Raw genomic sequence first — 112,498 nt, forward strand, 5'->3', positions numbered from 1 at the left:
CGCCCGCCAAGCCGGCGGCCACGCTCACCACCGCCGAGCGCAAGGAACTACGCGATCTGCCCCGCACGATCGATAAGTTGGAAAAAGAGATCGCCGAACACGAAGCCACGATCGGCGCGCCTGGGTTCTACGATCAAGACCCGGCGACGGTGAAAAAAACGACCGCGGCGCATACACAGGCCGAACAGGCGCTTGAAGCTGCGTTCGAGCGCTGGGAAGTGTTGGAAGCAAAGCAGGGCTGACGTTCTACGTTGCCCTGTTCACCAATGCGTGGCCAGAGTCTTCAGCCCAAGAAAAAGCCGGCTCGCAAGCCGGCTTTTTCTATTCGGCCTGTCTAATGACAACAGGCCTTGGCAGCCGCTAACTAGCTGTCATCGTTATCGTCGTCGCTATCACTATCGTTGTCGCTTTCGGCCTCAGCCATGGGCATGTTAGCTTCGACTTCCAGGCCGATCGCGATCTGGGTGCCGACGAGCTCGCTGTAGGCATCCATGCCGTAGTCGGTGCGATCGATCTCGGTCTCGGCGGAAAAGCCACAGGTATAGTTGGTTTTTTCCATCGGGTTGACACGACAGTTGATATCTTCGACGTCCAGCGTGACTTCGTGGGTCTGGCCGTGGAGCGTCAGATCGCCGACAACCTTGGCCTCGTCGTCGTCATCGAAGGAGATCGAGGTCGATTTGAACGACATCTCGGGGTATTTCTTGACCTCGAAGAAGCCGTCGTTTTCACGCAGGTGCTTGTCGCGCAGGTCGTGGCCGGTATTCACGCTGGCCGGGTCGAGCATGACGTTGACCTGGCTCTGATCGCGGTCCTCGGCAATTTGGATGGTGCTGTCGTCTTCGATATGAATCCGGCCCTGCAGTGTCGACAGGCCCATGTGCTCGACCGAAAAATAGGCATAGCTGTGCCCGGGGTCGATATCATAGGTGCCGGTTTTCAGATCAGCGGTCGCCGCCAGCGCGGGGGCAGCGAACAGACCGGTGAGTGCCGCGGTGGCGATCAGTTGCGTGGTTCTCATTCAAGACTCCGATGGTCTTTGTAGCGAGTTGATGCATCCGACCGTAGCATGTCTGACGGGCGGCGTTATTGGCTCGCCCGTTTCGTATTTTTGCCGGATGCCCCTCGCATGGTCTTCAACCCGATTCTCACTCTGCTTGCGGCGGTGGCCGTGCTTGTCGTTGGCCAACAGGCCGTCAGACGCATCGGGTTTCTGCGAACCTTCAATATACCGGTGCCGGTGGTCGGCGGGCTGATCGCCACAATCATCGTCACGTTGCTCCGCGCACTGGGCATTGAGCTGTCGTTTTACGGCGGGCTACAAGAGCCGTTCATGCTGTTGTTCTTCGGCACGATCGGCCTGGCCGCGGATATCAAGCTGATCCGTGCCGGCGGGCGGGCACTGGTGGTGTTCTTTGCCCTGGTGGTGGTTCTGCTCATCCTGCAGGACATCGTGGGCGTGGGCATAGCCAGCGCCTTCGGCCTGGACCCGTTACTGGGGCTGCTCGGCGGCTCGATCACCATGTCCGGCGGGCACGGCACAGGTGCAGCCTGGGCCGGTGTCTTCGGTGAGCGCTACGGGATCGATAACGCCTTCGAGTTGGCCATGGCCTGTGCCACATTCGGGCTGGTGTTCGGCTCGTTGATCGGCGGGCCGGCCGCGCATTTTCTGATTCGCCGCATGAAGGCCCGTGGCGAGCCCATCGAAACAAGCGCGCCGGAAACCGATGCCGAGGCAGTAGCCGCCGGTAACAGCGGCACCACCCAGAACGTGACCCATGCCAATATTCTGCCGGCACTGGCGATCCTGCTGGTCGGCATCGCCCTGGGCCACTGGCTGACGGGGGTGTCCGAGGGCACGGTGTTTTATTTGCCGACCTTTGTCTGGGTGCTGTTCACGACGATCGTGATCGGCAACGTGTCACGCATGACCGGGCTGTATACGCCGCACGGGCCGAGTGTGGCCGAGATCGGCAATCTGTCGTTGTCGATCTTTCTGGCACTGGCGCTGATGTCGCTCAAGCTCTGGGAGCTGGCCGGCCTGGCGGGGCCGATTCTGGTGATTCTCGTGGCCCAGCTTGTTCTGGTCTTCGTCTATACCACCCAGATCACGTATCGCCTGATGGGTTCCAATTACGACGCGGCGGTGCTGGTGGCCGGCAACTGTGGCTTCGGCATGGGGGCCACGCCCACGGCGATCGCCAACATGCAGGCGGTGACCGACCAGCATGGGCCCTCGCGCCTGGCGTTCATCATCGTGCCGGTGGTGGGCGGGTTTCTGATCGATATCGCCAATGCCTTCATCATCAAGGGCTTCATTGCTTTCTTCTGACGCCCCGTAGTAAGCGGCTGGTTCAACGAGACGCTATTCGATGCCCGAAGGTCCAGAAATACGTCGCATGGTCGACGATATCGCCAAGGCCGTTGCCAACCGCGATGCACAACGCGTGTTCTTTGCCTTCGAGCGCTTCAAGGGCTTTGAAGCCGCGCTGGCCGGGCGGCGCGTGACCGGCGTATCGGCCCGCGGCAAGGCGGTACTGATCTATTTCGCCGCCCGCGGCGACGACGGGCCCTGGTGTGTCTATAGCCACAACCAGCTCTACGGCAAATGGCGAATCACGAAAGCCGGTACCGAGCCCAAGACCAGACGCCAGCTGCGGTTTGCAATCTTCACGAAAGATAAGACTGCACGGCTCTATAGCGCCTCGGATATTCGCCTGGTGCGCCCGGATGATCTGGCCCGCATTGGTTATATCGACAAGCTCGGGCCCGATCCGCTCAACGAAGATCTGACACGGGCCGATATCAGGGCACGTATCGCCGAAACGACGTTCGCCAAGCGCGGCCTGGGCGGGCTGCTGCTCAATCAGGGCTTTATCGCCGGTATCGGCAATTATCTGCGCTCGGAGATCCTGTTCGTGGCCGGCATCGCCGCGAAAACACGCCCGGCCGATCTGAGCGACACCCAGCAGGACAGACTGGCCGATGCCGTGGTGACGCTGATTTGGCGGGCCTATGAGCTGAAAGGCGTAACCAATACGCCCGAGCGCGTCGCAGCCCTTAAAAAACAAGGCATGCGCCACGGCGCGCGTCGGCATATGGTCTTCGCCCGCGCCGGCAAGGCCTGCTATGAATGCGCTACGCCCATCGAGAAGATCGATGTCGCCAGCCGGCGGCTGTATTACTGCCCGACCTGCCAGCCGGCGTGAGTCAGCCGGGCAGCATGGTAAAGATCAGCCAGGCACCAACGCCAGCCGGTATGAAGCCCAGGATCACCCATAGCCCGTCGCGTCCGGCCAGGCCCAGGCTGATGAAGGCGATCGCACCGGCCGGGGCGGCGGCTGCAAAAGGCAGGATCTCCAGCGGCGGCATACAGGCTGCCAGCGCCACGAAGAACAACCCGATCAGCCGAATGGCCACCGGGCCCACGAGCGTTTCCAGCCGCGGCTTGACCAGCCGGTCCAGGCGCTGGGTCCAGGGCTTGATCTTGTCGGCCACCCTGGAATAGCGCTGGCGTTGAATCGACATGCGCTTGAGTTTGTCCGGCAGCCAGGGATAGCGTTTGCCAAAGACCATCTGGATCGAGATCAACGCAATCGATATGCCGCATACCGTGGGGATGCCCGGCACGGCCCCTGTCGGCAATGCCGCCAGGATCGAAAGAATCAACGTGATCGGGGCATAGCCACGCTCGCCGATCGTCTCCAGCACCTCGGCGATCGAGAGTTCGTTGCCCTGGCCTGCATTTTCCAGGTCTTCGAGCAGGTCGGTCAGGGTAATACGCTCGGACACGCAGGCTGCCTTTTGATGGGGCGCAATCAGGCTCGCAGCATACCTGAAGCATCCCGGGCGCTTGTGGTCCGAAGGGGCAGAAATTAATGTAGTGCACAATCTTTTAACGAGAAGACGTTATGCAATACAAACGACTCGGCACCACCGGCATGAAGGTTTCACCGCTATGCCTGGGCACCATGACCTACGGCACGCCCGAATGGCGCGAGTGGGTGCTGGATGAAAACGCCAGCCGGCCCTTCATCAAGAAAGCGCTGGATGCCGGCATCAATTTCTTCGACACGGCCGACATGTACTCGCTGGGCGAATCCGAGCGGGTGGTGGGCAAGGCGCTGCTGGATTACGCCGACCGCGAGGACTTTGTGCTGGCCAGCAAGGTCTATAACCCGATGGGCGACGGCCCCAATAATCGCGGGCTTTCACGCAAACACATCATGCACGCCATCGATGCCTCGCTCACCCGCCTGGGCACCGATCACGTCGATCTATATCAGATCCATCGCTTTGATTACGACACGCCGGTCGAAGAGTTCATGGAAGCGCTGCACGACGTGGTCAAAGCCGGCAAGGCCCGTTATATCGGTGCTTCATCCATGTATGCCTGGCAGTTCGCCAAGTGCCAGGAAGTCGCCGAGCGCAACGGCTGGACGAAGTTCGTGACCATGCAGCCGATGGTCAATCTCGTGTATCGCGAGGAAGAACGCGAAATGCTGCCGCTCTGTGCCGATCAGGGCGTGGGCGTGATCCCCTGGAGCCCGTTGGCCCGCGGCGTGCTGGCCGGCAAGAAACAAGGCGCCGACGGCGAGTCCAAGCGCAGCCAGACTGACAACAACACCGAGAAATGGCAGCTCGGTGCGGCCGAGTCGGACGAAAAGGTCATCGCCGCCGTACGCGAAGTCGCCGAGGCGCGTGGCGTGTCCATGGCCCAGGTGGCTCTGGCCTGGGTGGCTGGACATCCGCACGTCACGGCCCCGATCGTAGGCGCCTCGAAAACCCGCCACCTGGACGATGCCATCGCCGCGCTCGATATCGAGCTGAGCGCCGACGAGCGCGAGAAACTCGAAGCGCCCTATGTGCCGCATCGCATCGCCGGGCACGAGTAGGGTTCTTTTTATCCGCCGATGGACGCAGATAGACGCGGATATAGGCTCGGCGCTGGCTGCCGGTCACACGGCTGGATGAGCGGTTCGCGGTTCGCGGTTCGCGTTGCCTGGACGATGGATTAGAGAAAGACCTGAAATGAAAATGGCGCCACGAAGCTGGCGCCATTTTTTTGCTCATTGATCCGTCTTCAAATCACGCCCGGAACCAGAACGCCCATGGGAGGCGCATTAAGCCGCAAACCACCTGCGGGCGCCCAATCCATCTGCGTAATCTGCGGCCATCTGCGGATAAAAAATCAGTTCAAGGCAGAAGACACCCGAGCCGCCAGATCCTGAGTCACAAAGCCGTCCGCAGCCAGACCGTGATCGCGTTGGAAGGCGCGGACAGCGTTGTTGGTGTTGGGCCCCAGGATGCCGTCGGGCGTGCCGGCGCCGTAGCCCAGGCGATTGAGATCGCGTTGCAGGGCACGGGTGTCGGCATTGGACAGCGTGGCCTGGTCGCGCGGCCAGCCGGCCTGTACGCCGGGCTCGCCGGCGATGCGATCGGACAGAAGGGCTACGCCCAGGGCATAACTCACGGCGTTGTTATAGCGCAGGATCCTGCGGAAGTTGTGCCCGGTCATGAACGCCGGGCCCGAGGCGCCGGCCGGGGCGATGATGCCGGCATCACGCAGCGATGGCAGGCCGCGCTCGTCAATTGCGCTAACGCCCATCGCCTGCCACTGGGCGCTGGTTTTCTCGGTCTTGCCGTTGGCCACGGCGTAATCAAATCCGGCCGGCAGACGCACCTCGCGGCCCCAGGTTTCGCCCGTGCGCCAACCGTTCCTGGCCAGATAATTCGCGGTTGAAGCCATCGTGTCCGGGATGCTGTCCCAGATATCGCGCCGGCCATCGCCGTCGGCGTCCACCGCGTAAGCCACGAAACTGGTGGGAATGAACTGGGTATTGCCCATGGCTCCGGCCCAGGAGCCCTTCATGCGCTCACGCGGGATATCACCGTTGGCCAGGATCTTGAGCGCGGCATAGAGCTGCTCCTTGGCAAACGACTCGCGACGCCCGTCGTAGCCCAGCGTGGCCAGGGCATCGAGCGTTTCATAGTTGCCGTAGTTGGCCCCGTAATTGGACTCCATGCCCCAGATGGCCGTGATGATCGTGCCCGGCACGCCGTAGCGGTCGCGGGTGGTTGCTGCTATGTCCTGGTGGGCGGCATATTTCTCGCGCCCATGGGTGACGCGGGTCTGCGAGACCGCCGTATCCAGATAATCCCAGATCGCCCGATTGAACTCCGGCTGGCGGTTGTCCAGCTCGATCACGCGCGGGATGAGTTCAGCATTATCAAAAGCGTTGGCCAGCGTGCCGGCAGCCACCCCGCGGGCGGCGGCCTCGCGCCGGAAATCGGCCAGCCAGCGATTGAAACCGGGCACGTCACGCGTGCTGTTCGGCGTGGACTCGCGTGGTGCGGGCTGGGCGGGCTCGGCCTGGTTTTCACCCGAGGCCGACGAGGCAGCCGGCACGTCCGTGGGACTGGCCGTGCCGGTATTGGCGGCGGGCGACTGCCCGGCCGCGGCACCGTCGGTAGCACAGGCGGCCAGCCACAGGCTGGCAGGAACAACGAGTAACGACAGACGGTACGACATGAGGCGCCGGCGAAAAGAGGATTGCCGTCCAGCCTACGACATCACGCGTTTACGGGTCGCCCTGTTCTGGCGTGCCGGTGCGCTTGTCGTCGGTCGATGCCTCATCGCCTGCGGTGTCGTCGGCCGCGCGCCGCTGGCTGTCATACCCGCCGGACCCCGCAGCTGCGGCAGCCGGTACCGAGCCGGCGGTGCTACGCGCGCCACTACAGCCGGCGAGAGCGATCATCAAACCCAGGGCACATAACAAAACAAGGACACGCATGACGCCGGCCTCATCGAATCGACCAAAGTGTCAGGCGACTGTACCTGCCGCGTGACCGGAGGCCCAGGCCCATTGAAAATTGTGCCCGCCGAGATGCCCGGTGACATCCACGACCTCGCCGATGAAATACAGCCCCGGCACGTCACGCGCGGCCATGGTGGCTGAATCCAGGGCCTTGGTATCCACCCCGCCGAGCATGACTTCGGCGGTCTTGTAACCCTCGGTGCCTTCCGGGGTGACCGGCCACTGCGCGAGGGCGCCGGCCCACTGCGCGCGTGCCCGGTCGTCGAGCTGCTTCATGCGGCAATCGCTGATCGGGTGATCAGTGCTGATTTCGGCGCAGAGGCGCTGTGCCAGGCGCTTGGGCAAACGCTCGGCAAGCACGGACGACAGGCGCGCGTTCGGCCGCTCGCCGGCACGCGCGGCCAGCCAGGCCTCGATATCGTCATCGGGCAGCCAGTCGACGGTCACGGTCTGGCCGGCCTGCCAATACGACGAGACCTGCAGCATGGCCGGCCCGGACAGGCCGCGATGGGTGAACAACAGGCCGGCATCGAAGACGGCCTCGTTACAACGTGCCTCGACCGTGGCGGCCAGCCCGGACAGGTCCTTGTAAGCCGCCTGGGCTGCGCCGCCCAGCGTGAACGGCACAAGGGCTGCCCGCGTGTCGCGAATCGGCAGATCAAAGGCCCGTGCGACCGACAGGCCAAAATCGGATGCGCCCATCTTCGGGATCGGCAGCCCCCCGGTCGCCACGACCACCGAGGCCGCCCGATACTCGCCCTGGGCGGTGTGCACGACGAAACCGTGTTCGGGGTCCCGCGCGACGCGCTCGATAACGATCTCGTTATCAATGGCCGCCCCGACGGCCGCACACTCGTCTAACAGCATCGCCACGATGGCCTTGGCGCTGTGGTCGCAGAACAGCTGGCCTCGCTCTTTTTCGTGATAGGCGATGCCATGGGCCTCGACCAGCGCGATGAAATCGGCCGGCGTATAGCGCGACAGGGCCGACTTGCAATAGTGCGGATTGGCCGAGAGGAAATTGTCCGGCGAACAATACAGATTGGTGAAGTTACAGCGCCCGCCCCCGGACATGAGGATCTTCTTGCCACAGCGCCGGGTCTTTTCAAGCACCCGCACGCGGCGCCCGCGGGCACCTGCGATGGCCGCACACATCAGGCCGGCCGCCCCGCCACCCAGCACGATGACATCGTCGACCTGAGCCGCCGGGTCGTGTGGTTTATAAACGCGTTCGCTCATCTCTGTATTGTCTCATGCAGCACGGTGCGTTCTTCGGGCTTGGCGCGGTGCGTGCTAAAAGATATATTTTTAAAAAAACGCACGTTCACCGGTTGCCCGGCGCGATGCGTTACCGATTCCCGCGACGGCGGAATCGTCACAATCACGAGGAGAGGGCCTTGCACGAATCAATCGCTCGAAGACGCTCAGCCGCGTCGTGCCGGCGCATGCCGCATGACCCGGTAGCGCCCTGCCCGGCCGTTGGCCGTGCCCCGACCCGCACTCGGGCCGCGTGTCCGTGCACCACGCATGCCGGGGGGCGACATGACTGATCAAACCCAATCGGCCATGCCCTCGGCCTCGGATCCGCACGCCGGCGACAAACCCGTGTCGTTTCCGGCCTGGCGCGACTGGCTGATCACCGCGCCCGTCGCCGCGCTCCTTCTGCTGGCGATCGCGTTCGGCACCAGTGCCTTCATCCACGGCCAGCTGCTCAGCCTGGGCGGCAGCATCTGGCACGACTACAACATGCTGCGCTTCGACATGAGCCAGCCCTCGTGTGACCCGAACATGGACCTCGATGCCGAAGTCCAGCGGCGCATGAGTAATCAGAAAGCCGATGCCGACAGCCTGTTCGATACCGGCCCGGCGGATCCCGAGGCCATTCGGCAATCACTGGCCAGCCAGCGCGATCAGTGTCGGGAAAACTTCGAGATCTATCAGTACAACCACGAGCAGACAGGCACGGTTACGCTGCGCGGGTTTCGAAGCGTCGAACTTGCGGCCGGCAAACTCAATGCCATCGGCCAGGCCTGGCAGCCTTATATCCTGGTGCTGCTGATCATGTTCGGCGGGATGATCGCGCTGATCAAGAACGAACAGATTTCGCTGCGCCCGCCCAAAAGCGCGACCGATTATCGGGTCTCGGCCGGCACCCAGCTCATCGTGCATGTGGCCATGGCCGCCAGTGCCATTGCCTGGATTCGTATCGACGTGGGCGGCGACACCACGCTTAACTATATCTGGCTCATCGGCTTTCTCGTGCTGGCCGCGGCCAGTCTGTACCGGCTGATCCGCGTACCCGACAACACCGAACCCAACTCGCCGGCCAAGGCCGGGCTGGCCATGCCGCTGTACTGCGGCCTGGCCTTCATATCGCTGGGCTATTTCTTCTTCTCCGAGAATTATCTGGCCGGGCCGGTCGTTCAGCTGACGAAGATGATCCGCTTTGCCGATCTGTATACCGGCATCGGGCTGTTCGTATGGGTGGGCATGATGCTCAAGCACACCCGTATCGCCGAACTTCTCTTCGGGCTGTTCCGGTCGTGGGAGATGCGGCCCGAGTTCGTGGTCATCATCGTGGTGCTGGCCTCGGCCTGGCCAACGGCCTATACCGGCGCCTCGGGCATCTTCGTGCTGGCCATCGGCGCGGTGATCTATCAGGAACTGCGTATTGCCGGTACTTATCGCCAGCTGGCGATCGCCTCGACCGCCATGTCGGGCAGCATGGGCGTGGTGCTCAATCCGTGTCTGATGGTGGTGATCATCGCGGCACTCAACCGACAGGTCACCACCGATCAGCTGTTTGGCTGGGGGCTGTATGTCTTTGCGCTGTCCGCGGCCCTGTTCTGTGTGTTCATCTATCTCACGCGCAAGACCCGCCCGCATCTGGCCACGCCGGATGATGCCCTGCCCAACACGTTGCGGGCGGCCGTACCGATCATTCCGTATGTGCTGCTGGCCATCGCGGTTATCTTGATCTACACGCGTCTGATCGGTCAGAGCTTCAACGAGTTTTCCGCGCCGGTGATTCTGCCGCTGCTGCTGCTGGTGCTGTTGGTCTATGATCGATGGCGGGCCAATCGCCTCTACGAGGCCGAGATCAAAGCCGCTGATCGCGGCCAGGCCGAGGCGCCGGACTACAAGCCGGCCGGCTTTGGCAACGCGCTTCGTGCCTCGACCGCCGAAACCGCTACGCTCATCGGTGCACTGCTGATGTTGATGGTCGGCTCAATCATCTTCGGCGGTGTGATGGAGCGCTCCGGCGTGATGGATCTGTTCCCCAGTGAGCTGGGCAGTATCTGGGTGACCGTGGCCGCACTCACGGTCATGCTCGTGATCATCGGCATGATCATGGATCCCTACGGGGCGATTATCCTGGTCAGTGCCACGATCGCGCCGGTGGCCTATCACAACAACGTCAACCCGGTGCACTTCTGGATGATGGTGCTGGTGGCATTCGAGCTGGGCTATCTCTCACCCCCGGTCGCGCTCAACCAGCTGCTGACGAGACAGGTGGTCGGCGAGGCCGAGTTCGAAAAAGCGCGCGAAGAGGTCAAGAACGACCCCAGCTTCTGGCGCCGTCACGAGGCTCTGCTGCTGCCGATCACCGTGATGGGCACATCGCTGTTGCTGGTGGCTTTTGCACCGCTGGTGTTCATGCACGTGTTCTGACGCATGCACCATGCCGCCCGGCCGGGTACACCCGCTTGCCGGGCGTAGCCGGCGCCAAGCATGTAAGCTGTTGGCCACAAGGCCGGGCCACACGCATGGCTTGGGCGGGGCGATCAAGGGAGTACACGAATCGATGGCGTGGCTAGAAACGCTCGAACAGGCCATATACGCGGTCATCAATCCGGTGACCAATTTCGTCTGGGGCTATATTCTCACTTATCTGCTCCTCGGCGCGGGCCTGGTCTTCACCGTGGCCACGCGTTTGCTGCAGTTTCGACTGTTCGGCCACATGGCCCGACTGGTTGTCGCCAAGGTCGGCGAGACCGGCAAGGGCGTGAGCTCTTTCCAGGCGCTGGCGACCTCGCTGGCTGCTCGTATCGGCACGGGCAACCTGGCCGGCGTGGCGCTGGCGCTGTTCGTGGGCGGGCCGGGTGCCATCTTCTGGATGTGGATGACAGCGCTCGTGGGCATCACCACGACCTTCATCGAGTGCACGCTGGGTCAAGTCTATAAAGTCCAGCACGGCGACGGGATCTATCGCGGTGGGCCGGCCTATTACATCGAGCGGGCACTGGGTGCACGCTGGATGAGCATCATATTCGCGGTGTTTCTGATCATCGCCTACGGCTTTGCCTTCTGCGGCGCCCAGGCCAACACCATCGCCCAGGGGCTAAACGGCGGTTACGGTATTCCCAACTGGGCCACGGCCATCGGGCTGGTCGTTCTGGCCGGCTTGGTGGTCTATGGCGGGCTGAAATCGATCGCTCGCACGGCCGAGCTGATCGTGCCGGTCATGGCGGTCGGCTATCTGCTGGTGGCCCTGTGGATCATGCTGGCCAACGCCTCGGAGGTGCCAGCCATGCTGGCCCTGATCGTGAAATCCGCCTTCGGTTACGGCCCGGTGGCCGGCGGCGCGGCCGGCTATGCCGTGTCGGCTGCCCTGCGCAACGGCGTGCAGCGCGGGCTGTTCTCCAACGAGGCCGGCATGGGCTCGACGCCCAACGCCGCCGCCACGGCCGAGGTCAAGCACCCGGCCACTCAGGGCCTGGTTCAGGCTTTTGGCGTGGTCATCGATACGTTGGTCATTTGTACGTGTACGGCCGTGGTCATCCTGTTGTCCGGCGTGTACGACCAGATGCTTGACGCCCACGCCCAGGGCGCCTCGCTCCAGGGCATCAAGCTGACCCAGGATGCGATGTTCGATCATCTGGGGCTGTTCGGTCAGTATTTCATTGGCGTGGCGATCCTGTTCTTTGCCTATAGCTCGATTCTGGCGAACTTTGCTTATACCGAGATCAACGTCGAGTATCTGTTTAAAAAGAACGGCCGCCGGGCGATAGCGATCCTCCGGCCTTTCATTCTGGCGATGGTGGCGATCGGCTCGGTGGCCAGCCTGGATTTCGTCTGGCATTTCGCCGATCTGGCGATGGGCCTGATGGCCACGACCAACCTGGTGGCTATTCTGTTGTTGTTCCCGATCGCGCTGCGGGTGCTGCGCGACTATGAACGTCAACGCGCTGGGGGCACGCTGCGCCCGGTGTTCAACAAACGCGTGTTGAAACACCCCGAGCAGGTCGAGCCCGGCATCTGGGACTGACCGGTCGGCGTAATGATATTGCGTTTATCGTGTTTGCTATCGAGGTCGATCATGTCGCGTTCTGTGATTATCCGCCTGGCCATTATCGGCCTGCTCGTCGTGTCGGCCGGCTGTAGCCTGGCCCCACCCAAAGGGTTTCCGACCGCGGATAACGTGGATCTCGACCGGTTCATGGGCAACTGGTATGTCATTGCGCATATTCCGCCGTCGAAGACGAAAAACGCCTATAACGAGATTGAACGCTACACGCGAGGCGACGACGCCGACACGATCAACGTCAAGTTCACCTACCGCGAAGGCGGCTTCGACGGCCAACAAAAGACCATGCGGCCCTGGGCAACCGTGCTGGACAATCCGAGCAACGCGCTTTGGGCCATGCATTTTTATTATGTCCTGCGTCTGCAGTACGTGATTTCCTATGTCAGCCGGGACTACGACACCACGATCATCGCCCGCGACAAGAAAGACTTCGTGTGGATCATGGCGCGTACGCCCAAGCTCGACGACGCGACCTATCAATCGCTGGTCGATCGCGTGAAAGACATCGGCTACGACACGTCCGAGCTGCGCAAGGTGCCCCAGCAGCCGCTGTCCGAGCGCGACGATCTGTGATCGATGGCTCGGCCGGGCCGGCCGGCCAACTAGATGACCGATAAGACCGCTGCCCGAGACGCCCGTCGGGCCGAATGGCGCCGTCTGGCCGGCCTGACGCCTTACCTGCGCGCGCACGCCACGCGTGTGTCGATCGCCCTGGGCTTTCTCGTGGCCGCCAAGGGCGCCTCGGTGCTCTTGCCGATCGCTCTGGGGCGTATCGTGGATAGCCTGGATCGCTCCGAGCAGTCAGCCGCACTGGTGTTGCCGTTGGCCCTGCTTCTGGCCTACGGCGGGCTGCGTCTGATCTCGGTGCTGTTCGGCCAGATCCGTGATCTGGTGTTTGGCCGCGTCACCGAGCGCACGATGCACCAGATCGCACTCTCGGTGTTCGAGCATCTACACGCGCTGGATCTGGATTTTCATCTGTCGCGGCGGACCGGCGGATTATCCCGGGGTATCGAACGCGGGTTGGGCGGTATTCGGTTTTTGTTGCGCTTTGCCCTGTTCAATATCCTGCCCACGGTGCTGGAGATCGCCCTGGTCGCGGGGATTCTTTTTTATTACTACTCGGCCTGGTTCGCGGTCATCGTGCTGGGTAGCGTGGTGGCCTATGTGCTGGTGACCGCTACGCTGACCGAATGGCGTACCGGCCACGTGCGCGAGTCCAACCGGCTGGATACGCGGGCCAATACCCGGGCCGTGGATTCGCTGCTCAACTACGAAACGGTCAAGTATTTCGGCAACGAGGCTTACGAGGCCGATCGCTATGACCGCGCGCTCGACGGCTGGGCCATGGCCATGGGCCGGGCACGCCGCTCGCTGGGGCTGTTGAACACGCTACAGGCGCTGGTGATCGCCGGGGCCGTAACCGCCATGATGATCCTGGCGGCCGATCGCGTGGTCGCCGGCACCATGAGCCTGGGCGATCTGACGATGGTCAACGCTTATATGCTGCAGATATTTCTGCCGCTGAACGCGCTGGGCTTTGTCTATCGTCAGCTGAAAAAAGCCCTGGCCGACACCGCCCATATGTTCGCACTGCTGGAGATCGAGCCGGCCGTGGTCGACGAGCCGGCCACGCAGGCGCTGGCCACACAGCGCCCGACCATCGTGTTCGATAACGTGGCCTTCGACTACAAGGCCGACCGCGCGATTCTGCGCGACGTGAACCTCACCATTCGGGCCGGTGAAAAAGTGGCCGTTGTCGGGCATAGCGGGGCCGGCAAATCGACGCTGGCCCGGCTGTTGTTCCGGTTTTACGACGTGAACGAGGGCGCGATTCGGATCGACGATATCGATATTCGCGACATGAGTCTGGCCAGCCTGCGCGCGGGCATCGGCGTGGTGCCACAGGACACGGTGCTCTTCAACGACAGCATCGCCTATAACATCGCCTACGGCGCACCGACCACGGCCACCCGTGCCGATATCGAAAACGTGGCCCGGCTGGCCCATCTCGATGATTTCATCGCTCGCCTGCCCGAGGGGTATGACACCGTCGTGGGCGAGCGTGGGCTCAAGCTGTCCGGCGGTGAAAAACAGCGCATCGCCATCGCCCGGGCGATGCTCAAGAACCCGGCCGTTCTGATCTTCGACGAGGCCACCTCATCGCTGGACACCCAGGCCGAGCAGGCGATCAATCAGGCCCTGTCCGAACTGGCGGCCGACCACACTACGCTGGTCATCGCCCATCGGTTATCGACCGTGGTCGATGCCGATCGGATTGCAGTCATGGACGCCGGACGCCTGATCGAAACCGGCACGCACGCCGAACTGCTGGCCCGCGACGGGCTGTATGCCCGGATGTGGCGCCTTCAAGGCGCAGCCGACGCGTCTTCTATGTCGTAGGTGTTGTCATCCCCGGACCGATCATTTAGCCGCCAACCCGCCACGACATCACGCCCATATCGGCGTCATCTGCGGATGAAAAAGAATAGATCCGGCTAGACGCCCACACCGTATCGCCGCTGGCGTGCCAGCAATATCAGCGCTGACATAAGCGCCAGCAGAGCCACCATGGCGGCGAAACTGATACCGGCCACGACTAGCCCGTAGCGGGCAGCCATCGCCCCCAGGCCCACCACCGGGATCGAGATGGCGACATAGGCGACCACGAAAAAACTCGAGGCCACCTCGGCGCGTCGCCGGGGCGGGCTGGCCGCGGTGATCGCGCCCATGCCGGCCCGAAAGGCAGCTCCCTGGCCGGCACCGGCCACCAGCCCGCCGACCACCAACCAGAACAGCGAAGCCGTGGCGATCGCCGTGATCACCCCGGCCATGCCCAGAATCAGGCCACCGCAGCCGGCCGGCAGGCGTGCGGCCTCGGGCAGGCGGCCCTGCAGGCCTTGCCCGATGATCGAGCCGATGAACACGCCGAACACCACGGCCCCGGTCAGCGCGTGATTGTCGTGGCCCAGAATATCGTGCATCACGGCCGGTGCCACGGCTGTGAACAGCCCCATCACCGCGAAGCCGGCAAAGCCGGCGATCGAGGCCGGCACGAACACGCCGAGCACCTCGGGCGGCACCGAGGGCCGGCGGATCGAAAGCCGCGGTCGTGCCGGGCGCTCGGCGGTTTCCGGAGCCAGCGCCACGGCGATGAACGCCAGCGCTATCGCGGCCAGATCAACCGCGAAACAAAGCCGTAGCGGCCAGGCCAGATACTCGGCCAGTATGCCGGCCAGAAACGGCCCCAGGCCGAGGCCCCCCATATTGGCTGCGGTGGCAATGAAGGTGGCCTGTGACTTCCAGGCGCGCGGGGCCATCTCGACCACGGCCACCGTGGCCGTGCCGGTGAAGATACCGGCCGAAAACCCGGACAGCAGACGCCCGGCCAACAGCGGCCATAGCCCACCGGCCAGCAGAAAACAGGCTGCACTCGCCGCCGACAACACGAGCCCCAATGCCAGCATCGGGCGCCGTCCGATCTGATCCGACCAGGCCCCGGTCACGATAAGAGCCGCAATCACGCCCACCGCATACACGGCAAAGATCACCGTGATCATCAGCTGGGAGAACCCCATCTCGGCCTGATAGATCGGGTAAAGCGGCGTGGGCAGCGTGGTGCCCATCATGGTCACGGCAAAGGTGGCCGCAATGGCCACGAACATCAGCGCGCGATTGGTCGAGCCGGTCATTGAGCGAACCCGCAAAAATCAGGCCGGCCAGCTTACAGCGCTTTCACCGGCCCACAAAAAAGCCCGACAGACACTGCCTGTCGGGCCCTGTCCGCAGGCCGCGTCATCCGCGGCCTCTCAGCGCATCATTTATCGTCGGCGAACCAGGAATCGACCAGATCGCTGTGCGAATCGACGAAGTCGGCGATCGCCGTGTCGTAGTCGGACTCACGTGCGGCATACATCGCGGCCTGCAGGTCGGCCAACGGAATATGCATTTTCGACAACACCCCGGCCAGCTGCGGATAGGCCTCGGAGAAACCTTCGCGCCCGAGCGCGTCGATATGCTGCGCCTTGCCGAGCGTGCCCTTGGAATCCTTCAGAAAGCGCAGATCCCACTTGCCGAACATCCAGTGCGGCGTCCAACCGGTCACCACGATCCAGTCCTTGTTGTCATAGGCCCGCGACAGCGCGGCCGTCATGGCCGCACCGCTGGCCGAGACGAGGCGATACGAATCGCCCAGGCCGTAAGCATCCATCGTCTTGTTCGACAGCTGCATCAGGCCCGCTCCCGGATCGATGCCCTGGATCTTGCCGGAGAGCTTGTCGGCGATGCCCGGTTTTTTCAGATCGCTGATCGAGGCCAGCTTGTCTTCAGGCACATAGCTCGGCACGACCCAGCCCAGACGGGCGTCTTCGTATAGCGTGCCCAGGTTCTCGACATCGTTCTCGAACTTGTCGTAGTAGTCGGCGTGTGTATCCGGCAGCCAGGCCATGAGCATGGCATCCAGATCGCCGTTGGCCACGCCCTGGTACTGCACGCCGATCGCCGACATCTGCAGTTTGACCGTGTAATCGGTGCGCGCCTCGACCAGGCTTTTAAACAGCTTGGTCACGAATTCGGCATCCGACCAGGCCGTCCAGCCGATCTTGACCGTCTTGCCGGACTGCGCAGCCGCCCCCGACACAGCGGCCAGGGCGATACCCGCCGCCAGCAGTGTCGTTGTCGCGATACGTGAAAAAGTTTTCATGTTTTCCCCCTTTTGACTGATTGACGATACTGGCAAGTCGATGCAGCAGTATCAAGTTCGCCGGCCGAACACACGCCCCAAGCCGGCCCATAGACCGGGCCCGCGCCGTCGTGTGCCAAAACTCTGGGTCAGGCGGTCCAGGATGATCGCCAGGATCACCACGCCCAGGCCACCCTGAAAGCCCGTGCCCAGGCGCAGCTGCTGGATACCGGCCAGCACCGGATCGCCCAGACCGCCGGCACCGATCATCGAGGCGATGACCACCATCGACAGCGCCAGCATGATCGTCTGGTTGATGCCGGCCATGATCGAGGGCAGCGCCAGGGGCAGCTCGACCTTGTACAGAAGCTGGGCGCCGTTACAGCCAAAGGCCCGCCCGGCTTCCACGTTTTCGGCCGGCACATGCCGAATACCGACGTTCATCAGCCGCACGGCCGGCGGCATGGCGAAGATCACCGTGGCGATCACGCCGGGCACGCGACCCGTACCGAAAAAGATCACCGCCGGAATCAGATACACGAACGCCGGCAGCGTCTGCATGAAATCCAGCACCGGGCGGATGATCGCCTGCATGATGTTGGACTTGGCCATCGCCACGCCCAGCGGCAGGCCGATGCCCAGCGCGGCCACCGTAGCCGCCAGCACGAGGCCAAGCGTATCCATGGTCGCCGGCCATAGATCCATGCCCAGCACCACATAGAGTGCGATCAGAACAAAGATCGTGAACTGCCAGCCCACGCGCCAGAGCGCGATGGCGGCCAGCAGCAGAAACACCAGCGGCGCCGGAATCCAGTTGAACAGGGTCATCAGCTCGTCGGCGACGAAACCGATGACGGTTGAGACAAGCTCGAAGAACCACTCGAAGTGATCCTGCATATAGCCGACCACCGCGGTGAACCACTCACCAATCGGCAACGGCACCACCAGGCGCTCGGTCAGGCTCTGCCAGAACCCTTCAGCGGCGCGCGCCGCCGGGAAATAAGGCTGATCAAACATGCTCGGCCTCCGTCTGCGGCGTGGACTCGCCGGGCTGCTCCTCAGAGCGGTTCAATGCGTGCAGCAGTACAGAACGCGAAACCGTGCCGTAGTAGTCGCCCTCGCCGTCGACGATGACGACCGGAAACGGCGCGGAAGCCACCGGGGCCAACAGATCGTCCAGCGGCGTATCCGCGGCCAGTGCGGGCACGGCTTCGATGAAGGCTGTCTCGATGCGACCTTCAGCCTCCGGGCCGATCTCTCGAATACAGCGTTTCAAGGAATCCGCGCTTACGGTGCCGAGATAGCGCTTATGGCGATCATGCACCACGGCGTTTTCGCGATCGTGCTGGTCCAGCCGCGACAGTGCAGCGCGCAGACTCATGCCCGGCCGGTCGACGATCGTGACCTGATCACGCCGGGCGATATCGCCCGCGGTAAAAACATGCGAGACGTTCACGTCGCGGAAGAATGAACGCACGTAATCGTTGGCCGGGTGGCGCACGATCTCTTCCGGCGTGCCCACTTGAACGACCTCGCCGGCCTGCATGATCGCGATACGATCGCCCACCCGCATGGCCTCATCCAGATCGTGGGTGATGAAGACCACCGTGCGGGCCTGCTCGGACTGCAGCCGCAGCAGCTCGTCCTGCATCTCGGTGCGAATGAGCGGGTCGAGCGCGGAAAAAGCCTCATCCATCAGCAGGATCGACGGGTTGACCGCCAACGCGCGTGCCAGCCCCACCCGTTGTTTCATGCCACCAGAGAGCTCATCGGGAAAGCTTTCGGCATTGGCGCCCAGGCCCACGGCCTCGAGTGCCTTGCGAGCCGCGGCCTCGCGTTCGCTGCGGCCCACGCCGGCGGTTGCCAGCCCGAAGGCCGTGTTCTCCAGCACGCTCTGGTGCGGCATCAGCGCGAACGATTGAAAGACCATGCTGATTTCGCGACGTCTGAGGGCGATGAGATCGCGCCGGCTCATGGCCACGATATCGCGCCCGTCGATCTTGACCGAGCCGCTGGTCGGGTCGATCAAACGGTTGAGCATGCGCACCATGGTCGACTTGCCCGACCCCGACAGGCCCATGATCACGAAGATCTCGCCTTCGTTGATATCGAAGCTGGCGTTGTTCACGCCGACCGTCATGCCGGTCTCGGCAAAGATCTCGTCCTTGCCCTGGCCTTTTCTGACTCGTGTCATCGCGCGCTTGGGCTGCGCGCCGAAAATCTTGTAGACGTTTTCTACCTTGAGTTTGGCGTCCAAACACGTTCCCCCGTTGTTTGATCCACGGGGATACTAGCGTAATTACGACCGATCTTTGAAAGATTGTGTGCGTTACATTTCCTTACTGCTCATTACACGAAAAACGCTACTGTCGCGCCGCGGGGGCCATTACGGAATGCCGGCACGGCAGTCTTTACGGGCCATTTCCGGTGTTTTCATGACCGTCTTTTGAACGTTTCCTTAACAACGTATGACACCCGTGCTGATAGCCTTGCGCGCATGCCGGAACTTCCATCGATGCCTGCGGAACTGCCTGCGCTTACCGAGCGGCCGGTCTACCCCGTCATGCGGCGTATGCGGCGTGCCGTACTGCGGCGGCTCGGCCGATGGTCACGCGGCGCTTACGATGTACGTCTGGTCTATGACCAAGGCCAACCGATCTACAAGAAGGTCGTGTTCAACTCGGACCGTCAGGCGCAGCAGGTGGCAAGCGCCCTGTCTGCGTTCGGCGAAAGCATCCATGTCCCCACGCTGCGTCATCAGGCCGATAACGCCATCTGGGTCGACTATGTGGCCGGCCATGCGTTTGATCCGCACGCCGCCGATCAACCTGAAGGCGTGGCCGAGTGTTTCACCCGTTTTGCGCTTCGCCCCTCGCGGGCTGTTGCGCTCGGCGAGACCGGCCTGGCGGATGAGTCACACCAGCGCCTGAATTGGCTGTTGAATAATGCGGTCATCGCACCGCGCCTGGCCGACACGCTGGCCGCCCGCATCAATGCTTTCGATGCCGGTCTTGTTCTGAGATTCGGCTTTGATTACGCCGACCCGATCGCGGCCAACCTGCTGACGCGCGCCGATACCGGCCAGATTTGCGCCATCGACGTCAAAAACGTGCGCCAGGACGCGCTGGTCGGGCTGGGCGTGGCCAAGGCCCATGCCCGCTGGCTCGACGACGACGGCCTGCGCCGTATTCTCTCCGACTGGCAATCCCAAGGGCTCGCCGATGTGGTGGCCGCATTCGACTTCATACGCCTTTATGAGCGAATCGAGCGGGTCGCGCGCCAAGCAGTGACAGAAAAACGTAGCCGCGGCGCTATCCGCAAACAGAACAACAAGGCCGACAAGCTTGAAGCGCTTCTCGACTAGCGACTAGCTAATGCACGTTTTTCCCATGCGTACCCTGCCATGGCGCGCGCTGCTTGCAGCTCTGGCGCTTTTCACCGTACTGCCGATCGCGGCCGTGGCGCTTGCGCTGGCACTCGCGCCGGTCATGGCCAGCTGGCTGTTCGTGCTGGTCGTGGCGACTGCGCTGGGCCTGATGCTCGCCGTGCAGATTGGCTTGATGGCAGCACTCTTGTTCGTGGCCACGCGCAACGAGATCACGCTGCGTGGGGGCACGATGCATCTCAAGGGCGGCGAGTTTCACGAACGCGTACCTCTGGATACGGTGGTCGCGGCCACGGTGGTAAAGATAAGCGCCAACAACGGGCTCAAGGGGCTCAAGTGGCGCAACGGCATCACGCTGCCCGGCTTTCGTGTGGGCTGGTATCAACGCCGCGGCGGGCGCTTCGTGTTCGTGCTCGCTACCCGAGCCTCACCGCTGTTGCACGTAGTCACCGACAACCGCTTCGATGTGCTGCTGGGTGTGGATGACCCGACAGCATTGGCCGAGCGCCTGCTGGCCAATCGACCCGAGGATCGCGACTAGCCGATCCCTCGCCAGAGTGCAACGGCCGGCTTGTAGACCGCGTAGCGATACAGCCCGTTAGTGAAGAATCTTCGGTTGTACTGACGTGTCGCCCGGCCAGCGCTGGCCGTGCCGTTCGCGCCTACGCTCACCCGTGTGGCGGCTTTTTGCTGGCGTGGATAGACCTCGCGCAGGACATAGTCAAAGACTTTCTGATCTTCGAGATTGGCATCATGCACGGCCTGCATGGCTGCATCATCCGCCAGCAGCGCATCCCGAATACGCTGGTCGCCGGCCGCGTTCACACGCCGGGTCAGGGGCGTGAATAATGGCAACTCCAACGCATCCTGCATCAGCGCCAGGGATTCATCGAAACGCTCCATCAAGCCCACGAAGGCTATCCGTGACTCGATTTCCGCGATGGCTGCGTGGGCATCGGCCACGCCGGCAATCGTTGTCGTCTGAACGTTGCGATAGCTATCGCGCGCGATCCATTGATCGAACGCCCCCTCGCGGCACCGGCTCTGAGCCACCGAGTATTGATACTGCGAGACCGCGCGCTTGATCGGATCACGCAGGAAGGTATAGAAGCGCAGATCGGCCACGCCCTGATCAATATCCGAGGTGCTGCGCACGCTATGCCCGGCGATGGACGCTAGCCACGGATTGATCCGCTTGAGGCGTTTCAGATCGGCAGCCGAGAATACGTCGGCATCGTCCGCCCAGCGTTTGACATCACAATGCGCTGCACCGTAAGCACAACGCATGATGTGCTTGAGCGTTTTGCCCGCGGTTTTCTTGATATGAATCAGTGCGATCATGGGCAGGCCCCGATACGATACGCAGCGCGCCGACCGGCTGATTCGAGTGACGACGAACGCGTCAACTAAGGAGAAGGATATGGTGGCCGGAGACAGAATCGAACTGCCGACACTGCGATTTTCAGTCGCATGCTCTACCAACTGAGCTATCCGGCCACACACTCGCCGTTGCGGCGAGATGCGTATTAAACCGATAGTCGGCCCGTGGGTCAACCACCGGTTTGAAATTCACGACTTGGGCGGCACGAAATGCGTCTCGGCCGTCTGGCCCGAGCCGAAGAAATACTCTTCGGTCTGTTCGGCCAGAAACTCGCGCGCCTTCGGATCGGCCAGATGCAGGCCGTACTCGTTGATCAGGCGCGTCTGCTCCTGCATCCATTGCTGCCAGGCCATCATCGAGACGTTGTCGTAGATGCGCTTGCCAAGATCACCCGGCAGGGGCTGGCGCGGCAGGCCTTCGGCTTCGTAGCCGAGCTTCACGCATTGCACGGTATGGCTCATAGATTCAGATCCGATTGCGGTGTATCCAGAAGACGCGCGATCACGGCCGGCACGCCGGGGCGTGCATCCGGGGCGAACCACGCGAGATTGGCATCCATGATACGAGTCATGCCCCGGCCCTGCACCCGATAGGCGTGAATATGCAGCACGAAGTGCGTAAAGCCGTGGCTGATCGGGGCAAGGCGTGTCTGTGATTGCATCTCCAGGCCAAGACGCTCGCGACAAAAACTCGCGAGATCGTGATCTGCGCTAAGCTCGGGCAGACTCCACAGGCCGCCCCAGATGCCGCTCGGCGGGCGTTTCTCCAGCAACAGCCGCCCGGCCCCGTCTTCGACCACGAGCATGGTGGTCGTACGCTCCGGCCGTGTCTTCTTCTTGCGCGGTGCCGGAATCGCGTCTTGTATGCCGGCCTCGCGTGCCAGGCAGCCGTCGGCCAGCGGGCAGCCTCCGCACCTCGGCCGCCGGCGCGTGCACAACGTGGCCCCCAGATCCATGATCGCCTGGGTGTAATCGGTGACGCGCGTGGCCGGCGTATAACGCTCGGCCAGCGGCCACAGGCTGTTTTCGTAGGCGCTGGTGCCGGGTGTAGCGGTAACGCCGGCCAGGCGGGCGATCACACGCTTGGCATTGCCATCGAGAATCGGCGCCCAGATGCCAAACGCCTGGGCCACGATCGCACCGGCCGTGGAGCGCCCGATACCCGGCAAGGCCATGAGCCCGTCGACCGAGCGCGGGAAAGCGCCCTCGTGCTCATGGACCACCGTGCAGGCCGCGGCATGCAGGTTGCGCGCCCGGGCGTAATAGCCAAGCCCGGCCCAGTAAGCCATCACCGTGTCGTTATCAGCTGCGGCCAGCGTGGCTACATCGGGGAAACGGGCCATGAAGGCATTGAAGTAGTCGATGACCGTCGTGACCTGGGTCTGTTGCAGCATGATCTCGGCCACCCACACGCGATACGCCGTGCGCGGGTGTTGCCAGGGCAGATCATGCCGGCCGTGTTGATCGAACCATTCCAGCAGGCGATCAGCGATGGCCGCGGGCGGCTGTTGCGCCAGAATCTGGGCCGGGGTCTGGGTCATGGCGAAGAGACGGATTCAGGGTTTCGCCGCCGAGCATTGGGGCGCATGGCCGCTTGTGCCACCGCCTCATCGGACAGGCCGGCGGCGACCTGTTCGATCGCGCGGCCGGTATCCAGCACCTGGCCGGCCAACGCCCGCCGGATAGCCCAGCTGCCGATCAGCGGCGGCACCCAGAAATCCGGCACGAGCGTGGCATCGAACACGATATGGGTGTGGCCGGGGCCCGCCGGCATGAACCGCCAGTGCGCCCGGCCTGTCTTGAAATCACCGGCGCCGGGCACGAAAGCCATATCCAGCTCGGTGGGCGGCATGCGCGATAGGTTGGCGACCTGGCGCACTGTCTTGCAATAGAAGGCAACACACATCGACAGGCGCGAATCCAGTCGATCAGGGCCAACCAGGCGGCTGGACTCAATCAGCTCGGCGGCCGCGGCCAGAGCTTCGAAGCGCGTGGCCGCGGCGTAGGCCCGGGACACGCCGAGATCTACATCCAGGCTGCCCTCGACCACGAAGGTCTTGGCATCGGGGGTATCCCTAGTCTCTACCGATAACGAGCCAAGCGCCGCCGCGCCCGCATGACCTGTCGCCAGCAGCAACAGCAGGCCGGCCACCCGTTTAAGAGCCGGCATCGGCGGATTGCGCGTTGTCAGGGGCCTTGATCACCGATAGATTAGGCGTCGGCGCGCCCAACGGGCCTTTCAGGCGTATCAGGATGGGCGGCTGAGCGCTCTTGCGCGGCGTGATACGAAACCGGTAGTCCAGCGTGTCGCCGTCCAACACATAGCGCCCTTTGCCCTCGCCGTGAAAACGTGTGTTCTGCCAGGCCATCTGTGTCGTGCGGGCAGTGCCCTGCTCGAAGACCGCAGTGGCCGCGAGTGCCTTGATCGGTGTCACGGACGTGCTGCTCTGCCCGGTGGCCTCGGCGCCACTCAGCCTCTTGATCGCACCGTCCAGATCGTAGCCGGCCAGGCGACCGTCAGTTAACGAGGCCGACAACGTGCCGTCCAGCGCTCCAAGCCGCTGGGCATCGGTTTCGCCACGGGTCGTGACTCGTGCATCGATATCAGCCAGCCCGGTCAAGCGCTGATCGCCCACCAGGTCGGATAACAACGCACCGATCGCGATATGGCGCAGCTGTGTGTCCAGGCTGTATATCGTGCTCTGGTCACGACGCTGGATACGCGCGCTGGCAGCCAGTCGACCGTTGTAGGCTGCTGCGGTGAGGCGCTCGATTCTCGCCTCGTTCGGACGTGCCGACAGGCTGGCTTCGGCATCAGCCAGGCGCAGCCCGGCGGCATCCAGATAATCCACGCGCAGCGTGCCGTGGAAACGACTGCGATCCAGCGCCGGCCAGAGCTGGTCCAGAGCGTGATCGTCGTCGCCGGCGGTGTCTTCTACCGAGACAGCCGCGCCGGACTTGTCCACGGGTGGCAGATAATGATCGGCGTCCAGCCGATCGAGTTGCAGATCGAAACGCACCAGCGGATCGCCGAACTGGGCGATCGACGCACTGCCGGTCAGATGACTCTCGTCGAGCTGGGCGGCGATCTGCTTGAAACGCACGTGTTGCTCGTTGCCCTCGAACTGGGCATCGAAGCCGGCGTGGCCCAGGGCGGCCGTATCACGAATCAGCGGCGGGCGGATCCGCAGCTGCTGCAACACCGAGCGCGGCGAGAACGGCTTGATCGTCAGGCGCCCGTTATAGTGGGTGTGGCCGTTCAAATCCTTGCCGTCGATCTTGCCGGCCACGGCCAGACCGCCGCTCTGCAACAGAAAATCAGACAACGAATAACGCCCGGCCGCGAAATCCGCCTCGCCGCTGGCCGAGATGCTGGCCTCCTGCATCCCGCCCGGCACACTGTTGCCATCGATCAGCAGGTTCAGGTTTAACCGGGAGAACCGATAGAACCGATCCGCCAGATGGGGCTCGACTCGGGTCATCAGATACACCTCGGCACGTACCGCACTGTCTGCGCGGCGCAGCCGGCCGGTGATTTCCAGACGAAACGGCGAGCCGTCGGTCATGCGCCCGGTCTGGACGCGCCCGCCGCGCCATTGCCAGGTCCGGTCGCGTACGCCGTCGACATAGCGAATCCTGGCGTCGTTGATCTCCAGCGCGCTGACCGACATCGAAGACAGTGGCAGCTCTGATGTGGCGACACCACTGCGAACAGCCGCATTCGGCGCGCCCAGCGCCTGGCCCGGGCCGGCCGCCAGCGCGTCGATGATGCCTTGCCAGTTGTTCTGGCCGTCGCGGTTGCGGGCCAGCATCATCTCCAATCCGGAAATGGTCACCGTGCCCACGGCCAGTTTGCCGGCCATCAGCGACAGCGGGCGCGGGCTCACGTCGACGCGTTTGATACGCGCCAGCTGCCTGGCGCCGATATCGCCGGGGTTGTCGATCTCGATGGTTTTCAACACCACGGCCGGGAAAGGCAGCAGATTCAGCTCGATCGGGCCCTGAATACGGACCTGTCGCCCCACCGCCTCGGTGGCCAGGGCCTCGATCCGGCTGCGATACGCGCCGGGATCGAAACTGACGTACAGCCAAGTGAGCGTGGCCGCCCCGGCCAGGCCCACGGCAGCGACGACGCCCAGCGCCCATCGATGCCAGCGTTTCATCGGACGGTCGCGCCCGTGTTGTGATTGGTCATGTCTCGTCCTGCAAGCACGCCCGGCTCGGGTTATTCTATCGCCCCGCCGAGGGTCATGGATCAGTGCGTATGCCGCCAGCCCACCCACCGGTGGTGACAACATACAAGGGTTCGCTCATACCCGGGCTGATGCGGCGATCCGCACCAATGAACATCGATACTATGCAGATAGAAGTCAACGGCCAGACCATCGCGTGCGCTGACGATGCCACACTCGCCGGCGTGCTGACTGAACTGGGCTACGGCGGCCAGCGGGTTGCCGTGGAACACAACGGCCGGATCGTGCCGAGCACCGAGCACGACACCACGTCGATCGCCGCGGGCGACCGGCTCGAGATCGTGCACGCCATCGGCGGCGGCCAGGCCGAAAGCGTGGCCGACACGTTTACCGTGGCTGGGCGTACGTTTGCCTCGCGTCTATTGGTCGGCACCGGCAAATATGCCGATCTGGACGAGACCGATGCCGCCATCACGGCCTCGGGGGCCGAGATCGTGACGCTGGCTATTCGTCGCACGCCGGCATTGACCGATCCGGAGGCGCGCGCCGCGCGCAACCTGCTGGACGTGGTGCCGCCCGAGAAATACACCCTGTTGCCCAATACCGCGGGCTGTTACAGCGCCGACGAGGCCGTGCGCACCTGTCGCATGGCGCGCGAACTGCTGGGTGGGCACAGCCTGGTCAAGCTGGAAGTCATCGGCGACGAGAAGACATTGTATCCCGATGTGGCCGAAACGCTGGTCGCCGCCCGCGAGCTGGTGGCCGACGGGTTCGACGTGATGGTCTATACCAGCGACGACCCGATCATCGCGCGCAAACTCGAAGACATCGGCTGCTGCGCGATCATGCCGCTGGCCGGGCCGATCGGCTCCGGGCTGGGGATTCAGAACCGCTACAACGTGGCCGAAATCGTGGCCCATGCCAATGTGCCGGTGCTGGTTGATGCCGGCGTGGGCACCGCCTCGGATGCCGCGATTGCCATGGAGCTGGGCTGCGACGGCGTGTTGCTCAACACCGCCATCGCCAGCGCCGGCAAGCCGGTCTTGATGGCCCAGGCCATGCGTCATGCCGTGATTGCCGGGCGCCAGGCCTATCTGGCCGGGCGCATGCCGCGGCGGCGTTATGCCTCGGCGTCCTCGCCCATGACCGATCTGCCGTTCCAATGAGCCAGACCGATCAGGCGCCGCGCGACACCCCGCGCCGTATCAAGAGCTTCGTCAAGCGCGAAGGCCGGCTCACGTCGGGCCAGGAAAAGAACCTGGCCGCGCTGTGGCCGCGCTACGGGTTGAATAAACCCGACACGCCGCTCGACTGGGCGGGTGTTTTCGGCCGCGATGCGCATCGCACGCTAGAGATCGGCTTCGGTGCCGGCGAGGTCCTGGCCGATCTGGCCATCAACGACGCCGCGCGCGATTTCATCGGTATCGAGGTCTATCGCAACGGCGTGGGCCGCCTGCTGGGCGCGCTAGATGCTGCCGGGGCCACCAACGCGCGTGTCTTTCAGGATGACGCAGTCGAGGTGCTGGCCGCCGGCTTTGCCGATGATTCATTGCACGAAGTCCTGCTCTATTTTCCCGATCCCTGGCCGAAGAAACGCCACCACAAGCGCCGGATCGTCCAACCTGTCTTCGCCGACGAGATTGCGCGCGTGCTGGCCCCGGGCGGGATATGGCGGCTGGCGACCGACTGGGAGAACTACGCCCGGCACATGCGTGAGGTGCTGGATGTGCATCCTGCGTTCGACAACATCGGCGATGCCAACGGCTATGTCAGCGCCCCGCCGCGCCGTGATACACGCTTTGAAAACCGCGGGATCAACAAAGGCCACGTCGTACACGATATGGCTTATCGCCGGCGCGGCTAGCGGCATGCTTTTTGCCTTTCGATTCGGGTTCGACCAACGGCGCGTGGTCTGTTGCAGCCCGAGGCGCTAGCGTAGCCACGGTCGAAGTTGCCGCAGGTGCGGCTTTTCGTTTTTTGGGGGAATGGCATGACCGAGGGATCGCAAGCGGGCCGACGCTCACCCGTGCTCGTCGTACTCGAGGCTGTCGACCGCGTGCTCGGGTGGGCCGAGCGGGTGATCGTGGCAGGCAGCGTGCTGGTCATGGCGCTGCTCATGGCCGCCCACGTGGTGGGCAATCTTGTCTTTGGCTCGGGCATTCCCGGCACGTACGAGATCACCGAGCTTTTGATCGTGGTCATGACGTTCGTGGGCGTGGGCTATGCCACGCGCTGTGCCCGCCATATCAGCATGTCGGCCATCTACGACACCCTGTCCGGCGCGCCGCGCAAGGCGCTGTTAATCCTCATCAGCCTGGGCACCGGGGCGCTGATGTTCTATTTCGCCTACAAGTCGGCCCAGTACGATCTTCAGATCTTCGATCGGGGCCGGGTCAGCTCGTCGGTTGGCATTCCACTATGGATGGTCTATCTGGCCTTGCCGATCGGCTTCTCGCTGGCCGGACTCCAGTATCTGTTGACCATCGTGCGCAACTTGGCAAGCCCCGGCACCTGGCGCTCGTTTCGTGAGCGCGAGGGCTATGCCGATGTCCCCGACTCGGGTGATGCCACCGACGGGGGCCTGTCATGACGCTTTGGCTGGGCTTGATCATGCTGGTGCTGCTGCTCATGGGCTTTCCCATGATGGTGCCGCTGGCCGTGGGAACATTGTTCATGATGTTCACGGGCATGACGTTTTTCGGCCCCGATCAGATGGTCTCGTGGATGATCACGGGCGTGGGCAGCTGGGTGCTGGCGGCGGTTCCGATGTTCATCTTCGCCGCGGATATCCTCACCAAGGGTCATACCGCCAACCGCTTGCTAGATCTGGTGGATTCGTTCACGCGCCACCTGCGCGGCGGCCTGCCGATCACCACCGCCGTCTCCTGTGCTCTGTTTGGTGCCGTGTCGGGCTCCACGCAGGCCACGGTGGTGGCCATGGGCGGGCCCATGCGCCCGCGCCTGCTCGCCAAGGGTTATTCCGATAGTTTTGCCCTGGCGCTGATCATCAACGCCTCCGATGTGGCCCTGCTGATTCCACCGTCCATCGGCTTCATCGTCTACGGCGTGGTGATGAAGACCTCGATCGGCGATCTGTTTCTGGCCGGTATCCTCCCCGGCCTGCTGATCATGCTGCTGTTCGCGCTCTATTGTTATATCGGCGCGCGGATCCAGAAGATCACGCCCGAGCCCAAGGCCAGCTGGGGCAACCGGCTGGTCGCATTACGGCGTACCCTGCTGCCGCTGGGCTTTCCGGTTCTGGTCGTCGGCGGCATCTACGGCGGTTATTTCAGCGCGGTGGAGGCCTCGGCCGTAGCCGTGGCCTATGCCTTCGTGCTGGAAGTCATCATCTATCGCCAGGTCAGTATCCGGGATCTGGGATCCATCGCGCTTTCGACCGGGCTGATCACCGCCGTAGTCTTCGTGCTCGTGGCCATGGGCGCTGCGTTTTCCCAGACCATCGGCACCGCGGGCATCCCCGAGGCCGTGCTGGGCCCGGCGATCGATGCCATTGGCACCAACCAGTTTTTGGCGCTTCTGTTGATCGCTGCCGCTTTCTTCGTCGGCTGTATGTTCGTCGACCCGATCGTGGTGATCCTGATTCTGGTGCCGATCTTCAAACCGCTGGTGGAATCCGCGGGGCTGGACCCGGTCCACGTTGGCGTGATCGTTACCCTGCAAGCCGCCATCGGCTCGGCCACGCCGCCGTTCGGCTGTGACATCTTCACCGCCATCGCCGTCTTTCGCCGACCGTACATGGATGTCATCCGCGGCACCCCGCCGTTCATCGCCATTCTCATGCTCGCGACCCTGATCCTTATCCTCTTCCCGCAGATCTCGTTGCTGCTGCCCTCGCTTGGGGGTGCTTCGTAGATCGGGGGCTTCGTTCTTTTAGGACTATCCGCAGATTTCGCAGATTTCGCAGATTTCGCAGATTTCGCAGATTTCGCAGATTTCGCAGATTGCACAGATTTTGCGGTTTGGCGGACGAATCGATGCGGACACGGGGCGCCTTTTGCCTCGTGCGCTTCGTTCCGCAAAGCATTTGTCCGCAGATGGACGCAGATTTACGCAGATGGCGGTTCGGCTTGTATGGCGCAGCAGAATCAAGGCGCCACGACTCTTGTCGGCTACGATTCCGCTTTCAAAAAACCAAGCTCTTCACAAGAGTCATCAAACGAGCACCGAAAGCCGTAGCGCCCGGATTTCTCTAGCGCGCCGCAGAGCAACCGCATCTGCGTAAATCTGCGTCCATCTGCGGATTGCCCTAAAGAACGAAGCCCCACACCAAATCGCGGGCACAAAAAAGCCGGGCCACGAAGGCCCGGCTGGCTTTGGCGGCGCGTGGCGCTTGATCAGTTTTTGGCGTTATCGAACTCGCGCAGCAGGATGTTCAGGGCTTCCTTGCCCTGGGCGCCGGTGTCTTTCACGAACGTCTGGCGCACCGGCTGGGCCAGTTTGCGGAAGGCGTTGCGCTGGGCATCGTCGAGTTTGATGACCTTGATATCCGACTTGGATTTGATGGTATCCAGGCGTTTTTCATTGAACTCGGACTGGATATCGTAGCCGGTCTTGACCAGACCCTGGGTCACGCTCTTGACCATTTTCTGCTGGTCGGCGGTGAGGTCTTGCCACCAGTCGAGGTTGCTCATCAGCGTGGCCACGAACTGCGACTGGTCGGCGAAGATCATGTAGTCCTGGACTTCATAAAAGCCCATTTCTTCATGCGCGAACACCGGCTGGATATTGCCCTCGGCCTGGCCCTGCTGCAGCGCGCTGTAGAGTTCGCCGTAGGCGATGCTGATGGGACTGGCGCCGTAGGCCTTGTAAGTGGCGCGCAAAAGGCTGTTGTCCATGACCCGAATCTGCAGGTTCTTCATATCGGCCGGTGTCTCGATCGCCTTGTTGGCGGTCCAGACCTGATAGCCCTCGGGCAGCTCGGCCAGCGGCTTCAGGCCGCGCTTGGCGAACGCATCCTGCCAGGGCTTGCTTTCGAGAAACGCCGGCGAGTTCAGAACCTGGGCGGTCTTCCACTGATCCGACGGCATGACGAAGTTCAGCGAGAGCAGCTGGGATTCAGGCACCGTACCGCCCAGCGCGCCCGAGCCGAAGCCGATCTGGATCGCCCCGCTCTGTACCGCGTCATACAGCGCGGAATAGGTTGACCCCCATTTGCCGTAAGGCAGCAGCTGCACGGTGATATCGCCGTCGCTCTTGGCCTCGATCTGTTTCTTGAACGCTTCGGCGTAGGCGTATTGCACGCTGGTCTTGGTCTCTTCCAGACCCACGCGCCAGGTTTCTGCCTGAGCCAGTGTGCTCATGCCGGCCAGGCCAAGCGCGGCTGCCGTGAATACGAATTGACGTAGTTTCATCATTGTCCCCCTTTGGATTGCAACGGCCTCAGATAAGAGCAAGGACGATGCCATGTCAACTGGGCGGGCTTTGTTTGGCCATACAACGACCGGCCTGATACGACGCCATATCCTGGTTTAAACTGCCGCGCATCCATACCGGCCGGGCCGTATCGCGACTCCGGCCATGACAAGGAATCCGCATGGAATATCGCCCGCTCGGCCAGACCGATATCAACGTCAGTGCCATCTGCCTCGGCACGATGACGTTCGGCGAGCAGAACACAGAAAGCCAAGCCCACGAGCAGCTCGATTACGCGACCGCCCACGGCGTTAACTTCATTGATGCCGCCGAGATGTATCCCGTGCCGCCCAAGGCCGACACTCAGGGCCGCACCGAGCAATATATCGGCAGCTGGCTGGCCAGGACCGGCAAGCGCTCTGATGTGGTGCTGGCCAGCAAGGTGACCGGGCATGCCCGCACCAATATGGATTATGTGCGCGACGGCGAAACCCCGCGCCTCAGCCCCGCCCATGTCCGGCGTGCCATCGAAGGCAGCCTGGCGCGTCTCCAGACCGATTATCTGGATCTCTACCAGCTGCACTGGCCGGATCGTTACACCAATTTCTTCGGCCAGCTCGGCTATTCTCATGACGCGGGCGAAACGCCGGTGGCCATCGAGGACACATTGGCCGAGCTCGGCAAGCTGGTCGACGAAGGCAAGATTCGTCATGTGGGCCTGTCCAACGAAAGCCCGTGGGGCACAATGCGCTTTCTGCGCGCGGCCGAAGTGCACGGCCTGCCGCGGGCCGTATCGATCCAGAACCCGTATTCCCTGCTCAACCGCACCTTCGAGATCGGGCTATCGGAGGTCGCGATTCGTGAACGGGTCGGCCTGCTGGCCTACTCGCCGCTGGCCTTCGGTATGCTCACCGGCAAGTATGAAAACGGCGCCAAGCCCGAAGGCGCGCGTCTGACCAAGTGGGAACGCTTTGCCCGCTATAACGGCGAGCGCGGCGTGGATGCCACCGCCCGCTACGTGGCCATCGCCCGCGAATACGGCCTCGACCCGGCCCAGATGGCGCTGGCCTTCGTCACCTCGCGCGATTTCGTCACCTCGAACATCATCGGGGCCACGACCATGGACCAGCTTAAGTCGAACATCGACTCTGCCGAGCTCACCCTGACCGACGAAATCCTCGAGAAAATCGAGGCCGTGCATGCGGCCAATCCTAATCCCTGTCCTTAGCGGGTTTGGCGGGTTGTTCTTTCAAGGCAATCCGCCGATGGCCGCCGATGAGCGCAGATAGCGGTTGAGCCACCGCGTGATTGATGGATCGGGGCGCTACGACTTGTAGCGCTCTGATTCGGCTTTTTTTGAAGACTATCCGCAGATTTCACAGATTGCGCAGATTTTGCGGTTAGGATGCCGAGACGCTGCGGGCACGGGGCGCTTCTTGTTTATATGCTTTGTTCGTGAAGGCAATCCGCAGATAGACGCCAATAAACACAGATGGCGCTTAGGCTTGCGGGGCGTTGCAGTATTGGTGGTGCCAAGACTTGGGTTACCTGCGACTCGGCCGACAAAGATCATTTCAAAAAAGCATTGATCGAGCACCGAAGGGCCGTGGCGCCCGAATTTTTCCAGCGCACGGCAGCCCAACCGCATTTGCGCTCATTGGCGTTCATTTGCGGATTATCTTAAGGAACGGAGACGCAGACCCGAGAAGCGCGTCAACCCAGTGACGACGCCTCGGCCAGACCGCCAAATCTGCGAAATCTGCGGATAAAAAAGCCATCAATCGAGCGCCAAGAGCGGTAACGCCCGTATCTTTCTAACGCACGGCGGATTAACCGCATCTGCGTAAATCGGCGTCCATCTGCGGATTGCCCTAAAGAACAAAGCCCCCGACCTGAGAGGCGCCCCGAGTCAGTAACAACGCCTCAGTCGAACCGCAGAATCTGTGCAACCTGTGAATTCTGCGGATAAAAAAAAGAGCCAGCTCGCACGAACCGGCTCTCTGGCACTCACGCTTACGGCGAACGATCAGCCGGCGGCTTGCTGTGCCGTTGTCGGATGTTCGCTGTTGGCCTCGGCGGCCGGGACATAGCGATAGTATTCGATGCCCACGTCGCGGAAGTCGGCACGATCGGTTTCGCCGATGAAGTCGACCACGAATTCGTCGCTGGCCGGGGCCGGTTCGACGTCGGCCGGGTGGCCGTCGTGGAGGGCGGCGTATTGGGTTTCGTCGAGGTTGAGCGGCTCCCCCAGTGCGGCCTGGAAATTGATCTTCGCCGCAGCGGCTTCCCAGCCTTCGACTACCCGCATCGGCAGGGCCTCGGCCGCGTCGCCACTGCCATAGCCTAGCGCCAGCCAGTGCTGGCCGCCCAGAGCCAACGTGGATTCATGCGCTTCGGTAAAGCCAGCGGCCAGCCAGGCCGGCAAGGCCGCGGTATACAGATTGCCCAGATCGCGCATGGTGTCGCTGCCCAGGCCCAGCTTGCCCGAAACCAGGTTGGTCCAGAGCTCGGTCTTGCGCAGATAACGCATCAAGTCGCCGGCCAGCGGAAAGGCATCGTCGCCCGAGGCCCCGGCCGCCACGCGCTCACGCATATTGGGTGAGGCACCGGCGATCTCGGCCAGTAGATCGTCAAAATCCACGCCCGCGCCATTGGCATATTCGGCCAACTCGGCGTGGTTGTCGGTATCGCCGTCGGCCAGGGCGAACAGATAGGCCATAGCCCAGCCCGCCGAGGGCATGCGGTGATACGGCCGGTGCATGAACACCGCGTCCACGGTATGGAAATAGTCCGCACGACGCCCGCCGCCCTGGCGGGCGAGCATGGCGTTCATGGCAGACCGCGTGGCGTCTACGTAGCAGCTGGTGGAATAACGGCCGTTGAAAACCGGCAGATCCTGCATCTGGCCGTCCGAGCGCTGGGGCTGATCCCGAAAGCGTGCAAAGGGCTTGCGGAAATCGACCATGCGATAGTCCGAGGCACTGCCCGAACGCGCCAAATCGATATGCAACAGTTTGGGTTCGGCTTCCAGCAGAATCGCCACGGCCCCCGCGCCCTGGGTCGGCTCACCGGTGGAGCCGCGTCCGTATTCGGCGATATCCGAACACACGACAATCGCCTTACGATGCGCGCCGTCGGTGGCCAGATAGCGCAACGCGCCCTTCATGGCATACACGCCGCCCAGACAGGCGTGCTTGAACTCGGGCACTTCGCACTCGCGCGACATGGCGGCTTTGCCGTGCGTGGCCAGCGCGTCGTCGAGCATGCCCTTGACGATCACGGCACCGGCCGAGTTGTCCGAGGACGACTCGGTGCCCAACGCCAGATAGCCGATATCCTGCGGGTCGATATCGTAGGCCTGAATCAAGCGCCAGACGGCGTTGGCGGCAAGCGTATAAACGCTCTGCTCGGGCCCGCGCATGCGAAAACTGTGACCCACGACCTTGCGGATTTTGTCCCACGGCTGGTTATTCCACTGACACCAGTCTTCGAGATTGACGCGATACGGCGGCAGATAAAGCGCCAGTCCACTGATACCCGGCATGGCATGCCTCGTCGGTTTGACGTCGCGCTGGGCGCGGCGATGGGTTTTAAGACCGCCATGCTAGCAAAGCGCGCCCTTGCACGCTCGCGGTGCACCGAGCAGTGCACGCCAAGATGCCGTATCCTTTCGCGCGAAACCGCCCTGCCGAGCCTGCCGACATGAGCCAAGCCAGTGCCCGCGCGCACAGCAACATCGCGCTGATCAAATACTGGGGCAAGCGCCAGACGCGGCTGAACCTGCCAGCGGTCGGCTCGATTTCAGTCACGCTGGACGATCTCTATACCGATACCACGGTCGTCTTCGACGAGGCCCTGCCCGCTGACCGGGCCCGTATCGGCGAGGCCGAGGTCGATACGGCACGTTTTTCCGAATTCGTGGATATCGTGCGCGAGGCCGCCGGCATCACCACGCGCGTGGATATCGCCTCAACCAACAATTTTCCGACCGGCGCGGGCCTGGCCTCCTCGGCCTCGGGTTTTGCCGCACTGGCGCTGGCCACGACACGCGCGGCAGGGCTTGATCTGTCGGCCCGTGAATTATCGATTCTGGCCCGGCGGGGTTCAGGCTCGGCCGCGCGCTCGATCTTTGGCGGCCTGGTGGAAATGCATCGCGGTGAGCGCACCGACGGCCAAGACGCCTTCGCCGAGCCGATGTTGACCGCCGATGCCTGGCCGCTGGAAGTCGTCGTCGCCATCACCGATACCGGTACGAAAAAGATCAACTCCACGGCCGGCATGAGCAGTCTGGATACCCGCTCAGATTACTACGAGGCCTGGGTGAATCGCGCCGAGGATGATCTGGCCGATATGCGCGCCGCGATTGCGGCCCGTGATTTCACCACCGTGGGCGCCCTGTCCGAGATGAGCTGCCTGAAGCTGCATGCGCTGATGCTCTCGACCCGCCCCGGGCTGATCTACTGGAACGCGGCCACGGTATCGGCCATGCACGCCGTGCGCGAAATGCGCGACAACGGCCTGGAGGCTTATTTCACGATCGATGCCGGCCCCCAGGTCAAGGCGCTGTGTGCCCCCGGCCAGGGCGCGGCGGTGGCCGCCGAGCTGGCCCGTGTGCCGGGCGTCATCGAAACCCGCCGGACGGGCCTGGGCCCCGACGCCCACTCTCAATGAACAGCGAGTCGATGACCGCCGGATCAATGAGCGCGGACACGATCCACGTCAGCGCGCCGGGCAAGCTGTTTCTGCTCGGCGAATACGCCGTGCTGGAAGGCGCACCCGCGCTGCTGACCGCCGTGGATCGGCGCGCGCATGTCCACGCCACCGTCATCGACGGGCCCGCCTGGCAGATCAGCGCGCCCAACCTCGGTATTCATGATCTGGTACTCGGCGCGCACGGAAAGCTGCCGGCCGAGCTGGATCCCGCGATGGTCGCGCATCTGAAAGTCTTCGATGCCGTGCGTGCCCTGGTGCAGGCTCGCGCCACGGCCGCCCTGCCCGCGCTTTGTCTTCATATCGATACGCGTGATTTTGCCGCCGACGGCTACAAGCTGGGCCTGGGCTCGAGTGCAGCCGTGGCGGCAGCACTCACCGCGGCCCTGACCACGGCAGCCGGCATGACATTGGCCCGGGCCGAGCTGGCCGCCTGGGCCATCGCAGCCCATCGCGCGGCCCAGAACGGCACCGGCAGCGGCGGCGATGTGGCTGTCTCGGTCTATGGCGGCGTGATCAGCTATGTACGCGATACGCCGCCCGTATCGCTGGCCTGGCCAGAACGATTGATCGGCCGTGCTGTCGTGACCGGCCAAGGGGCGAGCACGCCGGATCTGGTCGGCCGCGTCTATGCCTACGGCGAACGCGATGCCGCCGGTTTTGCCCGTGATATCCAGCGTCTGGCCACGCTGGCCGACAGCGCGGCCGCCGCAGTTGATGACACGCCCGCGTTCCTCGATCTCGCGACGCAGTATTTCAGCGCCCTGAAAACACTCGACGCGCACGCCGCAGCCGGTATCGTCAGCCCGCGCCACGATACCCTGGCCGCACTGGCCGAGACACACGGTGGCCGCTTCAAAAGCTCCGGCGCCGGCGGCGGCGATGTCGGGCTCTTGTTTGCGGATCGCTCGATCATGCGTGCCCGTCTGTTCGAGGCGTTCCATGAGGCCGGCGCCGACGTGCTGGATCTCGGCTTTGCCGCGCCCGGCCTGATCCACGAGCCGCGCTGAGCCTCTTGCGGCATACGGCGTTAGACTACTGTATTCGACACCGATCGCTGTCCCCGGCCTCGATCGTTTTTTCGCAGAGGACTTCACCGGCATGAGCCATTCCCGCATCCCGCAGTTCTACAAGTTCTCGGTGGCCGATCGGCTGCGTGCCCTGCTCGAGCGCGAGGTCATCAGCGAGATCGAATACGATGCGCTGATGGACGGCACCCATCTACTGGATGCTGATACCGCCGACCGGCTGATCGAGAACGTCATCGGCGCCTTTGGCCTGCCGATGGGCCTGGGGCTCAATTTTCAGATCAACGAGCGGGATTATCTGATCCCCATGGTCGTCGAAGAGCCCTCGATCATCGCCGCCGTGTCGTCGGCGGCCAAGCTGATCCGGCGCTCGGGCGGGTTTTCGTCGGTGGCCGAACGGCCGATGCTCATCGGCCAGATTCAGGTGGTCAACGTTCCGCACGCCGCCCATGCCAAGCAGGCCGTGCTGCATGCCAAGGAAGAGATCCTCAATCTGGCCAACAGCCTGCACCCGAACATGGTCGCCCGCGGCGGCGGCGCGCATGACGTCGAGGTCGTCACCCACGGGGCCACGGCCAACCACGGCGAAATGCTGGTGGTGCATCTGGTGGTCGATACGCGTGACGCCATGGGCGCGAATCTCGTCAACACCATGTGTGAGGGCGCAGCCCCCCTGGTGGAAAAGATCACCGGCGGCGAAGTGTTCCTGCGGATTCTGTCGAACCTGACCGACCGGGCGCTGGTACGCGCGCGGGCCGTGATCGCGCCCGAGTCCCTGGCTACGGGCGATCGCGCGGGTACCGAAGTACGCGACTCGATCATCCTGGCCAACGAATTCGCCGAGATGGATCCTTATCGGGCCACGACCCATAACAAGGGCATCATGAACGGCATCGATGCCGTGGCGATCGCCACCGGCAACGATTGGCGGGCCATCGAGGCCGCTGCCCATGCCTATGCCGCGCGCACCGGGCGGTATCGCTCGTTGACCCGCTGGTTTGCCGACGCCGAGGGCAATCTCGTGGGCGAGCTGGAAATGCCGCTCAAGGTGGGCACGGTCGGCGGCCAGGTCGAGTCCAACCAGGCGGTCAAGATCGCCCATCGCGTATTGAACATCGCCTCGGCGGCCGAGCTGGCCGAGGTGATCTGTGCCGTGGGCCTGGCTCAGAACTTCGCGGCCATCAAGGCGCTGTCGACCGACGGCATTCAGCGCGGGCACATGACCCTGCACGCGCGCAGTGTGGCCATGGCCGCGGGGGCCACCGAGGCCAATTTCGACGATGTGGTCGACCGGCTGGTGGCCGGCGGTGATATCAAGGTCTGGAAAGCCCGCGAGATCATCGCCGAGCTGGACGGTGAGCACCCGTCAAGCGACAAGGCGGCCCAGACACAGCCCAAGACCGATATCGTGGGCCACGGCGACGCCACGGGTGATTTCGGCTACGGCAAGATCATCGTGCTGGGTGAGCATTCCGTGGTCTATGGCCGGCATGCCATTGCCGCCCCGATACCGCTGAACGTACGCGCCGAGGTTCGGCCACAGGATCAGGATATCGATCTGTTGATTCCGCGCTGGGGCGTGGAAATGCGCTTTTCCGAGCCCGAGGGCAAGATCAGCTCGTTGCACGAATCGATCACGTTGATTGCCGAGCGCCTGGGTGTGGCCGATCGCGGCATGCGTATCGATGTGTTCCCACGGGTGCCGCGCGCCAACGGCCTGGGGGCATCGGCTGCCCTGGCCGTGGCCGTGATTCGGGCCATGGCGCGTGCGTTTTCAATCGAGATGTCCGATCGCGAGATTTCGAACCTGGCCTACGACGTCGAAAAGATCGCCCACGGCACCCCCAGCGGCATCGACAACACGCTGGCCACCTTCGGCCGGCCGATTCTGTTCCGCAAGGACAACCCCCAGGCCCGCGCCGAGATTCGTGATCTGGCCACATCGCGCCCGATCCCCGTGGTCATCGGCCTGTCCGGCGTGGCGACATTGACCGCCCAGACCGTGGGCAACGTGCGCGCGGCCTGGCAGAAGAACCCGGCCCGCTACGAAGCCATCTTCGACCAGATTGATGGCCTGGCGCTGGCCGGCGTGGATGCCCTGGCCCGCGGCGATATCGCCGAGCTGGGGGACTTGATGAATATCGATCACGGCCTGCTCAACGCCCTGCAAGTCTCCTCCTGGGAGATCGAGGAACTGGTCGAGATCGCCCGCTCCAACGGCGCGCTGGGCGCCAAGCTCACCGGCGGCGGCGGCGGCGGCGCGATGATCGCGGTGGCCGAAAGCGATCGCGTCGAGGGCGTGGCTGCTGCCATGCGCGCAGCCGGCTACAATAGCTTCATTACGGAAATCCGCTCATGAGTCATGCCATGAACGAATCAAGCGCCAGCGGCCAGGCCCGCATCGTGTCTTTCGACGACGAGCCGCTCATCCTGGTCGACGCCGACGACAACGTCATCGGCCATATGGAAAAAGCCCGGGCCCATGAGGGCGAAGGCGTACTGCACCGCGCGTTCTCTATCTTCCTGTTCAACAGCGATGGCCACGTGCTCATGCAGCAACGCGCGGCCGGCAAGCAGCTCTGGGGCGGGTTCTGGTCCAACAGCGTATGCAGCCATCCGCGCCGCGGCGAAACCGTGGCTGATGCCGCCCGGCGACGCCTGGAGGAAGAGATCGGTGTCGTGGCCGACGTGCATTATCTCTATACGTTCGAGTATCACGCCCAGTTCGGCGAGATCGGCGCCGAGCACGAGATGTGCGCCGTGTTCTTTGCCCGGTCAGACATGGCCGTCACCGGCAACCCGACCGAGATCGCGGATTTCGCCTTCATGGCGCCCGAAACGCTGGACGACGCCCTCGCCACTGACCCGGAGCGCTATACCCCGTGGCTGAAGATGGAATGGCCACGTATTCGCGACGCCCACTGGGACGAAGTCACTGCCCCACCCCGGGCGGGCTGACGCATCGTCCAAACGAATCAAGCCGGCTACATGCCGGCTTTTTTGTTGGCCCGCGCGTGAACAAGACAATCCGCCGGTGATCACCGATGGCCGCCGATGAAAAGCCGGAGAAGTCGAGGGGAAAACGCTCGTGTTCCGGCACGAACCAGCGGTTATTCCGTCCGCAAATGAACGCGAATACGCGCGAATTAATACAGGCATTTGTCCGCAGATGACAGCCGATAAATACCGACTGAAGATGACATATTTTAGGGCGTGTCTTTCATCCGAGCGACGAGGCAACTCGGCTTCCAATGCCCCGCATCATCTTCATCTGCATCAATCGGCGTCCATCTGCGGATTGTCTACTTCTTTATTATCCGCGTGTGTTCGCGTCCATTTACGAACGCTAAAAATCAGCTCTCGTCAGCCTCGTCGGTCTTGTCCAGCACGCTATCGCTGGCCGGCGCTTCGCCGCTACCGCCCTTGGCCTCGAGTGCGGCTGACGGGCGGGTGCTGGTGTCCGAGCTTTCGGCCACGGCGACGTTGGGGATCGACGGATACTTGGCCAGCTGTTTCTGATACTGATCCAAAAACCCCTCGGGGCCGTTTTCACGGATCGAGCTGGTGTACTGGCCGCGTTTGAGGGCCAGGTCGCTTACGCCCTTGGCCACGACGTTGACGATCTTCCACTCCCCGCTGCTATGGTCCAGTACGTAATTGATCGGGATGGTTTTGCCGTCGGCATGGATGACGGTATTGACCTGGGCACGCCCGCCGGGAGCATCGCCCGTGCTCTTGATCTCGAACGACTGGCCGGAAAAACTCTTGAAGCGCGAGGCATACGTCGCGATCGTGTCCTTGCGGAACATGGCCTGATACTGGGTGCGCTGCTCGGCGTTGAGTTTGCTCCAGGCGCTGCCCAGCGCCAGGCGCGCGATGCGGTCCAGGTCGAAGGCATCATCAATCACCGGGGCCAGTTTCTTGTAGCGCCCGTCGAACCCCAGGCTGTCGGCCTGTTTCATCGTGGCGATCAGCGTGTCGTCCAGGTTCTGAACCACGCTTTTGGCCGGGGCCGCCGCCGCCGCAGTCCAGACACTGATGCTGGCACACAACACGGTGAGGCCGATCAGGCCCTTGAGCAGACGTGTCGCTGACTTCATAAGATTTCCTTGGCTTGGTTCCCGGCGACCCATAAGGCCTTGGATTGTTCGAGCCCTGTATATGGGGTTCTGGCCGGCATCAACAAGCGAATTACATCGCGTACAACGTGTCTGCCTGCTGAACACCCCGCCACTCACGGGTCGCGCTGATAATCCCGCCCGCGCCACGCGCTGCGCAGGCCGCGCCAGTAGCGGGCTGCCGATGACCAGGTCATGACCAGATAGACCGTGCCGATGATCGGCATGGCCAGCGCCCAAGCCCCGGCCTGGCGATAGAACAACAGCGTGGGCAGATAACTGATCGCCATGAGAATCCACGCCAGCGCGCCCAACGCATCGGTCACCGGCCCGCCGACCAAGAGCGCGACCGGCGGCACCCAGAACATCACGATCATGGCCACGGTGCAGATCCCCAGCAACCACCGCGAATAGCGCAGCTGGCTATAAGCCGAGCGCGCGACCATCCCGTGAATGCCCGAGATGTCATCGTAGCCGCGCAGGCTGATCGCCGAGCGCGTCACGCCAACCCAGGTTCGCCCGCCGGCGTTTCTGACACAGCGTGCTAGCGTGCAGTCGTCGATGATCGCATCATGAAGTGCACCAAAGCCGCCGATACGCGATAGCGTGGCCCGCTCGATGAGCACACAGCCGCCCGCCGAGGCCGCGATCCAGCGTGAGCCGGCGTTGGACAGGGCAAACGGATACAACAGTTTGAAGAAATAGATGAAGGCCGGGATGAGCAGCTTCTCGGCCAGGCTGGCCATGCGCAAATGCGCCATGAGCGAGACCAGCGCCCGATCTTCGGCGATCGCCTTGTGCTTCAAACCGGCGATGGTGCCGGGGGCGATCTTGATATCGGCGTCCAGCAACACCACGCGCGGCGTGGTGACGTGCTGGCGGGCCTGTTCCAGCGCCCAGAGCTTGCCGGTCCAGCCGTCGGCCAGCGGCGCGCCGGTCAGCACGTGTAGACGCTCGAGCCCGCTGGCGCGTGCGATATCCGCCGTGCCGTCGGTGGAGTTATCGTCGACGAGGATCACCGACAGCCCCTGGCCTTGCGCCCGCAGCGCCGCCAGCGTCTCGTGAATGGACTCGGCCTCGTTGCGGGCGGGCACGATCACCGTGGTATCCGATAAATCGGCGCCTTCGGCGTCGCGCGGCTCGGCGGCAAAGCGCTCACGCATGAGCCACGGCAGCCAGGGCTGTAGAACAACGCCCAGCCAGATGACCAGCGAAGCCACGGCCAGCCACAAAAGGATCGAGTCGAACATCGTGTTTTTCGGGTTGGCCCGCCGCCCATGAAAAAGGCCGCCGGTCCCCCGACGGCCTTTGTTTCAGGCAGCGACTGCGTGATCGCCTAGCTGATTTCTTTTTCCTTGCCCGCGTCGCTGGCGCTACGCCGCCCGATCGAGGAAATCGGGATACGCGTGGCCGTGGCCTGGGCACGATCGCCGTAGAGAATCGGCAGCTCTTCGGCGAAGTCGCCGGTCAGATCCGGGCCTTTCATCATGACCTTGAGCGCCTTCAGCGGGTGCTTGAAGGTGTCTTCGACGGCCGTGCCTTCGTAGCCACAGTGCGCCATGCAGTTGTCGCATTTCGGGTTGCGGCCCACGCCGTAGTTTTCCCACTGCGTGTTTTCCATCAAGCCCTTGTAGGTCTTCTCGTAACCTTCGTCGACGAGCAGATAGCACGGCTTCTGCCAGCCAAAGACGTTGTAGGTCACGTTCGACCAGGGCGTGCACTGGTAGGTTTCGTTGCCGGCCAGGAAGTTCAAAAACAGCGAGCTGTGGTTGAGCTTCCAGTCCGAGCCGCGCTCGCGGCCCTTGGCAAAGATGTCACGGAACAGGTTCTTGGCCTTCGAGCGGCCCAGGAACACGTCCTGACGCGGGGCATGCTCGTAGGAGTAGCCCGGCGAGACCATGATGCCTTCCACGCCCAGATCGGTGACGTAGTCGAAGAAGTCGGCGACCTCTTCCGGCACTTCGCCGTCGAACAGCGTGCAGTTGATGGTCACGCGGAAGCCGCGGTCGCGGGCCATTTCGATGGCCTCGACGGCTTTTTCGAACACGCCTTCCTGACAGACGGATTCATCGTGACGCTCTTTCAGACCGTCCAGATGCACCGACCACGTGAAGTAGGGCGACGGCTCGTAGTCGTCCATCTTCTTCTTCATGAGCAGGGCGTTGGTGCACAGATAGACAAACTTCTTGCGCGCCACGATGCCCTTGATGATCTCGGGCATGCCCTTGTGGATCAGCGGCTCGCCGCCGGGAATAGACACCATCGGCGCATCGCATTCGTCCACCGCGTTCAGAGCATCCTCAACGCTCATGCGTTGTTTCAGAATGTCCTTGGGGTGATCGATCTTGCCGCAGCCGGCACAGGCCAGATTGCACTGGAACAACGGCTCCAGCATCAGCACCAGCGGATAGCGTTCGACGCGGGCGAGCTTCTGTTTCATCAGATAGCTGGCCACACGGTACTGTTGAATCAGCGGTACGGACATTTGAACCTCTTGTTTGCACCCGGCGCATTAAAGACGACGCAGGGGTTACGGCACATATCGATCAGCCGTCGTGCTGCGGCTGCATTATACATACAGACGGACAATCAAACCGTATTGTTGCATATCACGGCGCTATGATCTCGTCGAAGGCGGCAAGCAGTTCAGCCATGTCGCGCGTGTCCAGATCGCCCATGGTCGAAATACGAAAGATATCGTCGGCCAGCGCGCCCTGCCCGGCATAGATCACGAACCCCGCCTGTTTCAAGTGATCGTGCAGCCGCGCGTAGGACACCCCCGACGGTAGCCTATAGCTGCGCAGCACACAGGAAACGGCTTCGCGGGCCACGATTTCGGTGATGCCGCGTGCAGCCAGGCCATCACCCACCTGATCGGCCAGGGCGCGGTAATGGGTGCGGCGTACCGGCCAGCCGCCGGCCTCGGCGTGTTCGGCGAGGGCAGCATCCAGCCCATAGAACGCCGGAATACCCGGCGTGAACGGCGTGCCGCGCTCGGCCTGCTTGGCCGCGTATCCGGCCAGATCCAGATACAGCGCCCGGGTGGTGGCGTCGGCCAGCGCGCTATGGCGCACGATGACGAATGCCGCCCCCGGCGCGCCGTGCAGGCATTTATTGGCCGTGGCGGCTACAGCGCTCACGGCCGGGGCGAACGCGATCGCCTCGGCGCCGAAGCTTGAGACCGCATCGACCAACAAGGCCACGCCGCGCGTCTCGCAGACTGCGGCAATCGCGGCGATATCGTTCAAACGCCCGGTGGTGGTTTCGTGATGCACCACGGCCACGTGCGTGGGCGCGTGCGCCTGAATCATCTTGGCCAGCTGTCGATCATCGATCGCCTGGCCCCAGGCCAGATGCCACGCCACGTGCGCGATGCCGTGAACCTCGGCCATGCGCGTCATGCGCTCGCCGTAGACGCCGTTTTCGATCACCAGCAGCTTGTCATTGGGCCCGGGCAACGAGGCGATCATCGCTTCCACCGCCGACGTGCCCGAGCCGCTGATCAATACCGGCGCCCAGGTGGCGCCGTCGTTGTCATAGACCGCCAGCAGGCGGGCGCGAATCCGGTCCTGCATGTCGAAGAACTCGGGTTCGCGATGACACAGATCGGGCCCGGCAAGCGCGTCTCGCACGCGCGGGGTCAGCGTCACCGGGCCGGGATTGAGCAATCGCAGGCCGTTCATGGCGATACCGCGCCGATATGGGCCATCAGTCGGTCCTTGATCTCGACCGGCGAGGCCGCGGGCCGCGGCAGGCCGGCGGCGGCGATACCCGGCTCGATATGCAGATGCGCGAACGCCGGGCCCTGCGAGCTGCCGGCCAGCATCTGATCGATGATCGTCCGATCGTGGCCTTCATGAACCGTGCGATAACCACAGGCGGCTGCGATGGCGCCGAACGACAGCCCGTCAGAGACCGTGGCCTGGCCGCCGGTGGACTCGTGCATGCCGTTATCCAGCAGCAGATGCGCCAGGTTGGTCGGCCCGTAGGCAGCCAGCGTGGCCATGGCCCCCAGACGCATGAGTGCCGCCCCGTCGCCGTCGATGACGATGATCTTCAGATCCGGCCGGGCCAGCGCCAGCCCCAGGCCCAGGGCCGGCGCGCAGCCCATCGAGCCGACCATGTAAAGATGATTGGCCCGATCGGCCAGGCCATAAAGCGCGCGCCCGGCATAGCCGGTCGAGGCAATGACGACCGTGTCAGTCTCGTCGGTGCGCGCCACGAGATGGCCCAGGGCATCGTCTCGCGTCAAAGCCGGCAGATCGGGACGACGGCGCGGCGCCGGCCGATAAGTGATCGCGCCGCGGCTCTGGCTGGGTGAGCCGGTCTCACACAGCGCGGCCGGCGCCACGGTGTCTTTTTTCATGATCAGACAGTACGGGCGGCCCGTGGCCTGCATATGCGCCTCGGCACGAGCAAGCGCCGGTTCGATAGCCTCTGCCTCATCGGGAAAGAATTCCCAGGGGATCTCCATCGTTGTCAGCATGTCGGTGGTGATCTGGCCCATCAGTTCATGCTGGGGCTCGTCGGCGACCTCCGGCGCACCGCGCCAGGTGACGATGAGCAGGATCGGCAGGCGAAAGACCCAGTTCAACGAGGTCAACGGGCTGACCGCGTTGCCCAGCCCCGAATTCTGCATCATGGCCACCGCGCGCTTGCCCGCCAGCGCCTGGCCGGCGGCGATGGCCACGGCATCGCCCTCATTGGCCGCCGAGATATAAGACAGCTCGTCGGCATCGATCACGGTATTGATGAACGGTGTCAGAAACGAGCACGGCACGCCGGCATAGTGGCCGTAGCCGTAGGCCGCGGCGGCGTCGATGAAATCACGGGCTTGGATCATCGGTGGTCTCCGTAGGCAAAGGCCTGGGCCGCACGCAGATCGTCCAGATCGTTGACGTCCAGCCAGTGGCCGGTGATGTAAATGACGTTCACACGTCGTCCGGCGGCCAGCAAGGTATTGAGTAGATCGGGCACGCCGGCGGTTTCGAACCGGCCCTGGCCGCGTAGTGTCTCGAGTGCCTCGGCAATCCAGGCCCGGCCGATGCCGCGGCTGCGCATGATGCCGATCCAGCGCCCCTCCGGCGGGCGCGCCGGCGCATCGGTGGCCCCGACGTGTTCGAGGGTCACGCTTTGCGCGAACAACGAGCGATCATCGGCTGCGCTGCACCAGGCCGGATCACGCGCCGGGGCGCGGGTATCCCGCGGCTGGGAATCGACCACCACGGTGATCTCGTGATCGGTTTCCAGTAAATCCGTGAGTACGTGGCGCCGGAACAACAGATCGCCGTAGATGATCAGATTGTCATCGCCGAAATGGTCGCGGGCACAGTTCAGGGAGGCCAGCTCGCCGGTGGTTTCATAAGCCGGGTTCTCCACGATCTTCACGCCGGCCACATCGATCGTTTCCGCCCGGTAGCCGGCCACGGCCGTGATGTCATGCAGCCCGTGCTGCTTGAAGACATCGACCAGATGCCTCAAGAGCGGCTTGCCGGCGACTTCCAGCATGGCCTTGGGCCGGCCTTCGGTCACCGATTCCAGCCCCTCGCCGCGTGCGGCCGCCAGCACGAGTGCATGGGTGGCGGCACCGGCATCGCCGCCGTAGCGCTTCTCGGCTTCGCGCAGTTCGGGATCCCCCTGCAGTCGAAAGATCTCGGATACCGGGGCGATCCGATCCTCCACGCCGGTCAGCGTTTCGGTCTCGCGAATCTCGCGCACGGTGCGCTGCATGGCCGTGACCGCCGAGCGCACGGTGTGATTGGCCCAGATGACCAGGCTGATACCGGCCTTGCGAAAGACATCGGTCGGGGTGGAGTAATACTTCGTGGGCACGATGACGAGCGGACAGGAGCCGTCCCAGGCCGCCGCAAAGCGCTGGATATTGTCGAAGCTGCGTGCCTTGTCGTGGATCAGGACCGCATCGGCCCCGGCCGCCTGATAGGCCTTGGCCCGATCCAGTGCCTCCTCGACCGACCAGCCGGCGATCAACGCTTCCACCCGGGCCACGATGCAGAAATCGGGATCCGCCTGGGCATCCTTGCCGGCCCGGATCTTGCCGCAGAACTCATCGACATCGGCCAGAGGCTGGCGCTCGCCGTCGATGAAACTGTTGGTCTTGGGAAACAGCTTGTCCTCGATGCATACCCCGGCCACGCCGCGAGACTCGAGCTTGGTGACCAGCCGGCGCAGGTTGTTGAAGTTGCCATAGCCGGTATCGCCGTCCAGCAGAATCGGCACCTCGGTGGCATCGGCCATGAACTCCACGGCTTCCAGCACCTGGGTCCAGCTCGCCTCGTTGGAATCGCGCACACCAAAAGCCGCCGACAGCGCCAGGCCCGACGCCCAGATACCGGCAAATCCGGCCTCCTCGACGATCCGCGCCGACAAACCGTTATGGGCTTCCATGATGAATTCGAGCTGGCCACTGTCCAGCAGCTGACGCAGGGCACGGGCTTTTGAGGGTCGCTTGGGCATGCGCGTTGTCGTCATCGGTGGTCACCGGTCATGAGATTGCTTCAAGCGTGGGCAGGATGTCGTCCATGGCTCGGTCGACGTCGGCCGGATAATCGACCTCGATCCACGGCGTGCCGGCGATATCGATCGCCTGGAAGACTCCATCGCCCGCGGTCATCAACGTCTGCAACGCCTGCTCGTGCGGCGCGTGGGAATCCGCGGCATGCGCCGTTTCGCAGGCCAGCAGCAGCCCGTCGGCGCTGGCCGGTGACAGCCGGAAGAAGCCCACGGACTCGCCCACGCGGTCATAGGTCAAATCGGCAGCCAGGGTCTTGTCGAAGGCAACGATTCGGGCATCGGCCAGGGCCACTTTTACGGCCTCGGCGTCGTCGGCGCCGACCCGCGTATCGATAGCCACGCGATCGGCTGCGCCCTCGCCCGTGAAAACAGCCATGAGGCGCGCGTCATAGAGCACGTCGGCGTCCATGAGCAGCACGTCGTCATCGGCCTCGAGCACATCGCGTGCTGCCAGTACCGAGGCCGTGCTGCCTTCTCTAAAGGCCGGGTTATGACGCGTATCCACCGTCATTTCCGGGGCGATCTCGTGGACCATCGACGACAGCGCCTGTTCGATCTGCATGGCCTCGTTGCCCACCACCACGGTCAGACGATGCACGCCGGCCGTGTTCAGCAAACGGATATGACGTTCCAGCAGGCTCATTTCGCCAAACGGCAACAGGCATTTCGGCCCACCGCCGGTGATCTCTTCCAGGCGACGACCGACCCCGGCCGCCAACAATACTGCGTGCATGCTGCACTCCTGATGATGATTCGGATGAATGGTTATATGGCCGGGCGCGCGCTGCGTGCCCGGCCCGAGACGCTGCGGCCTTCAGCCACCTGCCAGGCGATGAGGCCGGGCACGCCGAAGGCCAGCTCGCGCACGCGCTTGACCAACGAGATCGCCACGCCGGTCTCCATCGACAGCCCCACCAGGGGAGCGAGCAGTGCGAATCCGCCCTCTTGCACCCCCAGCGCGCCGGGAATGGCGAATGCGGCACCGCGAATGGCCTGGCCGAGCGCTTCGAGCATCAAGGCATCATCAAGCCCGACCGGCTCGCCGAGAAAATACAGGGCCAACCAGACCTCACCGATACCGACGAACCAGCCCACCAGACGCCAGGCCAGACCGCGCAACACCACGCCGGGCGCGCCGTAAATCCGCCCGATGGCGGTATCCAGTGCGCCCGCCCCGCCCACGAAATCAAAGGTGTGACGCCCGCCGGCGATCTTTTTGAGCGCCCGGGCAAGCAGCACGAACAACCCGCCCCGTTGCAACCGATAAAACAGCGCCAGCAGGCCCAGCATTACAGCGATACCGATGCCGATCGCCCAGGCCAGGTCGGGCCGGGCCATGAGTGCGACCAGCATCAACAGCCCGGCGATGGCGAACAGCATCTGGCCGATGGCCGCCAGCGTGGTGTCGACCACGACCGTGGCCCCGGTTTGCGCCGCCGGCAGTTGTCGCTTGATCAACAACCGTGCCTTGGCGATATCGCCGCCGATCTGGGCGACCGGCAACAGGCCGTTGACCGATTCGCCGATCCATCGCGCCCAGATGATGCGCCATACCGGCGGGCGCGGTTTCTGGAACAGGAGCCGCCAGGCATGGGAATCAATCACCAACGGCACGATATGCCAAGCCGTGACCGCTGCCAGCCCCAGCCAGCCAACCGCCGACATGGCACGCGCCACAGCGCCAAAGCCCTGCCAGGCAAGCACCGCAGTGAACAGGGCGATGCCGATGACCAGCATCAAGACGGCGGTGCGTTTCATATCGTTTTATAAAGAAAAGCGAAGGCTCAGCGCGGGGTGCGCTTGAATACCTGCTTGAAGCCGAAATACGCGATCGAGTCTTTCATGTTCGACACGCGGCGCTGCGGGGTCGTCGCGCCAGCCAAGGATTCGACGCAGACCGCGTGATCGCGGGCATCAACATCGGCAATCGCGTCGTTGATGGTGGCAGTGCTCAATCTTCGCTCCACGCACGGTGATGGATTCAAGGAACAAGGAAGAACGAACCGGCCACGCGGGCCGGTTCGGGCTCACGGATGGTTTTGACTAGTCGGGCACGTCGGCGATCGAGGTCGGCTCGAACTCGGCGCGCTGGTTCAGGTGATGACGCATCTTCGACGACGAGCGATACGCCTTGGCCCGCACGCGATTGATCGAGCCCAGCGGGCGCAGGTCGGCCCGGCCCAGCCAGCCGTCAAAGCCCAGCACGTCGTCACAGAACACGCGCCGGGCCGGCGTGTACGGATTCTGTGGCGACAGGGTCAAGGTGGCGACCTTGCGATAGGCGCTCTCGCCCACGTCCCAGTCCACCGAGGCATCCTCGATCGGCATACGCTCTGGATCGGTCTGAAGCTGGATACAGAAATCAAAACCGGCTTCGTTGTCGGCCATGAATTCGGTCAGCCACTCGGTGAGTACGCCGGGCGAGTCATCGTCGGTGACCGGCCGTGCAGCCAATGCGCGCTGGGCCTCGCGGTTGGGCATGAGCGCGTACTTGCAGACATAGTCGCCGAACCGAAACGCCGACTGGCTGTAATAGCTGTTGGCCAGCAGATCGATATTGGGCAGGCGCTCGAACAGCGTCTGCAGATCCGCGTCATCGCGCTCGCCGATCTTTTGAGCCAGCAGCTCGGGGTCATGCCCGTACTCGGCTTTCAGATAATGGATCTCGCGATACGTCGGCACGTCGGTCAGCGGCAGCACCGGGCAGTTGTTGAACGTGAAATCCTGGGTGGTGCGCCCGTCGTTGCCGAGCTTGTCGCCGTCGACGTCAAAGATCTTGAGGCCCAGGCCACGAGCGGCCGGCTGGCGGTCGTCCAGCATGGCGCCCGGCTCGGTAGCGAACCGCAGCACAGCATCGTGCGCGCCCGGTGTTGCGAACAGGCTCTGGGCCAGTTCCTCGGGCAGATCGGCCTCGATGGTGAACCGGCCTTTCAGAAACCCCTGCCCCTTGGCGTGGGTATCCCGTGTGGCATGACGGCGCTCGTCAAAGGTGCGCTTCTGGGTGGTCTGCAGATAACGCACGATGTCGTTGATCTGGGCATCCTCGTTCTCGGGCACCACTTCCAGGTCATCGCTGTAGGTCACGTAATCGGTCATGTATCAGACTCCTGTCACGATTCGGGCAAGACCGGGCCGCGCTGATTCGGGTCGGGCACGCGGGTCCACGTTGTGGTCTTGCCGAGCAGCGGCACGCCGATATAGCCGTGGACCCTCAGATGATCGGCGTCGGCAAGCCATAGATTGCAGTCGTACCACTTGCCGTGCTCGGTGTCGTAGATCCGGCCATCGACCCAGCGTGCCCGGTCGTTGTCGGATACATGATAATGCAGATTCTTGAGTAGCTGCAGACCGATTAACGGTCGGGCCTGTTTCGCCGGGTCCGGGTTATAGCGATCGACCACCGGCTGGCCGCCCATGCCCTTGGGGTCATCGCCGGGATAATGATCCTCGGCCAGCCACACGATCGTGCCCGGAAAACGATGCCCGTCGACGGCAATACGAATGACGGCCTCATCGCCCTCCGTCTGCCAGAAACCGGCGATGGCCTCGGGCGGCTGCGGGGCCGCCAGCGCGGCTGCCGGCCCCAGAAAACACAATAGGAGCGCGATCTTGGCGTAACGCATGAGGCTTATGGGCGTTTGCCACCCGGCAGGTAGCGATGAGCGTAATACCAGGCCACGGCATCGGCCAGCGCATCGCGGGCCGGGCGGGCGCGATAACCCAGCTCCTGTGCCGCCCGGGCATGCGAAAAGAACATATGCTTTTTGGCCAGCTTGACGCCGTCGACCGTCACCCGCGGCGGCCTGCCGGTCATGCGCGCTACACGCTCGGCCACGTGGGCGATCGGCAATACCAGGTTATGGGGCAGCCGGATCTTCGGCGCCGGGCGCTCGACGATCTCGGCGACCATGTTCAGAATCTCGGCCAGCGTCATGTCCGCCCCGCCCAGCACGTAGCGCCGCCCGGCCTGGCCCTTGGCGTAGGCCTGCAAGTGCCCGCGTGCCACGTCATCCACATGAGCCACGTTCAGGCCCGTGTCGACAAAAGCCGGCATGCGCCCGGCCGCGGCTTCCAGCACCATCTGGCCTGTCGGCGTGGGCTTGTGATCTCGGGGGCCGATAGGCGCCGAGGGATTGACGATGACGATATCCAGGCCGGCGTCGGCATATTCACGGGCCACTTCTTCGGCCAGATACTTCGAGCGCTTGTAGTGGCCGATCATGTCGGCCAGGCCCACCGGCGTGGTCTCGTCGCCGGGCGAGCCGTCCTTGGGAATGCCCAGCGTGGCAACGCTCGAGGTATAGACCACGCGCGTGACCCCGGCGGCAAGCGCGGCCTCGCAGACCCGACGCGTCCCTTCGACGTTGTTCTCGTACAGCTCGTTGGGATCAGCCGCCCAGAGACGATAATCCGCTGCGACATGAAACACCGCGTCACAGCCGGCCATCGCCTGAGTCAGAGCCTCGGTATCGGATAGATCCACCGTCACGGTCTCGACCTCGAGGCCGTCGAGTGCACGCATATCGCTGGCGCCGCGCCGCGTCACGCGTACCTGCCAGCCGTCGCGCAGTGCCGCGCGCACCACGGCACTGCCCACGAATCCGGTTGCCCCGGTGATCAAACACTGCATATCAATAGCCCTTGCTGCGGCGGGCCCGCAGCGTGCGGAAATACCAGCCCAGCCACAGCGCGAACGCGGGGGCACCGATGAAGGCCGCGATCAGAAACGGCTCGCGCACGCCAAAGAGTGTGACCAGCGGAAACAGATACAGCACGTCCTCGATCTCGAACCAGCCGGCCGAGGGCAGTTTGGCCCCGGCCTTGCCGAGCTCTTCCTCCATCATCATATGCCGCCAGAAGATGAACGCCACCGCCCCGCCGGCCACCAGCCCCATGACGGGCGCGGCCATGCCCAGAACCGTTTGCTCCAAACCCCAGCCGATCGCCACAAAAAGCAGCGTATGGATGATCGCATCACAGACCAGATCATAGACATGGCCGAAACGGCTGGACGCACCCGTGATACGGGCCAGCTCGCCGTCGGTGTGGTCGACGAAGTTCGACAAAGCGAACACGAAAGCCCCGATATTGGCCACGGCCAGGCTTTCGTAAGATACACACCACGCTGCGATCAGCCCCAGGGCCAAACGCAGTGTCGTCAGATGGTTCGGCCGGGCCGCGGTGTCTTCGAGCGGCCGGACCAACGCCCGGGCCAGCCGCGCATCCAGCGGGCGAGCCGTATCAGGTTGATCAACGTGCTCGGTCATGCGGCCTCCTTTGATCGGGGCTGCGAATCGGAAAGAGCGCCGGCACCAGAATGAGCGTGGTGGCTAGAATAGCCAGCATACCGATGGTCAACAGCATCCCCATACTGGCCGTGCCGGCATGACGCGAGAACGCCAGGCTGCCGAAACCGGCCATCGTCGTGGCCGACGACAACAACACCGCACGCGCGGTGCTGGTGGCCAGAAACGCGCGATTACGCAGATCCCCGCGCAGGCGATGCACCACATGGATACCGCTGTCCACGCCCACGCCAAGCAGCAACGGGAGCGCGATGACGTTGGCGAAATTGAACGGCAGACCGAACCAGACCGTCGCCGCGCTTAGAATCAGCCCAGACAAGATTAGCGGGGCCAGCACACGAAGCGTATCCGCAATACTGCGTAGCAGAATCATCAGGAACAGGCTGATGAATACGCCGGCATAGATGAAGGCCATCATGAAGGCATGCGATACCGTGGCCCCGGCAGACAGCTCCAGCACCGGTGCCCCCGTGATATCCGGGGCCACCTGTTGCACCGAGGCCACGAAATCGGCCATCGCGGCGTTGTCCGACAGATCGCCTTCGGGCGTGACCTCCACGCGATAGGTGCCCGAGCCGGTGGCCCAGCGCTGTTTCAGATCGGCCGGCAGACCGTCCAGCGACACCGATGACGCTGACAACGAGCGCGACAGCTGATCGATCTGTCGCGGCAGGCCATCAAGAATCCGGTGGCGCAGATCAGTGAGCACCCGGGCCTGGCGCTGGGCCGGCTGCTGCTCGAACCAGCTCTGCCAGGCCGCCAGCGTAGCCGCTAAGCGTTTGGCCGCCGGGCGTGAGTCGTCTTGTCGCTTGCGGTAATCAGCCAACGCCGCCGCAAAATCCGCCACGGCCGCGCGCTGGGCCGGCGTATCGGCGTGCTGGCGCATGTCCGGGGGCATCAACGCCAGCGTGAGGGCCAGATCGCCGATGATAGCGAGCTTGTCGTCCTGATCGGTCGGCACATAGCTCTCGACCGTAATCGCCGAGGACACATGCGGCTGGTCGGCGATCCGCGCGGCCAGCGCGTTGGCCCCGGCCAGGGAATCACGCGTGGCGACCAGCGTGAGGGGCGAGCGATCACTGGTGGCCAGCAGATCGCGATAGGTCTTGACCGATTCGGCGTTCGGATTCTTCAGATCCAGCGCACTCGGATTGAACGACACGAACGGCAAGGCCGCCGCCGAGACAAGTGTGGCCGCGATCGCCACCGCCCAGATCACCCGCTGTGCACGCGGGCCGATGAACGGCGCCCGCGAGGCACGCCCGGCTGCAGTCGGCGTCCAGGGTTTGACCAGCGCGATGGCTGCCGGCAGGAAGGTCAGGCTCACCAGCAGGCTGATGAACATTCCGGCCCCTGAAATCAGGCCCAGCTCACCCACCCCGGAATACGAGGTGGGCAGGAACGCGAAGAACCCGGCGGCGGTCGTCACCGCGCACAGGCCAAGCGAGACCCCGACGTCGCTGATCGCCGTGGCCAGCGCGGCCCGCACGCCGGCCGCGCGATCAGCCACACCGGCGCCCATTTCACCGAGCGCTTCGCGATAGCGCAGACAGACGTGAATGGCGTAATCGATACCCAGGCCGATATAGAGCACGGCAAACGCGATCGAGATCAGATTGAGCCGGCCGACCGCGAAGGCCGCGAAGGCCGCCGTACCGACCAGCCCGGCCAGCAGGCTGACCAGCGATACGCCCATCAAACGCCAGGAGCGCAGGCCGACATAAAGCAGGATCGCGACGATCGTGAGTGCCAGTGCCGCCCCCCAGGCCGCGCCCTGGGTCACGCTTTCCAGCTCCTCGTCGGAGAGCGCCACCTCGCCGGTCTGGCGCACGGTCACGCCGTGCGCGCTATCCAGATCCAGCCGAGCGGCGGCCGTGTCAACGGCCTTCATGGCCGGCTCGCCGGGCAACAGCCGGTTATAATCCAGCTTCGGCTTGGCGATGATGAAGCGCCGATCCGATACGCCCGGCTGATCGCCGCCGATAAGCTGTTGCCAGGACAGCTGGCCGAAATCCTGCGCCCTGGACGCCGCAAAAACGCCGCTAAGCTCGTTGAAGACCGGCGACAGATTCAGATCCACCGGCGCATCGGGCGCCATCGCCTGATCCAGCAGATCGAAGAACGTGACCAGCGTGGGATCGGTGGTCAGCCGGCCGAGAAACGGCTGGAGCCGGTTCAGACGATCCGACAGATCCGCCAATTCCGGCGTGTCCAGATAGAGCAAGCCGTTCTCGGCGAAAAACGCCCCACCGCCCGGCTCATAGATCGAGGCAAACAGATCCGGCTTGTCCCGCAGGGCATCGGCCAAGCGATCGGTGGCCGCGGCAGCCACGTCGGCATTGGCCCCGTCGACGACGATGACGAGATTGTCGGTATAGACCGGGAACGCGTCCTGATAGGCGATATAGGTCTGGCGCCAGTCCACGTCACGGCTGATCAGATCCGCGTCGTCGGTATCCATCGATAGATGGGTGGCGGCGTAGCCGCCGGCGAGTGTCGTGAGCACCAGGCCGAACAACACCACCCAGATCGCATGGCGTGTCATCAGATCGACCCACGCCGCCAGGCCCCGTGTCAGGCGCGAGCGGCTCATGCGGGTGGCGTATCGGCCGGGGCATTGGCCAGCGCATCGGCCACACGCTCGAGCGTGATGCGTGCCGCGCGATAAGCCACGGCCAGCTGTTTCAGCCCGCGCAGCTGGTGATGCAGGGCCAGAGGCGCACGCACCAGGCTGCGCGCCAGGGCCACCGGCTGTAGGTGCCCGGCCTCATCCATGGCCACTCGCGCGGCGGCCGGCAGGCCGGTGTTGGCATCATCCAGCACCACACGTATGGCGACAAACGCCGCGCCGTGTTCGGCGGCCACGCGCGCGATGGCCGCACTTTCCATATCCAGAGCATCGGCACCGGTGGCCGCATGCAGCGTGTGCTTGGCCGCGGGGTCGGCGATCACGTCGCGCGCCTCGGTGATCGTGACGCCCGGCGCGGCCAGACCCATCGGCAGAGACGCCGCGATCGCAGCCCGCCAGGTCTTGTCCACGGCCAGCAGCCGGCCATCGGCGCTGCGCACGCCATCGGCCAACAACAGATCACCCGCCGCCAGGCCCGGGGCCAGTGCCGCGGCCACGCCCCAACTGACCAGCGCGCTCGCCCCGTCGGCGATCGCGGCCCGAGCGGCCGCCTCGGCCCGCTCGGGCCCCATGCCGCCCAGGCGCACACGGCTGCCGTCGGGCCGGCGCGCCCGGCCGAGCGCGGGCAGGCGTGCCAGCGCCCGTGCCTCACCGGGCAGGGCCGCGATATAAGCGATTTGGTCACACGCCGGGTGTGTCATGTGTCGTATTCGAGCGGCTCGCTGACCGGCGAGGCCACGCCCGCCCGGCTGTTGCGATAGCGCGCCAGCGCCCACATCGGGAAATAATGCGTATAGCCGTGATACTTGAGATAGAACACGCGCGGGAAGCCCGGCGCGGTGTGTTCCGGGTCATGCCAGGCGCCGTCCTCGCCCTGGGCTGCGATCAGCCAGGCCGCGCCGCGTGCCAGGGCCCGGCTGTCGCGCTCCCCGGCGGCCATCAGGGCCAGCATGGCCCAGGCGGTCTGAAAGCTGGTCGCGATATCGGCGCGCCCACGCGGCGGGTTCCAGTAGCTGCCCTGATCCTCGCCCCAGCTGCCATCGGCGCGCTGCATGCCCTTGATATAAGCCACGCCGCGCTGGATCCAGTCCTGGCGCATGTCCTCGCCGAGCGTTTCGGCGGCCGTCAGGACCGACCAGGTGCCATAGATATAGTTGGTGCCCCAACGCCCGAACCAGGAGCCATCGGCCTCCTGCTCGCGCTTGATATAAGCCAGCGCGCGGCGAATGAACGGCCCGTCCTGGGCCCGGCGCAGGCGCCCGGCCAGAGCCAGCACGCGCGCGGTCACGTCGGCCGTGGGCGGATCCAGCAGTGCGCCGTGGTCGGCAAACGGTATGGCGTTGAGATATTCGTGGTTGTTGTCGGAGTCGAACGCCGCGATGCCGCCGTTTTTCGACTGCATGCCGATCAGCCAGTCGATGGCGCGGGTGATCGCCCGGCCATAGGTGGCGTGATCGCCGGTGTTGTACATGGCCCAGGCCACCGCGGCCGTGTCGTCCAGATCGGGATAATGATCGTTGGCGTACTGGAAAGGCCAGCCACCGCCGGGCAGATCGGGATGGAAATCGCGCCAGTCGCCCGGCCCGTCACAGACTTGGCGCGCGGCCAGCCAGTCCAGCCCGGCGCGTACGGCCGGGGTATCGCCGGTGGCCGCGGCTTCCTGCAGGGCCAGCCCGCCCAGACAGGTATCCCAGACCGGCGAGACACAGGGCTGGACGTTGGCCGCGTCCCCGTGGTCGAAAATCAGATCGTCGATGGCCTTGCGGGTATCGGCCCGGTACGGATGATCGGCGGCATAACCCAGCTCGCCGAGCGCCTCGTAGACATTGACCATCGCCGGGAAGATCGCGCCGATGCCGTCGGTGCCGTTCAGGCGTTCGATGATCCAGGTCTCAGCTTTCTTGATCGCTCGCCGGCGAATGAACTGCGGGATCAGGGGCTCGAAACTGCGCCCGACGGCGTCCAGGCCCTTGAAGAAATGCTGGAGCGGCGAGTCCACCGGCACGAAATCGCGTTGTTGCTCGGGCGGCACGGTGAACAGCTCGCGCACGTTGACCCCGGCCGGGTTCTTGGCCATCACGCGCAGGCTGGTCAGGATGAACAACGGCACCATCACCGTGCGCGACCAGTAGGACACCTTGCTCAGGTGGAACGGCGAGGCTTCGGGCATGAGCATCACCTCCACCGGGATGAAGGGCACCGCACGCCAGGGCACCTGGCCGAACTGGGCCAGCGCGATCAACGTGAAGACATTGACGTTGCCGGCCCCGCCGCGGGCACGAATCGCTTCGCGCGCATGCACCATGTGGGGCGCGTCCACGTCGTCGCCGGCCAGCTTGAGCGCGTAATAGCTCTTCACCGAGGCCGACTGATCCAGATCGCCGCCGTAATAGAGCGGCCAGCCGCCGTGGGCAGCCTGCTTGGCGCGAATGAAGCGGGCGATACGGGCCTGCAGTGCCTGATCCACATCGCCGATGAAGTGCATCATCAGGATATATTCGGACGGAATGGTGCAATCGGCCTCGCACTCGTAGCACCAGTGCCCGTCGGGCTTCTGGTCGGCGTGCAGCCGTGCAACCGCGGCGCCGATCGCCTCTTCCAGGCCGGGCGGGGCCTCGGCCTGCAATGTCTCGTTGGCCGGCAGCTCCACCAGATCGTTGATCGGCGCGCCGGGATCCGCGGCCACCTTGGGCGTGAGCGCGGGCAGATCCGCAGCCGTCATATGAAACAGATGCCGCAGGCGATCATCATCGGAGACGGCCAGGTTGGTCGTGAGCACCGTGGCCTGCACGCTGCGCCGTGAGACTTTCACCTGGCGCGAATCGGTGAAACGCGGGTTGTTCTGGATCTTGCGCAGCGTCAATAGCGCCAGGCCGATCGCCCACAGGCAGAACCGACGAATACCCTTCTGGTGGCCGGGAATCGTCAACGTGTACTCGAGCGCGTTGCGCAGATGCCCATGCGCCAGGCCGATCAGCTCGGACAGGCCGGCCGCAAAGGCCGGATCCGAACTGCCGCCGGCGGTCAGCGTGGACAGATCGAAACCGTGGCGGGCAAACACATCGCGCGGCAGCCAGCACACGCCGCGCCCCCGGTCGGTCCAGATATCCTTGAGGATATTGGTCATCTGCAGCCCTTGCCCGAACGACACCGCCAAACGATTGAGCTCGGCGTCGTGTTCGCCCATGCCCGGCTCGTAGTCGGTGAACAGCGTGGTGAGCATCTCGCCCACGACACCGGCCACGAAATAACAGTAGCGGTCCAGATGCACGAGCGTGGGCAGGCCGTCTACCGTGGCCGCCCCTTCGTATTCGGGCATGCCGTCGCACATGATGCGCACACAGCGCGCCACGGCCTGCTGACGCGTGGCCCCCAACCCCTGGGTGACGGTCATCACCTCATCGGTGTTTTCGACCAGGCGGCGTTCTTCAGCCAGCGTTTCGTCACACAGCAGCGGGGCCAGGCGGGCGCCGAAATCGCTCGCGCCCTGCCCGGTTTCGACCACGGCCACGAAGGCGGCATGCCAGGCGGCCTTGTCGGCCCGCCCCATCTCGGCGTCGTCTTCGATCGTGTCCGCGATGCGACACAACAGATACGCATTGCCGATGGCCACCCGCAGCGGCTCGGGCAGCTCGGGAATGGTCAGGGCAAACGTGCGCGACACGCTCGGCAGGATCTCGTCCTGAAAGGCCAACGCCCGGCGAGCCGAATGCGTCTGAAGAGGTGCTTGTGACATGAACGAGCGACTTCCCAGTTTTTGAGCGGCCAAGATAGAGCTGGCCGGCGGTCGGATCGTCGAAGCGGCTTGCTTGACGCTTTCCGGGATCAATGGCTAGCTAGCCCGCCACCGACTTCGCCGACGGCTTGTCCCGGCCGGCGGCAACAGTGATGAACCGCCGATGGAACCCAATCAAGCGACGCATTATAGCCAACGCATCGAGCACGTGCTTGCTGCCTGCCTGCCGACCGACGATCGCGCGCCAGCGCGCCTGCATGAAGCCATGCGCTACGGCGCGCTCTCACCGGGCAAACGGGTGCGTCCGCGCCTGGTCTATGCCACGGCCACGGCCCTGGGTGTGCCGTTATCTCGTGTCGACGGGGCCGCGGCCGCCATCGAGCTGATCCATGCCTACTCGCTGATCCACGACGACCTGCCCGCCATGGACGACGACGATCTGCGCCGCGGCCGGCCCACCACGCATAAAGCCTTTGATGACGCCACGGCGATTCTGGCCGGTGATGCCCTGCAATCGCTGGCGTTTGAAATCGTGGCCACGCACGGTGGTCTGGATGATCGCCCCGCCGCTCGTGTGGCCGTCATGCGCTGTCTGGCCGCGGCGGTGGGCTCGCGCGGCATGGTCGGCGGCCAGGCCCTGGATATGGCCAGTGAGGCACGGACCGATGTGACCCTCGAGGATCTGGAAACCATCCATAACCTCAAGACCGGCGCTCTGCTCTCGGCCTGCGTGATGATGGCGGCCTCGGCGGCCGATGATCTGTCAGCCGATGTCATCGACTGCCTGGAGATCTTCGCCCAGCGGATCGGCCTGGCCTTTCAGGTTCGTGACGACGTGCTGGACATCGAGGCCACCACCGAGCAGCTGGGCAAGCAACAAGGCGCCGATCTGGCCCACGACAAGGCCACCTACCCGGCGCTGATGGGCCTTGCCGAGGCCAAGGCCTTCGCCGACCGGCTCTACACCGAAGCCACCGCCGCTCTTGACGTTCTAGGCGCACCGGCCGACGACCTGCGCGCCCTGGCCGCGGAGATCGTCAAACGCGATCACTGACGCCAGCGCCAGCGATCAGCCCTGGCAGCCCTGGCAGCCCTGGTCAGCCCTGGTCAGTCCTGGTCGATGACGAACCGATACGAGAACTCGGTCTGACCACCGGCCGGTATCGTCACCTGCCAGATCGGTGCCCCCTCGGTCCGCCCGGACGGTTTCGGCGTGCCCGGCGCCAGAAGCGCGTTATCCGGCAGGCGCTCGACGATACGCACCTGGCGTGACGTCCGGCTGGCGTTGAACAGCGTCATGCGCACACGACGCTCGCCGCTTGTCTCGGTGGCCGCGATCTCTCGCGTGGCCGTGATATCAAAGGCCTCGCCCAGCGTGAGATCGATCGGCGCGCCGTCGGGCACATCGTCCAGCGTGTCGCCGCCGAGAAGCTGGGCTCGGGCATCGGCGTCATAGATACGAATCAGGCCGGCCGGTAACGGCTTGTTCGTGCTGTTGTTGGCATGCAGGGCCAGCGTGGCGTGCTCGCGCGCGCCGCGCCCGGCGGCCGTGGCGTAGTGCGTGAACGTGGTGCGTCGTTTGGCATCCAACGTGAACGGCGCCATCAACGTCATGCCACGCGTGGCGCCAGCCGCGATATGCAGCCCGTTTTTCAGCGGGTAGCGATACAGCCCGCCCGTGGCCTCCGGCGCGCCGGGCTGAGCGTCGCCGGCCGCCCGGGATTTGCTGGCCATCATCATGACCGGCTGCGGCGCGTTGTAATCAGCCCGCTGGGGCTGACCGGCCACCAGCCAGGCCTGATCCGCATCGAGCGGACTGTCGCTCTGGTTGTCGATGATCGCCGAGGCGTTGACACGCAACGCGCCGGTCTTGGCATCGAAGGTGCCGGTATAGCTGGCCTGCCAAGCCGGGGCGGCCCGCTGATACAGCAATGCCGCGGTCTGTTGGCCGCCGGTCTGGGCAGCGATATCCAGCGAGACCGCGCGCCGCGCGTCGTCCTCGGCCGCGGGCCAGCCGATCACCATCGGCGAGGACAGCGCGATACGCTCGATGCGGCCATCCACCCGAACCAGGGCCGCATCACCTTCCAGCGCTACAAGCGTTGCCTCGCGCCTCGTCTGACCCTCATCGCCGGCGCCGAGCGTGACGCGTTGGCCGATACGCGTGGCCAGGCCGCGGCCCGCGCTGGCCGCCACGTCAAAACCGGTCAATCGAAGCCCGTCGCCAACCAGCGCCAGGCTGGATGTTTCAGGCAGGGCCGCGACCGGCCAGCGCACGGTCTGGGTGCCTTGTTCCAGTGTCAGCGAGCGCTGTGTCTGCATCACGGCCATGCCCTGGCTATACAACGTCATGGCCGTGCGGGTCGGGTCGCCAGCCGGGCCTTTAGTCTGGCCCGTCGCCTCGGGTGCGGCCTGTGCCGCCGCCAGGCCGCCGAGCGCGAGCGCGCCGGCCGTGAATAACGTCTTCGCCGTCATGTCGTGTCCTTGTTTCGTGGCTGGAAGATGACCAGCCCGGTAAGCAGGATGATTACCGGCAGGCCGATAAGCGCGGTATCGAAAAAGAACCACCCGTAACCGAACCGCTCGACCACCCAGCCCGAGAACCCGCCGACGAACTTGCCCGGCAAGGTCATCAACGAAGAAAACAGCGCGTATTGGGTCGCCGTGTAAGCGACATTAGTCAGGCTGGATAAATAAGCGATGAACGCGGTCATGGCCATGCCGTTGGCCAGGTTCTCGATCGAGATCGTGGCCGCCAGATCCACAATGCCGGGCGCGCTCTGCAACGACAGCCACACGAACACCAGATTGGAGGCCGGCGAGATCACCGCCCCCACGAGTGCCGCGCGCAATACCCCGATACGCGCGACCAGCACGCCGCCCAGTGCGGCCCCGGCCAGCACCATGATCAAGCCGAAGATCTTGGTCACGCTGGCGATCTGTTCCGGGCTGTAGCCGGCATCCAGATAGAACGGATTGGACATGACCGCCAGCGTGATTTCACAGGCCCGGTACAGCCCCACCACAGCCAGAATGACCAGTGCTGCGCGCCCGTAGCGCGCCAGAAAATCCCAGAACGGACAGATCACCGCACCGATGATCCAGCGCTGGGTGCGCTGGAGCCAGGCCGGCTGATGGGTGCGCGCGGCCAGCCAGTCCACGGCCCACTGCTCGCGCACGGCCATTTCGCCCTCCGCATCGACATCCGGCTCGCCGAGCAGCAGAACGGTGATCATGCCGATGCCCACGAGCGCGGCCATCACGACATAAGCCGTGGGCCAGGACGCACCGGCCGCGATATAGAACGAGCCCGCGCCGGCCACGAGCATGGCGATGCGATAACCCGCCAGGTAGGTCGCCGCCATCGCCCCCTGCTGATCGGTGGCCACGGCCTCGATGCGCCAGGCATCGATAGCGATATCCTGAATCGAGGAGGCAAAGGCCACCAGCAGACCGAACCAGGCCAGCGTGGACAAGGCCTCGACCGGATCGGTACCGGCCATCGAGAACAGCCCGAACATCAGCCCGGCCTGGGCGATGAGCATCCAGGAGCGTCGCTTGCCGAGCCATCGGCCCAGCCCCGGCACTCGGAACCGATCGATGAACGGTGCCAGCAGAAACTTGAACGAGTAGGTCAGCCCCAGCCACGAAAACAGCCCGATCGTGGTCTTGGACACGCCCACCGTGGCCAGCCACGCCGACAGCGTGGAAAAGACGAGCAGGAACGGCAGCCCCGAGGAAAACCCCAGAAACCCCATGCCTACGACACGCGGGCGGGTATAGGTGAACAGCGCCGCCCGCCAGTCTCGTTTTCCGGCCTGAGCCGACGGTGCGCCGGCGTGCCCGCTCACACGAAACTCAGAGCGGGGCATCGTAATCGATCGTCAGCGGGGCATGATCGGACAGCCGGGTTTCACGATAGACGTGCTCGGCCGTGGCCGTGGCAGCCAGGCCCGGTGTCGCCACGTGATAATCGATACGCCAGCCCACGTTGTTGTCCCAGGCCGCGCCGCGCTGGGACCACCAGGTGAACTGATCCTCGTTCGGATTGACCCCGCGAAAGACATCCACCAGGCCGATCTCGTCGAACAGGCGATCCATCCAGGCGCGCTCGTGCGGCAAGAAACCGGAATTCTTCTTGTTGTTCTTCCAGTTCTTCAGATCGATTTCCTTGTGCGCGATATTCCAGTCGCCACAGACCAGATACTCGCCGGGGGCCGCGGCCTTGGCCTGCAACACATCGATGAAGTGCACCAGATAGCGCACCTTGGAATCCTGGCGATGATCGCCCGAGGAACCCGAAGGCGCATAGAGACTGGCGATACGCAGCGGGCCGTTGTCCTGCTCGAACACAGCCTCGATATACCGACCCTCGGCATCGAACTCCGGATGATCCATGCCGCGAATGACCTGATCCGGCGCGCGCTTGGTATAGATCGCCACGCCGGAATAGCCCTTGCGCGAGGTCGCCTCTTCATAGAAACAGTGATAGCCAACCGGCCAGAAGGCCTCGATGCCCGCCAGCTGATGCTGTTGTGCCTTCAACTCCTGAATACAGACCACGTCCGGATCCTGGGCGGCCATCCACTCGAAAAAGCCTTTGCGCTGGGCGGCACGTATGCCGTTGGCGTTGAAGGACATCACCCGCATGACGCGTCTTCCTGTTGCTCGTGACTGACGTGATACGGCTCGCCGCATCGTCTCAAGGCTCTTATCATACGTGCTTGCCCATCGATGACGGACCCCGTGCCCATGCCCGACACCGCCCGCGATCATGCCCAGGATTTCCTGGCGCTGGCCGATGACTACAACGCGCTCAAATTTGGTGAATTCACGCTGAAATCCGGCCGTGTCAGCCCGTATTTCTTCAATATGGGCGAGATCGCCTCCGGCGCCGGCATGAAACGCCTGGCCGCGGCCTACGCCGCGACGCTGGCCGAGGCCGGCATCGACTACGACAGCCTGTTCGGCCCGGCCTACAAGGGCATCCCGCTGGTGGCCACCGTGGCCACCGCCCTGGCCGATCACGGTCATGACGTGGCGTTCACCTACAACCGCAAGGAAGCCAAGACCCACGGCGAAGGCGGAACCCTCGTCGGGGCGCCGCTGGGCACGCGCGTGGTCATCGTCGATGACGTGATCACCGCCGGCACGGCCGTGCGCGAGGCCATCGCCACCATCCGCGCCGCCGGCGCCGAGATCGCCGGCGTGCTCATCGCTCTGGATCGTCAGGAACGCGGTTCCGACGGCCGCTCCCCACTGGCAGCACTCGCCGAGGACGAAGGCATCCCGACGATCGCCGTGGCCACCCTGGCCGACGTGATCGCCTATGCCCGTGTCAACGGCCTGGGCGCGGAACAGATCGAGGCGATCGAAGGCTATCGCGCACGCTACGGCGTGTGACTAGCTCGGCGTGCCCGTCGCCGCCGAGGCCGAGCGACCGATCAGGGTGCCCACGCCGGCATCGGTGAACAGCTCCAGCAGCACGGCGTTATCGACCCGGCCATCGACGATATGGGCGGCGGTTACGCCGTCGGCCACGGCATCCAGCGCGCACTGGATCTTGGGCAGCATGCCGCCGTGGATCACGCCGTCGGCGATCAGGGTCTCGACCTGTTCGATGGTCAGGCCCGTCAGCAGATGGCCGTCGCCGTCGAGCACGCCCGGCGTGTTGGTCAGCAGCATGAGTTTTTCGGCGTTCAGGACCGAGGCAATGCGTCCCGCCACCAGATCGGCGTTGATGTTGTAGCTCTTGCCGTCCGTTCCGACGCCGATGGGCGCGATGACGGGGATGAAATCATCGGCCTCCAGGCGCCGCACGATACGGGCATCGATATCGGCGACCTCGCCCACGAAGCCCAGATCGGCCGTCTCGTCGTCGAGGGTGAGCTTGCGCGCGGTGATCAGGCCGCCGTCTTTGCCGGTCAGGCCCACGGCCCGGCCGCCGTGCTGGTTGATGAGGTTGACGATCTCTTTATTGACCAGGCCGCCCAGCACCATTTCGACCACGTCCATGGTCTCGGCATCGGTGACGCGCATGCCGCGGATGAACTCGGTGCGCTTGCCGACCTGTTCGAGCACGCGCCCGATCTGTGGCCCGCCGCCGTGGACGACCACCGGGTTGAAGCCCACCAGCTTCATCAGCGCGATATCGCGGGCGAAACCGGATTTGAGCGCCGGGTCGGTCATGGCGTTGCCGCCGTATTTGATGACCACGGTCTTGCCGGCAAAACGCCGGATATAGGGCAATGCCTCGCCCAGCACACGGGCCACGCGGGCGGCTTGTTCGGGATCCAGCGACATGCGCTTGTTCTCTTCCATGCTTAGTGTTGTCCGGTCGAGCCGAAACCGGCGCTGCCGCGGCCGCTGGCGGCAAATTCATCGACCACGGCCAGCTCAGCCATGACCACGGGCACGAGGATGAGCTGGGCGATACGGGCGCCGGGCTCGATCGTGTAGGGCTGACTCGAGCGGTTCCAGGCCGAGACCTTCAGCTCGCCCTGATAATCGGAATCGATCAGGCCCACGCCGTTGCCAAGCACGATGCCGTGTTTATGGCCCAAGCCCGAGCGCGGCAGGATCAGCCCGGCCAGTGCCGTGTCCTCGATCCAGATGGCAAGCCCGGTGGCCAGCAGCTCACAGCCGCCCGGGGCCAGCTCAAAGGGGGCCTCGATCATGGCCCGCAGATCCAGGCCGGCCGAGCCTTCGGTGGCATAAGCCGGCATCGGAAATTCATCGCCCAGGCGGGCATCGAGGCGTTTGACCTGTAGTTGTTTCATGCGGCTCGGCAACGGGTGTTTGAAAAGATTCAGGCGCGCTGGCCGGTTTTGTCGGCCAGGCGCTCGGCGATCTGGGCTATCAGGCGCTCGGCCAGCGCTGCCTTGGTGTCACGCTCGTAATACTGCGCGCCGGCCGCGTCGACCACGAACAGCGCGTTGTCGTCGCGGCCGAAGGCATCGTTGGGGCCCACGACGTTGCCGGCGATCATGGTCAGCCCCTTGCGGGCACGCTTGTCGCGGGCCGCGGCCTCCATATCGGTGGTCTCGGCGGCAAAGCCCAGGGTGAAAACCCGTGGGTAGTCGCGGGCGACGTCGGCGATGATGTCACGGGTGCGCACCAGACGGATCTCGGCATCGCCGTCGGATTTCTTGATCTTGTCGGTCGCGATATCGGCCGGGCGATAATCGGCCACGGCCGCGGCCCCGATGAAGACATCGGCGGCCTCGATTTCAGCCATCACCGCCGCGTGCATATCCGCGGCCGATTGCACATCGACCCGGCGTACGCCTGCCGGCACGGCCAGCGTGGTCGGCCCGGACACCAGACAGACATGCGCCCCGGCGTGCGCCGCCGCGGCGGCCAGCGCATAGCCCATGCGCCCGGATGAGTGATTGGTCAGATAACGCACCGGATCCAGCGCTTCGCGGGTCGGCCCGGCGCTCACCAATACGTGCTGCCCGGCAAGCGGCCTGGCACCGGCCGGCGCCATCCTCTCGGCGAGGGCGGCCACGATCGTGTCCGGCTCGCTCATGCGCCCGGCCCCGCTTTCGCGCTCGGCCAATGCGCCGGTATCCGGGCCGATACAGCTCACCCCGCGGGCGATGAGCGTATCCATATTGGCGCGCGTGGCCGGATGCGCCCACATGACGTGGTTCATGGCCGGGGCGACGATGATCGGCGCGGTGGTGGCCAGTGCGATCGTGGTGGCCAGGTCATCGGCCAGGCCGTTTGCCAGACGGGCCAGCACGTCGGCACTGGCCGGAGCCACGAGCATCACATCCGCCCAGCGCGCCAGCTCGATATGGCCCATGTTGAGCTCGGCCGTCTCGTCCCAGAGATCATCGCGCACCGCGTGGGCGGACACTGCGGCCAGGGCCATGGGAGCCACGAAACGCTTGGCCGCAGCGGTCATCACCACCTGAACCTCAGCGCCGGCCGCAATCAGCTGGCGCACGAGGATCGGTGTCTTGTAGGCGGCGATGCTGCCGGTGATGGCCAGCAGCACCCGTTGTCGAGTCAGGCTTTGCATGGCTTGATTGTACCCGGCGACGCGCCGTGGGGGATCGTCGTGACACAAACGATCGGGGGGAATCCATGGGAATCAGAGACTGGCCGGCCAGCGAGCGGCCACGAGAGAAACTGCTGGCCCGCGGCGCTGGCGCGCTGTCCGACGCCGAGCTGCTGGCGATCTTCCTGCGCACCGGCGTGGCCGGCACGAGCGCGGTCGATCTGGCGCGTCAGATGCTCGTCGAATACGGCAGCCTGGATGCCTTGCTGGCGGCCGATTTGAAACGCTTCAGCGCGACCCGCGGGCTGGGTACGGCCAAGTTCGCCCAGCTTCAGGCCGTGCTCGAGATGGCACGGCGCCATGCCGGTGAAGCCTTCATGAGCCGCGATGTCCTGAGTGATCCCCAGGCCACGCGGGCCTACTTGTCGATGCATATGGCCCGCAGCGAACACGAGATCTTTGCCTGCCTGTTTCTGGACAACCGTAATCGCGTGATCGTGTTCGAGGAGCTGTTTCGCGGCACCATCGACGGCGCGGCCGTTTACCCGCGCGAAGTCGTCAAGGCGGCTTTAAGGCATAATGCCGCCGCCGTGATTCTGGCCCACAACCACCCGTCGGGCGTTGCCGAGCCCTCCGGGGCCGATCGCGATATCACGAAACGCCTGATCGCCGCCCTGGATCTGGTGGATATTCGCGTGCTGGATCACCTGGTTATCGGGCGTGAGAGCATCACCAGCCTGGCCGAGCGCGGAATGATGTAAACGACAACCTTGAAGCTATCGAAACGATTGCTTAATTTTTCGTTGACATTGTCGAAGCGGCTTTCTATATTTCTAGTCGCTGGATTCCCCCTATCCGGCAACGAATTGGAGACCACCATGAAAAAAGCCGCGTTTATCATTGGCGCCAGCATGATTCCCGCCGCTGCCTCGTTTGCAGCGCCGAGTTTCTTCACGTCAAGCGAAGACACAGACGGCCCGGGTTACACCTACGTTCAGGGACAATATATTCCGCAGGGCAAGCTTGAGAATGCCCAAGGCGGCGACGACAAGGATTACGACGGCTACGGCTTCGACGTGTCCTACGAGTTTCCCGCCAACCTGATCCTTCAGGGCGGCTATGATCGTCTGGAGCTGAGCAACAGCAGCATCGACGTCAACCGTGCGAACGTCGGCCTGGGCACGCACTATTTCATCGACTACGGCGGTGCCGAAGATACCGGCGTGGACATCTACGGCCTGGGCAGCTACGAGCGCCTGGAGTTTCGTAATGCTGTCGGCGGCGACGATGCCACCGGCACGGGCTACAGCATCACGGCCGGTCTGCGCTGGATGGTTGATCCGCAGGTCGAGATCAACCCGCACGCCAAGTGGGTCGACTACGGCAGCATTTCCGGCGGCCAGGCCAGCTACGGCAGCCCGGACGGCTTCGAGTACGGCCTGCAGCTCGTCGGCTATCTCAGCGAAGACCAGCATCTCGCTCTGACTGCCGGCTATGACCGTACCGACGTCGATTACGGCCCGCAGGACGCGAACTTTCGTAACGAAGTCAGCGTGGGCGCGCGTCTCAACTTCTAAGACGCTTAGAAGATTCGCGCTACCGCGCAAGAAAAACACCCCGCCCGGCGGGGTGTTTTCGTTGGCACGGGATAAAAGGTTGCAGATCCCGGTTGTACGGCTTTCGCGTTGATGGTTAAATACGCGGCTCGCCGACGCCGATAGCGCGCGACCAGGAGTCGAAAACATGTCACAGATTTGTCAGGTCACCGGCAAGAAGCCGATGTCCGGTAACAACGTATCGCACGCCCACAACAAGACGCGCCGCCGCTTTGTGCCCAATCTGCACTGGCATCGCTTCTGGGTAGGCACCGAAAACCGCTACGTGCGTCTAAAGGTGTCGGCCAAGGGTATGCGTATCATCGATCGCCGCGGAATTGACGATGTGCTCGTCGATCTGCGCAAACGTGGGGAGAAAGTCTAATGCGCGAAAAGATTCGTATGGTCTCCACCGCGGACACCGGGTTCTTCTACACCACGTACAAGAACAAGCGGAACACGCCCGACAAGCTCGAAATCAAAAAGTATGATCCCAAGGCGCGCAAGCACGTGACCTTCAAGGAAGCCAAGATCAAGTAGCTCTTGGGTTTCGGATCCAACGATCAAGCCGGCCGCGAGCCGGCTTTTTCGTGGGCGGCGGGTATAACGTTAGAGCCTGCCCGAGCGGCTCGGCCTACAGTGTCTGCCGGATAGTTTGGGCATCACGCAACGGGTCGTATCGGTTCAATGGATAACACGCCGCTGCTGGAAGCGACCGGGCTCGTACGCCACTACGGCCGCCACCCCGGCGTGGCCGATATCGATCTGAGCGTCGCTCCGGGCGACGTCGTGGGGCTTTTGGGCGTTAACGGGGCCGGCAAGAGCACGATTCTGCAGCTGCTGGCCGGCACGCTGGCCCCGCACGCCGGGCGTATCCGTATCGCCGGCCATGATCTGGCGCGCGCGCCAAGCCGCGCCAAGCGTCATATCGGTTATCTGGCCGAGCGCCCGGCGCTCTACGGCGAGCTTACCGTGGATGAAAGCCTGGATCTGGCCGCCCGCCTGCAACAGATCCCGCGCGCGGCCCGGCTTGATGCCGTGGCCAGCGCCAAACACGATACGGGGCTGGCCGATATCGGACGCCGGCTCGTTGGCGGCCTGTCCAAGGGCACGGCTCAGCGGGTCGGCCTGGCCCAGGCCATCGTCCATCGGCCGGCCCTGCTGCTGCTGGACGAACCGACCTCCGGGCTCGACCCGAGCCAGCTACGCGGCATGCGCGAGTTGATCGCCCGGCTGTCGGCCGATCACGCCGTGATTCTTTCAAGCCATCTGCTGGCCGAGATCCAGGCGGTGGCGACCCGCACGGTGATCGTCGCCGGCGGGCGTATCGTGCTCGACGGGCCCATGAGCGACGACGAGACGCGCTGGATCGAGATGACCTGCCTCAGGGCACCCGCGCCCGACGCGCTGACCGGTTTCACCGAGATTCAGGCCGCCGAACCGATGGGCGCGGGCCGTGTTCGCCTGCGCGGCGCGCCCGGCACGGATATCCGTGCGCGCGTGGTCGAGCTGTCGGTCATCCACAACTGGGGGCTGGTCGGGCTACGCGCCTCAGGCAATGATCTTGAGCATCGCTTCATGACGGCCACCGGCCAGACGCCAGCCCGCCATGAGGCACGGCCATGAGCGCGACGCTGGCGATCATGCGCCTGGAAACCCGTCGGCTGTTCGTCTCCCCCCTGTCCTGGGTGCTGGCCGCCATGACCCAGCTGCTCACGGGGCTGTTGTTCGTGATGACGCTGACCGATATCCAGAATAATCCCAACGCGCTGGCCGATGCCGGCGGGGTAACGGTCTTCGTGGCCGGCGGGTTGATGCGGTTCGTCACCTTGATTCTGTTGCTGGTGGTGCCGCTTTTAACCATGCGCAGCATCGCCGAAGAGCGCAAACAGGGCACCTGGCCCTGGCTGGTGGCCAGCCCGATCGGTACGAGCGCGCTGGTGGCCGGCAAGTTTTTCGGCGTTATGGGCTATCTCACCCTGATCTGGGCGCTCACCGCGGCCATGCCGGCCGCGCTGGCGGTCTTCAGCCCGTTGGATATGGGCATCCTGGCGGCCGGGCTGATCGGGCTCTGGCTGATGATGGCAAGCTTTGCGGCCCTGGGGCTACTGGCCTCGGCCATGACCCGCGAGCCGAGCCTGGCCGCGGTGATCACCCTGACCGCGATCCTGCTGGCCTGGCTGGCCTATGCCGTATCGGCGATCGACTGGCAGCCCGTGGTCTTTGACCATGCCCTGGATATCGCCGGCATGATTCGCGGCGCCTCGCCGATCGGCCATCTGGATAGCCTGTTGCGCGGGCTGTTCACCACCGCCGATCTGGTTTATTTCGCGGTCTTCGTGCTCGCCTGTCTGGCCTTGACCGTGCTGCGCCTGGACGCCGAACGTCGATGAACATCGCGCTACGACGGATCAGCCTCCTGTTGTCAGTGGCCCTGATTCTGGCCGCGGCCGTTCTGGCTATTCTGGCCGGCCAGCGCTACTCGGCGCGTTTCGACTGGACGGCCGATCAACGCCACGGGCTGTCGACGGCCAGCCAACGGGTGATCGAGGCCCTGGACGGCCCGATCACGTTCGTGGCCTATATGTATCCGGGCACCGAACGCCAGCGCCTGCGCGAGCGCCTGGGCCGCTACGTGAACGCCGATGCCCGTATCCGGCTGGAATTTCGTGATCCGGCCCGTCACCCGCGTCGTGTGCGCGAGCTGAATATCGGGCCCGACGGCGCCGTGGTCGTGCGCGTTGATGACCGCACGGCCAAGATCGATCAATACGACGAGGCCAGCGTCACCCAGGCCTTGCAGCGTGTCTCGCCCGGCGGCTCGCCGTGGATCGTGTTCGTGGCCGGCCACGGCGAGCGCGGCCTCGATGACACGGCCACCGCCGGCTATGCCGACTTCGCGGCCGCGCTGGATGCCCAGGGGCTACGAACACGCAACGTGAACCTGGCCGCCGCGCACGCGGTGCCGGACAACACCGGCGTGCTGGTCATCGCCTCGCCCCAGCAGCGTTATCTGCCCGGCGAGATCGACATGATCAGGCGCTATGTCGATAACGGCGGCACCCTGCTCTGGCTGGATGACCCGGGCCCGCGCTACGGGCTCACGCCGTTGGCCGACGATCTGGGGATCTCGTTTCTGGCCGGCACGGTGGTCTATCCCGACTACCAGACGCTGGGCACGACAAGCCCGGCGATCAGTGCGATCGCCCAGTATCCGAACACGCCCATCACGCGCTCGCTCAACCAGGTGACGCTGTTTCCGTTTGCCGGCGCGCTGGCCGGCGACAGCGACAGCGGCTGGCAGGCCGATGTGATTCTGCGCTCGGCCACGCGCAGCTGGCTGGAAACCGGCTCGCTGGAGGGCAACAGCATCACCTACCAGCCGGATGCCGGTGATCGCCTCGGCCCGTTGACCCTGGGCTATGCGCTGAACCGACAACGCGATGCCGACGACAGCGCAAGCGCGACACGAGCCCAGCGCGCGGGTGTTGTTGCCGACAGCGATTTTCTGGATAACGGCCATCTGGCCCTGCTGGGCAATCGACGCCTGGGGCTGGCGATCGTGCAATGGCTGGCCGGGCGTGACCGCCAGATCGCCATCGACGTGCCCGAGGCCCCCGATGCCCGGCTTGTTCTGGCTCCGGGGCGCCTGGCCGATCTGCGGGCCGTGTTCGTCGTTGCCCTGCCGATCGGGCTGCTGTTGATCGGCGGGCTGCGCTGGGGCCTGCGTCGGCGACGCCGATGACGCGCCGGCTCGTCATCAACCTGGCGCTGGCAGGTCTGGTCGGGCTGCTCGGCGTGCTGGTGTTGCTGCCGAGCCTGTGGCCCGCGGACGATGCGGGCCCGGCCGAGGCGACAACGTCTCTCGGCCAGCAGCTCGGCCTGGCCGCTGACGGCCCGACGCACCTGCGGGTGCGCCGCGGCGCCGACCAGGTTCGGCTGTCGAAACACGATGGCCGCTGGCGTGTGATATCGCCGGTCAATGCAAGAGCTGACGCCGCGCATCTGGAGATCATCCACGCCCTGCGCACGAGTGAGGCGCTGCGCCGCGTTGATGGCCATGATCTGTCGGGCGAGGTCACCGGGCTGGATACGCCGCTCGTGGTGCAATACGACGACAGCCCGCCGGTACGCATCGGCGGGCCAGGCCCGAACGGGGCCACACGCTATGTGGCCGCCGCCGGCCAGACCTGGCTGGTGCCTCTGGCCCACTATGACAACCTGGCCTGGCACTGGACCGACTGGCTGGATCGCGCCCTCTTGCCTGACAACCGCGCGCTGCGCCGCATCGTGTTGCCGGATTACACGCTCGAGAACACGACGACCGGTTGGCAGGTTCAGCCCGATGAGACACGAGGCGCTGCGGCGGCTGCGGCCACGGCCTCGGCCTGGCGTCGGGCGGCCGCGCTGGCCGTCGTGCCGGCGGATCGCTCGCGTGAGCGCCTGGCCCGCGTGACGCTGGTCTTTGGCGATACCTCACGCCAGGTCTTCGACATTATCGAGCGCGGGCCCAATCTCGTGCTGCGCAGCGAGGCGCTCGGCGTGGATTATCATCTGGCCGGCAATCGCATCGGCCCGCTTTTGAATCTGGTGCACCCGGGTCTGTCAAAATAGGGCCATGCCCGAACTTCCCGAAGTCGAGACCACGCGTGCCGGCATCGAGCCGCATGTGATGGGCCAGCAGGTGCGTACCGTGATCGTGCGCCAGCCGCAGCTGCGTTGGCCGGTCACCGACACACTCGCCGCCGAGCTGCCCGGCCAGACGATCCACGGCGTGGCACGCCGTGCCAAGTATCTGTTGTTCGCCGCCGATACCGGCCATGTCTGTCTGCATCTGGGCATGTCGGGGCGGCTGCGTATCGTGGCTGCCGGCACGCCGCTGGTCGCCCACGATCATGTCGATATCGAGCTGACCAACGATTGGGTCGTGCGCTACAACGATGCCCGGCGCTTTGGCTCGATCTTCTGGCTGACCGAGCCCCCGGAAACGTTTTCGTTGCTGGCCCGGCTAGGCCCCGAGCCGTTGTCGAACGACTTCGACGGCGCTTGGCTCAAGACCCAGGCCGCGCGCCGGCGTACTGCGATCAAGGCGTTCATCATGGATAGCCAGGTCGTCGTCGGTGTGGGCAATATCTATGCCTGCGAGGCCCTGCACATGGCCGGCATCCATCCGCGTCGGCCCGCTCAGAGTGTCTCGCGCGCCCGCTACGACCGCCTGGCCGAGGCGATCAAGACCGTGCTGGCCCGGGCGATCACCGTCGGCGGCACCACGCTTCGCGACTATATCGGCGTCGACGGCGATACCGGCTATTTCCAGCTCTCGCTGGCCGCCTATGGCCGCGAAGGCGCGCCCTGCCCGCGCGGCTGCGGCGTGATCCGGCGTGAGGTGATCGGCCAGCGCAGTACGTTCTTCTGTCCAGGCTGCCAACGCTAAACGGCCGATCCGGTGTAAGTGACAAGCGCCGTGCAGGCTCGTAAGGTGCGCTGATACCTCTTATTTCGGTCCACGCCATGCGTTATATCGCCCTGATTGCCGCCGCGCTCGCCACGCTGCTGTTCGGCCTGGGGACGTGGGTATTGCCGCGTTATTTCGGCCTGTTTTTCATCATTGCCGTGATCTTTCTTGTGATCGGGCTGCGTGATCTGTTCCAGTCGGAGCATGCGCTGCTGCGCAACTATCCGCTGCTGGCACATTTTCGCTGGTTCTTCGAGGCCATTCGCCCGGAGATTCGTCAGTATCTGATCGAATCAGACACCGAGGCCGCGCCCTTCTCGCGCGAGCAGCGCAGCCAGGTTTATGCCCGGGCCAAGGGCGACAACGACTCCGACCCGTTCGGCACCGAACTCAACGTGTATGCCGAGGGCCACGAATGGTTGGCGCATTCCATGGCGGCCCGCGAACCGGCCCAAACACCGCCACGCGTACTGATCGGCGGGCCGGATTGCAGCCAGCCCTATTCGGCCTCCACGCTGAATATTTCGGCCATGAGTTTCGGCTCACTGTCGGCCAACGCGATTTCCGCACTCAACAAGGGCGCCGCGAAAGGCGGCTTTTTCCACGATACCGGCGAAGGCTCGGTCTCGAAATATCATCGCGAGCACGGCGGTGACCTGGTCTGGGAGCTGGGCAGCGGCTATTTCGGCTGTCGCGCCAAGGACGGCACCTTCGACCGGGCACAGTTCGTCGACAACGCCGCCGAAGAACAGGTCAAGATGATCGAGATCAAGCTCTCGCAGGGGGCCAAACCCGGCCACGGCGGCGTGCTGCCCGGTGCCAAGGTCACCCCCGAGATCGCCGAGGCACGCGGCGTGGAGGTCGGCCAGACCTGTGCCTCACCGCCTTATCACACCGCGTTCTCGACCCCGATCGAGATGATGGAATTCATCGCCGATCTGCGCGAGGGCGCAAACGGCAAGCCGGTGGGCTTCAAACTGTGCATGGGCCACGGCTGGCAGTTCATGAGCCTGGCCAAGGCCATGCTCAAGACCGGCATCACGCCGGACTTCATCGTCGTCGACGGCGCGGAAGGCGGCACCGGGGCGGCCCCGCTGGAACTGGCCGACAACGTCGGCACGCCGCTGCGTGAAGGCCTGGTCTGGGCCCACAACACGCTGGTGGGCGCCGGGCTTCGTGAGCGCATCAAGCTGGGGGCCTCGGGCAAGATCACCTCGGGCTTTCGCATGGCCTCGAACATGGCGCTGGGTGCGGACTGGTGCAATTCGGCCCGTGGCTTCATGTTTGCGCTGGGCTGTGTGCAGTCCGAGTCCTGTCATACCGATCGGTGCCCGGTGGGCGTGGCCACACAGAACGCCTGGCGCCAGCGCGCGCTGGTCGTGCCCGACAAGGCCGAGCGGGTCTATGCCTTTCACAAGGCCACCGTGGCCGCCATGCAGGAAGTCGTGGCCACCGTGGGCCTGGATCATCCCGGCCAGCTCGCGCCCGAGCATCTGTGTCGACGCACCCGTGACTCCGAGATTCTGACCGCGGACCAGGTCTATCGCTTCCTGGCGACCGGCGAGCTGCTCGTCTCCAATCGCGCCGGACGCTACGAGAGCGCCTGGGCCCGTGCCCAGGCCGAGAGTTTCCTGCCGCGTAGCCAGGCAGCCTAGCCAGGAGCTTCGATATGGCGTTCACCGATCGATTCCGTCGTCGCCCGCCGGCCGGGCGCACTTCGCATGCGCCGCCCGAGACACCGGCGGCACTGCGCGACTATGCCGATCAATATTCGGAGACGCGCTTCTGGACCAAGATGTCGCATGTCTTGAAGCGCGCCGGCCACGAGCTGCTGGAAAAAGCGCTGTGGCTGCACTATGCCGCCCAGCGCCCGGACACGCCGCGTTGGGCCCGGGCCACGGCTTACGGGGCACTGGCTTATTTCATCCTGCCCTTCGATGCGATTCCCGACTGGCTGTTCGGCATGGGCCTGACCGATGACCTGGGCGCGCTCACGCTGGCCGTGGCCACGATCTCGCAATATATCGACGACGACGTGAAAGCCCGAACCCAGAGCCGCCTGAATGCCTGGTTTGGCCGCTCGCAGCCCCCAACACGACGCGCCCACGACAAGCCGAGCTTCAATCATGACGATATTTAATCTGGCCGGACGCCGTGCGCTGGTTACCGGTGCGTCTTCCGGCGTGGGCGAGGCCACGGCCCGCCTGCTGGCCACCCACGGCGTGGGCGTGGTCATCGCCGCCCGCCGCGCCGACCGGCTGAGCGCACTGGCCGAGGAGATCGGCGCCCATGCCATACCCATTGATCTGGCCGAGCCCGGCGCCCCCGAGCGGCTGATCGAACAGGCCACGGCCGCCCTGGGCGGGCTGGATATCCTGATCAACAACGCCGGCGCGCATCATCGCGGCGATTTCGCTGACCAGAGCGCTGACGATCTGGCCACGATGATCGACGTGAACCTGCGCGCCCCGCTTGTGCTATCGCGCCTGGCCCTGCCCGCGCTCGAACAAAGCGGGGCCGGCACGATCGTCAACGTGGGCTCGGTGGCCGGGCGCATGCCGGTACCGGGCAGCGCCACGTATTCCGCCAGCAAGGCCGGGCTGCGCGCGCTCACCTATGCGCTGGCCGAGGAATTCGCCGATCGGGCGGTATCGATCTCGGTGGTCTCACCGGGGCCGATCGCCACGGATTTCATCCTCTCGGATATCGATGCCGTCACCGATCTGACGTTCTCCCAGCCGATGAGTACGCCCGAGCAGATCGCCGACGATATTCTGGCCTGCATCATCGACGGCAAGACCGAGCGTACGCGCCCGGCCTCGACGCGTTTCATGACCACGATGGGCTATCTGTTTCCGGCCATTCCGCGGCTGTTGCGCCCGGCGCTCGCGGCCAAGGGCCGTCGTGCCAAGGCCCGCTATCGCCAGGGCGTGTCGTCATAAGATAAGACGAGACGCCTCAGGGCCTGAACCGACAAGGAACGGTCGCCCGCGGCCATGTCTTGCGAGTGCAACCGGACAAGCGCACAGTGTTCGTGCAAAAGACAACAACTTGTTATGGGAGTTTTAAGATATGGGCATTATTGCTTGGATCATCTTCGGCCTCATTGCCGGCGCCATCGCCAAACTGATCATGCCGGGTAAGGATCCGGGCGGCATCATCGTCACGATCATCATCGGTATCGTGGGTGCCGTGGTCGGCGGCTTTGTCGGCAGCGCGCTGGGTATCGGCGGCGTCTCCGGTTTCAATATCGGCAGCTTCCTGATCGCGATCCTGGGCGCTATCATCCTGCTGGCGATCTATCGCGCGGTCGCTCGCTAGGCGAACGGCGAAAACCGTTGGAAAAACCGGCCTCGTGCCGGTTTTTTCTTGTCTATAACAAGCCGCGCAGACCGTCGAAACCGAGCTTGAGCGCCAGCACGATCAGGATCACGCGCACGACGACACGAAACACGCCTTCCGAGACATGGTGGTTAAGCCGCCGGCCCACCAGGGTGCCGATGATCGAGACCGCCACCATGGGAATCAGCAGATCCCAGCAGGCCAGCACGCTATAGCCGGCCATGGAAAACGCCGCGATCTTGGCCGCGTGGCCGCAGGCCTGGCCCACCGCCATCGTGGCGATCACGTTTTCGCGCTTCCAGTCGTCTCTTAAAAAGAACGGCGCAACCAGTACGCCGATGCCGCCGACCAGCGGGCCCATCACGCCGGCGATGGCACCGGCGACCAATAACCCGCCGCGCCCGTGCAGACGCAGCCAGCGGGCCCATACCGGCCATACGCCCAAGGCGATGAACACGGCCATCACCACCCGCAGCGCGTCCGGGTTAGCCGCCGCGACTAACGGCGCCACCAAAAACGGCACCGGTACGGCACCCAGCAAGAACAAGCCCAGCGCCGACCATTTGATATCCGCGCGATAGGCCACACAGCGCGAGCCGTTCGAGGCCAACTGAACGCCGGCGTGCAGGGGCAGCGCCAACGCCGGCGCCATGCCGACGGCAAACAGCACGCCAATCAAGATCATCCCGCCGCCCATGCCCGCCATCGCCGAGATCACGGCAGTCGTCAGGGCGACGAGGCTAAGCCCGACAATCATCGCGTATCGCGGCCCAGCGTGTAGATATCGCGCTCACGCAGTACGAACAGCGCAATGGCCGCGGCCCACATCGGCCAGGCAGCAAAGAACAGCAGGTTCGGCCCGGCGAACGGGTCGAGATACTGTGCCCAGGCGGCCAGAGTCGACACGCCGTGCACGATGACCACGAAGCCATATGTCCAGAATTTGAGGCGCCCGGCGACAAACACCAGCAGGATCAGCGCCTCAACGACCGCGATCAGCGTGATCGGCGATACCCCGAAGCCGCCGAGCCCGTAATAGGCCTCGTACACATGCGAGGCGTGGCTCGGATTGACGAATTTGTCGATCGTCCACATGGCCATCACGACAAAGATCGTGATCCGCATGAACAACAGCACGACACCCAGACGCGTGCGCTCGGACATCAGATTTCCTTCTGTTTGAGAGCCCGGCGCGTTCAGCGGCGCCAGGCATGAAAACGTGCCAGCCAGGGAAAGACCCAGTCCGGCGCGTGGGCTTTTTTCCAGTTGCTGGCCGCGAACTTGTTGGCCTCGGCCAGGGTGGGGTAGCTGTGAATGGTCGACAGAATCTTGTTCAGGCCGATGCCGTGCTTCATGGCCAGTACGATCTCGGCGATCCATTCGCCGGCGTTCTCGCCGACAATTGAAGCACCCAGAATCGTGTCCTTGCCCGGCACGGTCAGTATCTTGACGACCCCGGCCGTGGCCGATTCGGCCAGCGCTCGGTCGTGTTCGGCCAGTTCATAAGTCGTGATTTCGTAATCGATACCGGCCGCACTCGCCGAGGCCTCGTTATGGCCCACATGCGCCACGTTGGGCTCGGTATAGGTTGACCAGGGCAGGTGATCATAGCTCACGGCGAAACGCTTGAAACTGCCGAACAGCGCGTTGACCGTGGCATGCCAGGCCTCGTGCGAGGCCGCATGGGTGAGTTGATAACCACCGATGGCATCGCCGCAGGCATAGACCGTGGGCACGGCCGTTGCCAAGTGCGCATCCACCGCGATACGCCCGTCGCGCAGGATGCCGAGATCTTCCAGGCCAAGGCCCTGGGTACGCGGCGCCCGGCCCACGGCCATGAGGATCCGGTCCACCACCAACGGCTCATCGCCGTCGAGGACAAGCGCTTGCCCGTGATCGTGGACGTGCACCGCGGCCAGCGTCGTACCCGTCTTGATGGTGATGCCTTCATCGGTGAGCACGGCGGCCAGCCGGTCAGCGATATCGGCGTCCTCGACCGGCAGAATATGCGCGCCCTGTTCGATCAACGTGACCGTTGCCCCCAGCCGCGCGAACGCCTGGGCCATCTCACAGCCGATCGCCCCGGCACCAACCACGGCCAGGCGTTGCGGCACGGCTTCGAGCGACCAGAGCGTGTCCGAGGTCAACGGGCAGGCCTCGGCCAGGCCCTCGATATCCGGCACGACCGGCACCGCCCCCGTGGCCAGCACGATCGCCCGCGCGGTCAGACGCGTGCCATCACCCAGCTCGACCGTCCAGGGATCGACCAGCCGTGCGCTGTCGGTGCGTACATCCACACCCAGGCTCTGGTAGCGCTCGACCGAATCATGCGGTGCGATGGTGGCGATGATGTCTTTCACGCGCGTCATGACGTCACGGAAATCGAAGCTCGGCTCGACCGGCGCAAGCCCGAAACGATCGGCGCGGCGCATGTCATGGGCCGCGCGCGCGGTGCGCAGCAGTGCCTTGGACGGCACACAGCCCGTATTCAGACAATCCCCGCCCATCGTGTTCTTTTCGATCAGCGTCACACGGGCCTTGACCGTGGCCGCGATCAGCGCGGCCACCAGGCCGGCCGAGCCCGCGCCGATGACGATCAGGTTACGATCAAACTGCTTGGGCCGCGTGTAGCCGGCCAGCGCCCGACGGCGCCGCACCAGCGCCACGCCGTAGCGGGCGGCCAGCGGAAACAGCCCGAGCAGCACGAACGACGCGATCAACCCCGGCGAGACGATGCCGCCCACGGAATCGATCTGGCCAAGCTGGGTGCCGGCATTCACATAAACCACCGTGCCGGCCAGCATCCCCAGCTGGCTGACGACATAAAACACGGCCAGGCGCATGGCCGTGAGCCCCATCGCCAGATTGATCACGAAAAACGGAAACACCGGCACCAGGCGCAGGGCGAACAGATAGAACGCGCCGTCGCGCGCGATACCGCGATCCAGCGTGGCCAAGCGTTTGGAAAAACGTGCTTTCACCCAGTCGCGCAGTATGAAACGCGCCGACAGAAACGCCAGGCTCGCGCCGATGGCTGAGGCAAACGAGACCAGCACCACGCCCATCACCAACCCGAACAGTGCCCCGCCGACCAGCGTGAGCACGGCCGCCCCGGGGATCGAGGCAGCCGTCACCGCGATATAGACGCCGAAATAGACCAGAGCCGCGGTCAAGACATGCTGATCCACCCAGCCGCCAAGTGCCGCCCGTTGATCGACAAAGCAGGCCACGCTGGCAAGCCCCTGCTCGGCGCACACCCCGCCCAGCCATGTGCCCGGTGCCGCCACGAAATAGACGACCACAATGGCCACGAGCGCAAGCGCCAAGGCAAGACGAGAAAACGTCATAGTCTGCAACCGATGGACGAGGCGGGCGCGGACCGAGGTCTGCTAGACTTCGACCCGCCGTATTTGCCCGAACCTCAAGGGATCGGACCCCATGAAACACGAAACCGACAACTTGCGCATCCAAGGTATTCAGGAACTGGTCTCGCCGGAGACGCTTCTGACCGAACTGCCGGTCAGCGAGGCCGCGGCCACGACCGTCTACGAGGCCCGCGGTGCAATGCAAAACGTGTTGTCGGGCAACGACGACCGGCTCGTGGTGGTCGTGGGCCCCTGCTCTATCCACGACGTGGACGCCGCCCTGGAATACGCCGAGCGCCTGGCCGAACTGCGCGAGCGCTATGCGGATGATCTGATCATCGTCATGCGCGTGTATTTCGAAAAGCCGCGCACCACCGTCGGCTGGAAAGGCCTGATCAACGATCCCGATCTGGATGATTCCTTCCAGATCAACAAGGGTATTCGCCAGGCCCGCAAGCTGCTGGCCGATCTGGCCGAGCGCGGTATGCCGGCCGGCGTCGAGTTTCTTGACCTGATCACCCCGCAATACCTGGCCGATCTGGTGGCCTGGGGCGCGATCGGCGCACGCACCACCGAATCCCAGGGCCATCGCGAGCTGGCCTCCGGGCTGTCCTGCCCGGTCGGCTTCAAGAACGGCACCGGCGGCTCGATCAAGATCGCGGTGGATGCCGTGGGGGCCGCGCGCCACTCGCATCATTTCCTGTCGCTGACCAAGGAAGGCCAGTCCGCGATCTTTCAGACCGCGGGCAACGCCGACTCCCACGTCATCCTGCGCGGCGGGGCCAACGGGCCCAACTTCGACGCCGATGCCGTGGCCGGTGCGATCGCCCAGCTCGGCCAGGCCGACCTGCCCGGCTATGTGATGATCGATTTCTCCCACGCCAACAGCCGCAAGCAACACAAGAAACAGCTGGAAGTCGGCGACGACGTCGGCGGCCAGATCGCCGCCGGCAGCAAGGCCGTCTTCGGCGTGATGATCGAATCCCACTTGAAAGAAGGCGCCCAGAAACTCGTACCCGGCATGGCGCCCGAATACGGCGTGTCCATCACCGATGCCTGCCTGGGCTGGGAAGACACGGAAAAACTGCTGGGCGACCTGGCCCATGCGGTCTCCGAACGCCGCGGCCTGGGCGATAGCAGCGACACCGACTAGCGGTAACGCGCGCCTCTCCTCGGGGCGCGTTCTTCAAGGCAATCCGCCGATGAACGCCGAACAACGCAGATCGCGGTCATGCTGTCGTGGCATGGCGGCTGCGCGGGCGCCACTGTCTACCCGGGCGCGTTCTTTGAAGGGCTATCCGCAGATTTCACAGATTACGCAGATTTGCGAAAGGCGTTGTCGGCTCTGAATGAGCTGTGGGGCGCATCGGCCTTGAGTCGGAACGGCTTTTTCTTAAGACATTTATCCGCAGATGGACGCCGATAAACGCCGATGGCGGTCGGATATCGCGTCGTTGCGAGGATGACGGCGCCACCGCTTCCGGCGTCGTAGTGGCCAGTAAAAATTGAACACGCCCTCGTTGGGCGGCGGCGTAGAACCGGCCGCCGTGGCACCGCTGAACGAAAACGCCAGCAGCACTGGCGCTTCGATCCAACCGCGCCGCAACACGCATCCGCCATCGGCGTTTATCGGCGTCCATCTGCGGATTGTCTTGAAGAACGCGCCGCTGAATTAAAAACGACTCAGTAAAAATCTGCGCAATCTGCGGATAGTCCCTTAAAGAACGAAGCCTCGGTCAGCCGTGGCGCCTCGATCTCACTGACGCCCCGCCTATCGACCGCCATCTGCGCTTATCGGCGCCCATCGGCGGATTGCCTTGAAGAACGCGCCCCCAACCCCCTACCAATAAGGCCCGGGCAGGATAGCCGCCAGCAGCCGCGCCGGCACGTTGAGTTTTTCGCTGTTTTCGGCCGGGCCGGATTTGGTGCGCGCGACCTTGGACGACGGAAACATGTGAAAAGCCTTGTGCAGCACGAAGTCGTTGAATCGCGGCCACATGGCATAGCTGACCTGGGCAAACGTGCCCAGCGGTGAGGCCACGCTCTTGGGCCGGTCGACGATGGCGTTGGCGATCATGTCGGCAGCCTGCTCGGGGGTCAGTGCCGGCACGTAGTCATAGAGTTTGGTGGGTGCGATCATCGGCGTGCGCACCAACGGCATATAGACGGCGGTGAGATCGATATTGCGCGAGGCCACCTCGGGCGAGAGACAGCGCGAGAACGCGTCCAACGCGGATTTGGAGGCCACATAAGCTGAAAACCGCGGCGCGTTGGTCAGCACCCCGATCGACGAGACATTCAGAATATGCCCGGTCCGGCGCTTGGCCATGGTGGGCAGGAAATTGAAGATCATCCGCAGTGCACCGAAATAGTTCAGCTGCATGGTGCGTTCGTAATCGTGGAAACGGTTCAACGACTCGAATACGGCCCGGCGGATCGAATGCCCGGCGTTGTTGATCAGGATATCGACGTGGTGATGTTCGGCCAGGATGGCATCGGTACAGGCATCGATCGCCGCGATATCCGATAGATCACAGGAATAGGCATAAGCCGTGCCGATGGTCGCGATGATCGAGCGGGCTTCTTCGAGCTTGTCGGGGTTGCGCGCGACCAGACACACCGTGGCGCCCGCGGCGGCCAGTTTCTTGGCCGTGGCGAAGCCGATACCGCTGGAGCCACCGGTAATGACCACCACCCGGCCCGAGGCCCGGCGTACGAGTGAGGCCGAGACATCGACGTCACAATCCAGATGCATTTCCCAGTAGCGCCAGAGCGTCTCGGCATATTCCGATAGCGGCGGGCAGCTGATGCTGCTACCGGCCAGCGCGGCGCGCGTGTTCACATCGTCGAAGACCGCGCGGTTGTTGATATAGCCCAGAATCGCCAGCGGCACGCCCAGCGACTGGGCCGCGCGCTTGGCCAGCCAGTCGGCGGCCGGCAGCAGGGCGCCGATCTGCTTGATCTGGGTTTCCAGCGCGCCGGACCACTGCTGGCTGGGCAGGTTATGGATCACGTCCGGGCCGTGGGCGGCGCGCACGAAGATCTTGGTCATCTCGCCGGCGGTGGGTGGGTTGTCCTGGATCAATAGATACGCTTTGCCGTTGCCCTCACGCTTGTGGGCGATATGCACGGTGGCATCAATCACATAGTCCACCGGGGCGATGGGCATCTGCCCGCCCTCGATGCCCAGCAGCGGCAGCCACTTGGGCAAGCGATCCCGCAGCGCCTTGATGGCCGGGAAAAAATAATACGGCCCGTCGATCTTGTCGATCTGGCCGGTCTGTGAATCGCCGACGACCATGCCCGGGCGATAGATCCGCCAGGGCACCCTGGCATGCTCGCGTACGACCGCCTCGGCCTGGAACTTGGTGCGATAATACGGATGCGTCAGACGCTGACCCACGTCGAACATCTCATCGGAAAACCGCCCGACGTGGTCCGCACCGGCCACCGCCACCGACGACATGTGATGAAAGCGCGGCTTGGTCTTGTTGGCATTGGCAAGTGCGCCGGCCAGCGCCAGCACGTTGGCCGTGCCCTTGACGTTGAACAGATCGGCCGTGGCGTCGCTCATGTCCATGTCGTAGACCGCGGCCAGATGAAAGACATGATCGATCTCGCCGGACAGCCGTTCGACGGCCGCCCTATCGATGACGCCGTCCTTGGTGATATCGCCCCAGACCGGAATCAGGCGGCTTTCATCGGCATCCAGGCGTATGCGCAGATCGTCCATCTTGTCGGCGCTGGCGCGGCGGATCAGCACGTAAACCGTGCTATTGGCGCGCGCAAGCAGCTTGGCCACCAGGCGCCGGCCCAGAAAACCGGTCGCGCCGGTCACGAGATATTTCATGTTCTTGTTCTCCAGTGCCACATGAGCTTGGCAGGCGTCTTCGGTCTATCGTGTCTTCTGACAGAATACGGACTTTCACCGCACGAAAATGACAGCCATGAGTGACACCCTATTCGCAAAGATCATCAATCGCGAGATCGAGGCCGATATCGTTCATGAAGACGATACCGTGCTGGCCTTTCGCGATATCGCCCCGCAGGCGCCGATGCATATCCTGGTCATCCCGAAGAAACCGATCGACATGCTGGCCAACGCCGGCGCCGACGATCAAGCGTTGCTGGGCCACATGATGCTGACCGCCGCCCGGATCGCCGCCGACGAAGGCTATGGTGACGGCTTTCGTCTGGCCATGAACAACGGCGAGAAAGCCGGCCAGTCCGTCTTTCATATCCATCTGCACGTGCTGGGCGGGCGGGCCTTCGACTGGCCGCCGGGCTGAAGCCCCCGGGCACGAACCCACGGCGGCGCGACTTGTTTTTTTAAGATCAGGCGCTATCGTCACGCACCGGGCCACGGCGCCTTGTACGCGCCGGCCCACCCGGTTCACTCGGCACTGTCAGGCTCTCATGAACAGCAACTCACAACACGCCTCGCCCCGTCCTGCCCCCATCGAGGATGTTCAGGGCCGCACGGATCCGCGCCGCCTGGCCATCAACAAAGTGGGCATCTGCGATATCCGGCATCCGGTCTCGATCGCACAGCGCGTTGGCGGGCATCAGTCCACGGTGGCGACGTTTGCCATGTACGTGAACCTGCCGCACGAGTTCAAGGGCACGCACATGTCGCGCTTCGTGGAGATCCTGAACGCCCACGAGCAGCAGATCACCCCGGATTCCTTTCAGCTCATGCTCGAGGAAATGGCCGAGCGCCTGGAGGCCAATAACGGCCATATCGAAATGTATTTCCCCTACTTCGTCGACAAGTACGCGCCGGTGACCGGGGAGAAAGGCGTCATGGACTACGAAGTGGGCTTCATCGGCGATCGCGTGGACGGTGTCTCAACACTCTACGTCGAAGTTCAGGTGCCGGTGACCACGCTCTGTCCCTGCTCCAAGGATATCTCGGATTACGGCGCCCACAATCAGCGCTCGCTCGTGACCATCCGAGTGCGTGCCGATGCCTTCTTCTGGGCCGAGGAACTCATCGATATCGCTGAAAGCGAAGGCTCTTGCGAGCTCTATGGCGTGCTCAAGCGGATCGATGAAAAAGCCGTGACCGAACGCGCCTACGAAAACCCCAAGTTCGTCGAGGACGTGGTGCGCGATATCGCCACGCGGCTGAACGACGACGATCGGTTTCGTAGTTATCGGGTGACCTCGGAAAACTTTGAATCGATCCACAATCATTCGGCCTACGCGATGATCGAGCACGACAAGGATGCCGAATAGGCCAGGGGCGCCGTTCGATTCAAAGTCCGGCTGACATCAGCGAACGCATCCCGCGGCTTCGCCGCGGGAACCCTGCTCTTCGTCGCTGAATCAGCCGACTTCTCATCCATCCACAATCATTCGGCCTACGCGATGATCGAGCACGACAAGGACGCCGAATAGGTCCGGGGCGCTGTTCGATCCAAAGTCCGGCTGACATCAGCGAACGCATCCCGCGGCTTCGCCGCGGGAACCCTGCTCTTCGTCGCTGAATCAGCCGACTTCTCATCGATCCACAATCGTTCGCCCCACGCGATGAACGAGCACGACAAGGACGCTGAATAATACCGCGGCTTCGACGACTTACAGTCAGGCCGGTATCCACTCGTAGACATCGCTTTACGCGCTCGCCGCGACTGGATATATTTACAGCATGGAAAAGCTGACTCCCAAGCAGCAGCGGGTCTACGACTTCATTCGTGACACGCTGATCGATACGGGCGCCCCGCCCACGCGAGCCGAGATTGCCCAGGCGCTGGGATTTGCCTCGGCGAACGCGGCCCAGGCGCATCTGCGCACGCTGGCCCGCAAGGGCGCGATCGAGCTCGGCTCGCGGCGCAGCCGCGGGATCCGTCTGGTCAATAACAGTGGCGAGCCAGCCAGCGTCGATACGGCCGCCAATGACGATACCGACGACGGGCTCGCCGTGATCGGGCGCGTGGCAGCCGGCGAGCCGATACTGGCGGTCGAGCATATCGAGCGACGTGTCCGTATTGCCGACGACGTGTTCGCCACGCCGGCCGATTATCTGCTCACCGTTCGCGGCGACAGCATGACCGGCGTCGGCATCCTCGACGGCGACCTGCTGGGCGTGAAAACAGCCAGCGAGGTCCACAACGGCCAGATCGGGGTGTTTCGGCTCGGCGAGGACGTGACGGTCAAACGCTTTTTCAAAAGCGACACCGGCGCGGTACGCTTGCAGGCCGAGAACCCGGCCCATGCCGATATCCAGGTGGACCCCGAACAAGACGAGTTAGTGCTGGAAGGTTTGGCCGTGGGCGTGGTGCGCTCTATCCACTAGGGCATGACTACAGCCCGATAAAAAAGCCGCCCGGACACCGGGCGGCTTTTCAAGGCGTGTCGGCCAGGGCCGACACGTCGCCTGTTCTATTGCTGCCCGCCGCGTCCGGCTTGAATCGCCTCCAGCGGTACCATGATGGCTTCGGCGCGCTCGTTTTTGCGACGCCCGGCCGGCGTATCGTTACTGGCAATCGGGTGCTGGTTACGCATGCCGCGTGCGCCGATACGATCCGGATCGGTTCCGGCCTGGACCAGAAGCTGGGCGACGTCGCGCGCTCGTGCATCTGTCAGCCCCTGACGATAAGCCGCGACCTGCTGCGCATGCGAGAGATCCTGCTGGGCCAGCTTCGGGTTGGCGTTGATGAACGCCTGCAGGCGCTGATCCGCGGGTTCGGCGTTGTCGGTAAAGCCAAAGACCGCGACGCCCAGATCCGGGTGGGCCGCCAACAGATCGACCAGCCGGCCGATGACTTCGCGTGAGTCATCGGTCAGACGTGCCGAGCCCTCTTGGAACTGCAGGCTGCCGAGCATCGTCGGCACGACACGCTCATTGATGAGTTCGTCGTCGCTGAGCTGTCCGGCGTCAGCCGTGGCCCCGGGGCCGGTCGAGACCCCGCGCGATGCCTGTAGCGCGTTGAGCTGATTCAGGCCCAGCTCGCGCTGTGCGGTGTACTGCGCAACCTGGGCCTGGCGCTCGGCGTCGTGCGCGGCATCGGCCACGCCGGACAACGCCTTGGCGGATCGCTTGTCGTTCTTGGCGATCTTGTCCCAGCCGGATTGCGCCTCGGCCAACGATGCTTCGGCCCTGGACAGCGCATCGGCACCGAATTCGTTGACCCGTTCCTGCGCCTTGGCCGCGGCGACGGCCTTGCGGGCATCGGCCAGCGGCACGAACGTCGGCGCCCCGCCGTCGGGGTCGCGCCGAATGGCATCGCGCCAGGCCTCGACCTGGGCCGTATGGCCTTCGAGTTGCGGCGCCCTGGGCGCATCGTCGTTAAACAGCGCACAGCCGGACAGGCCAGTAGCCAGAACGGCGACAACTAGCAGACGATAACCCATGCTCAACCCCCGATCGGCGCGGTGTTGGATAACCCGCTACCGCCCATGCCATTGTCAAAGCCCAGCGATCCGTCAGTGCGCCCTGTCGTCTCATCGGCGGGCTGCGACTGTGTCTGCTGGAGCTGGCCCAGCTGTTTGTTGACGGCCTTGGCCTGTGTCTCGACCAGCGCTTCCCGAGCGTCCAGACGGGCCTGAGCCACGAGCACATCAATACGCTCGCGCTCGGCCGGCTTGAGATCACGATCAGCGCGTGCTGCCGCGAACAGGATATCGCGGGCCAGCGTGATCCGGCGCCGCGCACTGTCTACCGCCCGCGGGGCGAAGTCCTCGGCATTGGCACGCACCGCCTTGTCCAACGCCTGCGTGGCCGGCTCGAGCACGCTTTGATCCGGCACCGCCGGGCGTTCGCCCCGGTTGCCGTCGCTGACACAGCCGGACAGCGCAACGACGGCCACCACGAGCAGGCCGAGTACGTGTTGTGGCAGGCGACATTTCCTACGACCGCTTCGAGCAGGCGACATGGCCCTCTCCCCAGACATGACGGATACGACCGCATACCGAGCGGCCACTCAAGCGCGCGAGTCTAGCAGCGTGCCGGGCGTGGCTGACAAACACGCGGGGCGATCAGCCAATCTGGCGGGCCCGGGCCAGCGTGGCGGCCCGCCCGACGTCGATCCATCGACCCGGGTGATGAACCCCGAAGGCATGCCCGTCCTGGATCGCGCGCTGGATGATGTCGGTCAGGGCGAAGCGCTCGCCGGCGCGGGCCGCGAACAACCCGGGCGAAAACCGCCCGATTCCGGCATAAGTCAGCCGCGGCGCGATGTCGCGGAGGCGTCCGTCGACCAGGCCGAAATCACCGCGCCGATGGTGCGCGGGATTATCGATCAGCGCCAGCGTCAGCCCGGGGCCAGAGCCAGCGCCGGGCGATGGCGACATCAATTGCCGGAAATCGAAATCCGTGAGCACGTCGGCGTTGACCAGCAGAAAATCGTCCGTGCCCAAGACAGACGTGGCCTGGGCGATGCCGCCGCCGGTATCCAGCGCGCCGGGAGTTTCTTCACTGTAACGAATGGATACGCCGTAACGTTGACCGTCGCCGAGTGCGGCCTGGATCTGGTCGCCTCGGTAGGCCACGTTGATCACGACGTCCCGGATACCCACGGCCGCCAGGCGACACAGATGATGTCCAATCAACGGCATGCCAGCGATCTCGACCAGCGGCTTGGGCACACGATCGGTGAACGGGCGCAGGCGCGAGCCGCGACCGGCGGCCAGAATCATCGCCTTCACAAGGGGCCTGCGTGGCGGGCAACGGCGGCGTCGATCGGCGCACGCAACGGCGCCAATGCGGCGTGGGCGTGGACCACCGGCGCCAGATAGCGGGCAAAACGACCCAGGTCAGCCGCGTAGGCTGGCTTGTTCTGTTGTTCGGCCAGACGCACGAACAGACCCATGATCTTGAGATGCCGCTGGGCGCCGGTCAGGGCCACATCGTCGACGAACGTCCGCCAGTCGTCGGCCACCGGCACATGGCGTGCACGGGCCGCCTGCCAATAGGCATGCATCCAGGTCGAGATACGATCCTCCGGCCAGCTGATGAAGGCATCACGAAACAGGCTGGCCACATCGTAGCTGGCCGGCCCGTAGCGGGCATCCTGAAAATCGATGATGCCCGGCAAAGAGGCCGCCATCATCAGATTGCGCGGCATATAATCGCGATGCACAAACACCGACGGCTGCGCGGCCATGCGATCGATGATGAACGTATAAGCCGCCTCGAGCGCCTGCAGCTCTTCCGGGCCGGCCACGTGGCCCAGCACACGGGGCAGATACCACTGATCAAACAGACGGATCTCACGCCACAGGGTGGCCCGGTCGTAGGCCGGCAGCACCTCGGGCCGGCTGGCGGCCTGCCAGTCCACGAGGGCGGCGATCGCCGAGGCGAACAGGTCATCGGCGTTATCGGCGTTCAGCACGTCGATGAAACGCTGGCGGCCGAGGTCCGACAGCAACAGAAAACCGGCGTCCAAATCACAGGCCAGCACGGTCGGCACGTTCAGGCCGGCGCCTCGAAACAGCGCGGCGATATCGACAAAAGCCTGATTGTTCTGGCTTTCTGGCGGCGAATCCACGGCGATCCACGAACGGGCGCGCGCCTGCGCTCGAAAATAACGCCGGCTGCTGGCGTCGGCCGAGACCACCGACCAGGACACGGGGGCCGCCAGACGGGCGCGAACCCAAGCCTCCAGCCGGGCTGCGCGATGATCGAGCGCTTGGATCATGGGGCCTCGTTAGAACGGTTCGTTGCGGCGGCGCCGGCGGCCAGCGCATAATCGCGACCTGCGACGGCCCGCCCGGCATTCGATTCGGGCCGCGGCCGACAAGCGATCGGCACACGGGGTGTGCATCGTATCGTGCCAAGGGGATGAACGCCTGTCGTGACTGTGTACAAGAATAAGGATCGTCGCCGTCTGGGCCGGTGCGTGCCGGCCGCGCTTGTCGCGGGCCTGTTGCCCGGAGGCGCGGTGCTGGCAGCCGATATGACGGCCGAAGACATTTCGACCTATCGCGGCTGTCCGGTAGCGCCGCCGCCGTTGGTGCTACCCGAAAACGGCGATACGTCGAGCCTCATCGCCGATTCGGCCGAACTGGCCGACCAAGTAGCCACCGCCCGGGGCGACGTGCATCTCGAGCGCGACGGTCAGACCCTGGAAGCGCCGTTCGTGCGCTATAACCGAGCCACCACACAGACCGAAGCCCGCGGCGGCCTGAAGTATCTGCGCGACGGCCTGTATCTGACCGCCGACAAGGGCAACGTGAATACACGCAGCCGGTCGGGCACGTTTTCCAACGTCGATTATTCGGTGCTCACCAATGGCGCACGCGGCCAGGCCGGCCAGGTCGACTCGCTGGGCGACAATCGATATCGCTTGAATACGGCCAACTACAGCACCTGCCCCGGCCCGACCAAGGCCTGGCTGCTTTCGGCCAAGCGTATCGATCTGGATCGTGAAAGCGGGCGCGGCGTGGCCCGTGACGCCACGCTCAAGATCTACGATGTGCCGGTCTTCTATACGCCGTACCTGAATTTCCCGATCGACGACCAGCGCCACACCGGGTTTCTGGCCCCGGTGATCGGCGGCTCGGGCAACTCCGGCTTCGAACTGGCCACGCCCTATTACATCAATATCGCCGATAACTACGACGCCACGATCGTGCCGCGCGTGATGAGCAAGCGCGGATTGCAGCTGGGCGGCCAGTTCCGGTATCTGTTCGAGCACCATGTCGGTGAGTTCGATGGCCAGGTGCTGCCGTATGACGCTGAATACGGCGCCGAACGCGATCTGATCCATTACGAACATCTCGGCCAGCTGTCGGAAAACGTCGGCATCGCGGCGATGTACTCGCGCGTCAGCGACGATGACTATTTCGATGACCTGTCGAACAACCTCGCCAACACCTCAACCAGCAATCTTGAGCGCAGCATTGCCCTGCAGGCGGTACAGCCCGGCATGCGCTTCACCCTGCTGGCACAGGATTTCCAGACCCTCAACGACGATTTCAACGGCCTGGGCGGACGTTTCGAGGACAACCCCTATCGTCGTGTCCCCGAGGCCCGCTTCGAGCTGCTCACGCCGACGGCCCCGTTTCAGCTCGGCTTTGACGGCGAGTTCGTGAATTTCCGTCGCGATGACAGCGTCAACGCTTATCGCACCGATGCGCGGCCCAACATCCAGTGGACCCACGACGAAGGCGGCTGGTTCTTGAACAGCGAGGCCGCCTATCGCATCACCCATTACGATCTGCGTGACTTGAACGATGCCCGCGGCTTCGTCACGCCGACCCAGGACACGGTCAACCGCACGATCCCCTCGTTCAAGGCCGATGCCGGCCTGCGCCTGTCGCGCAGCTTCAACAACGGCTGGATCCAGACGCTAGAGCCGCGGATGCAGTATCTGCTGGTCGGGTATGAGGACCAGTCGAACATCCCGATCTTCGACTCCGGCTCGGCCACGCTGAACTACGACCAGCTCTATGCGAACAATCGCTATACCGGGCTTGATCGTGTCTCCGATGCCAATCAGATCACCCTCGGCGTGTCCTCGCGTATTGTCTCGCCCAACACCGGGCGTACGGTCGGCGAGGCCGCGCTCGGCCGGGTCACGAGTTTCCGGGATCTGCGCGTGGGCCTGCCCAACGCCGGCACCACCGGCTACGGCGATGATGGCTCGGATTATGTCGCCAGCGGCATGTTCTCGCCGACCGAGACGTTTCTGGCCCGCGGCGTCGTGCAATACAACCCCGAAGACAGCGAGATCGATCGCGCGCTGGCCGGCACGACGCTTGGCCGCCGTGAGGGTTATCAGCTGGATCTGGGCTATCGCTACTACCGCGACTACCGCCCGGCGCGTGACGTGTTCGGCAGCGACGACGACACCACCACCAACCTTATCCCCGGCCAGTTCGAGACCCTGTCTCAAGTGGCGGTGGGCGCACGCGCGCCGATCACCGATCGGGTGAATCTGATCGGGCGCTGGAACTATTCGCTGGAAGGCGGAAGTAACGTCGAAAGCCTGGCCGGCATCGAATATCGCCCGTCGTGTTGTTATGCCGTACGCGCGGCCTGGCGTCGTTTCGTGGCCGACGATAACGGCAATCAGGACACCGCGGTCATGGTGCAGTTCGTGCTGCGCGGTCTGGGCCAGTTCGGCAATTCCGTGACCAGCTTCGTGGACAGCAACGTATTCAGCCCCACTATGCAGAACGACTCTTACAACAGCTTTGATACGATCTCGGCGCCATGAGATATCCAATGACCCGGGCCCGTATCGGGCTGCTCGCGCTGATCTGTCTGATCGCTCCCTGTCTCGCCCAGGCCCAAGGCCAGGGCGTGGGCGATACCGTGGGCAGCGGCATGGGCAGCGTCGGCAACTTTTCACTGGGCGCCAGCACACAGCAGCGACAGCCGCGCACGCTCGACAAGATCGTGGCCGTGGTCGATGACGACGTCATTCTCGAAAGCGAGCTGGATGCCGCCATTGGCGAATTGATGCAGCAGCGCGGGGGCCAGGGTAACCCGGCCAGTGCGCCTGCCACGCTGCGCTCGCAGGTGCTTGACCAGCTGATTCTGCGCCAGCTGCAGATCCAGCGCGCCGAAAAAGACAAGGTTGAAGTCGCGCCGGCCGAGTTGCAGAAAGGCGTGGCGCGTATCGCCCGTCGCAACAACATGGATGTTGCCCAGTTCAGCCAGGCCGTCAACGCCTCGGGCATGAGCATGTCCGCGATTCAGGATCGTGTCCGCGACGAGATCAAGATCTCCAAGGTTCGCCAGAAAGAGGTGATGGGCCAGGTCACGATCTCGGATGCCGATGTGGATCGCTATCTGGCCAATCAGTCATTGCGCTCGCGCGACCGCGCCTATCGCTTTCGCGAGATTCGTATCGATCTGGCCGAAGACGCCGACACCACGGCCGTGGGCCTGGCGCGTGAGCGCCTGAGCCAGGCACGTCGGGCGATTCTGGCCGGTGATCAGAGCTTTGACGAAGCAGCCAGCGCGCTGGCTGCCGATGGTAACGCCGATACGCGGACGTCATCGGATTTCGTGGCCGGCAATACGTTGTCGGATGCCGTGGACACCGAGTTGGCCACGTTGAAACCCGGCCAGCTCAGCGATGTCTTTCGTAGCGACGACGCCATGGTGCTGCTCAAACTCGACGACGAGCGCGGCGCGGCCCGTGCGGCCGACGATGAGCAGACAATCATGGTCACCGAAGCCAACATGCGGCATATCGTGCTCCAGCCCAACGAGATCCGAAACGCCGAGCGTACCCGCGAGCTGGCGCGTACGCTGCGCCAGCGCATCGCCGCCGGCGACGATTTCGAAAGCCTGGCGCGTGAGTACTCCGACGACAGCGCAACCGCCAATCAGGGCGGGCTGGTCGGCTGGATTCCGCTCAACCGGCTCGAGCCCAACACCCGGCGACAGATCGCTGATCTGTCGCCGGGCCAGACCAGTCGTGTGTTCCAGTCGGCCAGCGGCTACGAGATCGTGCGAGTCGAGGACAAGCGCCAGGTCGATGAAACCGATAACGCCAAACGCGACAAGGTCCGTCAGCAGCTCGGGCGCAAACAGGCCGCCGAAGAAGGTAATCTCTGGCTGCGCCGGCTGCGCGACGAGGCTTACGTCGATATCCGTATGGCCGATTACCAGCCGACGCCGGATCGATGACACATCGGCTGGTGCTCACGCCGGGTGAGCCGGCCGGTATCGGCCCGGATCTGGCGGTGCGTATCGCCCAGCAGGCCCAGGATGTCGAACTGGTCGCGATTGCCGATCCGGCGCTATTGGCTGATCGGGCACGCGCGATCGGGGTCGATCTTGTCCTCGAACCGGTTGATTACGACACCCCGCCGGTCGCGCATCGGCCCGGGCATTTGAAGATTGATGCCCTGCCAATGGCCCGCCCGGCCGTAGCCGGGCAACTCGATCCGGCCAACGCCGATTATGTGCTGGCGTGTCTGGATCAGGCCGTGGCGCGCTGCACCGCGGGGCACGCCGCCGGCATGGTGACCGGCCCCGTGCACAAGGCCGTGATCAACCAGGCCGGCCATGTCTTTTCCGGGCACACCGGGTATCTGGCCGCGCGTTGCAACGCCCCCACACCGGTGATGATGCTGGCCACGGATACCGGCGATCTGCGTGTCGTGCTCGCCACCGTGCATATTCCGTTGTCGGCTGTACCGGGCGCGCTGGACGGCCCGCATCTGGCTTATGTGCTGGATACCGTGCATACCCAGCTGGCCCGGCGTTTCGGCATCACTCGCCCGCGGATTCTGGTGGCCGGGCTGAACCCGCACGCCGGCGAGAACGGCTATCTGGGCCATGAGGATGACGAGATCATCGCCCCTGCCATAGCCGCGGCCAACCAGCGCGGTATCGATGCCGTGGGCCCGTTGCCGGCCGATACGCTGTTCACCCCGCACCAGCTGGCCCGCGCCGATGCCATTGTCGCCATGTATCACGACCAGGGGCTGCCAGTGATCAAACACGCCGCGTTTTCACGCACGGTCAATATCAGCCTGGGCCTGCCGATCGTGCGTACATCGGTCGATCACGGCACCGCGCTGTCGCTGGCCGCGACCGCCGACGTGGATACCGGCTCGATGACCGCGGCGATCCGCGTGGCCGGCGACATGGCGCGTCATGGCGCGTAAACGCTTCGGCCAGAATTTTCTCCACGAGCGCGGCGTGATCGATCGAATCGTCACCGCGATCGATCCCCAGGCCGACGATGCCCTGATCGAGATCGGGCCGGGCCACGGCGCGCTCACCGACCCGCTCTTGGCCCGCGTGAATCGTCTGCGGGTAATCGAGATCGACTACGACCTGATCGCCGCGCTTGAAGCCCGGGCGATACGCGAACCCCGTCTGCATGTGATCGCCGGGGACGCGCTGACGATGGACTACGCCGCGATCGCGGCTGAAGCCGGCGCAGCACTGCGTCTGGTGGGCAACCTGCCCTACAACATCTCATCGCCGCTCTTGTTTGCCCTGCTGGCCAGTGCCGCCCCGATCACCGATATGCATTTCATGCTGCAAAAAGAAGTGGTCGATCGCATGGTGGCCCGCGAAGGCGATGCCGATTACGGCCGCCTGAGCGTGGCCATCGCCGCGCGGGCAAGCGCCACCGCGTTGTTTGATGTCGGCCCGGGTGCGTTCACCCCGCCGCCAAAGGTGACCTCGGCGGTGGTGCGCCTGGTGCCAAGAACGCCGGATTTCGTCATCGATGATCAGCCAGTCTTTGATCGCGTGATCGCCGCGGCCTTCAATCAGCGACGCAAGACCTTGCGCAACGCCTTGAAGAATCTCCTGGGCGCTGACGACATCGCGGCCTGCGAGATCGACCCGGGCTTGCGCGCCGAGCGGGTCTCGCCGGCCGCCTTTGCCCGACTGGCCAACGCGGCCGCCCGACACTTCTGATTGCGCGGATGCCGGCCGGGCGTGGCAAATCGCTGATCCGCCCGGCGCTGGTCGGGCTGGCGCTAGCCTGTATCACGACCGGCTTCTGGCGTTTTTGTGGCTTCATGCGCCACGGCGGCATCACCAACGACTGGCCCTGGCTCTATCGCACCGGGCTTGAAATCTGGCAATACGGGCTACCCGCCCGCGATACCTTGTCGTGGACCTATCCCGAGCGTGCCTGGACGCTCTATCAGTGGCTGTTCGAGGCCGTGGCCGCACCGATCTATGCAGGCCTGGGGGCCACGGCCAGCGTGTTCGTGCTCTGTCTGTTCGGGTTTGTGCTCTATGCCGCGGCCCCGGCCTGGGTTCTGGCCCGCCGCGGCGTGCAGCCGTGGCTCACGTTGGCCGTGGGCAGCGTGGTGCTGGTGCCCGTCGGCCTGAATTTCTCATTACGTCCGATGTTGGCCACGCTCGTGCTACTGGCCGTGCAGTGGGTCTGGCTCGAACGTTGGCGCGCGGGCCGGTTGCGCTTTGCCGTGGCCGCGGTGGGGCTGGCGATCGGTTATGCCCTGTGGTCCAACCTGCATCTGGGCTTCACGCTTGGCCTGGCCTCACTGGCGTTGTTTGCGCTGGTCGATCTCTGTGCGCCGCGCGGGCCCGCGCTCATGCGTCAACTCGCGGCTCGTCTTGTCGTCTGGGCCGGGTTCGCGATGATCGCCGTGGCGGCCACGGGCCTCAATCCTTACGGTTGGCGGCTCTATGGCTATATCTGGGAGCTGTCACACAAGAGCGCGATGAACGCGCATATTCGTGAGCTGATGCCCCCGGACCCCAGCCAGCCGGCGATTCAACTGGCGATTGGCCTCGCCGCGGCGCTGGTCGTGCTCTGCGGTCTGGCGGCCTGGCGACGCGTCGCCCTGCCCTGGATCGCCCTGCTGCATGTCGCGTTGTTCACGGCGATGACGAGCCAGGCGATTCGTATGGTGGTCTGGGCCGGCCTGGCTTATGTCTGGGCGACAGCGCCACTCGTCCAGGCGCTAATCGACAGCGTTCGCGACCCGGCCCGCACGGCTGCCCGGCGTGTCGTGTCGTGGCGCGGGCTTGGCGGGCTCACCGTGTTGGCGCTCGTCATCGCCGGGCCGGTCAGCGCCTGGTCATGGGGTGCTGTGCGCGTTGCCGACTGCGGCGAGAGTGCGCACGCCATTCAGGTACTCGACGACACCTTGCCCGCCGACGCGCGCTGGTTTTCCAGTGAGCGCCTGGGCAGCTGTGCGGCGCTGGTGGCACCGGGCCGGCGAGTCTTTATCGACACGCGCTTTGATTTCTATCCCGAATCTTTCGTGCTGGCCTGGTTCATGGCCTATCAACACCGCCGCGACTGGCAGGGCGTGTTTCAACGCTGGCATATCGATCATGCACTGCTGGCGGATACGGCCCCGCTGGTTCCGGTACTCGATCGGGCACCAAATTTTAATCGCCGGCGCATCGACGACCGTATGCTGTTGTTCTCGCGCCGCTGATCCGCGCGTCGGATCAAACCGCTTCATCGTTACTGGAGACCTGCATTGGCGACGTTTGCCATCGGCGATATTCACGGCTCGCGCGACCCGCTTGAGCGTCTGCTTGCCCGCCTGCACGCCGACTACACCGTCGACGCGCTCTGGTTCGTGGGTGATCTGGTCAATCGCGGGCCGGATTCGGCCGGCGTGATCCGTTGTATCAAGGCCCTCGGCGGGCGCGCGATCACCGTCATGGGCAATCACGATCTCGCCCTGTTGGGCATCCTGCAAAGAAAGGATCCCAAAGCCCATGCCGACGCCAGTCTGCACGCCCTGCTCGACGCCAGCGACGCCCCCGAGCTTTTCGAATGGCTGCGCCACCGCCCGCTAATCCATACAGACACCGCTCTGGGCTGGACGATGGTGCATGCCGGGCTTGCCCCCGAGTGGACGCAAATCGAGGCCACAGAGCGCGCTCACGAACTGGAGATCGCGCTTCGTGCCCCCGACTATGCCAACTTCCTGCGCGATCTGTTCGGCAACAAGCCCAATCGCTGGGCCGACGCGACCGCACCCGTTGAGCGCCTGCGCTATATCGCGAATGCCCTGACCCGTATTCGCTTCGTCGACGCCACGGGGCGCTTGAAGATGAAGTACAAGAAAACCATCGCGGACGCGCCCGACGATCATATCCCCTGGTTCGCCCATCCGATGCGCCGTAACCACGAACAGCGCATCGTGTTTGGTCATTGGTCCGCGCTGGACGGCGTGGCCTGGCCCGAGCACAACGTCTGGGGTATCGACACGGGTGCGGCCTGGAACGGCCCGCTCACCGCAATGCGCCTCGATACGCCCGAACCCGAATTCTTGTCCGTACCGCCTTCTTAGGTTGAGAGACGGGTTCTCTTTTTTATCCGCAGATTTCGCAGATGACGCCGATTGGGGCCTAGTGGGACGCCGAGATCATGGCGGGTGCGAAGTCATGGGGCGGAGGCGGATTTCAGAGCTACAGCGCATGCCGTCCCATCGGGCATGCAGATCCTCCTGACCGATGAAAGCGTTCTCTACCGTGCGCACCTGCGTTCCTCGTCTGCGTAATCTGCGTCCATCTGCGGATCGCCTTGAGGAACGAAATTACTGTGCGAAACGATTTTTATCTGGCGATTGCCTCCTAGGGGCTGTTGCCGTTTCGTACGAGCGCCGCGTTGACGCCCAAAATTCGGCTAGGCAAGGCGCGAGCCGCGGCTCTGGCTGTGCCACGATCAAGGTGAGCCAGCGGCATGGCCGAATTTTGGGCCCAACCCTTCGGGACACGCGCCCTGAAATTAACGACACGTCGGCAATCCAGCGTTCTAGCCCACTAGCGCCGAACGACACGCTAAGCGTGCTATGCCTCGTCTTGCCGCCTATAGTCACGATATGGAGCGCTTGGCGCGGACTCGTACGAAACGGCAACAGCCCCTAGGAACCGAGCGCAAACGCCGGACACAAAAAAGCCGGCGCGAGGCCGGCTTTTTCTGACGACAATCAACCGCAGTTGATCAATCGTCGTCGTCTTCAGCCATTTCCGGCTGTGGACGATCCACGAGCTCGACAAACGCCATGGGCGCGTTGTCACCCGGGCGATGCCCGCATTTGAGGATCCGCAGATACCCGCCGGGCCGGTTGGCATAGCGCGTGCCCAGCTCACTGAACAGCTTGCCGACAGCTTCCTTGTCGCGCAGGCGAGCAAAAGCCAGGCGACGGTTGGCCACGCTGTCGTCCTTGGACAACGTGATCAACGGCTCGGCGTGCCGACGCAGCTCTTTGGCACGCGGCAGCGTGGTGCGAATCAGCTCTTCCTTGAACAGGGAGGCCGACATGTTTTTCAGCATGGCAGCGCGATGCGAGGACTCACGCCCCAGTTTGCTGCCGCTCTTGCGATGACGCATATCTAAAATTCCTTGGCGGTCGGAGTCTCTAGACGCTCACGCGCCAGATGATCAGGCCTTTTCCAGCTCGGCCGGCGGCCAGTTCTCAAGCGTCATACCGAGCTTGAGGTTGTGTTCGGCCAGCACTTCGCTGATTTCGGTCAACGATTTCTTGCCGAGATTGGGCGTACGCATGAGCTCGGTCTCGGTGCGCTGCACAAGATCGCCGACATAATGAATGTCTTCGGCCTTGAGACAGTTGGTCGAACGAACCGTCAGCTCGAGATCCTCGATCGGCTTGAGAAGCGCCGGATCGACTTTGCCCGCTTCTTTCTTGCGCGAGGCTTCTTCACGCGCTTCCAGATCGACAAAGACCGACAGCTGATCATAGAGCGTCGCGGCAGCGGTACGCACCGCATCCTGCGGCTCCACACTGCCGTTGGTCTCGATATCGAGAATCAGCTTGTCCAGGTCGGTACGCTGCTCGACACGAGCACGATCGACCGTATAGCTCACGCGACGGATCGGGCTGAACGACGCATCCAGACGCAAGGCCCCGATTTCACTAGCACCCGTGTCTTCTTCGCCCGGCTCCAACTTGCTCACGGCCGCCTGATAACCGCGGCCCTTGCGCACTTTCATGCTCATGCGCAATTCACCGGTGGTCAAATGCGCAATCACCAGACCGGGATTGACGATTTCCACATCGTCACCCGTGGTGATATCGCCGGCGGTAACCGCGCCTTCGCCCGACTTGTGCAGGTGAAGCTCGGCTTCGTCGCGCTCGTTCATGCGAACGGCGACGTTCTTCAGGTTCAACAAGACATCGAGCACGTCTTCCTGCATGCCTTCCACGGTGGTGTACTCGTGGAGCACGCCTTCGATGGAGACCTCCGTAATGGCCGCCCCCGGAATCGAAGACAGCAGGATACGACGGATCGCGTTGCCCAGCGTGTGACCGTAGCCTCGCTCGAGCGGTTCGAGAGAGATTTTGGCACGTCGCTCACTGACGCGCTCAACCTCGACGAGACGCGGCTTCAGCAACTCATTGGACTGCATATGCAAATACCTCTAGCTGCCAAACGCAGCGCAGGCCGGATTACTTGGAGTAGAGCTCGACGACGAGGTTCTCGTTGATGTCAGGCAACACCTGATCACGATCGGGAATCGACTTGTATGTTCCCTTCAACCCTTTTTCGTCGACTTCCAGCCAATCGCCAAACCCAAGCTGGGATGCGACGGCCAGCGACTCCACGATGCGCGACTGGTTCTTCGCCCGATTACGGATCGCGATCGAATCACCGGGCTTGACCTGGTAAGACGGGATGTTGACCGGATAATCGTTGACGGCAACCGCCTTGTGATTGACCAGCTGGCGTGCCTCGGCACGCGTGGCGGCAAATCCCATGCGATAGACGACGTTATCCAGGCGCGATTCCAGCAACTGAAGCAACAGAACACCGGTCGAGCCTTTCTGGCCGGCCGCTTTCTTGTAGTAATTGCTGAACTGACGTTCCAGCACGCCGTACATATGCCGTAGCTTCTGCTTCTCACGCAGCTGCAACGCATAATCAGACAGACGTTGACGACGCTGCGTGCCCTGGGCACCCGGCGGCGTATCAATCTTGCACTTGCCCTCGAGCGAGCGACCGCGTCCCTTCAGGAACAGATCGGTGCCGGCGCGACGGGACAACTTGCATTTTGGACCAGTGTACTTCGCCATGATCTAAAACCTTTGGTGCGGCGTGCTAGACGCGACGCTTCTTGGGCGGGCGGCAGCCGTTATGCGGAATCGGCGTAACGTCGATGATGCTTGTCACCTTGAAACCCGAACCGTTCAACGAGCGAACCGCAGCCTCGCGACCCGGGCCGGGGCCCTTCACGCGGACTTCGAGGTTCTTCACGCCGTACTGCGACGCACCTTCACCGGCACGTTCGGCGGCGACCTGCGCGGCAAACGGCGTGCTCTTGCGCGAGCCCTTGAAGCCACAAGTCCCGGACGTGCACCAGGACAGCACATTGCCCTGACGGTCCGAAATCGTGATGATCGTGTTGTTGAACGTCGCATAAACGAACGCGATGCCGTCGGTGACGTTGCGGCGAGAGCGCGCCTTCCGGCTGCGGCTGCTCGACGTGGATGCTGTCGCCATAATGCTTGCCTACTGTTAAATCGACGCGAGCCGCAACTAGCGGCGAATCGGACGACGCGGGCCCTTGCGGGTACGCGAATTGGTCTTGGTGCGCTGACCGCGAACCGGAAGACCGCGACGGTGACGCAGACCGCGATAGCAGCCGAGATCCATCAATCGCTTGATGTTCATCGACACTTCGCGGCGCAGGTCGCCCTCGATGGTGTATTGCTGAACCTGTGCACGAAGGGCTTCAACTTCACCCTCAGTCAGATCGCGGACCTTGGTGTCGGTTGCAACACCACATTCTTCGCAGATCTGCTTTGCACGGGTGTGACCCACGCCATACAGCGAGGTCAGCGCTATGGATGCGTGCTTGTTAATCGGGAGATTGACTCCAGCGATTCGCGCCATTTGATATTACTCCCAGCTCGCGGAAGCCCCACACGCGGCTGATTAAGCACGCACGAGGCCGGAAAAGCCCGCCAATATATCTTAGTTAGGTGTGATTGACAAGACTGCCAATAATCGACCGGATCAGCCCTGACGCTGTTTGTGTCGGGGATCCGTCGAGCAGATCACCATAACCGCACCGTTGCGGCGGATGACCTTGCAGTTACGGCAGATTTTCTTGACCGAAGCTCTGACTTTCATCTCTTTCCTCTGCTCAGACCGAGCGCATATCGATGCGACCCAGGGGCCGTGCGGACGCTAACGCAGCATCCCGGCACGGCCACCTGTCTTCAGGTTGTTTTTGCGCATCAGACCTTCGTACTGATGCGACATCATGTGTGCTTGTAGCTGTGACATGAAATCCATGACCACGACCACGATGATCAGAAGCGACGTACCGCCGAAATAGAACGGCACGTTGTACTTCAGAATCAGAAGCTCGGGCAACAGACACACCAACGTGACGTAGACCGCACCGGCCACCGTCAAGCGTGTCAGCACGGTGTCGATGTAATCCGCTGTCTGCTTGCCCGGCCGGACACCCGGAATGAACGCGCCCGATTTCTTCAGATTATCTGCCGTCTCACGCGAATCGAAGACCAGCGCGGTATAGAAGAAACAGAAGAAGATAATCATCGCCGAATAGAACAGCACGTACAGCGGCTGCCCCGGTGCGATCGCATTCGACACCCAGTTGGCCACTGAGCCGCCCTCACCCAAGAATCGGATCACCGTCGCCGGGAACAGAATGATGCTCGAGGCAAAGATCGGCGGAATCACACCGGCCATGTTCAGCTTCAAGGGCAGGTGCTGGGTCTGCGCAGCATACATACGCCGCCCGCGCTGCCGCTGGGCGTGATGTACCGGAATACGCCGCTGTGCGCGCTCGACAAAGACCACAAAGGCCAACACTGCCAACGCACCGACAAACAGCGCAACCACGAAGAAGAAACTGAGCTCGCCCGTGCGCACTAGGTCCAGCGTGCCACCGATGGCAGACGGCAGACCGGAAACAATCGCGGCGAAGATCAACATCGAGATACCGTTGCCGATACCGCGCTCCGTGACCTGTTCACCCAGCCACATCAAGAACAGCGCGCCCGTGGTCAGTGTCAATGCCGTGGTGAAGATGAACTGAAACTCAGTCACCCCGCCCTGGGCAATCCCCTGATTCCATAGCGCCACACCGGTCCCAATCGACTGAAACCCTGCGAGAAATACCGTGCCGTAGCGCGTGTACTGCGTGATCTTGCGTCGGCCCGATTCGCCTTCTTTCTTCAGCTCCTTGAGCGTCGGCACGGTCGCGGTCAACAGCTGCATGATGATGGATGCCGAGATATACGGCATCACACCCAGCGCAAATATCGACAGACGCTCCAGCGCACCGCCGGTGAACATCACGCCGACGTCGAGGATCGTACCCGACTGCTGCTGAAACAGCTGTGCCAGCTCGGCCGGGTCGATCCCGGGTACCGGGATAAAACTCCCGAGACGGAAAACGACAAGTGCGCCCAGAAGAAACAGCAGGCGCTGACGGATTTCCGTCAGATTACCTGCGTTCGGCGCACCGCCTGCAGCTGTGTTGTTGCCTTGCTTGGCCATAACTACTCGGCCAGCGAGCCGCCCGCTGCCTCGATGGCTTCACGCGCACCGGCAGTGGCTGCGATACCCTTGAGGTTCACCGCGTTACTGATCTCGCCGCTACGCACGATCTTGGCACGGCGTGCCTGGCGGGGGACGAGACCGCTTTGCTTGAGCGCTGTCAAATCGACGTCGCCCGAGAGCTTGTTCAGCGTGTCCAAGCGGACTTCGGCACAGCCCTTGGGATCCATCGAGCGAAAACCACGCTTGGGGATCCGGCGCTGCAGAGGCATCTGGCCGCCTTCAAAGCCGACCTTGGTATAGCCACCGCTACGCGCATGCTGGCCCTTGTGGCCACGGCCTGCGGTCTTGCCCATGTCCGAACCCGGGCCGCGACCGACACGCTTGGCGGTCGGGCGTGAGCCGTCGGTGAAATGCAGATCATTGAGCTTCATATCAGACCTCGCTGACGACGAGCATGTCCGCGACCTTATTGATCATGCCGCGGTTCTCGGGCGTGTCGATGACCTCGACCGAATGATTGAGTCGACGCAGGCCCAGACCACGGACACAGGCGCGATGACGCGCCACGCGACCGATGGTGCTCTTGACCAGCGTTACCTTGATTCGCTTATCTGCCATGACGACCCTCGATTACGCCGTGATGTCTTCGACGGACTTGCCACGCTTGGCCGCGATATATTCCGGATCGTGCATGTCGCGCAGACCGTTGATGGTCGCACGCACCAGGTTGATCGGGTTACGCGAGCCATAGCTCTTGCACAGCACGTTGGATACGCCGGCCACTTCGAATACCGCGCGAACGCCGCCGCCGGCAATCACGCCCGTACCTTCAGAGGCCGGACGCATGATGACCTTGCTCGAGCCGTGACGGCCGACCATTTCGTGCTGCAGCGTGCCGCCATCCTTGAGCTGCACGCGAACCATGCTCCGGCGGGCGGCCTCCATCGCCTTCTGGATCGCCAGCGGCACTTCACGTGCCTTGCCATAACCAAAGCCGACGCGGCCTTCGCCGTCACCGACGACCGTCAGCGCGGTGAAGCCGAACTGACGGCCACCCTTGACCACCTTGGCCACGCGATTGACGGTGACCAGCTTCTCGAGCAGGTCGCCTTCGGTGCGTTGTTCGTTACGTTGTGCCATGAATGCTATCCGTTAGAACTGAAGGCCGCCTTCACGAGCGGCGTCGGCCAGCGCCTTGACGCGGCCGTGGTAGGCAAAGCCCGAGCGATCGAAAGCGACCTGCTCGATACCCGCAGCCTTGGCGCGCTCGGCGATCGTGCGACCGATCAAGCGGGCCGCATCTTGATTGCCTGTGTTATCGGCCTGGCCACGCAGATCCTTCTCGACCGTGGAGGCCGAAACCAGCGTACGTGAGCCGTCCGGCGCCACGATCTGGGCATAGATATGCTGCGGCGTACGATGTACCGACAACCGGTGTGCGTCGAGCTTGCGCATGTGCATGCGGGCGCGCCGCGCACGTCGCAAACGAGAAACCGTTTTTTTGTGCATAACGATCCTGTATTCGTTGCAAGAAGGCGCGAACGCTACTTCTTCTTCGCGTCCTTGGTGACAATGCGCTCATCCGCGTATCGAATGCCCTTGCCCTTGTAGGGTTCGGGCGGACGATAAGCACGAATCTCAGCGGCGGCCTGGCCGACAACCTGTTTGTCGGCACCGGTCAACACGATTTCGGTTGCGGTGGGCGCATTGGCCGAAACGCCTTCCGGCAATTGATAGACGACCGGATGCGACAGACCGAGCGACAAGTTGATCTTGTCGCCCTGAGCCTGGGCGCGGTAACCGACGCCGACGAGCTCGAGCTTACGCTCGAAACCCTCGGCAACGCCGTGAACCATGTTGGCCACGGTGGCCCGCACGGTGCCGGCCATCGCCATGTTCGGGTTACGACCTACGGCTTTAGCCTGGGCAACGCCGTCGTTGACTTCGACGTCGACACCCACAGGCAAGCGAAAGGCCAACTGGCCATTCTTGCCCTTGACCGTCAGATCGCGGCCCGACACGTTGACTTCGACGCCGCTGGGCAGATTGACCGGTGCTTTGGCTACTCGGGACATATCTCTTACCTTCGGACGTCTTACGACACGTAGCAGAGCACTTCGCCGCCGTGGCCGGCGTCACGCGCGGCTCGGTCGGACATCACGCCCTGCGAAGTCGAAATGATGGAGATACCCAGGCCACCAACGACCTGTGGGATATCGTGCTTCGTGCAGTACAAACGAAGACCGGGCTTCGAGGCGCGCTCGATATACTCGATCACGCCGTCACCCTGGAAGTACTTCAGGCCAACACGCAGACGCGGTTTGCCATCGACTTCGCGGGTTTCAAAACCGGCGATGTAACCTTCGCTTTCGAGCACCTTCGCAATCGCAAGCTTGAGCTTGGACGACGGCATCTCGACGGATTCCTTATCTGCCGACTGCCCGTTTCGAATACGGGTAAGCATGTCGGCAATGGGGTCAGTCATACTCATGCGTACCGATACCTATTGGCTGTGGACTACCAGGACGACAGCGTGAGGCCAGGGACCTCACCGCGCATCGCAGCTTCACGCAACTTGATGCGCGACAGACCGAACTTCCGATACACCGCCTGCGGGCGACCGGTCGCTCGACAGCGGCGCGTCAACCGCGCCGGGCTGGCATCGCGCGGAAGCTGCTGCAGCTCCTGGGATGCGGCAAAGCGCTCTTCCGGCGTTGCCTCGGGATCGTTGATGCGCGCCTTGATGGCAGCACGCTTCTCGGCGTACTTGGCGATCATCTTTTCGCGCTTTTTATCACGCGCGATCATGCTTTTCTTGGCCATACCTTATCTCCGGAAGGGGAAGTTGAAGCTCTCTAGCAGAGCCCGCCCTTCTTCGTCGGTTTTGGCGGAAGTGGTGATCACCACATCCAAGCCGCGTAGCGTATCCACACGGTCGTAATCAATTTCCGGGAACACGATCTGTTCCTTCAGGCCGATGCTGTAGTTTCCCTGACCGTCAAAGGCCCGCGGGTTGATCCCGCGAAAATCGCGAATACGCGGAAGCGTAACGGCTACAAAGCGGTCGATGAACTCATACATTCGCGCTCGGCGAAGCGTGACCTTGCAACCGATCGGCCAGCCTTCACGAATCTTGAAGCCTGCAATCGACTTGCGTGCACGGGTCATCACCGGCTTCTGGCCAGCGATCTTTTCGAGATCACCCATCGCCGAGTCCACGACCTTGCGATCAGAGACCGCTTCGCCGAGACCCATGTTCAGGGTGACCTTCACCAGACGCGGCACGGCCATGCGCGAGGAGTACTGAAACTTCTCCATCAGCTCGTCGACGATACGATCGTCATAGACGGCTTTCAGGCGTGCCGGGTAATGCTGCTTTGCGTTTTCCATGACTCGCCTACGCGTCCACTGTTTCACCGGACGACTTGAACACGCGCACCTTACGGCGCTCGCTGCCCTCGCCCAGCCATTTGAAACCGACCCGCTCGCCCTTTTCGGTCTGCGGGTTGTAGAGCATCACGTTGGACACGTGGAGCGGCATTTCACGCTCTTCGATACCGCCCTGGATGCCGGCGTTCGGATCCGGGCGCACGTGCTTCTTCGCGATGTTGATGCCTTCGACGACGATCTTGTCGTTATCCAGGATCCGCGTCACGGTGCCGCGACGGCCGCGATCCTTGCCGGACACGACAAGCACATCATCGCCGGTACGAATCTTTTTGGAGCTCATAGGACCTCCGGCGCCAGCGAAATGATACGCATGAACTTCGCACGAAGCTCGCGTGTCACCGGCCCGAAAATACGGGTACCGACCGGCTCGTTGTTGTTGTTGAGCAGCACCGCCGCGTTGCTGTCGAAACGGATCAGCGACCCGTCGGCACGACGCACACCGCGCTTGGTACGCACGACCACGGCATTCATCACATCGCCTTTCTTGACGCGACCACGCGGGATGGCGTCTTTGACCGTGATCTTGATGATATCGCCGACCCGTGCATAACGACGATGCGAACCGCCCAGCACCTTGATGCACTGCACGCGACGGGCGCCGCTGTTATCGGCTGCACTCAGCTCCGATTCTGTCTGAATCATGGCTCTCTACCCTGCCGTGTCGAATTCGCCGGCCTTGTCGACCACGCGACTGAGACACCACGATTTGCTGCGAGAAATGGGGCGACCTTCAACGATCTCAACCCAATCCCCCACATTGCCGACGTTGTCGGCATCGTGGACCTTCAGCTTGGTGCTGCGCTTGACGTACTTGCCATACAGCGGATGCTGCATGCGTCGCTCGATCGAGACGACGATCGTCTTGTCCATGGCATTGGATACCACGCGACCGACGAGCGTGCGCTTAGCGGCACTGGCCTGTTCATTGGCGCTGTTATTATCGCTCATCGCCGTTAACCCTGGTTGCGCGACTCGGACAGCACCGTCTTGATGCGTGCGATATCGCGGCGAATCTGACCGAACTGATGCGTCTGCGACAGCTGACCGGTGGCTTTCTGCACGCGCAGATTGAACTGCTCACGCCGAAGTGCGATCAACTCGTCATTGAGCTCGGTTGCCGTCTTGTTGCGAAGATCTGCTGCTTTCATGATCGCCTCTTAGAGAATCTTGCGCTCGACGAACACAGTCTTGACGGGCAGCTTGGACGCCGCCAAACGAAAGGCTTCCTGAGCGATTTCGCGCGGCACGCCTTCCATCTCGTAAAGCATGGAGCCGGGCTGCACCTTGGCGACCCAGAACTCGACGTTGCCCTTGCCCTTACCCATACGAACTTCGATGGGCTTTTTCGTGACCGGCTTGTCCGGGAACACGCGGATCCAGGTCTTGCCGCCACGTTTGATGTGACGGGTCATGGCACGACGAGCCGCCTCGATCTGGCGCGACGTCAAACGGCCGCGCTCCACGGCCTTGAGGCCGAACTCACCGAAGCTGACTTCGTTGCCGCGCTGGGCCAGGCCACGATTACGACCTTTTTGAACCTTGCGGAACTTAACTCGTTTAGGTTGCAACATGGCGGATTACCCCGTGGTAGCGCCGGACTCGGCGCTTTCCTCGATGCGCGGCTCGGTGTCGAACACCTCACCCTTGAAAATCCAGACCTTCACGCCGATCACGCCGTACGTGGTCTTCGCTTCGGCCAGGCCGTAGTCAATATCGGCACGCAGCGTATGTAGCGGCACGCGACCGTCGCGATACCACTCGGTGCGCGCGATCTCGGCGCCGTTGAGACGGCCCGCCACGTTCACACGGATACCGCCGGCACCCAGGCGCATCGAGTTACCGACCGCGCGCTTCATGGCACGGCGGAACATGATACGACGCTCAAGCTGCTGCGCGATGTTCTGAGCCACGAGATACGCATCCAACTCGGGACGACGAATCTCCTCGACCGACAGATGTACCGGCACGCCCATGCGCTCGGAGACTTCCGTGCGCAGCTTGTCGATATCCTCGCCCTTCTTGCCGATCACGATACCCGGACGCGCCGTGTGAATCGTAATGCGCGCCGAACGCGCCGGACGATCGATCTGGATACGGCTGACCGAGGCGTGAGCAAGCTTTTCGCGAATGAAATCACGGACTTCCAGGTCCGTATTCAGCGCGTCTGCGTAGCCCTGGCCTTCGGCGTACCACCGCGAAGACCATTCGCTGGTGATGCCGAGTCGAAAACCGACAGGATGTACTTTATGACCCATATTGCAATCCGCTTACTTGGTCCGACTAGCGGTCGGCGACACGAATCGTGACGTGACTGGTCCGCTTGAAAATACGGTCCGCACTGCCACGGGCACGCGGCTTCATCCGCTTCATCGTCGGGCCTTCGTCGACCATGATGGTCGCGACTTTCAGCTCGTCGATGTCCGCGCCTTCGTTGTGTTCTGCGTTAGCGACCGCCGACTCGAGCACTTTGCGCACGATGTGGGCCGCTTTCTTGGTCGAGAACTGCAGCGTTTCCAGCGCGCGCTCTACCGGCATGCCACGCACTTCGTCAGCGACGAGGCGGGCTTTCTGCGGCGAGATGCGCGCGAAACGCAGCTTTGCGATTGATTCCATCACGACTGTCCTCGACTAACCTTTGCGATCGCCAAGGTGACCCTTGAACGTCCGCGTCGGAGAGAATTCACCCAGCTTGTGGCCGACCATGTTCTCGGACACGAAGACCGGGACGTGCTGGCGACCGTTGTGCACGGCGATGGTGAGACCGATCATATCGGGTGTGACCATCGAACGGCGTGACCAGGTCTTGATCGGGCGCTTGGTGCTCTGACCCTGCGCGGCCTCGACCTTCTTGACGAGGTGCAGGTCAATGAACGGGCCCTTCTTCAATGAGCGTGGCATAGTGCTTTACCTATCTCTTGGAGCGGCTTAGCGCTTCTTGCGCTTGCTGCTGCGACGCACGATCATGCCGTCCGTCCGCTTGTTCGAACGTGTCTTGAGGCCCTTGGTCTTCCAACCCCACGGGCTCGTCGGGTGACGCCCGCCGCTGGTACGACCTTCACCACCACCGTGCGGGTGATCGATCGGGTTCATGGCAACACCACGAACCGTCGGGCGCTTGCCACGCCAGCGCTTGGCGCCGGCCTTGCCGAGCGAGCGCAGGCTGTGCTCGTTATTACCGACTTCGCCGACCGTCGCCTTGCAGTTGATATGCACGCGGCGTGTCTCACCGGACTTCAAACGCAACACGCAATATTCGCCGGCACGAGCCGCGATCTGGATCTGCGTACCGGCACTACGTGCCAGCTGCGCGCCTTTGCCAGGGCGCATTTCCACGCAGTGCACGGTGGTACCGACAGGAATGCTTGCCAAGGGCAGCGCATTACCCGGACGAATCGGCGACTGCGGGCCGGCCATGATGGCCGTGCCTACCTCGACGCCACGCGGCGCGATGATGTAACGACGTTCACCGTCGGCATACAACACGAGCGCGATGTTTGCGCTGCGGTTCGGATCATACTCGAGGCGCTCGACACGGCCGGGCACACCGTCCTTGTCGCGCTTGAAGTCGACCAGACGATAATGCTTCTGATGACCGCCGCCGCGATGACGCACCGTGATGCGACCGTGCGAGTTTCGGCCACCCTGCCGGGCCTTCTTGACCAGCAGCGGGGCGTGCGGATCACCGGCATGCAGGTCGGGACGCTTGACCGAAACGACAAAGCGACGACCGGCAGAGGTCGGTTTGGCTTTCTTGAGTGCCATAATCTGCTCCTGTCTCGCTTAGCTCGTGGCGCCGTCGAGGAAGTCGATCTCGTTGCCTTCGGCCAGGGTGACGTAGGCTTTCTTCCAGCCACTACGCACGCCGGGACGGCCACGGAAGCGCTTCTGCTTCGGCTTCATGTTGGCGGTGGTGACATGTGTCACCGTGACGTCGAACAGCTTCGTGACAGCTGCCGCGATCTCTTTCTTGTTCGCGTCGCGAGCCACTTCGAAGACCACCTGGTTGGCGCTGTCCGCCTGAACCGAAGCCTTCTCAGAAATATGCGGCGCGCGGAGAACCTGAAGCATACGTTCCTGGTTCATGCCAGCCATCCTTCAAACGCTGCCAACGCCTGTTCCGTCATGATCACTTTGTCGGCGCCGACCAACGTGACCGGATCAAGATCCGATACGCCGACGACTTCCAGACCAATAATGTTGTTCGCGCTGTAGCCGATCTTGTCATCGACTTCACCGACGACCAGCACACCCTTGGGCTCACAGCCTGCGTCGTTCAACGCATTGATCAGCCCCTTCGTGCTGCGCGCTTCAAGATTCAGATCGCCGATCAGGGCGAAACGATCCTGGCGCACCAGCTCGGAGACGATCGAGCGCATGCCGGCGCGATACATCTTGCGATTGACCTTCTGCGAGTGATCTCGCGGAACAGCTGCGAACGTCACGCCACCACCGGTCCAGATCGGGCTGCGGATCGTGCCGGCACGAGCACGACCAGTGCCCTTCTGCCGCCACGGCTTCTTGCCGCCGCCACTGACCGCAGCGCGGTTCTTTTGTGACTTGGTGCCTGCTCGTGCGCCCGCCAAATAGGCAGTCACGATCTGGTGCACCAGCGTTTCGTTGAACGGCCGATCGAAGATCGTGTCGGATACCGACACGGCCTTGCCACCGTTTGCCAGATTCAATTCCATTCTCGAACCTACCTAGTCGCGGACTCTTCAGCCGGCCTTCTTGACCGCCGGCTGGATGATGACGTCACCGTTCTTGGCACCCGGGACACCGCCCCGGACCAGGATCAGCCCGCGCTCGGCGTCAACACGCACGATCTGCAGGTTCTGAACCGTCTTGCGCACGTTGCCGAGCTGGCCGGCCATCTTCTTACCCTTGAAGACGTGGCCCGGCGACTGGTTCTGACCAATCGAGCCCGGGGCGCGGTGCGCCTTCGAGTTGCCGTGCGTGCTGCGCTGCGAACGGAAGTTGTGACGCTTGATCACACCGCCGTAACCCTTACCGATCGAACGACCGATGACGTCGACAAGCTGGCCGTTTTCGAACAGGGAGACCGTCAGCTCACCGCCGACCTCAACCTCGATCTGCTCGGGCTCGCCCGCTTCTTCGCCTTCTGCGGGCGTGCTTGTCGGGCCAGCCACTTTCGGCCAGTCCCCGTCGACA

Annotated in this window: 117 protein-coding genes and 1 tRNA gene (2 of these 118 only partly in view); 44 read left to right on the top strand and 74 right to left on the bottom strand. The window is 63.8% G+C overall.

Features of this window, described 5'->3' with window-relative positions; translation table 11 throughout:
* Positions 1-242, top strand: the final stretch of a protein-coding gene (locus tag SAJA_RS04955) for an ATP-binding cassette domain-containing protein (RefSeq protein WP_123657561.1). Its footprint begins 1,651 nt before the window's first position; only the last 242 of its 1,893 coding nucleotides appear in the window; the start codon falls outside the window, past its left edge; the stop codon is at positions 240-242.
* Positions 243-364: 122 nt separating this feature from the next.
* Here the strand turns inward: SAJA_RS04955 and SAJA_RS04960 are convergent, their stop codons facing one another.
* Positions 365-1,021 (bottom strand): YceI family protein, encoded by a 657-nt coding sequence (locus SAJA_RS04960; RefSeq protein ID WP_123657562.1) that lies wholly within the window; start codon positions 1,019-1,021, stop codon positions 365-367.
* A gap of 108 nt (positions 1,022-1,129) precedes the next feature.
* Between SAJA_RS04960 and gltS the strand changes: the two genes are divergently transcribed.
* On the top strand, positions 1,130-2,332 hold the full coding sequence (gene gltS / locus SAJA_RS04965) for a sodium/glutamate symporter (RefSeq protein ID WP_123657674.1): 1,203 nt from the start codon (positions 1,130-1,132) through the stop codon (positions 2,330-2,332).
* A 40-nt stretch (positions 2,333-2,372) separates the two neighbouring features.
* Positions 2,373-3,209, top strand: a complete 837-nt coding sequence (gene nei / locus SAJA_RS04970; RefSeq protein ID WP_123657563.1) for an endonuclease VIII — start codon at positions 2,373-2,375, stop codon at positions 3,207-3,209.
* Position 3,210: 1 nt separating this feature from the next.
* Here the strand turns inward: nei and SAJA_RS04975 are convergent, their stop codons facing one another.
* Complete coding sequence (locus SAJA_RS04975; RefSeq protein ID WP_184999752.1) at positions 3,211-3,792, bottom strand: exopolysaccharide biosynthesis protein; 582 nt, start codon at positions 3,790-3,792, stop codon at positions 3,211-3,213.
* A gap of 119 nt (positions 3,793-3,911) precedes the next feature.
* Here SAJA_RS04975 and SAJA_RS04980 point away from each other — a divergent pair, with 119 nt between their 5' ends.
* Positions 3,912-4,895: an aldo/keto reductase gene (locus tag SAJA_RS04980; RefSeq protein ID WP_123657565.1), complete on the top strand. Its 984-nt coding sequence runs from the start codon at positions 3,912-3,914 to the stop codon at positions 4,893-4,895.
* Between the two features lie 296 nt (positions 4,896-5,191).
* Here SAJA_RS04980 and SAJA_RS04985 read toward each other — a convergent pair whose 3' ends face one another.
* The 3 genes from SAJA_RS04985 to SAJA_RS04995 are packed head-to-tail and all read right to left on the bottom strand — an operon-like array spanning position 5,192 to position 8,057.
* Positions 5,192-6,532 (bottom strand): lytic murein transglycosylase, encoded by a 1,341-nt coding sequence (locus SAJA_RS04985; RefSeq protein WP_123657566.1) that lies wholly within the window; start codon positions 6,530-6,532, stop codon positions 5,192-5,194.
* A gap of 49 nt (positions 6,533-6,581) precedes the next feature.
* Positions 6,582-6,794, bottom strand: coding sequence for a hypothetical protein (locus SAJA_RS04990; protein ID WP_123657567.1), 213 nt, complete (start codon positions 6,792-6,794; stop codon positions 6,582-6,584).
* A gap of 30 nt (positions 6,795-6,824) precedes the next feature.
* Positions 6,825-8,057, bottom strand: coding sequence for a BaiN/RdsA family NAD(P)/FAD-dependent oxidoreductase (locus tag SAJA_RS04995; RefSeq protein WP_123657568.1), 1,233 nt, complete (start codon positions 8,055-8,057; stop codon positions 6,825-6,827).
* A gap of 303 nt (positions 8,058-8,360) precedes the next feature.
* On the opposite strand from SAJA_RS04995, the gene SAJA_RS05000 reads away from it, so the two are divergent.
* From SAJA_RS05000 to SAJA_RS05015, 4 genes are all read left to right on the top strand, one after another.
* Positions 8,361-10,490, top strand: coding sequence for a TRAP transporter large permease subunit (locus SAJA_RS05000; RefSeq protein WP_184999753.1), 2,130 nt, complete (start codon positions 8,361-8,363; stop codon positions 10,488-10,490).
* A gap of 133 nt (positions 10,491-10,623) precedes the next feature.
* Complete coding sequence (locus SAJA_RS05005; RefSeq protein WP_123657570.1) at positions 10,624-12,087, top strand: alanine/glycine:cation symporter family protein; 1,464 nt, start codon at positions 10,624-10,626, stop codon at positions 12,085-12,087.
* A gap of 51 nt (positions 12,088-12,138) precedes the next feature.
* Positions 12,139-12,699: a lipocalin family protein gene (locus tag SAJA_RS05010; protein ID WP_123657571.1), complete on the top strand. Its 561-nt coding sequence runs from the start codon at positions 12,139-12,141 to the stop codon at positions 12,697-12,699.
* A 33-nt stretch (positions 12,700-12,732) separates the two neighbouring features.
* On the top strand, positions 12,733-14,529 hold the full coding sequence (locus SAJA_RS05015) for an ABCB family ABC transporter ATP-binding protein/permease (protein ID WP_123657572.1): 1,797 nt from the start codon (positions 12,733-12,735) through the stop codon (positions 14,527-14,529).
* Between the two features lie 95 nt (positions 14,530-14,624).
* On the opposite strand, the gene SAJA_RS05020 is transcribed toward SAJA_RS05015, so the two are convergent.
* The 4 genes from SAJA_RS05020 to proV all read right to left on the bottom strand — a co-directional run bounded on the left by SAJA_RS05020 (position 14,625) and on the right by proV (position 19,064).
* Positions 14,625-15,818 carry an MFS transporter gene (locus SAJA_RS05020; RefSeq protein ID WP_123657573.1) on the bottom strand — a complete coding sequence of 398 codons (1,194 nt, stop codon included), beginning with the start codon at positions 15,816-15,818 and terminating at the stop codon, positions 14,625-14,627.
* A 125-nt stretch (positions 15,819-15,943) separates the two neighbouring features.
* Entirely contained in the window at positions 15,944-16,828 is an 885-nt protein-coding gene (locus SAJA_RS05025) for a glycine betaine ABC transporter substrate-binding protein (protein ID WP_123657574.1), read from the bottom strand.
* Between the two features lie 51 nt (positions 16,829-16,879).
* Positions 16,880-17,824: an ABC transporter permease gene (locus tag SAJA_RS05030; RefSeq protein ID WP_123657575.1), complete on the bottom strand. Its 945-nt coding sequence runs from the start codon at positions 17,822-17,824 to the stop codon at positions 16,880-16,882.
* Positions 17,817-19,064 carry a glycine betaine/L-proline ABC transporter ATP-binding protein ProV gene (proV, locus tag SAJA_RS05035; protein ID WP_123657576.1) on the bottom strand — a complete coding sequence of 416 codons (1,248 nt, stop codon included), beginning with the start codon at positions 19,062-19,064 and terminating at the stop codon, positions 17,817-17,819. Before proV ends, SAJA_RS05030 begins: the two co-directional genes overlap by 8 nt.
* Before the next feature lie 258 nt (positions 19,065-19,322).
* Here proV and SAJA_RS05040 point away from each other — a divergent pair, with 258 nt between their 5' ends.
* The gene (locus SAJA_RS05040; RefSeq protein ID WP_123657577.1) at positions 19,323-20,171 is read left to right on the top strand and encodes a hypothetical protein; all 849 of its coding nucleotides are present in this window, start codon (positions 19,323-19,325) and stop codon (positions 20,169-20,171) included.
* Positions 20,172-20,196: 25 nt separating this feature from the next.
* On the top strand, positions 20,197-20,733 hold the full coding sequence (locus SAJA_RS05045) for a hypothetical protein (RefSeq protein WP_123657578.1): 537 nt from the start codon (positions 20,197-20,199) through the stop codon (positions 20,731-20,733).
* On the opposite strand, the gene SAJA_RS05050 is transcribed toward SAJA_RS05045, so the two are convergent.
* From SAJA_RS05050 to SAJA_RS05075, 6 genes are all read right to left on the bottom strand, one after another.
* Positions 20,730-21,533 carry a sulfotransferase family 2 domain-containing protein gene (locus SAJA_RS05050; protein WP_123657579.1) on the bottom strand — a complete coding sequence of 268 codons (804 nt, stop codon included), beginning with the start codon at positions 21,531-21,533 and terminating at the stop codon, positions 20,730-20,732. The genes SAJA_RS05045 and SAJA_RS05050 overlap by 4 nt on opposite strands.
* Before the next feature lie 80 nt (positions 21,534-21,613).
* A tRNA-Phe gene (locus SAJA_RS05055) sits at positions 21,614-21,689 on the bottom strand.
* Positions 21,690-21,761: 72 nt separating this feature from the next.
* Positions 21,762-22,034 carry an oxidative damage protection protein gene (locus tag SAJA_RS05060; protein ID WP_123657580.1) on the bottom strand — a complete coding sequence of 91 codons (273 nt, stop codon included), beginning with the start codon at positions 22,032-22,034 and terminating at the stop codon, positions 21,762-21,764.
* Positions 22,031-23,113 (bottom strand): A/G-specific adenine glycosylase, encoded by a 1,083-nt coding sequence (gene mutY, locus SAJA_RS05065; RefSeq protein WP_123657581.1) that lies wholly within the window; start codon positions 23,111-23,113, stop codon positions 22,031-22,033. The genes SAJA_RS05060 and mutY overlap by 4 nt, the downstream gene beginning before the upstream one ends.
* Complete coding sequence (locus tag SAJA_RS05070) at positions 23,110-23,742, bottom strand: SRPBCC family protein (RefSeq protein ID WP_123657582.1); 633 nt, start codon at positions 23,740-23,742, stop codon at positions 23,110-23,112. Before SAJA_RS05070 ends, mutY begins: the two co-directional genes overlap by 4 nt.
* Entirely contained in the window at positions 23,729-25,735 is a 2,007-nt protein-coding gene (locus tag SAJA_RS05075; RefSeq protein WP_184999754.1) for an AsmA family protein, read from the bottom strand. The genes SAJA_RS05070 and SAJA_RS05075 overlap by 14 nt, the downstream gene beginning before the upstream one ends.
* A 194-nt stretch (positions 25,736-25,929) precedes the next feature.
* Here SAJA_RS05075 and thiS point away from each other — a divergent pair, with 194 nt between their 5' ends.
* The 4 genes from thiS (at position 25,930) to SAJA_RS05095 (ending at position 29,638) form a co-directional block, all read left to right on the top strand.
* Positions 25,930-26,931, top strand: a complete 1,002-nt coding sequence (gene thiS, locus SAJA_RS05080; protein ID WP_123657584.1) for a sulfur carrier protein ThiS — start codon at positions 25,930-25,932, stop codon at positions 26,929-26,931.
* Entirely contained in the window at positions 26,928-27,629 is a 702-nt protein-coding gene (trmB, locus tag SAJA_RS05085; protein WP_123657585.1) for a tRNA (guanosine(46)-N7)-methyltransferase TrmB, read from the top strand. The genes thiS and trmB overlap by 4 nt, the downstream gene beginning before the upstream one ends.
* A gap of 126 nt (positions 27,630-27,755) precedes the next feature.
* Positions 27,756-28,355, top strand: a complete 600-nt coding sequence (locus SAJA_RS05090) for a TRAP transporter small permease (protein WP_123657586.1) — start codon at positions 27,756-27,758, stop codon at positions 28,353-28,355.
* Positions 28,352-29,638, top strand: a complete 1,287-nt coding sequence (locus tag SAJA_RS05095) for a TRAP transporter large permease (RefSeq protein WP_123657587.1) — start codon at positions 28,352-28,354, stop codon at positions 29,636-29,638. The genes SAJA_RS05090 and SAJA_RS05095 overlap by 4 nt, the downstream gene beginning before the upstream one ends.
* A 482-nt stretch (positions 29,639-30,120) precedes the next feature.
* Here SAJA_RS05095 and dctP read toward each other — a convergent pair whose 3' ends face one another.
* Positions 30,121-31,137, bottom strand: coding sequence for a TRAP transporter substrate-binding protein DctP (gene dctP, locus SAJA_RS05100; RefSeq protein ID WP_123657588.1), 1,017 nt, complete (start codon positions 31,135-31,137; stop codon positions 30,121-30,123).
* A gap of 182 nt (positions 31,138-31,319) precedes the next feature.
* Between dctP and SAJA_RS05105 the strand changes: the two genes are divergently transcribed.
* Entirely contained in the window at positions 31,320-32,366 is a 1,047-nt protein-coding gene (locus SAJA_RS05105; protein ID WP_123657589.1) for an NADP(H)-dependent aldo-keto reductase, read from the top strand.
* A 798-nt stretch (positions 32,367-33,164) separates the two neighbouring features.
* Here SAJA_RS05105 and SAJA_RS05110 read toward each other — a convergent pair.
* Complete coding sequence (locus SAJA_RS05110) at positions 33,165-34,682, bottom strand: hydroxymethylglutaryl-CoA synthase family protein (protein ID WP_123657590.1); 1,518 nt, start codon at positions 34,680-34,682, stop codon at positions 33,165-33,167.
* A 158-nt stretch (positions 34,683-34,840) separates the two neighbouring features.
* On the opposite strand from SAJA_RS05110, the gene mvaD reads away from it, so the two are divergent.
* The 4 genes from mvaD to idi all read left to right on the top strand — a co-directional run bounded on the left by mvaD (position 34,841) and on the right by idi (position 39,834).
* Positions 34,841-35,809 (top strand): diphosphomevalonate decarboxylase, encoded by a 969-nt coding sequence (gene mvaD / locus SAJA_RS05115; RefSeq protein ID WP_123657591.1) that lies wholly within the window; start codon positions 34,841-34,843, stop codon positions 35,807-35,809.
* 11 nt (positions 35,810-35,820) lie between these two features.
* Positions 35,821-36,858 carry a mevalonate kinase family protein gene (locus SAJA_RS05120; protein WP_184999755.1) on the top strand — a complete coding sequence of 346 codons (1,038 nt, stop codon included), beginning with the start codon at positions 35,821-35,823 and terminating at the stop codon, positions 36,856-36,858.
* A gap of 91 nt (positions 36,859-36,949) precedes the next feature.
* Positions 36,950-39,235, top strand: coding sequence for a hydroxymethylglutaryl-CoA reductase, degradative (locus SAJA_RS05125; protein ID WP_123657593.1), 2,286 nt, complete (start codon positions 36,950-36,952; stop codon positions 39,233-39,235).
* A gap of 8 nt (positions 39,236-39,243) precedes the next feature.
* Complete coding sequence (gene idi, locus SAJA_RS05130) at positions 39,244-39,834, top strand: isopentenyl-diphosphate Delta-isomerase (protein WP_123657594.1); 591 nt, start codon at positions 39,244-39,246, stop codon at positions 39,832-39,834.
* A gap of 395 nt (positions 39,835-40,229) precedes the next feature.
* On the opposite strand, the gene SAJA_RS05135 is transcribed toward idi, so the two are convergent.
* From SAJA_RS05135 to shc, 16 genes are all read right to left on the bottom strand, one after another.
* Positions 40,230-40,976 carry an ABC transporter substrate-binding protein gene (locus tag SAJA_RS05135; RefSeq protein ID WP_184999756.1) on the bottom strand — a complete coding sequence of 249 codons (747 nt, stop codon included), beginning with the start codon at positions 40,974-40,976 and terminating at the stop codon, positions 40,230-40,232.
* Between the two features lie 134 nt (positions 40,977-41,110).
* Entirely contained in the window at positions 41,111-42,244 is a 1,134-nt protein-coding gene (locus SAJA_RS05140; protein ID WP_123657596.1) for a glycosyltransferase, read from the bottom strand.
* 86 nt (positions 42,245-42,330) lie between these two features.
* Positions 42,331-43,479: an adenosyl-hopene transferase HpnH gene (hpnH, locus tag SAJA_RS05145; protein ID WP_123657597.1), complete on the bottom strand. Its 1,149-nt coding sequence runs from the start codon at positions 43,477-43,479 to the stop codon at positions 42,331-42,333.
* 124 nt (positions 43,480-43,603) lie between these two features.
* Positions 43,604-44,668, bottom strand: coding sequence for a 2-aminoethylphosphonate aminotransferase (locus SAJA_RS05150; protein ID WP_123657675.1), 1,065 nt, complete (start codon positions 44,666-44,668; stop codon positions 43,604-43,606).
* Between the two features lie 5 nt (positions 44,669-44,673).
* Positions 44,674-45,837 carry a phosphonopyruvate decarboxylase gene (gene aepY, locus SAJA_RS05155; protein WP_123657598.1) on the bottom strand — a complete coding sequence of 388 codons (1,164 nt, stop codon included), beginning with the start codon at positions 45,835-45,837 and terminating at the stop codon, positions 44,674-44,676.
* Positions 45,834-47,468: a phosphoenolpyruvate mutase gene (gene aepX / locus SAJA_RS05160; RefSeq protein WP_221180134.1), complete on the bottom strand. Its 1,635-nt coding sequence runs from the start codon at positions 47,466-47,468 to the stop codon at positions 45,834-45,836. Before aepX ends, aepY begins: the two co-directional genes overlap by 4 nt.
* A 28-nt stretch (positions 47,469-47,496) precedes the next feature.
* Entirely contained in the window at positions 47,497-48,258 is a 762-nt protein-coding gene (locus tag SAJA_RS05165; protein ID WP_123657600.1) for a phosphocholine cytidylyltransferase family protein, read from the bottom strand.
* Between the two features lie 32 nt (positions 48,259-48,290).
* Complete coding sequence (locus tag SAJA_RS05170) at positions 48,291-49,283, bottom strand: lysylphosphatidylglycerol synthase domain-containing protein (RefSeq protein WP_123657601.1); 993 nt, start codon at positions 49,281-49,283, stop codon at positions 48,291-48,293.
* A 26-nt stretch (positions 49,284-49,309) separates the two neighbouring features.
* Positions 49,310-49,480 carry a hypothetical protein gene (locus tag SAJA_RS15105; protein WP_184999757.1) on the bottom strand — a complete coding sequence of 57 codons (171 nt, stop codon included), beginning with the start codon at positions 49,478-49,480 and terminating at the stop codon, positions 49,310-49,312.
* A gap of 88 nt (positions 49,481-49,568) precedes the next feature.
* Complete coding sequence (locus tag SAJA_RS05175; RefSeq protein ID WP_123657602.1) at positions 49,569-50,621, bottom strand: catalase family protein; 1,053 nt, start codon at positions 50,619-50,621, stop codon at positions 49,569-49,571.
* Positions 50,622-50,635: 14 nt separating this feature from the next.
* Positions 50,636-51,148: a DUF2147 domain-containing protein gene (locus tag SAJA_RS05180; protein ID WP_123657603.1), complete on the bottom strand. Its 513-nt coding sequence runs from the start codon at positions 51,146-51,148 to the stop codon at positions 50,636-50,638.
* A 5-nt stretch (positions 51,149-51,153) separates the two neighbouring features.
* Positions 51,154-52,155, bottom strand: coding sequence for a hopanoid-associated sugar epimerase (gene hpnA, locus SAJA_RS05185; RefSeq protein ID WP_123657604.1), 1,002 nt, complete (start codon positions 52,153-52,155; stop codon positions 51,154-51,156).
* A gap of 1 nt (position 52,156) precedes the next feature.
* Complete coding sequence (locus tag SAJA_RS05190; protein ID WP_123657605.1) at positions 52,157-52,792, bottom strand: CDP-alcohol phosphatidyltransferase family protein; 636 nt, start codon at positions 52,790-52,792, stop codon at positions 52,157-52,159.
* Positions 52,776-55,424, bottom strand: coding sequence for an MMPL family transporter (locus tag SAJA_RS05195; RefSeq protein ID WP_123657606.1), 2,649 nt, complete (start codon positions 55,422-55,424; stop codon positions 52,776-52,778). The genes SAJA_RS05190 and SAJA_RS05195 overlap by 17 nt, the downstream gene beginning before the upstream one ends.
* A complete protein-coding gene (locus tag SAJA_RS05200; protein WP_123657607.1) occupies positions 55,421-56,161 on the bottom strand; it encodes a phosphorylase family protein in 741 nt (246 codons plus the stop codon). The genes SAJA_RS05195 and SAJA_RS05200 overlap by 4 nt, the downstream gene beginning before the upstream one ends.
* Complete coding sequence (gene shc / locus SAJA_RS05205) at positions 56,158-59,196, bottom strand: squalene--hopene cyclase (RefSeq protein WP_123657608.1); 3,039 nt, start codon at positions 59,194-59,196, stop codon at positions 56,158-56,160. Before shc ends, SAJA_RS05200 begins: the two co-directional genes overlap by 4 nt.
* 163 nt (positions 59,197-59,359) lie before the next feature.
* Between shc and SAJA_RS05210 the strand changes: the two genes are divergently transcribed.
* On the top strand, positions 59,360-60,250 hold the full coding sequence (locus SAJA_RS05210; RefSeq protein WP_123657609.1) for a polyprenyl synthetase family protein: 891 nt from the start codon (positions 59,360-59,362) through the stop codon (positions 60,248-60,250).
* A gap of 53 nt (positions 60,251-60,303) precedes the next feature.
* Here the strand turns inward: SAJA_RS05210 and SAJA_RS05215 are convergent, their stop codons facing one another.
* The 3 genes from SAJA_RS05215 to SAJA_RS05225 are packed head-to-tail and all read right to left on the bottom strand — an operon-like array spanning position 60,304 to position 63,846.
* A complete protein-coding gene (locus tag SAJA_RS05215) occupies positions 60,304-61,671 on the bottom strand; it encodes a DUF4139 domain-containing protein (RefSeq protein WP_123657610.1) in 1,368 nt (455 codons plus the stop codon).
* Positions 61,668-63,047: an AmpG family muropeptide MFS transporter gene (locus tag SAJA_RS05220; protein ID WP_245963230.1), complete on the bottom strand. Its 1,380-nt coding sequence runs from the start codon at positions 63,045-63,047 to the stop codon at positions 61,668-61,670. Before SAJA_RS05220 ends, SAJA_RS05215 begins: the two co-directional genes overlap by 4 nt.
* A gap of 7 nt (positions 63,048-63,054) precedes the next feature.
* On the bottom strand, positions 63,055-63,846 hold the full coding sequence (locus SAJA_RS05225) for an exodeoxyribonuclease III (protein ID WP_123657612.1): 792 nt from the start codon (positions 63,844-63,846) through the stop codon (positions 63,055-63,057).
* A 102-nt stretch (positions 63,847-63,948) separates the two neighbouring features.
* Here SAJA_RS05225 and pyrE point away from each other — a divergent pair, with 102 nt between their 5' ends.
* The gene (gene pyrE, locus SAJA_RS05230; RefSeq protein ID WP_123657613.1) at positions 63,949-64,599 is read left to right on the top strand and encodes an orotate phosphoribosyltransferase; all 651 of its coding nucleotides are present in this window, start codon (positions 63,949-63,951) and stop codon (positions 64,597-64,599) included.
* Here the strand turns inward: pyrE and argB are convergent, their stop codons facing one another.
* From argB to coaBC, 3 genes are read right to left on the bottom strand one after another with little or no spacing between them, the layout of a single operon-like run.
* Positions 64,600-65,517 (bottom strand): acetylglutamate kinase, encoded by a 918-nt coding sequence (gene argB / locus SAJA_RS05235; protein ID WP_221180135.1) that lies wholly within the window; start codon positions 65,515-65,517, stop codon positions 64,600-64,602. It lies immediately after the preceding gene.
* A gap of 2 nt (positions 65,518-65,519) precedes the next feature.
* Positions 65,520-65,975 carry a dUTP diphosphatase gene (dut, locus tag SAJA_RS05240; RefSeq protein ID WP_123657614.1) on the bottom strand — a complete coding sequence of 152 codons (456 nt, stop codon included), beginning with the start codon at positions 65,973-65,975 and terminating at the stop codon, positions 65,520-65,522.
* A gap of 29 nt (positions 65,976-66,004) precedes the next feature.
* Entirely contained in the window at positions 66,005-67,225 is a 1,221-nt protein-coding gene (gene coaBC / locus SAJA_RS05245) for a bifunctional phosphopantothenoylcysteine decarboxylase/phosphopantothenate--cysteine ligase CoaBC (RefSeq protein WP_123657615.1), read from the bottom strand.
* 65 nt (positions 67,226-67,290) lie between these two features.
* Here coaBC and radC point away from each other — a divergent pair, with 65 nt between their 5' ends.
* The 13 genes from radC (at position 67,291) to SAJA_RS05310 (ending at position 77,575) form a co-directional block, all read left to right on the top strand.
* Positions 67,291-67,965 (top strand): RadC family protein, encoded by a 675-nt coding sequence (gene radC / locus SAJA_RS05250; protein WP_123657616.1) that lies wholly within the window; start codon positions 67,291-67,293, stop codon positions 67,963-67,965.
* Between the two features lie 117 nt (positions 67,966-68,082).
* Entirely contained in the window at positions 68,083-68,781 is a 699-nt protein-coding gene (locus tag SAJA_RS05255) for a hypothetical protein (RefSeq protein ID WP_123657617.1), read from the top strand.
* Positions 68,782-68,947: 166 nt separating this feature from the next.
* Positions 68,948-69,184 (top strand): 50S ribosomal protein L28, encoded by a 237-nt coding sequence (gene rpmB, locus SAJA_RS05260; protein WP_123657618.1) that lies wholly within the window; start codon positions 68,948-68,950, stop codon positions 69,182-69,184.
* Complete coding sequence (gene rpmG, locus SAJA_RS05265; RefSeq protein ID WP_123657619.1) at positions 69,184-69,339, top strand: 50S ribosomal protein L33; 156 nt, start codon at positions 69,184-69,186, stop codon at positions 69,337-69,339. The genes rpmB and rpmG overlap by 1 nt, the downstream gene beginning before the upstream one ends.
* A gap of 147 nt (positions 69,340-69,486) precedes the next feature.
* Positions 69,487-70,425, top strand: a complete 939-nt coding sequence (locus SAJA_RS05270) for an ABC transporter ATP-binding protein (protein WP_123657620.1) — start codon at positions 69,487-69,489, stop codon at positions 70,423-70,425.
* Complete coding sequence (locus tag SAJA_RS05275; protein ID WP_123657621.1) at positions 70,422-71,192, top strand: ABC transporter permease; 771 nt, start codon at positions 70,422-70,424, stop codon at positions 71,190-71,192. The genes SAJA_RS05270 and SAJA_RS05275 overlap by 4 nt, the downstream gene beginning before the upstream one ends.
* The gene (locus SAJA_RS05280) at positions 71,189-72,544 is read left to right on the top strand and encodes a GldG family protein (RefSeq protein ID WP_123657622.1); all 1,356 of its coding nucleotides are present in this window, start codon (positions 71,189-71,191) and stop codon (positions 72,542-72,544) included. Before SAJA_RS05275 ends, SAJA_RS05280 begins: the two co-directional genes overlap by 4 nt.
* Positions 72,541-73,413, top strand: a complete 873-nt coding sequence (locus tag SAJA_RS05285) for a DUF4340 domain-containing protein (RefSeq protein ID WP_123657623.1) — start codon at positions 72,541-72,543, stop codon at positions 73,411-73,413. The genes SAJA_RS05280 and SAJA_RS05285 overlap by 4 nt, the downstream gene beginning before the upstream one ends.
* A 4-nt stretch (positions 73,414-73,417) precedes the next feature.
* On the top strand, positions 73,418-74,233 hold the full coding sequence (gene mutM, locus SAJA_RS05290) for a bifunctional DNA-formamidopyrimidine glycosylase/DNA-(apurinic or apyrimidinic site) lyase (RefSeq protein ID WP_123657624.1): 816 nt from the start codon (positions 73,418-73,420) through the stop codon (positions 74,231-74,233).
* Positions 74,234-74,310: 77 nt separating this feature from the next.
* The gene (locus SAJA_RS05295) at positions 74,311-75,909 is read left to right on the top strand and encodes an FMN-binding glutamate synthase family protein (protein ID WP_123657625.1); all 1,599 of its coding nucleotides are present in this window, start codon (positions 74,311-74,313) and stop codon (positions 75,907-75,909) included.
* Positions 75,910-76,049: 140 nt separating this feature from the next.
* Entirely contained in the window at positions 76,050-76,394 is a 345-nt protein-coding gene (locus SAJA_RS05300) for a YkvA family protein (protein ID WP_342777537.1), read from the top strand.
* On the top strand, positions 76,381-77,196 hold the full coding sequence (locus SAJA_RS05305; protein ID WP_123657627.1) for an SDR family NAD(P)-dependent oxidoreductase: 816 nt from the start codon (positions 76,381-76,383) through the stop codon (positions 77,194-77,196). The genes SAJA_RS05300 and SAJA_RS05305 overlap by 14 nt, the downstream gene beginning before the upstream one ends.
* A 130-nt stretch (positions 77,197-77,326) precedes the next feature.
* On the top strand, positions 77,327-77,575 hold the full coding sequence (locus tag SAJA_RS05310) for a GlsB/YeaQ/YmgE family stress response membrane protein (protein WP_123657628.1): 249 nt from the start codon (positions 77,327-77,329) through the stop codon (positions 77,573-77,575).
* Positions 77,576-77,627: 52 nt separating this feature from the next.
* Here SAJA_RS05310 and SAJA_RS05315 read toward each other — a convergent pair whose 3' ends face one another.
* Genes SAJA_RS05315 through SAJA_RS05325 form a run of 3 tightly spaced genes read right to left on the bottom strand, consistent with a single transcriptional unit; the run spans position 77,628 to position 80,943 of the window.
* Entirely contained in the window at positions 77,628-78,353 is a 726-nt protein-coding gene (locus SAJA_RS05315; RefSeq protein WP_123657629.1) for a sulfite exporter TauE/SafE family protein, read from the bottom strand.
* Positions 78,350-78,760: a hypothetical protein gene (locus tag SAJA_RS05320; RefSeq protein WP_123657630.1), complete on the bottom strand. Its 411-nt coding sequence runs from the start codon at positions 78,758-78,760 to the stop codon at positions 78,350-78,352. Before SAJA_RS05320 ends, SAJA_RS05315 begins: the two co-directional genes overlap by 4 nt.
* 32 nt (positions 78,761-78,792) lie before the next feature.
* Entirely contained in the window at positions 78,793-80,943 is a 2,151-nt protein-coding gene (locus SAJA_RS05325) for an FAD-dependent oxidoreductase (protein WP_123657631.1), read from the bottom strand.
* 91 nt (positions 80,944-81,034) lie between these two features.
* Between SAJA_RS05325 and SAJA_RS05330 the strand changes: the two genes are divergently transcribed.
* Positions 81,035-82,114, top strand: coding sequence for a 3-deoxy-7-phosphoheptulonate synthase (locus SAJA_RS05330; RefSeq protein WP_123657632.1), 1,080 nt, complete (start codon positions 81,035-81,037; stop codon positions 82,112-82,114).
* Positions 82,115-82,801: 687 nt separating this feature from the next.
* On the opposite strand, the gene SAJA_RS05335 is transcribed toward SAJA_RS05330, so the two are convergent.
* Positions 82,802-84,811, bottom strand: coding sequence for an SDR family oxidoreductase (locus SAJA_RS05335; protein ID WP_123657633.1), 2,010 nt, complete (start codon positions 84,809-84,811; stop codon positions 82,802-82,804).
* A gap of 97 nt (positions 84,812-84,908) precedes the next feature.
* Here SAJA_RS05335 and SAJA_RS05340 point away from each other — a divergent pair, with 97 nt between their 5' ends.
* From SAJA_RS05340 to lexA, 3 genes are all read left to right on the top strand, one after another.
* A complete protein-coding gene (locus SAJA_RS05340; RefSeq protein WP_123657634.1) occupies positions 84,909-85,250 on the top strand; it encodes a histidine triad nucleotide-binding protein in 342 nt (113 codons plus the stop codon).
* A gap of 127 nt (positions 85,251-85,377) precedes the next feature.
* Entirely contained in the window at positions 85,378-86,199 is an 822-nt protein-coding gene (gene folE2, locus SAJA_RS05345) for a GTP cyclohydrolase FolE2 (RefSeq protein ID WP_123657635.1), read from the top strand.
* A gap of 412 nt (positions 86,200-86,611) precedes the next feature.
* On the top strand, positions 86,612-87,259 hold the full coding sequence (lexA, locus tag SAJA_RS05355; protein ID WP_123657636.1) for a transcriptional repressor LexA: 648 nt from the start codon (positions 86,612-86,614) through the stop codon (positions 87,257-87,259).
* Positions 87,260-87,345: 86 nt separating this feature from the next.
* Here lexA and SAJA_RS05360 read toward each other — a convergent pair whose 3' ends face one another.
* From SAJA_RS05360 to SAJA_RS05375, 4 genes are all read right to left on the bottom strand, one after another.
* Positions 87,346-88,317, bottom strand: a complete 972-nt coding sequence (locus SAJA_RS05360) for an OmpA family protein (RefSeq protein ID WP_123657637.1) — start codon at positions 88,315-88,317, stop codon at positions 87,346-87,348.
* A gap of 2 nt (positions 88,318-88,319) precedes the next feature.
* Entirely contained in the window at positions 88,320-88,838 is a 519-nt protein-coding gene (locus SAJA_RS05365; protein WP_123657638.1) for a DUF4398 domain-containing protein, read from the bottom strand.
* 103 nt (positions 88,839-88,941) lie between these two features.
* On the bottom strand, positions 88,942-89,610 hold the full coding sequence (locus tag SAJA_RS05370; protein ID WP_123657639.1) for a nucleotidyltransferase family protein: 669 nt from the start codon (positions 89,608-89,610) through the stop codon (positions 88,942-88,944).
* Positions 89,607-90,602 carry an aminoglycoside phosphotransferase family protein gene (locus SAJA_RS05375; protein ID WP_123657640.1) on the bottom strand — a complete coding sequence of 332 codons (996 nt, stop codon included), beginning with the start codon at positions 90,600-90,602 and terminating at the stop codon, positions 89,607-89,609. The genes SAJA_RS05370 and SAJA_RS05375 overlap by 4 nt, the downstream gene beginning before the upstream one ends.
* A gap of 156 nt (positions 90,603-90,758) precedes the next feature.
* Between SAJA_RS05375 and SAJA_RS05380 the strand changes: the two genes are divergently transcribed.
* From SAJA_RS05380 to SAJA_RS05405, 6 genes are read left to right on the top strand one after another with little or no spacing between them, the layout of a single operon-like run.
* Positions 90,759-93,125, top strand: a complete 2,367-nt coding sequence (locus tag SAJA_RS05380) for an LPS-assembly protein LptD (protein WP_148070958.1) — start codon at positions 90,759-90,761, stop codon at positions 93,123-93,125.
* Complete coding sequence (locus SAJA_RS05385) at positions 93,122-94,549, top strand: peptidylprolyl isomerase (RefSeq protein WP_123657642.1); 1,428 nt, start codon at positions 93,122-93,124, stop codon at positions 94,547-94,549. Before SAJA_RS05380 ends, SAJA_RS05385 begins: the two co-directional genes overlap by 4 nt.
* Complete coding sequence (pdxA, locus tag SAJA_RS05390; protein ID WP_123657643.1) at positions 94,546-95,535, top strand: 4-hydroxythreonine-4-phosphate dehydrogenase PdxA; 990 nt, start codon at positions 94,546-94,548, stop codon at positions 95,533-95,535. Before SAJA_RS05385 ends, pdxA begins: the two co-directional genes overlap by 4 nt.
* Positions 95,525-96,301: a 16S rRNA (adenine(1518)-N(6)/adenine(1519)-N(6))-dimethyltransferase RsmA gene (rsmA, locus tag SAJA_RS05395; RefSeq protein WP_123657644.1), complete on the top strand. Its 777-nt coding sequence runs from the start codon at positions 95,525-95,527 to the stop codon at positions 96,299-96,301. Before pdxA ends, rsmA begins: the two co-directional genes overlap by 11 nt.
* Before the next feature lie 8 nt (positions 96,302-96,309).
* Positions 96,310-97,803 carry a diguanylate cyclase family protein gene (locus SAJA_RS05400; RefSeq protein WP_123657645.1) on the top strand — a complete coding sequence of 498 codons (1,494 nt, stop codon included), beginning with the start codon at positions 96,310-96,312 and terminating at the stop codon, positions 97,801-97,803.
* Positions 97,804-97,848: 45 nt separating this feature from the next.
* A complete protein-coding gene (locus SAJA_RS05405) occupies positions 97,849-98,670 on the top strand; it encodes a symmetrical bis(5'-nucleosyl)-tetraphosphatase (RefSeq protein WP_123657646.1) in 822 nt (273 codons plus the stop codon).
* 653 nt (positions 98,671-99,323) lie between these two features.
* Here SAJA_RS05405 and rplQ read toward each other — a convergent pair.
* The 27 genes from rplQ to rplC all read right to left on the bottom strand — a co-directional run.
* Entirely contained in the window at positions 99,324-99,713 is a 390-nt protein-coding gene (gene rplQ, locus SAJA_RS05410; RefSeq protein ID WP_123657647.1) for a 50S ribosomal protein L17, read from the bottom strand.
* A gap of 51 nt (positions 99,714-99,764) precedes the next feature.
* Positions 99,765-100,751: a DNA-directed RNA polymerase subunit alpha gene (locus tag SAJA_RS05415; protein WP_184999758.1), complete on the bottom strand. Its 987-nt coding sequence runs from the start codon at positions 100,749-100,751 to the stop codon at positions 99,765-99,767.
* A gap of 40 nt (positions 100,752-100,791) precedes the next feature.
* Positions 100,792-101,415 carry a 30S ribosomal protein S4 gene (gene rpsD, locus SAJA_RS05420; RefSeq protein WP_123657649.1) on the bottom strand — a complete coding sequence of 208 codons (624 nt, stop codon included), beginning with the start codon at positions 101,413-101,415 and terminating at the stop codon, positions 100,792-100,794.
* Positions 101,416-101,440: 25 nt separating this feature from the next.
* Positions 101,441-101,842, bottom strand: coding sequence for a 30S ribosomal protein S11 (gene rpsK / locus SAJA_RS05425; RefSeq protein ID WP_123657650.1), 402 nt, complete (start codon positions 101,840-101,842; stop codon positions 101,441-101,443).
* 36 nt (positions 101,843-101,878) lie between these two features.
* Complete coding sequence (gene rpsM / locus SAJA_RS05430) at positions 101,879-102,235, bottom strand: 30S ribosomal protein S13 (protein WP_123657651.1); 357 nt, start codon at positions 102,233-102,235, stop codon at positions 101,879-101,881.
* 123 nt (positions 102,236-102,358) lie between these two features.
* Positions 102,359-102,475: a 50S ribosomal protein L36 gene (gene rpmJ / locus SAJA_RS05435; RefSeq protein ID WP_006913650.1), complete on the bottom strand. Its 117-nt coding sequence runs from the start codon at positions 102,473-102,475 to the stop codon at positions 102,359-102,361.
* Between the two features lie 57 nt (positions 102,476-102,532).
* A complete protein-coding gene (secY, locus tag SAJA_RS05440) occupies positions 102,533-103,876 on the bottom strand; it encodes a preprotein translocase subunit SecY (RefSeq protein WP_123657652.1) in 1,344 nt (447 codons plus the stop codon).
* Between the two features lie 2 nt (positions 103,877-103,878).
* Positions 103,879-104,310, bottom strand: a complete 432-nt coding sequence (gene rplO, locus SAJA_RS05445; protein WP_123657653.1) for a 50S ribosomal protein L15 — start codon at positions 104,308-104,310, stop codon at positions 103,879-103,881.
* A 1-nt stretch (position 104,311) separates the two neighbouring features.
* The gene (rpmD, locus tag SAJA_RS05450) at positions 104,312-104,497 is read right to left on the bottom strand and encodes a 50S ribosomal protein L30 (protein ID WP_123657654.1); all 186 of its coding nucleotides are present in this window, start codon (positions 104,495-104,497) and stop codon (positions 104,312-104,314) included.
* A gap of 12 nt (positions 104,498-104,509) precedes the next feature.
* On the bottom strand, positions 104,510-105,019 hold the full coding sequence (rpsE, locus tag SAJA_RS05455) for a 30S ribosomal protein S5 (protein ID WP_123657655.1): 510 nt from the start codon (positions 105,017-105,019) through the stop codon (positions 104,510-104,512).
* Positions 105,020-105,031: 12 nt separating this feature from the next.
* The gene (gene rplR, locus SAJA_RS05460) at positions 105,032-105,388 is read right to left on the bottom strand and encodes a 50S ribosomal protein L18 (RefSeq protein ID WP_123657656.1); all 357 of its coding nucleotides are present in this window, start codon (positions 105,386-105,388) and stop codon (positions 105,032-105,034) included.
* A gap of 35 nt (positions 105,389-105,423) precedes the next feature.
* Complete coding sequence (rplF, locus tag SAJA_RS05465; protein ID WP_123657657.1) at positions 105,424-105,954, bottom strand: 50S ribosomal protein L6; 531 nt, start codon at positions 105,952-105,954, stop codon at positions 105,424-105,426.
* 20 nt (positions 105,955-105,974) lie between these two features.
* On the bottom strand, positions 105,975-106,370 hold the full coding sequence (gene rpsH, locus SAJA_RS05470) for a 30S ribosomal protein S8 (RefSeq protein ID WP_123657658.1): 396 nt from the start codon (positions 106,368-106,370) through the stop codon (positions 105,975-105,977).
* A 26-nt stretch (positions 106,371-106,396) separates the two neighbouring features.
* Positions 106,397-106,702: a 30S ribosomal protein S14 gene (gene rpsN, locus SAJA_RS05475; protein WP_123657659.1), complete on the bottom strand. Its 306-nt coding sequence runs from the start codon at positions 106,700-106,702 to the stop codon at positions 106,397-106,399.
* Positions 106,703-106,705: 3 nt separating this feature from the next.
* Positions 106,706-107,269, bottom strand: coding sequence for a 50S ribosomal protein L5 (rplE, locus tag SAJA_RS05480; protein WP_123657660.1), 564 nt, complete (start codon positions 107,267-107,269; stop codon positions 106,706-106,708).
* A 7-nt stretch (positions 107,270-107,276) separates the two neighbouring features.
* Positions 107,277-107,609, bottom strand: a complete 333-nt coding sequence (gene rplX, locus SAJA_RS05485; protein ID WP_123657661.1) for a 50S ribosomal protein L24 — start codon at positions 107,607-107,609, stop codon at positions 107,277-107,279.
* On the bottom strand, positions 107,606-107,971 hold the full coding sequence (gene rplN / locus SAJA_RS05490) for a 50S ribosomal protein L14 (RefSeq protein ID WP_123657662.1): 366 nt from the start codon (positions 107,969-107,971) through the stop codon (positions 107,606-107,608). The genes rplX and rplN overlap by 4 nt, the downstream gene beginning before the upstream one ends.
* 6 nt (positions 107,972-107,977) lie before the next feature.
* A complete protein-coding gene (rpsQ, locus tag SAJA_RS05495; protein ID WP_123657663.1) occupies positions 107,978-108,277 on the bottom strand; it encodes a 30S ribosomal protein S17 in 300 nt (99 codons plus the stop codon).
* A gap of 5 nt (positions 108,278-108,282) precedes the next feature.
* Entirely contained in the window at positions 108,283-108,477 is a 195-nt protein-coding gene (gene rpmC / locus SAJA_RS05500; RefSeq protein ID WP_123657664.1) for a 50S ribosomal protein L29, read from the bottom strand.
* A 9-nt stretch (positions 108,478-108,486) separates the two neighbouring features.
* Complete coding sequence (gene rplP / locus SAJA_RS05505) at positions 108,487-108,900, bottom strand: 50S ribosomal protein L16 (RefSeq protein ID WP_123657665.1); 414 nt, start codon at positions 108,898-108,900, stop codon at positions 108,487-108,489.
* Positions 108,901-108,906: 6 nt separating this feature from the next.
* Complete coding sequence (rpsC, locus tag SAJA_RS05510) at positions 108,907-109,584, bottom strand: 30S ribosomal protein S3 (RefSeq protein WP_123657666.1); 678 nt, start codon at positions 109,582-109,584, stop codon at positions 108,907-108,909.
* A 25-nt stretch (positions 109,585-109,609) separates the two neighbouring features.
* Positions 109,610-109,942: a 50S ribosomal protein L22 gene (gene rplV, locus SAJA_RS05515; RefSeq protein WP_123657667.1), complete on the bottom strand. Its 333-nt coding sequence runs from the start codon at positions 109,940-109,942 to the stop codon at positions 109,610-109,612.
* Positions 109,943-109,957: 15 nt separating this feature from the next.
* Complete coding sequence (rpsS, locus tag SAJA_RS05520; protein ID WP_123657668.1) at positions 109,958-110,227, bottom strand: 30S ribosomal protein S19; 270 nt, start codon at positions 110,225-110,227, stop codon at positions 109,958-109,960.
* A 27-nt stretch (positions 110,228-110,254) separates the two neighbouring features.
* Positions 110,255-111,091, bottom strand: coding sequence for a 50S ribosomal protein L2 (gene rplB, locus SAJA_RS05525; RefSeq protein ID WP_123657669.1), 837 nt, complete (start codon positions 111,089-111,091; stop codon positions 110,255-110,257).
* Between the two features lie 18 nt (positions 111,092-111,109).
* Positions 111,110-111,412: a 50S ribosomal protein L23 gene (gene rplW, locus SAJA_RS05530; RefSeq protein WP_123657670.1), complete on the bottom strand. Its 303-nt coding sequence runs from the start codon at positions 111,410-111,412 to the stop codon at positions 111,110-111,112.
* Positions 111,409-112,017: a 50S ribosomal protein L4 gene (gene rplD, locus SAJA_RS05535; RefSeq protein WP_123657671.1), complete on the bottom strand. Its 609-nt coding sequence runs from the start codon at positions 112,015-112,017 to the stop codon at positions 111,409-111,411. Before rplD ends, rplW begins: the two co-directional genes overlap by 4 nt.
* Positions 112,018-112,044: 27 nt before the next feature.
* On the bottom strand, positions 112,045-112,498 hold the 3' portion of the coding sequence (gene rplC / locus SAJA_RS05540) for a 50S ribosomal protein L3 (RefSeq protein ID WP_123657677.1). It continues 251 nt past the right edge of the window; only the last 454 of its 705 coding nucleotides appear in the window; its start codon lies off the right edge, out of view; it ends in the stop codon at positions 112,045-112,047.

Origin of the sequence: Salinisphaera japonica YTM-1, assembly GCF_003788585.1 — a bacterium.
GTDB lineage: Bacteria > Pseudomonadota > Gammaproteobacteria > Nevskiales > Salinisphaeraceae > Salinisphaera > Salinisphaera japonica.

Coding starts and splice junctions, on each gene's coding strand:
- SAJA_RS04960 (WP_123657562.1), bottom strand. CDS start 1,021: ATGAGAACCACGCAACTGATCGCCACCGCGGCACTCACCGGTCTGTTC.
- gltS (WP_123657674.1), top strand. CDS start 1,130: ATGGTCTTCAACCCGATTCTCACTCTGCTTGCGGCGGTGGCCGTGCTT.
- nei (WP_123657563.1), top strand. CDS start 2,373: ATGCCCGAAGGTCCAGAAATACGTCGCATGGTCGACGATATCGCCAAG.
- SAJA_RS04980 (WP_123657565.1), top strand. CDS start 3,912: ATGCAATACAAACGACTCGGCACCACCGGCATGAAGGTTTCACCGCTA.
- SAJA_RS04985 (WP_123657566.1), bottom strand. CDS start 6,532: ATGTCGTACCGTCTGTCGTTACTCGTTGTTCCTGCCAGCCTGTGGCTG.
- SAJA_RS04990 (WP_123657567.1), bottom strand. CDS start 6,794: ATGCGTGTCCTTGTTTTGTTATGTGCCCTGGGTTTGATGATCGCTCTC.
- SAJA_RS04995 (WP_123657568.1), bottom strand. CDS start 8,057: ATGAGCGAACGCGTTTATAAACCACACGACCCGGCGGCTCAGGTCGAC.
- SAJA_RS05000 (WP_184999753.1), top strand. CDS start 8,361: ATGACTGATCAAACCCAATCGGCCATGCCCTCGGCCTCGGATCCGCAC.
- SAJA_RS05005 (WP_123657570.1), top strand. CDS start 10,624: ATGGCGTGGCTAGAAACGCTCGAACAGGCCATATACGCGGTCATCAAT.
- SAJA_RS05010 (WP_123657571.1), top strand. CDS start 12,139: ATGTCGCGTTCTGTGATTATCCGCCTGGCCATTATCGGCCTGCTCGTC.
- SAJA_RS05015 (WP_123657572.1), top strand. CDS start 12,733: ATGACCGATAAGACCGCTGCCCGAGACGCCCGTCGGGCCGAATGGCGC.
- SAJA_RS05020 (WP_123657573.1), bottom strand. CDS start 15,818: ATGACCGGCTCGACCAATCGCGCGCTGATGTTCGTGGCCATTGCGGCC.
- SAJA_RS05025 (WP_123657574.1), bottom strand. CDS start 16,828: ATGAAAACTTTTTCACGTATCGCGACAACGACACTGCTGGCGGCGGGT.
- SAJA_RS05030 (WP_123657575.1), bottom strand. CDS start 17,824: ATGTTTGATCAGCCTTATTTCCCGGCGGCGCGCGCCGCTGAAGGGTTC.
- SAJA_RS05040 (WP_123657577.1), top strand. CDS start 19,323: ATGCCTGCGGAACTGCCTGCGCTTACCGAGCGGCCGGTCTACCCCGTC.
- SAJA_RS05045 (WP_123657578.1), top strand. CDS start 20,197: ATGCGTACCCTGCCATGGCGCGCGCTGCTTGCAGCTCTGGCGCTTTTC.
- SAJA_RS05050 (WP_123657579.1), bottom strand. CDS start 21,533: ATGATCGCACTGATTCATATCAAGAAAACCGCGGGCAAAACGCTCAAG.
- SAJA_RS05060 (WP_123657580.1), bottom strand. CDS start 22,034: ATGAGCCATACCGTGCAATGCGTGAAGCTCGGCTACGAAGCCGAAGGC.
- mutY (WP_123657581.1), bottom strand. CDS start 23,113: ATGACCCAGACCCCGGCCCAGATTCTGGCGCAACAGCCGCCCGCGGCC.
- SAJA_RS05070 (WP_123657582.1), bottom strand. CDS start 23,742: ATGCCGGCTCTTAAACGGGTGGCCGGCCTGCTGTTGCTGCTGGCGACA.
- SAJA_RS05075 (WP_184999754.1), bottom strand. CDS start 25,735: ATGAAACGCTGGCATCGATGGGCGCTGGGCGTCGTCGCTGCCGTGGGC.
- thiS (WP_123657584.1), top strand. CDS start 25,930: ATGCAGATAGAAGTCAACGGCCAGACCATCGCGTGCGCTGACGATGCC.
- trmB (WP_123657585.1), top strand. CDS start 26,928: ATGAGCCAGACCGATCAGGCGCCGCGCGACACCCCGCGCCGTATCAAG.
- SAJA_RS05090 (WP_123657586.1), top strand. CDS start 27,756: ATGACCGAGGGATCGCAAGCGGGCCGACGCTCACCCGTGCTCGTCGTA.
- SAJA_RS05095 (WP_123657587.1), top strand. CDS start 28,352: ATGACGCTTTGGCTGGGCTTGATCATGCTGGTGCTGCTGCTCATGGGC.
- dctP (WP_123657588.1), bottom strand. CDS start 31,137: ATGAAACTACGTCAATTCGTATTCACGGCAGCCGCGCTTGGCCTGGCC.
- SAJA_RS05105 (WP_123657589.1), top strand. CDS start 31,320: ATGGAATATCGCCCGCTCGGCCAGACCGATATCAACGTCAGTGCCATC.
- SAJA_RS05110 (WP_123657590.1), bottom strand. CDS start 34,682: ATGCCGGGTATCAGTGGACTGGCGCTTTATCTGCCGCCGTATCGCGTC.
- mvaD (WP_123657591.1), top strand. CDS start 34,841: ATGAGCCAAGCCAGTGCCCGCGCGCACAGCAACATCGCGCTGATCAAA.
- SAJA_RS05120 (WP_184999755.1), top strand. CDS start 35,821: ATGACCGCCGGATCAATGAGCGCGGACACGATCCACGTCAGCGCGCCG.
- SAJA_RS05125 (WP_123657593.1), top strand. CDS start 36,950: ATGAGCCATTCCCGCATCCCGCAGTTCTACAAGTTCTCGGTGGCCGAT.
- idi (WP_123657594.1), top strand. CDS start 39,244: ATGAACGAATCAAGCGCCAGCGGCCAGGCCCGCATCGTGTCTTTCGAC.
- SAJA_RS05135 (WP_184999756.1), bottom strand. CDS start 40,976: ATGAAGTCAGCGACACGTCTGCTCAAGGGCCTGATCGGCCTCACCGTG.
- SAJA_RS05140 (WP_123657596.1), bottom strand. CDS start 42,244: ATGTTCGACTCGATCCTTTTGTGGCTGGCCGTGGCTTCGCTGGTCATC.
- hpnH (WP_123657597.1), bottom strand. CDS start 43,479: ATGTCCGTACCGCTGATTCAACAGTACCGTGTGGCCAGCTATCTGATG.
- aepY (WP_123657598.1), bottom strand. CDS start 45,837: ATGATCCAAGCCCGTGATTTCATCGACGCCGCCGCGGCCTACGGCTAC.
- aepX (WP_221180134.1), bottom strand. CDS start 47,468: ATGCCCAAGCGACCCTCAAAAGCCCGTGCCCTGCGTCAGCTGCTGGAC.
- SAJA_RS05165 (WP_123657600.1), bottom strand. CDS start 48,258: ATGCACGCAGTATTGTTGGCGGCCGGGGTCGGTCGTCGCCTGGAAGAG.
- SAJA_RS05170 (WP_123657601.1), bottom strand. CDS start 49,283: ATGAAACGCACCGCCGTCTTGATGCTGGTCATCGGCATCGCCCTGTTC.
- SAJA_RS05175 (WP_123657602.1), bottom strand. CDS start 50,621: ATGACCGATTACGTGACCTACAGCGATGACCTGGAAGTGGTGCCCGAG.
- SAJA_RS05180 (WP_123657603.1), bottom strand. CDS start 51,148: ATGCGTTACGCCAAGATCGCGCTCCTATTGTGTTTTCTGGGGCCGGCA.
- hpnA (WP_123657604.1), bottom strand. CDS start 52,155: ATGCAGTGTTTGATCACCGGGGCAACCGGATTCGTGGGCAGTGCCGTG.
- SAJA_RS05190 (WP_123657605.1), bottom strand. CDS start 52,792: ATGACCGAGCACGTTGATCAACCTGATACGGCTCGCCCGCTGGATGCG.
- SAJA_RS05195 (WP_123657606.1), bottom strand. CDS start 55,424: ATGAGCCGCTCGCGCCTGACACGGGGCCTGGCGGCGTGGGTCGATCTG.
- SAJA_RS05200 (WP_123657607.1), bottom strand. CDS start 56,161: ATGACACACCCGGCGTGTGACCAAATCGCTTATATCGCGGCCCTGCCC.
- shc (WP_123657608.1), bottom strand. CDS start 59,196: ATGTCACAAGCACCTCTTCAGACGCATTCGGCTCGCCGGGCGTTGGCC.
- SAJA_RS05210 (WP_123657609.1), top strand. CDS start 59,360: ATGGAACCCAATCAAGCGACGCATTATAGCCAACGCATCGAGCACGTG.
- SAJA_RS05215 (WP_123657610.1), bottom strand. CDS start 61,671: ATGACGGCGAAGACGTTATTCACGGCCGGCGCGCTCGCGCTCGGCGGC.
- SAJA_RS05225 (WP_123657612.1), bottom strand. CDS start 63,846: ATGCGGGTGATGTCCTTCAACGCCAACGGCATACGTGCCGCCCAGCGC.
- pyrE (WP_123657613.1), top strand. CDS start 63,949: ATGCCCGACACCGCCCGCGATCATGCCCAGGATTTCCTGGCGCTGGCC.
- argB (WP_221180135.1), bottom strand. CDS start 65,517: ATGGAAGAGAACAAGCGCATGTCGCTGGATCCCGAACAAGCCGCCCGC.
- dut (WP_123657614.1), bottom strand. CDS start 65,975: ATGAAACAACTACAGGTCAAACGCCTCGATGCCCGCCTGGGCGATGAA.
- coaBC (WP_123657615.1), bottom strand. CDS start 67,225: ATGCAAAGCCTGACTCGACAACGGGTGCTGCTGGCCATCACCGGCAGC.
- radC (WP_123657616.1), top strand. CDS start 67,291: ATGGGAATCAGAGACTGGCCGGCCAGCGAGCGGCCACGAGAGAAACTG.
- SAJA_RS05255 (WP_123657617.1), top strand. CDS start 68,083: ATGAAAAAAGCCGCGTTTATCATTGGCGCCAGCATGATTCCCGCCGCT.
- rpmB (WP_123657618.1), top strand. CDS start 68,948: ATGTCACAGATTTGTCAGGTCACCGGCAAGAAGCCGATGTCCGGTAAC.
- rpmG (WP_123657619.1), top strand. CDS start 69,184: ATGCGCGAAAAGATTCGTATGGTCTCCACCGCGGACACCGGGTTCTTC.
- SAJA_RS05270 (WP_123657620.1), top strand. CDS start 69,487: ATGGATAACACGCCGCTGCTGGAAGCGACCGGGCTCGTACGCCACTAC.
- SAJA_RS05275 (WP_123657621.1), top strand. CDS start 70,422: ATGAGCGCGACGCTGGCGATCATGCGCCTGGAAACCCGTCGGCTGTTC.
- SAJA_RS05280 (WP_123657622.1), top strand. CDS start 71,189: ATGAACATCGCGCTACGACGGATCAGCCTCCTGTTGTCAGTGGCCCTG.
- SAJA_RS05285 (WP_123657623.1), top strand. CDS start 72,541: ATGACGCGCCGGCTCGTCATCAACCTGGCGCTGGCAGGTCTGGTCGGG.
- mutM (WP_123657624.1), top strand. CDS start 73,418: ATGCCCGAACTTCCCGAAGTCGAGACCACGCGTGCCGGCATCGAGCCG.
- SAJA_RS05295 (WP_123657625.1), top strand. CDS start 74,311: ATGCGTTATATCGCCCTGATTGCCGCCGCGCTCGCCACGCTGCTGTTC.
- SAJA_RS05300 (WP_342777537.1), top strand. CDS start 76,050: ATGTCGCATGTCTTGAAGCGCGCCGGCCACGAGCTGCTGGAAAAAGCG.
- SAJA_RS05305 (WP_123657627.1), top strand. CDS start 76,381: ATGACGATATTTAATCTGGCCGGACGCCGTGCGCTGGTTACCGGTGCG.
- SAJA_RS05310 (WP_123657628.1), top strand. CDS start 77,327: ATGGGCATTATTGCTTGGATCATCTTCGGCCTCATTGCCGGCGCCATC.
- SAJA_RS05315 (WP_123657629.1), bottom strand. CDS start 78,353: ATGATTGTCGGGCTTAGCCTCGTCGCCCTGACGACTGCCGTGATCTCG.
- SAJA_RS05320 (WP_123657630.1), bottom strand. CDS start 78,760: ATGTCCGAGCGCACGCGTCTGGGTGTCGTGCTGTTGTTCATGCGGATC.
- SAJA_RS05325 (WP_123657631.1), bottom strand. CDS start 80,943: ATGACGTTTTCTCGTCTTGCCTTGGCGCTTGCGCTCGTGGCCATTGTG.
- SAJA_RS05330 (WP_123657632.1), top strand. CDS start 81,035: ATGAAACACGAAACCGACAACTTGCGCATCCAAGGTATTCAGGAACTG.
- SAJA_RS05335 (WP_123657633.1), bottom strand. CDS start 84,811: ATGAAATATCTCGTGACCGGCGCGACCGGTTTTCTGGGCCGGCGCCTG.
- SAJA_RS05340 (WP_123657634.1), top strand. CDS start 84,909: ATGAGTGACACCCTATTCGCAAAGATCATCAATCGCGAGATCGAGGCC.
- folE2 (WP_123657635.1), top strand. CDS start 85,378: ATGAACAGCAACTCACAACACGCCTCGCCCCGTCCTGCCCCCATCGAG.
- lexA (WP_123657636.1), top strand. CDS start 86,612: ATGGAAAAGCTGACTCCCAAGCAGCAGCGGGTCTACGACTTCATTCGT.
- SAJA_RS05360 (WP_123657637.1), bottom strand. CDS start 88,317: ATGGGTTATCGTCTGCTAGTTGTCGCCGTTCTGGCTACTGGCCTGTCC.
- SAJA_RS05365 (WP_123657638.1), bottom strand. CDS start 88,838: ATGTCGCCTGCTCGAAGCGGTCGTAGGAAATGTCGCCTGCCACAACAC.
- SAJA_RS05375 (WP_123657640.1), bottom strand. CDS start 90,602: ATGATCCAAGCGCTCGATCATCGCGCAGCCCGGCTGGAGGCTTGGGTT.
- SAJA_RS05385 (WP_123657642.1), top strand. CDS start 93,122: ATGAGATATCCAATGACCCGGGCCCGTATCGGGCTGCTCGCGCTGATC.
- pdxA (WP_123657643.1), top strand. CDS start 94,546: ATGACACATCGGCTGGTGCTCACGCCGGGTGAGCCGGCCGGTATCGGC.
- rsmA (WP_123657644.1), top strand. CDS start 95,525: ATGGCGCGTAAACGCTTCGGCCAGAATTTTCTCCACGAGCGCGGCGTG.
- SAJA_RS05400 (WP_123657645.1), top strand. CDS start 96,310: ATGCCGGCCGGGCGTGGCAAATCGCTGATCCGCCCGGCGCTGGTCGGG.
- rplQ (WP_123657647.1), bottom strand. CDS start 99,713: ATGCGTCATCGCAAGAGCGGCAGCAAACTGGGGCGTGAGTCCTCGCAT.
- SAJA_RS05415 (WP_184999758.1), bottom strand. CDS start 100,751: ATGCAGTCCAATGAGTTGCTGAAGCCGCGTCTCGTCGAGGTTGAGCGC.
- rpsD (WP_123657649.1), bottom strand. CDS start 101,415: ATGGCGAAGTACACTGGTCCAAAATGCAAGTTGTCCCGTCGCGCCGGC.
- rpsK (WP_123657650.1), bottom strand. CDS start 101,842: ATGGCGACAGCATCCACGTCGAGCAGCCGCAGCCGGAAGGCGCGCTCT.
- rpsM (WP_123657651.1), bottom strand. CDS start 102,235: ATGGCGCGAATCGCTGGAGTCAATCTCCCGATTAACAAGCACGCATCC.
- rpmJ (WP_006913650.1), bottom strand. CDS start 102,475: ATGAAAGTCAGAGCTTCGGTCAAGAAAATCTGCCGTAACTGCAAGGTC.
- secY (WP_123657652.1), bottom strand. CDS start 103,876: ATGGCCAAGCAAGGCAACAACACAGCTGCAGGCGGTGCGCCGAACGCA.
- rplO (WP_123657653.1), bottom strand. CDS start 104,310: ATGAAGCTCAATGATCTGCATTTCACCGACGGCTCACGCCCGACCGCC.
- rpmD (WP_123657654.1), bottom strand. CDS start 104,497: ATGGCAGATAAGCGAATCAAGGTAACGCTGGTCAAGAGCACCATCGGT.
- rpsE (WP_123657655.1), bottom strand. CDS start 105,019: ATGGCACAACGTAACGAACAACGCACCGAAGGCGACCTGCTCGAGAAG.
- rplR (WP_123657656.1), bottom strand. CDS start 105,388: ATGCACAAAAAAACGGTTTCTCGTTTGCGACGTGCGCGGCGCGCCCGC.
- rplF (WP_123657657.1), bottom strand. CDS start 105,954: ATGTCCCGAGTAGCCAAAGCACCGGTCAATCTGCCCAGCGGCGTCGAA.
- rpsH (WP_123657658.1), bottom strand. CDS start 106,370: ATGAGTATGACTGACCCCATTGCCGACATGCTTACCCGTATTCGAAAC.
- rpsN (WP_123657659.1), bottom strand. CDS start 106,702: ATGGCCAAGAAAAGCATGATCGCGCGTGATAAAAAGCGCGAAAAGATG.
- rplE (WP_123657660.1), bottom strand. CDS start 107,269: ATGGAAAACGCAAAGCAGCATTACCCGGCACGCCTGAAAGCCGTCTAT.
- rplX (WP_123657661.1), bottom strand. CDS start 107,609: ATGAGCTCCAAAAAGATTCGTACCGGCGATGATGTGCTTGTCGTGTCC.
- rplN (WP_123657662.1), bottom strand. CDS start 107,971: ATGATTCAGACAGAATCGGAGCTGAGTGCAGCCGATAACAGCGGCGCC.
- rpsQ (WP_123657663.1), bottom strand. CDS start 108,277: ATGAGCGATAATAACAGCGCCAATGAACAGGCCAGTGCCGCTAAGCGC.
- rpmC (WP_123657664.1), bottom strand. CDS start 108,477: ATGAAAGCAGCAGATCTTCGCAACAAGACGGCAACCGAGCTCAATGAC.
- rplP (WP_123657665.1), bottom strand. CDS start 108,900: ATGTTGCAACCTAAACGAGTTAAGTTCCGCAAGGTTCAAAAAGGTCGT.
- rpsC (WP_123657666.1), bottom strand. CDS start 109,584: ATGGGTCATAAAGTACATCCTGTCGGTTTTCGACTCGGCATCACCAGC.
- rplV (WP_123657667.1), bottom strand. CDS start 109,942: ATGGAATCAATCGCAAAGCTGCGTTTCGCGCGCATCTCGCCGCAGAAA.
- rpsS (WP_123657668.1), bottom strand. CDS start 110,227: ATGCCACGCTCATTGAAGAAGGGCCCGTTCATTGACCTGCACCTCGTC.
- rplB (WP_123657669.1), bottom strand. CDS start 111,091: ATGGCACTCAAGAAAGCCAAACCGACCTCTGCCGGTCGTCGCTTTGTC.
- rplW (WP_123657670.1), bottom strand. CDS start 111,412: ATGAACCAGGAACGTATGCTTCAGGTTCTCCGCGCGCCGCATATTTCT.
- rplD (WP_123657671.1), bottom strand. CDS start 112,017: ATGGAATTGAATCTGGCAAACGGTGGCAAGGCCGTGTCGGTATCCGAC.